The sequence below is a fragment of the Stenotrophomonas sp. YAU14D1_LEIMI4_1 genome (genome assembly GCF_003086815.1).
GTDB lineage: Bacteria > Pseudomonadota > Gammaproteobacteria > Xanthomonadales > Xanthomonadaceae > Stenotrophomonas.
This window is the reverse complement of sequence record NZ_CP025997.1, coordinates 2813130-2928472: the sequence shown is the minus strand read 5'-3', so window position 1 is coordinate 2928472 and position 115343 is coordinate 2813130. Positions and strand designations below refer to the sequence as shown.

Genomic DNA, 115343 nt, shown 5'->3' with positions numbered 1-115343 from the left:
TGCCGGCACGCACCTGCGCGCGTTCGGCTTCGGTTATCGACCCCATCCGGCAGCGCGGCGGGGCGATCATGGTCTGCTGCACCGGCATCGGCACGCCCTTGTCCTGCAGCAAGGACACCAGCGCCTCGCCGGTGCCGAGCTGGCCCAGCGCCCTGGCCACGTCCAGCTTCGGGTTCGGCACAAAGGTCTCGGCGGCGGTCTTCACTGCTTTCTGGTCGCGCGGGGTGAACGCGCGCAGCGCGTGCTGCACCCGGTTGCCCAGCTGGCCCAGGATGTTGGCCGGCACGTCGTCGGGGAACTGCGAGCAGAAGTACACGCCCACGCCCTTGGAACGTATCAGCCGCACCACCTGTTCGATGCGCTGCACCAGCGATGCCGGCGCGTCGTCGAACAGCAGGTGGGCCTCGTCGAAGATGAAGACCAGCTTGGGCTTTTCCACGTCGCCCACTTCGGGAAGCTGTTCGAACAGCTCGGACAGCAGCCACAGCAGGAAGGTGGAATACAGCTTGGGCTTGAGTACCAGCTGGTCGGCGGCCAGGATGCCGATCACGCCGCGCCCGTCGTGATTGACCCGCATGATGTCGGCCAGCTCCAGCGCTGGCTCGCCGAAGAAGCCTTCGCCGCCGTCCTGGGCCAGGCGCAGCAGCGCGCGCTGGATGGCCGCGATCGACTGCGCGCTGACCAGGCCGTACTCGGTGGAAATGTCCTTGCGCTCTTCGGCCACCAGGGCCAGCAGGGCGCGCAGGTCGTCCATGTCCAGCAGCAGCAGGCCGCGGTCGTCGGCCAGCTTGAACACGATGTCCAGCACACCGGACTGGGTGTCGTTCAATTCCAGGATGCGCGCCAGCAGGGTCGGGCCCATTTCGCTGACGGTGGTTCGTACCGGGTGTCCCAGCTTGCCGTACAGGTCCCAGAACACGGTGGGACTGCCTTCCGGGGCGTAGTTGGCCACGCCGATCTGCGCGGCGCGCTGCAGCAGGCTGTCGCTGCCCGTGCCGGGCACCGCCAGGCCGGACACATCGCCCTTCACATCGGCCAGGAACACCGGCACCCCGCGCCGCGAGAAGCCCTCGGCCAGGGTCATCAGGGTCACGGTCTTGCCGGTGCCGGTGGCGCCGGCCACCAGGCCGTGGCGGTTGCCCAGTTTCGGCAGCAGGGTAACGGCCACATCGTCGGTCATGCCTTTGCCGAGCAGAATCGGATCCATGGTCCAGCCCTTGTGGTGAATGCGGTCAATGTTAACCGGCGGCGGCAGCCGGTCGCCGGCCGGGTTGCCCGGACCTTGGCGGCACCGCTACTCTGCCTGCCTGTTTCGCACACAGTGCCACCAATGCCCGTTCCTGTCCTGATTTCCCGCACCTGGCCGCTGCTGGCCCTGGTTGGCCTGGTTTCCCTGACGCCCGACGCCCATGCACAGCGGGTGTCGGCGCGGGACAAGGTGAAAGTGGACGCGCTGCAGCAGCGCATGGCCGCGGCCGAAAAGCGCTATGGCGACGCCTTGCTGCTGGTGGCCAATGCCGATCCCAAGGGCAGCAACGAGGCCGATGCCGCGCTGGAGGACATGGAAGATGTCATCAGCGAATGCGTGAAGCAGAAGGGCTGCCAGATGGGCAGCATGCTGGCCACCTACAAGCGCCTGCTGAAGCGCGATGCCGACGCCGCCAGCGACGAAGACGCCACCGCCGATGCCGGCGACCGCCTGGAGGCCGACCCGGACCACGTCGGCCCGCTGGCTGCCGATGTGCCCGAGGCGGCGCGCGCGGCCGCCCTGCTGAACGACAAGCGCCATGCCTTCGACAACATGGTCGAGTACAACCCGGCCGTGCAGGCGGGCATCCGCCGCTGGCTGACCGACATGCGCCCGGCGCTGATGACCACCTACGAGAACTACCAGAACCTGCGCGCGGTGATGTGGCCGGAATGGGAAAAGCGTGGCCTGCCCGAGGCCCTGCTGTTCGGCATCATGGCCAAGGAATCCAATGGCCGCGTGCACGCCTCTTCGCGTGCCGGTGCGGCCGGGCTGATGCAGTTCATGCCGGCCACCGGCCGCCGCTTCGGCCTGGGCCCGGATGGCACCGGCTTCGATACCCGTTTCGATGCACGCAGCGCGGCCGAAGCCAGCGCCACCTACATCAACGAGCGCATGCGCGAACTGAACAACAGCGTTGAGCTGTCGCTGGCCGGTTACAACGGCGGCGAAGGCCGCGCCGCCCGCGTGGCCCGCGAAAACCCGGGGCAGAGCTTCTGGGTGGACCGCGTCTACAACCAGTTCCCGGGGGAAACCAAGGACTACGTGCCGATGGTGATCGCCGCGGCGTGGATCTACCTGCACCCGCAGCAGTACGGCGTGGAGTTCCCGAAGATCAACGCTCAGCCGGCCACGGTGCGCCTGGCCCGGTCGACCACCATCTATGAACTGACCATCTGCCTGGGCAGCCACGGCACCCGCGATGGCTACATGCGCGCGCTGCGCAACCTCAACCCGCGCTATGAAGCCGACGGCTGGATTCCGGCCGGCACCCTCATCAATGCGACCACGCGCATCGCCAGCCTGTACCAGCGCAACTGCGTCAGCGGCCCGCGGGCGGACCTGGCGCGTACGCTCATCACCGCCGATCTGAACGCGGCCATCGTGCGCCCCAGCGCGACCACCTACACCGGCAGCGTCGCGGTGGGTGGGCTCGTGCCGGTGGCCGATCCGAACGCGGCCAGCCCGGTGGCCACGACCCCGAGCGCGCCGGTGGCCGCACCGCGTCCGGCCCCCGCGCCGCGCGCCAAGCCGGCACGCAGCCACAAGGTCGGCAAGGGCGAGACCCTGGGTCGCATTGCAGCCAAGTTCCAGTGCGACGTGCCGGTGCTGGCGCGCGCCAATGGCCTGAAGGCCCCTTCCTACAGCCTGCGCCAGGGTCAGACCCTGAAGCTGCAGGGCTGCGACAAGTAACTGCCCGGAGACCCCACCGCATGGACCTGCAAGCCACCCGCGACCTGTTCGAGAACCTGCGCGAGAACACCGACTGGGATCTCAGCGTGCCCCTGCTGTGGGGCTACTACTTCGTGCATTCCACCCCCGAGCGCCTGCAGGCGCTGGCAGCCAGCCTGCAGGAGCAGGGCTACACGGTGGTGGACCAGTTCGAGCAGGAGCCGGAAGAGGGCGATGCGCCCTTCCACGTGCTGCACGTGGAGCGCGTCGAGATCCACGACGAAGCCTCGCTGGACCTGCGCAACCAGGAACTGGCCGCACTGGCCAGCCAGCTGGGCGTTGAAGACTACGACGGCGTGGACGTCGGCCCGGCCCCGACCCTGCAGTAGCGTCGAGCTTGCTCGACTGCTCGGGTTTTGTAGAGTCGAGCTTGCTCGACTGCATTGCGCGCGTCAGTCGAGCAAGCTCGACTCTACGACGGCATCCCCGGCATTCCGAGAATGCCCGGGATCCCGCCGCCCAACCCTCATCGCAGCGTTGCCAGCGCCTGGCCCAGCTGCACCGGGCTTTCCGCGCCCAGCTGCGGGGCGAATTCGGCCACGCCCGGCGGCAGCAGCACGATCACGGTCGAGCCGTAGTTGAAGCGCGCCATCTCGGCGAAACGCTCCAGCACGATGCCCTGGCCGCGGTAATCCTTGCGGGTGATGCGGTCGCCGTAGGCGGGAATCTCTTCACCACTCCAGACCGTTTCCACGCCCGACACCAGCAGCGCGCCGACCATCACGCTCACCATCGGGCCGAAGCTGGTGTCGAAATGGCAGACCAGGCGCTCGTTGCGGGCAAACAGGCGCGGCACGCCGTTCACCGCCGCCGGGCCCACGCTGAACAGTCGGCCCGGCACGTGCACGGTCTCGCGCAGGGTGCCGGTCCAGGGCATGTGCACGCGGTGGTAATCGCGCGGCGACAGGTACACCGTGGCGAACAGGCCGTCGTTGTACGGCTTGGCATCTTCCGTGCTGCCCAGCAGTTCGGCGGCGGTGAACGACTGGCCCTTGGCCTGGAAAATGCGGCCGGCCTCGATCTTCCCCAGCTGGCTGATGCGGCCGTCGGCGGGCATCAGCAGCCGGCGCAGGTCAGCGTCGGCCACGCGCGCGCCCGGCTTCAGCGCACGGGTGAAGAACTGGTTGAAGGTGGGGTAGCTGCGCGGGTCGGGGTTGGCCGCTTCGTCCAGGTTGACGTCGAACTTGCGGGTAACCGTGTCGATCAACCAGCGCGACACGCGCGGATCGTCCGAGTACGCCAGCGAGCGCGCCATCGAAGACAGCAGGCGGTGGGGCAGGGCATACGTCAGGGCGGTGGTCAGGCTCATGGGGCGGATTTCTCGGTCAGCTTCTGCAGGTCGCGGGCAATGGCCGGCGCGTTGAACGGGGGGCGCACCAGGCCGGCAAGGCGGCCCTGCGGGTCAAGCACGGCCAGGCTGGCCGAATGCTCGACGGTGTAATCCTCGGGGTTTTCGTCGAAATGCTTGCCCGGCACCTTCTGGAACACGAAGCCCAGCGAGGTGGCAAAGCGCTCCAGCGAGGGAATGTCGGCGCTGGCGGCCAGGGTGTCCTTGTGGAACCCGTGCACGTACTCACCCAGGCGGGTGGCGTTGTCGCGGTCCGGGTCGACCGACACGAACAGCACGCGCGGGCGCAGCGTGTCCGGCAGGTTCTCCCACTGGTTCTGCGCGCCGGCCAGCTCGGCCAGGGTGGTCGGGCACACGTCCGGGCAGAACGTGAAGCCCAGGAACACCAGCGTCCAGTGGCCCTTCAACTCGCCCGGGATCAGGCGGGTGCCGTCGGACTGGGCCAGGTTGAAGTCGGGCAGAGGGCGCGCCTGCGGGTACAGGGTGATCGCCTCGGTGGCCGGCTGGTTGGCCGCCGGCTTCGGCGCGAACACCTGCTGCGCGGCCAGCAGGCCCAGGCCCGCGGCCAGGGCGATCAGCAGGATGATGCCGACGTTGCGATTGAACATGGGGGCTCCCGCGCGAAGTGGGCCCCATCATACCGGCTGTGGCCGGATCGTTTCCGTCGCAACGGATGCCGGCGCAGGCCGCAAGCCCTATAATCGTGGGCCACTTTGCCCGCAGTACCGCCATGACCGCTGAAACGGCCGCCGAACTCGACACGATCATCGACCTGATCCGCTACGGCACCAGCCGTTTCAACGCCGCGGGCCTGACCTTCGGGCACAGCTACGACAACGCCCTGGACGAGGCCACCCAGCTGGTGCTGCACAGCCTGCACCTGCCGCACGACCTGGGCCCGGCCTACGGCCAGGCGCGCCTGCTGCAGGAAGAAAAGCTGCGCGTGCTGGAGCTGTTCCAGCGCCGCATCGACGAACGCATCCCCGCCGCCTACCTGACTGGCGAGGCCTGGTTTGCCGGGCTCAGCTTCAAGAGCGACAAGCGCGCGCTGGTGCCACGCTCGCCCATCGCCGAGCTGATCGAGTGCGGCTTCGAACCGTGGCTGGCCGGCCGCGATGTCAGCCGCGCGCTGGACCTGTGCACCGGCTCGGGCTGCATCGCCATTGCCATGGGCCACTACTACCCGAACTGGGAAGTGGACGGCGTGGACCTGAGCGATGACGCGCTGTCGCTGGCCGAAGAGAACAAGGAGCGCCTGCAGGCGCACAACGTCACGCTGCTGAAGTCGGACCTGTTCAACGGCCTGACCGGTCGCCACTACGACCTGATCGTCACCAACCCGCCCTACGTCACCAACGACGAGACCGATGCCCTGCCGCAGGAATACTCCTACGAGCCGGAAATGGGCCTGCGCGCCGGCGACGACGGCCTGGACCTGGTGCTGAAGATCCTGCGTGACGCCCCGCTGCACCTGAGCGAAGACGGCCTGCTGATCTGCGAAGTGGGCGAATCCGAACAGCATCTGATCAAGCTGCTGCCGGAAGTCGACTTCGCCTGGATCGAATTCAAGGTCGGCCAGATGGGCATCTTCGCGGTCGAATGCCGTGAACTGATCGCCCACAGCGCCCGCATCACCGAACTGGCGGCGCAGCGCCCGTGAGCTCCAATTCGTTCGGCAAGCTGTTCACCGTCACCACGTTCGGCGAATCGCACGGGCCGGCCATCGGCTGCGTGATCGATGGCTGTCCGCCGGGGCTGGCGCTGGATGCGGCCGAATTCGCCCACGACCTGCAGCGCCGTGCCACCGGCAAGAGCCGGCACACCTCGGCGCGGCGCGAGGCCGACGAGGTCGAGATCCTCTCGGGCGTGTACCAGGGCCTGACCACCGGCACCCCCATCGCGCTGCTGATCCGCAACACCGACCAGCGCAGCAAGGATTACGCCAGCATCGGCCAGCAGTTCCGTCCGGGCCATGCCGACTACAGCTACTGGCACAAGTACGGCATCCGCGATCCGCGTGGTGGTGGCCGCTCCTCTGCGCGTGAAACCACCATGCGCGTGGCCGCCGGCGTGGTCGCCAAGAAGTGGCTGGCCGAGCGCTTCGGGGTGACCGTGCGTGGCTACCTGTCGCAGCTGGGCGAGATCCGTCCGTCTGGTTTCGACTGGTCGGCGGTGGAAGACAACCCGTTCTTCTGGCCGCACGCCGAACAGGTGCCGCAGCTGGAGGCGTACATGGATGCGCTGCGCAAGTCCGGTGATTCGGTCGGTGCGCGCGTGGACGTGGTGGCCGACAACGTGCCGCCGGGCTGGGGTGAACCCATCTACGGCAAGCTCGATGGCGACCTGGCCGCCGCGCTGATGAGCATCAACGCGGTCAAGGGCGTGGAGATCGGCGACGGCTTCGCCAGCGCCGCGCAGAAGGGCACCGAACACCGCGATCTGCTGACCCCGCAGGGCTTTGCCAGCAATCATGCCGGCGGCATCCTCGGCGGCATTTCCACCGGCCAGCCGGTGGTCGCCTCCATCGTGCTGAAGCCCACCTCCAGCCTGCGCCTGCCGGGTCCGTCGCTGGATACCGAAGGCAATGTGGTGGACGTGGTCACCACCGGCCGTCACGACCCCTGCGTCGGCATCCGCGCCACCCCCATCGCCGAGGCCATGATGGCCCTGGTGCTGATGGACCAGGCACTGCGCCACCGCGCCCAGTGTGGCGACGTCGGTACCATCACCCCGCGCATTCCCGGGCAGATCGATGGCTGATACGCGGCCGACGGTATGGGTGAGCCAGCCGCTGATCGACGCGGCCATCGCGCCGCTGCGCGATCGCGTGCGGCTGCTCGCCACCGAAACCGTCACCGCCTGGTCGTCGCAGCAGATCGCCGAACAACTGGCCTCGGTCGACGGCGCCATCATCACCCTCAACGAGCGCATCGGCGCGGCCCAGCTGGCCGATGCCGCGCAGCTGCAGGTGATCGCCAACGTCGGCGTGGGCTACAACAACCTGGACGTGGACGCGCTCAGCGCGGCCGGCATCCTGGCCAGCAATACCCCCGATGTGCTGACCGAAACCACGGCCGACCTGGGCTTTGCCCTGCTGATGGCCACCGCGCGTCGCATCACCGAATCCGAGCGCTGGCTGCGCGAGGGCAAGTGGGGGCAGTGGTCGTTCCAGACCATGCTCGGCGCCGATATCCATGGCAGCACCCTGGGCATCCTCGGCATGGGCCGCATCGGCCAGGGCATTGCCCGCCGCGGCGCGCACGGCTTCGGCATGAAGGTGCTGTACCACAACCGTTCGCGGCTGCCGGCCGACACCGAGGCGGCACTGGGCGCGACCTACGTGGACCTGGACACGCTGCTGGCGCAGTCCGACCACCTGGTCACCGTGCTGCCGTACACCCCGGCCTCGCACCACATCATCGACGCCGCCGCGCTGGCGAAGATGAAGCCCTCGGCCACCCTGGTGAACATCGCCCGCGGCGGCATCGTCGATGAACTGGCCCTGGTCGATGCACTGGCCAACGGCCGCCTGGCCGCCGCTGGGCTGGATGTCTACGAGGGTGAACCGAAGGTGCGCCCGGAACTGCTGGCGCTGCGCAACGTGGTGCTGACCCCGCATATCGGCAGCGCCTCGCTGGGCACGCGCACGGCCATGGTGCAGCTGGCGGTGGACAACCTGCTGGCCGGCCTGGGCCTGTCGGGCAGCCCGACTGCGATGCCGAGCGCGATCAATGCCGACGCAGCCCTGGCCGCGCGTGCCGTGCTGGGTAAAAAAAGCGGGAAACGATAGGGAACCTCCACGCGCCCCGTCCGAGGAGGTTCCCCGAACCCAGCTGTCGTGCGTGAGTTTTCCCCTTCCCGTTTTTCGTGAGAGTTCCCCCATGAGCAATGCACAACGCAGCTTCCACGTCGCCATCGTCGGCGCCACCGGTGCGGTCGGCGAGACCATGCTGTCCATCCTGGCCGAGCGCGGCTTCCCCGTCGGCACCCTGAGCCTGCTCGCCTCCGAGCGCTCGGCCGGTGGCGAAGTCGACTACGAAGGCCAGAAGATCAAGATCCAGGACCTGGCCACCTTCGATCCCAGCGGCGTTGAAATTGCCCTGTTCTCGGCCGGCGGCAGCGTGTCCAAGGAATACGCACCGAAGTTCGCCGCGGCCGGTGCCGTGGTGATCGACAACTCCTCGGCCTTCCGTTACGACGACGACGTGCCGCTGGTGGTGTCCGAGGTCAACCCGGACCAGGTCGGCAACCGTCCGCGCGGCATCATCGCCAACCCGAACTGCTCGACCATGCAGATGCTGGTCGCGCTGGCGCCGCTGCACCGCAAGTACGGCATCGAGCGCATCAACGTGTCCACCTACCAGTCGGTGTCCGGCGGTGGCCGTTCGGCGATGGAAGAGCTGGGCAAGCAGACCGGCCAGCTGCTCAGCTTCCAGGACATCGATCCGCAGCGCTTCCCGGTGCAGATCGCCTTCAACCTGATCCCGCACATCGACGATTTCCAGGACAACGGCTTCACCAAGGAAGAAATGAAGCTCGTGTGGGAAACCCGCAAGATCCTCGGTGACGACAGCATCCTGGTGAACCCGACCGCCGTGCGCGTGCCGGTGTTCTACGGTCATTCCGAATCGGTGGCGATCGAAACCCGCGACAAGGTCACCGTGGCCGAAGCGCGTGCGCTGCTGGAACAGGCACCGGGCGTGGAAGTGGTGGACCGTCACGAAGCCGGCGGTTACCCGACCCCGGTCACCCATGCCTCGGGCACCGATGCGGTTTACGTCGGCCGCATCCGCGAAGACCTGTCGCACCCGCGCGGCCTGAACCTGTGGATCGTGTCGGACAACGTGCGCAAGGGCGCCGCCCTGAACGCCGTGCAGCTGGCCGAGCTGGTCGCCGCCGAACAGCGCTGATACCCGCTGTCCTGTAGAGCCGGGCCACGCCCGGCTGCTTCGGCCGTTCGTAGAGTCGAGCTTGCTCGACTGCTTCTGCCGTTCGTAGAGTCGAGCTTGCTCGACTGCTTCGAAGGCAGTCGAGCAAGCTCGACTCTACGGGGCATCGCCGCCACCCGATGGGCGCGTATCGTCCCACCCGGTGGGTGCGGACCTTGGTCCGCACGCTTTATAGTGTCGCCCATGAACAAACGGGCCAAGGGCGCACGCCGCCCGCTCACCTATCTTTCCGCAGCACTGCTGGCCCTGGCCAGCAGTTCGGCCATGGCCCTGGGTCTGGGCGACATCCGCGTGCTGTCGCGCCCCGGCCAGCCCTTGCTGGCCGAGATCCCCGTCGTTTCGGCCGATCCCTCCGAACTGGAAAACCTGCGGGTGGCGCTGGCTTCGCCGGTCACCTTCGAACGCGTGGGCCTGCAACGGCCGACCGGGCTGGTCAGCGAACTGCAGTTCGAACTGACCACCAATGCGCAGGGCAGGGCAGTGGTGCGGGTGACCTCGCAGACCCCGGTCGAGACCCCATCGCTGAGTTTCCTGATCGAAGCCGACTGGGGCCAAGGGCGCCTGGTGCGCGAATACTCGGCCCTGGTGGATGCGCCGGCCAGTGCCCTGACCGTGGCCGAACCGGAAATCGTGGCGCCGGCGGGCATGTTGCCGGACACCATCGTCCGCGATACCCCGGCACCCACACCGCCTGCCGCTGCACCCTCTGCGCCGTCGACGCCCGCCAAGGCGCCCACCCGTGCAACGGCCGCGGCGGCACCGCGCGCCGCGGCGCCGGCCGCCAATGGCAGTGTGACCGTGCAGCACGGCCAGACCCTTTCGCAGATTGCCGACGCGGTCGCGCGTGGCAACCAGGTCAGCCGTGACCGGGCGATGATCGCCCTGCTGCGCGCCAACCCCGAAGCCTTCATCCGTGGCAACGCCAACCTGCTCAAGCAGGGCGCGGTGCTGCGGGTGCCGGACCAGGCCGCGCTGGCTGCCGTCGATGCAGCCGAAGCGGCGGCCATGCTGCGCGAACACGCGGCGCAATGGCGGCAGGCACGCACCGTGCCGCAGCCGGCCGGCGCGCCGGCGGCGCTCGCCACCACGGCATCGGCTGCACCGGCCCCCGCCACCGGGGCGCGTCTTGAGATTGCTCCAGCGCTGGCGGCCGACGCTGCCCACGCGGGCACAACCACCGGCACCGCTGCCGGCAGCGAGGGTGACATGCTGGGCAATGAACAACTGCGACAGGCCAAGGAAGATATCGCCACCCGCGATGCCGAGATCGGCGAGTTGAAGCAGCGCGTGGCCGAACTGGAAAAGCTGAAGGATCAGCAGCAATCGCTGATCGCCCTGAAGGACAACGACCTGGCCGCTGCGCAGCAACGCCTGGAACAGCCGGCGGGCGCAACCAGTGCAGGCACCCCGTGGTACTGGCTGGGGCTGCCGTTGCTGCTGCTCATGGCAGGTGCGGCCTGGCTGATGCGCCGGCGCAGGCCTTCGCCCCTGCCGCCGCTGCGCGATGAAAGCGATGCGGCCGCCCTGGCCGCAGCGGTACCCGCCGGTGCAGCGCTGGACACCGTGGCCGAGCAGTCGGCGTGGGCGTCCCCGGCGTCCGGCGATGCTCGCCAGGAGCCGGCGATGCCGGAATGGGCCATCGCGGCCGAGACCCACCAGGACGCGCAGGACGCCGCCTCCGCGCGCGCCGACGCGTTCGACGCGACCACGCCGCTTGAGGACACCGAAAGCGAACTGCCGGCCGCCGTGGCCGCGCCGCCGCAATGGGATGCGCCGGAGCCGGAACCGGAACCGGAAGTGCAAGACGAGGCCGCGCCGGTCGATGCGGCCCCTGCGGAGACCCCGGCCGTGGACGTACCCGACTACGCCCTGCACGCCGAACAGCAGCCGCAGTTCCGCGGCGTGTTCGACCTGCCGGCCGAGCTGCACGAAGACCCTGTCGCCGCAGAGACCGACGCCGCTGACGCCGCCGAGGAAGCGCCGGTTGCCGCGCAGCCCGATGCACACGACTGGACACCGCGCCCCGGCCAGGAGCGGCTGGAACTGGCCATCGCCTATCTGGACCTGGGCGACGCGCAGACCGCACGTACCCTGTTGCAGGAAGTGGCCGAGCAGGGCGATGTGCACTGCCAGGCGCAGGCACGCGAACTGCTGGCACGCTTGGATTGATTCCCCATGACGGACACTGCCATGACCCGCGAACGCCGCATCGACTACGTTGAATTCGCCTCCAGCGATCCCGCCGCCAGCCGTGCGTTCTTCGAAACCGTGTTCGGCTGGTCGTTCGTCGATTACGGCAGTGATTACACCACGTTCGATGATGGCCGCCTGCAGGGTGGCTTCTTCCGCGCAACGCCGCAGCAGGCCAGCAGCGGCGCGCCGCTGCTGGTGCTCTACGCCGACCAGCTGCTGCCGGTACAGAGCGCGGTCCAGCAGGCCGGTGGCCGCATCGTGCGCGAGGTGTTCTCGTTCCCGGGTGGCAGCCGCTTCCAGTTCATCGAACCGGGTGGCAACGAACTGGCGGTCTGGTCCGAGCGCGATCCGGCCTGACCGCACCCCCCAAGGCAAGATCGAGGTAGCACATGCGTTACGCGCTTGGCGTCGAATATGACGGCAGCGATTTCAGGGGCTGGCAGAACCTGGGCGAAGGCGGTCCCAGCGTGCAGGCCAGCCTGGAACAGGCCCTGTCATCGGTTGCCGATGCGCCGCTGCAGGTGGTCTGTGCCGGGCGTACCGACGCCGGCGTACACGGCCAGTGCCAGGTCGTCCATTTCGATACCGATGTCGTGCGTGACCCGCGCGCGTGGATGCTGGGCACCACCACCCGTCTGCCGCGGTCCATTGCGGTGCGCTGGTGCGTACCGGTGGCCGACGATTTCCACGCCCGCTTTTCAGCGCGGGCACGGCGTTACCGCTACCGCCTGCTGAACCGCGAGGTGCGCCCTGCGCTGGACCGGCAGACCCTGAGCTGGGAGCGGCGCGCGCTGGATGCTGGCCTGATGCACCAGGCCGGCCAGGCCCTGCTGGGCGAGAACGACTTCAGCGCCTTCCGTTCGGTGCAGTGCCAGGCCCTGCATGCGCGGCGCGAGCTGCAGTCGCTGCAGGTCAGCCGCCAGGGCGAGGTGATCGAGGTGGCAGTGCAGGGCAATGCATTCCTTCATCACATGGTTCGCAATATCGTCGGTTCGCTGATCCTGGTCGGCAGCGGCGAAAAACCAGTGGAATGGATCGCCGAACTGCTGGCCGGACGCGACCGCACCGTGGCCGGGCCCACCGCTCCCCCGCAGGGACTGGTGTTCCTGGGGCCACTGTACCCCGACAACTGGCACCTGCCCGCCGAGGTCACTCTATGAGCCGCTCGTACTACCGCACCCGCATCAAGTTCTGTGGCATGACCCGCGCCGGCGACGTGCGCCTGGCCGGTGAACTGGGCGTCGATGCGGTGGGGTTCATCTTCGCCCGTGAAAGCAGCCGCCGCGTGGCCCCGGCCGAAGCCCGGGCGATGCGCCAGGCGATCGCGCCGATGGTCGATGTGGTGGCCTTGTTCCGCAACAACAGCAAGGAAGAGGTGCGCGAGGTGCTGCGCACCGTGCGACCGACCCTGCTGCAGTTCCACGGCGAGGAAGACGAAAGCTTCTGCCGCAGCTTCAACATGCCCTATCTGAAGGCCATTGCCATGGGCGGGCGCGAGGAGGTCAACGCACGCACGCTGCAACTGCGTTACCCCAGTGCGGCCGGCTTCCTGTTCGACAGCCATGCGCCCGGTGGCGGCGGCGGTACCGGCGTGGCCTTCGACTGGGCGCGCATCCCCACCGGCCTGCACCGTCCGTTCCTGCTGGCCGGCGGCCTGACCCCGGACAACGTGAAGGAAGCCGTGCTGGCCACCCTGCCGTGGGGGGTGGACGTATCCAGCGGCATCGAAGTCGAGCCGGGCATCAAGGACGGCTACAAGATGCGCACCTTCGTGGAAGAAGTCCGCAGCGCCGACTGCACCGTGCTGGATTGACCGCCACGGGGCGGGGGCGGCCGCAACGGCCGCTGCCCCGCGTCTTCACATTTGTCCCTGCACGTCCTCTTCACATAGGATAAAAGGGAACGCTGCGGCCATGAGGGCCGCGGCGGGGATCGACGGGGCCGCCACCGGCGGTGTCCGAACGGGCGTATCGCGCCCACAGCCCTGGAAGGCAAGCGATGCAGGAGTTCCTGACCGTAGTGTTCGGTTACCCGACCCTGCCGTACAGCGTGGTGCTGTCGGTGGCGCTGGTGTATTGGGGGCTTGCCGCCTTTGGCCTGGTCGATGACGGGTTTGGCGATCTCGGCGCCGATGGCGCGCTCGACGGTGGCACCGATCTGCATGGCTTGTCGGCCCTGCTGCAGCGCTTCGGCCTGGGCGGGGTGCCGGTCATGGTGGTGGTCACCCTGCTGGCCCTGTTCGGCTGGGTACTGACCTATTTCGTCCACCTCTATCTGCTGCTGCCGCTGCCGGACCTGCTGCGCTGGTCCATCGGCACCGGCGTCGCCCTGCTGGCACCGCTGCCGGCCGTGCCACTCACCGCCCTGCTGCTGCGCCCCATCCGCCGCTTCCTGCTGCGCCTGCGCCCGGTGCCGCAGGCCTCGCTGCTGGGCCGCATCGGCGTGGTGGCCTCGCCCAGGGTGGACGCACGCAACGGCCACGCCACCGTCGATGACGGCGGTGCCGGGCTGGTCCTGCAGGTGCGCAGCGACATCGAACTGCAGCGTGGCGAGCGCATCGTGCTGGTCGAGCACGTGGCCGAACAGCATTACTACCGGGTGGTCCGCGCCGATGCGGTCGCCCTCGATTTCCAGGACAACCTGCTTCCGGGCAACAAGGAGAATCACCCATGAGTTTCAGTGGCGCGGCCCCGTTCCTGATCATCCTGATCACCGTCGTGGTGGGCCTGCTCGGCCTGGCGGGTCTGTTCAAGGCGTTCTACCGCAAGGTTGACCAGGGTGTGGCCCTGATCGTCAACGACATGAGTTCTACGCCCAAGGTGCACTTCACCGGCGCGCTCATCATTCCGGTGCTGTACCGCGCCGAGCTGATGCGCATCAGCCTGATCACCCTGCAGATCGACCGCCGCGGCAAGGAAGGCCTGATCTGCCGCGACAACATGCGCGCCGACATCGCCGTGGCCTTCTACCTGCGGGTGAACGAGACCCAGGCCGACGTGCTGCGGGTGGCCAAGGCCATCGGCGCCGACCGTGCCTCGGACAAGCACGCGGTGGACGAACTGTTCAACGCCAAGTTCTCCGAAGCGCTGAAGACGGTCGGCAAGAAGTTCGACTTCACCGAACTGTTCGAAAAGCGCCAGGAATTCCGCGACGAGATCATCGCGGTGATCGGCAACGATCTGAACGGCTACGTGCTGGAAGACGTGGCCATCGATTACCTGGAGCAGACTCCGAAGGCGCTGCTGGACCAGTTCAACATCCTCGACGCGCAGGGCATCCGCAAGATCACCGAGCTGACTGCCGCGCAGAACGTGGTGACCAACGAGCTGGAGCAGAACGAGAAGCTGGCCATCACCAAGAAGAACGTGGAAGCGCGCGAAGCACTGCTGGCCCTGGAACGCCAGCAGGCCGAGGCCGAGGCGCGGCAGAAGCGCGAGATCGAAACCATCCGCGCCCGCGAGGAAGCCGAGACGGCCAAGGTGCAGGAAGAGCAGCGCCAGCTGTCCGAGAACGCGCGTATCGAAGCACAGCAGCTGATCGAGATCCGCGACCAGAACCGCCTGCGCGAAGTGGAAGTGGCCGAGCAGAACCGCCAGCGCGCAGTGGCCATCGAAGCCGAGCGCGTGGAGCGCGCCCGCCAGCTGGAGCAGGTCACCACCGACCGCGAAGTGCAGCTGCAGGGCGTGGAGCGTGACAAGGTGGTCGAGCAGGGCAAGATGGACGTGGCCAACATCACCCGCGAACGCATCTCCATCGACAAGACCGTGGCCCAGGAGGAAGAACGCATCAAGGAAGTGCGCGAAGTCTCCGAAGCCGACCGCCAGAAGCAGGTGCTGATCCTGGAAGCCGAAGCCAAGGCGCAGGAAGCGCTGGTGCGCGAAGTGAAGGAAGCGCAGGCGCGCGAAACCGCCTCCAAGCACCGCGCGGTGGAACTGACCACCCTGGCCCAGGCCGAGCACGAAGCAGCCGGCAAGCAGGCCGAGGCCAAGCGCCTGCTGGCCGATGCGTTCCGCGCCGAACAGGCCGCGCCGGGCCTGGCCGAAGCGCAGGTACGTGAAGCCTCGGCGCTGGCCATCGAGAAGGTCGGCATTGCCGAGGCCCGCGTGATCGAGGCCAAGGCCGATGCCACCCTGAAGCAGGGCAGCAACGAGGCGCGCGTGCTGGCCGAGACGCTGCAGGCACAGGCGCAGGGCGAAGAGAAGATGGGCCTGGCCCGTGCCACCGCCACCGAATCGCTGGGCAACGCCGAAGCCGGCGTGGTGCAGAAGAAGCTGCTGGCCGAGGCCGAAGGCCTGGTGCGCAAGTTCGAAGCCATCGCCTCGCTCAGCGACCAGGCACGTGGCCACGAAGAGTTCCGCATGATGCTGGACAACAGCTTGAAGCAGGCGCTGGCGTCGATCGAGGCAGGCAAGGAAGTCTCGCGCGAGAACGCCAACGTCATCGCCAGCGCCCTGCGCAACGCCGACATCGATCTGGTCGGCGGCGACGGCGGCATGTTCGAAAACCTGGTCAAGGCGGTTTCGCTCGGCAAGTCGATCGAAGGCTTCGCCGGCAAGAGCCCGATCGTGCAGGAGCTGATGCAGCGCTACCTGGGCGTGGCCGTGGCCGAACCGGCAGCGCGGCAGATCGCCGAGGACGCCGACGCGGTGCCGACCGTGTCGGCCACCGTGGTCGACAGCGCCCGTTGATGCACCGCGCGGTGGCCGTCATGGCCACCGCACGTCCACGACGGCCGCCGCAGCGGCCGTCCATCCGTGAGCGGGAAGCCTGCTGATGTCCGAAACGAATTCAACCGCCGACAGCGCCACCGCGGCGGCGGCCGACACCGTCGACCAGGCCGTGGCCCAGGGCGGTGCCTACGAAGTGCTGCGCCGTCGCCTGGTCGAACAGGGCCAGCGCCTGCAGGCCCTGGCCGATACCCTGAACCGGCAGCGCCTGGCCGAGTTCGGCGACAGCCGCCTGGAGGTGGTCGGTCGCTTCCGCATCCGCAGCGAGAACAACTGCGTCGGCCGCGACATCGTGCAGGTCGGCCCCGATCGCCTGCTGTTCGGCTACAACGTGTTCATCGGGCTGAAGACCCAGACCCGCATCGAAGATGTGTTCGGTCTGTACCGCCTGGTGCAGGGCCCCGATGGCTACGACGTGGCTGCGCTGGAGCTGAAGGGCAGCTTCCTCGACCAGCCCGGCTTCGTGCACGACTTCAACGAACTCTATGCCTACTACAAGCACGCGCGCCTGCTGCAGCTGATCGTGGTGGGCGACAAGCTGCTGGCCTCGTTCCAGATCGGCCAACGCAGCAGCGATGTGCGCGTTTTCCGCTGGGCGCTGTCGCGCGATGGCGAACTGACCTACCTCGATGCGCGCGGCGAGCGTGACATCGCCCTGCCGCCGCCGTTCGATTTCGAATGGACCAAGGCCACCCGCGACCTGGCGGTGAACGGCCGCCATTCGCACCTGAACATCCTCGACACCCTGTTCGTGGAAACCACCGGTGGCGACCTGACCATCAAGGTGGAAAACAACACCGAGACCGGGCAGGGCATCTACAGCGAGCCGGTGGAAGACAGCACCCAGTCGCTGGACGATGCGCAGTTCGAGTTCGCCCGGGTCGGCTCGCTGCTGCTGCTGAAGGTGCTGCCGTATCGCGAAACGGTCTGGCGTGGCCTGATCTACAACACGCTCACCGGCGCCATCGTGCGCAACGATGCCATCGTGCAGGCCTGCGTGCAGCTGCCCGAAGACCACGGCGTGATCTTCCCCGGCGGTTACTACCTGCAGGGCGGCGAGCACAAGGCCTTCGATGCCTCCATGGCCGGCATGCAGTTCAAGCGCAGCATCCGTTCGCCCAACGGCGAGGACGTGCTGTACATCTTCTATGAGCGCGAAGGCGGCCGCTCGGCGCTGTTCGTGTACAACACCATCCAGCGCGTGCTGCAGAACCCGGTGTTCGGCCACGGCTACGCGTTCATGCAGGATGGGCGCATGGTGCTGTTCAACGCCGAAGGCGCCGAACCCACCCGCATCCACCCGATGCAGGTCTGGCAGACGCCGTTCAGCAGTGACGAATTCGCTGCCAGCCGGCCGCCGGGCAACACCTTCATGGGCCGCATCGGCAACGCCGAACTGGTGCGCGGCATCTCCAACCTGTTCAACCTGGCCCGCGAGATCGACGGCCAGGATGTGTCGGTGCAGCGCTACCAGCGCCTGGTGGCCGATACCCGCCGCCTGTTCGACGCCCACCACTGGCTGGGTGACGAGGCCTGCGACGGCGCCGAGGCCCTGCTGCGGCAGATCAGCGCCACCGGCGAATCGGTGCTGGACGAATACGAGAAAGTGCAGTCGATCCGCCAGCAGTCGGCGCAGGCCATGGCCGAGGCGGAGGCCGCCTACAAGGCGCTGCTGGGCCGGCTGCAGCCGGAGAACTGGAACGAGGTGCAGGCCTTCGTCGAGGCGCTGAACGCGATCACCGCGCTGCGTGGCCGCCTGCTGACCCTGCGCGAACTGCGCTACATCGACACCGATCGCATCGAAGCGATGGGCGTCGAACTGGTGCAGGCCCACGAGCGGGTGGGTGCAGCCACCGGCAGCTTCCTGGCCGGCGATGCGGCCCTGGCGCCGCTGGCCGCACGCCTGCAGGGGCTGGATGAAGCGGCCCAGCAGGCCGCCAGTGCGCGCCAGCTGGACGAGCAGCTGCAGGGGCTGCGTGACATGGCCGCCGACCTGGACATGCTGTCGCAGCTGATGGCGGGCCTGAAGGTGGACGACGCCACCGCACGCACGCGCGTGGTGGAAGCCATTTCCACCCTGTATGGCCGCTTGAACCAGGCCCGCGCGCGTGCCGAACAGCGCAGGAAGACCCTGGGCAGTGCCGAATCGGTGGCACAGTTCGCCGCGCAGTTCGCACTGTTCTCGCAGTCGATCACCAGTGCGCTGGCCATGGCCAGCGATCCGGAAAAGGCCGATGACCAGCTGTCGCGCCTGCTGGTGCAGCTGGAAGAACTGGAAAGCCAGTTCGGCGAGCACGAGCAGTTCCTCGGCGACATCCTCAGCAAGCGCGAAGAGCTGGTGGAAGCCTTCGACACGCACAAGCAGGCGCTGCTGGATGACCGCCAGCGCAAGGCGCGCTCGGTGCTCGATGCGGCCAACCGCATCCTCGACGGCCTGGCCAAGCGCACCGAGCGCTTCGCCAGTGCCGACGAGCTGAATGCCTTCTTCGCAGGCGACCCGCTGATCCTCAAGCTGCGCGAACTGGCCGAGCGCCTGCGTGCGCTGCGCGACAACGTGAAGGCCGACGATATCGAGGCGCGCCTGAAGGGCGTACGCGACCAGGCCGTGCGCCAGTTGCGTGACCGCAGCGATCTGTACGAAGCCGGCGGCAACGTGGTGCGGCTGGGGCCGCGCCATCGCTTCAGCGTGAACACCCAGGCATTGGACCTGACCCTGCTGCCGCGCGGCGACACCCTGGCCATCCATCTCACCGGCACCGACTTCCTGGAAACCCTGCACGACCCGGAACTGGACGCGCTGAAGCCGTTCTGGCCGGTCACCCTAGATTCGGAATCCGACGCGATCTACCGCGGCGAATATCTGGCCGGTTGCGTGCTGCGTGCCGCCGAAGAAGGGCGCGGCGGCCTGGATCTGCCGCAGCTGATGCACGATGCCGCCGAACCGGATGCGCTGGACCAGCGTGTGCGCGCGTTCGCAGCGCCGCGCTACCGCGAAGGCTACGAACGCGGCATCCACGACCACGACGCCGCGCTGATCCTGCGTGCGCTGCTGCCGCTGCAGCAGGCCGCCGGGCCGCTGCGGCATGCGCCGCGCGTGCGCGCGCTGGCCTTGTTGTTCTGGGCCGCGCAGCAGCGCGAGGATGCCGTGGCGCAGTGGCCCAGCCGCCAGGCCGGCGCCGACACCATTGCCCGTCTGTTCGGTTCGGACGAAGGGCGGCTGGCGCTGCGCGCGGAAATGGCGCAGGCCCTGCATGATCACGCACAGGCACACGGCCTTCCGTTCGACGCCGACATGGCCGCCGATGCCGCGGCCTACCTGGCCGATGAGCTGCACAATGGCGAGCCGGTGTTCAGCATCAGCCGCCACGCCCAGGCCCTGCTGGACGCGCTATCCCAACAGTTGGAGCAGGCCGGCCAGCGCGATGCGTTCGAGCGCGCGCTGCAGCGCAGCCAGGACCCGCTGGCCACGCGCTGGGCATCGGCCGGGCAGTGGCTGCGTGCCTTGGCCGGGCTGCCGGCGCAGGCCGCCCATGCCGGCTACGTCGACGAAGCCGCTGCGCTGCTGCTGGTACAGCGGCAACTGCGCACGCGTGCCAGCGAAGCCATCCTGCGCGCCGAAGTGAAGGGGTTGCTGGGCGAGCACCCGCGCATCCACGGCGGCACCCTGGTGCTGACCCTGGACGATTTCCAGTCGCGCCTGCAGCACCACCTGCAGCGCTTCGTGCCGTCCTTCCACGCCTACCAGAGCGTGCGCCAGGGCATCATCACCCGCGAACGCGACACCCTGCGCCTGTCTGAGTTCAAGCCGCGGCCGCTGTCCTCGTTCGTGCGCAACAAGCTCATCAACGACGTCTACCTGGGCGTGATCGGCGACAACCTGGCCAAGCAGATGGGCACGGTGGGCGAGAACAAGCGCAGCGACCTGATGGGCCTGCTGATGATGATTTCGCCCCCCGGCTACGGCAAGACCACGTTGATGGAATACGTGGCGCACCGCCTGGGCCTGGTCTTCATGAAGATCAACGGGCCGGCGCTGGGCCATGAAGTGCGTTCGCTGGACCCGCAGCAGGCGCCCGACGCGACCTCGCGGCAGGAGCTGGAAAAGCTGAACCTGGCGCTGGAAATGGGCAACAACACCATGCTGTATGTCGATGACATCCAGCACACCCATCCCGAGTTCCTGCAGAAGTTCATTTCACTGTGCGATGGCACGCGCCGCATCGAAGGCGTGTGGCGTGGCAGGACGCGCACCTATGACATGCGCGGCAAGAAGTTCTGCGTGGTGATGGCCGGCAACCCGTACACCGAGTCCGGCGAAGTGTTCAAGATTCCGGACATGCTGGCCAACCGCGCCGACATCTACAACCTGGGCGATGTGCTGGGTGGCATGGAAGCGGCGTTTACCCTCAGCTACATCGAGAACAGCCTCACCTCCAACCCGGTGCTGGCGCCGCTGGCCACGCGCGACATGGCCGATCTGTACCTGCTGGTTGATCGGGCGATGGGCAAGGACGTGTCCACCAACGGTCTCAGCCATGCCTACAGCGGGGCCGAGGTGAACGAGATCACCGCCACCCTGCAGCGCATGCTGCGGGTGCGCGACGTGGTCTACCGGGTCAACCAGCAGTACATCGCCAGTGCCGCGCAGGATGATCGCTACCGCACCGAGCCGCCGTTCCGGCTGCAGGGCAGCTACCGAAACATGAACAAGCTGGCCGAGAAGATTTCGCCGGTGATGAACGAGGACGAGCTGCAGCAGTTGGTTTCCGACCATTACCTGGGCGAGGCGCAGCTGCTGACCACCGGCGCCGAAGAGAACCTGTTGAAGCTGGCCGAACTGCGTGGCGTGCTGGATGACGCGCAGGCGCAGCGCTGGGCGCAGATCAAGCGCGATTTCCTGCGCAACAAGGCCATGGGCGCCGACGAAGGGGATGTGGGTGGGCGGGTGGTGGCGCAGTTGGCCGACATCGCCAGCGCGCTGCAGCTGCCGCCGCCAGCGCCCGCGCAGGCCCCGGCACCGCCCGCCGATCCGGCACCGTGGGCGGCGCTGCTGGAGGCGCTGCACCGCCTTGCCGAGGCGCGCCCCGCGCCTGCGCCAACCACCGCGCCAACGGCCGCGCCGGCCGTGGTGCAGGCCGCACCGCTGGCCGAAGACCTGCGGGCCGGTCTGGCACCGCTGCTGCAGGTGCTGGTGTCCTCGCAGGAACAGCAGGTGCAGCTGTCGCAGACCCTAGCGGCCTTTGCTGGCTGGGCGCGGCAGCAGGTGCAGGCCGAACCGGTGGCCGACCTGCGCCGGCGTCCGCGCGTACGCCGCGCGTCCACGCCGGAAGAACGCGCGCTGGACGAAGCCCTGATGCGCCACTTCTATGGTGAATCGCTGCCACCGGAAAGCGGTGCCGACGAAACGCCGCGGCCACCGCCGCTGCCGTGAGCCAGCCCCTGCCCACGCCGCAGTTGCCGGCCAGCGCCGATGCCACGGCGCTGGCCGACTATGGCGCGCCGCTGCTGCGTGCGTTGCAGGCCGGCGAGCCGACACCTGTTGTCGGTGATGCACACGGCCTTGTGCAGGCGCTGGCGCGCATTGCTCTGGCGGTACAGGGCGCCGATCCGGCGCGGCTGCGACGCCAGGAAAGCTGGTGGGGCAGGTTGCTGGGCCGCGACGTCACCCGCCAGGCGCAGGCGCAGGTATTGCAGTCGCAATTGGGGGTGCTGGTGCTGCAGGCACGCGAGCAGGCGCAGCGCCTGCAGGAGCACCTGCAGCAGCGCCAGGCCGCCATCGCCCACGCCCAGACCGCTGCACAGGCACTGCAGCACTGGGCCGATGCCGCGCAGCCATTGCTGGCGACGCTGCCCGCACACGCGCAGGCCGGGTTGGCCGCGCGCGTGGACCACCTGCAGCGCCTGTCGGCCCTGCGCACGCTGGACGCAGGGCAATGGCAACTGTTGAACGAACAGGACCAGGCGCTGCTGCAGCGATTTGCCCACATCCACGACATCCTGCTGCCGGCCTGGCGGCAGGCCGCATTGGCCGGCCAGGCGCAGGCCCGTGCCGTGCAGGCCGCACAGGCCGCCGACCTGCAGGCACAGATCGACCACGAAGTGGCCGCCGCTCAGGCTAGACTGCGCTGAGCCGGCCGCCGCTGCCGCTTACCCATCTGCAAGGAGACTGCCCGATGACCCAGGACAGCCACATCAACGGCGGCCTCGTGCCGAGCGCCGCCACCCCCGCCACGATCGATGAAAGCACGCTGCAGGCCCTGGGCCTGGTGGCGGACGACCTGCCGCGCATCGCGCAGATCCGCCAGGAACTGGACGACCTGCGCCCCGGCAACCTGCAGGTGTTCGGTCGTGAAGCCGCCACCCGCACCGCGGCGTTCTCCAGCCAGCTGCTGGACCAGGTGCGCAACCGCGATCTGGACGCCAGTGGCGAGAAACTGGGCGAAGTCGTGCGCATCGCGCGCAGCTTGAAGCTGGACGGCTTTGCCCAGCGATCGAAGGTGCCGATCATCGGCGGCCTGATCGACCGCCTGCGTGCGTCCAAGGGCGAGCTGGTGCAGAAGTTCAGCGACACCAACGCGCAGATTGAACAACTGCTGGGCGATGTCGGCGCGAAGCAGACGCTGATGGGCAAGCGCGTGGGCGAGTTCGACCGCATGCATGACATCGTGCGCGAAGAACGCCATGCACTAGGCCTGTACGCCGCCGCCGGCAAGCAGCGGCTGGCCGAACTGCAGGCCGAACAGCTGGCCGGGCAGGGCACTGACGACCCGCAGCAGCGCATCCGTCAGAGCGAGATCGACAACGCGATCCGCCTGATCGAAAAGCGCGTGTCCGACCTGCTGCTGATGCAGCATGCCGCCGACCAGTCGCTGCCGATGATCCGCTTGATCCAGGCCAACGCGCTGCAGCTGATCGAGAAGTTCAACACGGTGCGCGAGATCACCATTCCTTCGTGGAAGCGCCAGTTCGCGATCCAGCTCTCGCTGAGCGAACAGAAGAACGCCGCGGAACTGGCCACCTCGATCGACGATGCCACCAACGAGCTGATGCGCCGCAATGCCGATCTGCTGCGCCAGGCCTCGGTGGATACGGCGCGCAGCAACCAGCGTGGGGTGATCGACGTGGCCACCCTGCGCCACGTGCACGACCAGTTGATCGCCACCGTGGAAGAAGTGCGCAGCATCCATCGAGAAGGCATGCAGCAGCGCCAGCAGGCCGAAGTGGAACTGTCGCGCCTGCGCGAAGACCTGCAGCAGCGCCTGGCGGCGCCAACCGCGCCCTGAGTGCACCGTAGCGTCGAGCTTGCTCGACTGCGGCCGCCCTCTACCGTCGAACTCGCTCGACTGCCGTCGCCGTAGAGTCGAGCTTGCTCGACTGCCCTGGCTGTGCCTTCGCTCCAGTCGAGCAAGCTCGACTCTACGATCTGGAGCAGTCGAGCAAGCTCGACTCTACGATCTGGAGCAGTCGAGCAAGCTCGACGCTACAGTTGCTGCATAGCCCACTCGGCCAGCGCTTCCACGCGTGGGTCAACTGGACCGTCCGGCCAGGCCAGCACCCAGAACCCGCCGGTCGCTGAGAACCCCCACGGGGCAATCAGTCGCCCGGCGGCCAGGTCTTCGGCCACCAGCGGTTCCGGCGCGATCGCCGGGCCCAGCCCAGCCACCGCTGCTTCCAGCAGGTAGTACAGATGTTCGAAGCCGGTGCCGAACTGCAACTGGTCCGCATCCAGCCCATGTGACTGCGCCCAGCCCGGCCACGCCTGCGGGCGCGAATGGGTGTGCAGCACGCGTTCGAGCAGCAGGGCCGACGGCGCGGCGTGGCGCAGGCGCTGCGCGGCCGGGTGTGAAGGCGCCACCACCACGCCCACCCGTTCCGGTGCCAGTTCGCGTACCTGCCAGCCGCGCGGCCAGGGCCCTTCGGCCAGCAGCAGCACCGCGTCCAGTGCCGCCTGCGCCTCGGTGAAGGCTCCATCCAGTGCCGACCATTGCAGGTTCACCCCGGGCAGCGCCGCCTGCAGCGCGGGCAGCCGCGGAATCATCCAGCGCGCCAGCACGCTGCCGCTGCAGCCGAGTACCAGGGCAGGGGAGGCGGCGGGCCGGCGCAGTTCGCGCACGCAGCGTTCGATGCCGGCAAATGCCTCGCCGCACGCCGCCTGCAGACGCTGACCGGCGTCGGTCAAGCGCAGGCCGCGCCCGGAGCGCTGGAACAGCGCCAGACCCAGGTGGTCTTCCAGCAGTTTCAACTGCCGGCTCACCGCACCATGGGTCACATGCAGGGCCTGCGCAGCGCGACCCACCCCGCCCAGGCGGGCGGTGGCTTCGAAGGCGCGCAGGGCGTTGAGCGGCGGCAGCAGAGAGGTGCTCACGTGAGATTTCCTGACAGTACACGCCAGATAATATCGATATTCCGGTCAGGATCCGTGCGCTAGAGTATCCACCTGTCTCGAACCAGCGGTCGCTTCCATGTCTGCCTCCCCCATTGCCGACTACCACGCCTTCCCGGATGCTCAGGGCCACTTCGGCCGCTACGGCGGCAGTTTCGTTGCCGAAACCCTGGTCGGCCCGCTGCAGGAACTGGCCCAGGCCTACGACCAGGCCCGCCAGGACCCGGAATTCCAGCGTGCCTACGACCGCGATCTGGCCCATTACGTGGGCCGGCCCAGCCCGATCTACCACGCCCAGCGCCTGAGCGACCACGTCGGCGGTGCGCAGATCCTGCTCAAGCGCGAAGACCTGAACCACACCGGCGCGCACAAGATCAACAACACCATCGGCCAGGCGCTGCTGGCGGCTCGCATGGGCAAGAAGCGCATCATCGCCGAGACCGGTGCCGGCCAGCACGGCGTGGCCAGTGCCACCGTCGCCGCGCGCCTGGGCCTTGAATGCGTGGTCTACATGGGGGCCACCGACATCGAGCGGCAGAAGATCAACGTCTACCGCATGAAGCTGCTGGGCGCCACCGTGGTGCCGGTCACCTCCGGCTCGGCCACGCTGAAGGATGCACTCAACGAAGCCATGCGCGACTGGGTGACCAACGTGCAGGACACCTTCTACATCATCGGCACCGTGGCCGGCCCCGATCCGTACCCGCGCATGGTGCGTGACTTCAACGCCATCGTCGGCCGCGAGGCGCGCGAGCAGATGCTGGCCGAGTACGGCCGCCTGCCGGACGCGATCACCGCCTGCGTGGGCGGCGGCAGCAATGCCATCGGCCTGTTCCATGCCTTCCTCAACGATCGCCAGGTCGAGATCGTCGGTGCCGAAGCGGCCGGCGACGGCATCCATACCGGCCGTCACGCGGCGTCCATCGCTGCTGGCCGCCCGGGCGTGCTGCACGGCAACCGCACCTATGTGCTGTGCGACGACGATGGCCAGATCATCGAAACCCATTCGGTGTCGGCCGGCCTGGATTACCCCGGCGTCGGTCCGGAGCACGCGTTCCTGGCCGACAGTGGCCGCGCGCGCTACCTGGGCATCACCGATGAGGAAGCGCTGCAGGCGTTCCACCTGCTGGCGCACACCGAAGGCATCCTGCCGGCACTGGAATCCAGCCATGCCCTGGCGCAGGCGATCAAGCTGGCGCGCGAGCGCCCGCGCGACCAGATCGTGCTGTGCAATCTGTCCGGTCGTGGCGACAAGGATGTGCACACCATCGCCGCGCGCGAGGGTCTGGTGCTGTGAACGGCGTGCTGCGCCATGGCGGCGTGCTGGCGCTGGCCGTCGGCCTGGGCGGCTGCGCGCCACCCGAGCCGCCGGTGCTGGCGCCGGAAGCGGCCACCCCGGCGGCGATCGCCGCCTCGCAGCACCCGGCCAGCAACGATGACGACCTGGCGCATCGCCCCATCGATGACGCCCCCGCGCCTGCGCCCATTGCCGCGCCGGCCGCAGACGAAGCACCTGCGGTGGTGTCGGTCGCGTTGGACCATGCCGGTGATGTGCTGGTCGGCCAGCGATTCAGCGAACTGCAGGGGGAGAGCGAATGGCACTCCGCCGGCCTGCACGAAGCCACCCAGGGGCGCTGCGAGTACTACGAGCGCGGTCTGTTGCCCGAAGGGGTGTCGATGCTGGTGCAGGACGACGATGTGGTGCGCTTCGATCTGGCGCCCATCGATGATTCCGGCCAGGTCGTGCTGCAGCCCGGGCCGTTCGGGCTGCACCTGGACATGCCCCGTGCGCAGGCCCTGAAGCGGCTGCCCGCCGGCACCAGTGCCCAACCGTACGGGGCCGATGCGGAAGCCGGTGAAAGCCTGCTCTGGCAGGACCCGGGGTCGGACCTGGCGATCCGCGTGGAGATCGTCGGTGGCGTGGTATCGAGGATGTACTGGGGCGCCAGTGGCGCCGTTGAATTGATTGAAGGATGTAGCTGAAATGTCCGTTGAACGTATCGATGCCTGCTTTGCCCGCCTGCGTGCCGCCGGCCGCAAGGCACTCATTCCCTTCATTACCGCCGGCGACCCGTCGCTGGAAGCCACCGTGCCGGTCATGCATGCGCTGGTCGAGGCCGGTGCCGATGTGATCGAGCTGGGCGTGCCGTTCTCCGACCCGATGGCCGACGGCCCGACCATCCAGCGCAGCTCCGAACGCGCGCTGGCGCGCGGCGCAGGCAGCCGTTACGTGCTGCAGGCGGTGGCCGAGTTCCGCCAGCGTGACACGCAGACGCCGGTGGTGCTGATGGGCTACCTGAACCCGGTTGAGATCCACGGTTACGCGGCGTTCGCGCAGGCGGCCGTGCTGGCCGGCGTGGATGGCGTGCTGCTGGTCGACCTGCCGCCGGAAGAGGCCGGCGAGGCGAAGCTGGCCTTCGATGTGGCCGGCCTGGCGCTGGTGCTGCTGGCCTCGCCCACCACCAGCGATGCGCGTGCGCAGACCCTGCTGTCGCTGGCACGCGGCTATCTGTATTACGTCAGCTTCGCCGGCGTTACCGGTGCCTCCGAGCGCCTGGACAGCCAGGCCGCAAGCGCGCGCCTGCAGGCCCTGCGCGCCGGGGCGACGGTGCCGGTGGTGGCCGGCTTCGGCATCAAGGATGCCGCCAGTGCAGCGGCCATGGCCGTGCAGGCCGACGGCGTGGTGGTCGGCAGTGCGCTGGTGGCGGCGTTGGCCGATGCCGCCTCGCCGGAACAGGCGGCGCAGCAGGCGCACGCATTCCTGGCGCCCCTGCGCCAGGCCCTGGACGCCTGACGGCCGCGCCCGGGCGTGGCCCGGCGCTGCGCGCGCAGCGTTGTCGCGCTAAACGTACGTCACAGCATGGTTTTTTCCGAACCCCCGGCAATCACGCGGGGGTGCACGGGCAGGGGGAGCGGCGCTAGACTGTCGGCCTTTGCGGCCTTCGGGCCGCCCTGAACGGAAGTGTCCTCCCGCATGAGTTGGCTCAGCAAGTTGATGCCGTCCGGCATCCGCACCGACAACACCCCCAGCAAGAAGCGCAGCGTCCCCGAGGGCCTGTGGGAAAAGTGCAGCAGCTGCGGCAGCGCGCTGTACCGCCCCGAGCTGGAAGAAAACCTGGAGGTCTGCCCGAAGTGCGGCCACCACATGGCGATCCGCGCCCGCGCGCGCCTGGCCGCGCTGTTTGACGCGGACAGCACCACCGAGATCGCGGCGCGCCTGGGGCCGACCGACCTGCTGAAGTTCAAGGACCAGAAGAAGTACAGCGAGCGCATCAAGATCGCGCAGAAGAACACCGGCGAGTACGACGCGCTGATCGCCATGCGCGGCCTGCTCAAGGGCCGTCCGCTGGTGGCGTCCTCGTTCGATTTCGCCTTCATGGGCGGTTCGATGGGCTCGGTGGTGGGTGAGCGCTTCGCGCTGGCCGCCGAAACCGCGCTGGAAATCGGCGCCCCCTACGTGTGCTTCTCCGCCAGTGGCGGCGCGCGCATGCAGGAAGGCCTGTTCTCGCTGATGCAGATGGCCAAGACCTCGGCCGCGCTGGGCAAGCTGCGCGAGGCCGGCCTGCCGTACATCTCGGTGCTGACCCACCCGACCACCGGTGGCGTGTCGGCCTCGTTTGCGATGCTGGGCGACATCAACATCGCCGAACCGCAGGCCCTGATCGGCTTCGCCGGCCCGCGCGTGATCGAACAGACCGTGCGCGAAAAGCTGCCCGAAGGCTTCCAGCGCTCGGAGTTCCTGCTCGAGCACGGTGCCATCGACCAGATCTGCGACCGCCGCGAAATGCGTGACCGCCTGGCCGATCTGCTGGCCATGCTCGGCCGTCAGCCGCGGCCGGAGGTGGCTTGATGGGAGGCCGCAAGTACTTCGGTACCGACGGCATCCGCGGGCGCGTCGGCCAGAGCCCGATTTCGGCCGATTTCGTGCTGCGCCTGGGCAATGCCCTGGGCCGTGTGCTGGTGGCCCAGCGCGGCGCGCATGGGCGTCGCCCGATCGTGGTGATCGGCAAGGACACCCGCATTTCCGGCTACATGTTCGAAGCCGCGCTGGAAGCGGGCCTGGTCGCCGCCGGTGCCGACGTGCAGCTGCTGGGCCCGATGCCCACGCCGGCCGTGGCCTTCCTCACCCGTACCTTGGGCGTGGATGCCGGCATCGTCATCAGTGCCTCGCACAACCCGCATTACGACAACGGCATCAAGTTCTTCTCCGCCCAGGGCGAGAAGCTGGATGACGCCACCGAACTGGCGCTGGAAGCGGCGCTGGACGTGCCGTTCACCACGGCCGAATCAGAGCAGCTGGGCAAGGCCTCGCGTGCCCGTGAAGCGGTGGGCCGCTACATCGAGTTCTGCAAGGCCAGCGTGCCGCGTTCGTTCGATCTGCGTGGCGTGCGCCTGGTGCTGGACTGCGCACACGGCGCCACCTACCAGATCGCGCCGCTGCTGTTCCGCGAGCTGGGTGCCGATGTCATCGGCATCGGTGGCGAACCCAACGGCGTGAACATCAACGACGGCGTGGGCTCGACCCACATCGACAACCTTGCCGCCAAGGTACGCGAGACAGGCGCTGACCTGGGCATCGCCTTCGACGGCGACGGCGATCGTGTGCTGATGGCCGACGACCAAGGTACCCCGGTCGACGGTGACGACCTGCTCTACATCCTGGCGCGCGCGTGGCAGGCCGAAGGCCGCCTGCGTGGTCCGGTGGTCGGCACCCTGATGAGCAACTACGGCCTGGAAAAGGCGCTGGCCGAGCTGCAGATTCCGTTCCAGCGCAGCAACGTGGGCGACCGCTACGTGCACCAGGCGCTGATCGAGGGCAACGGCGTGCTCGGCGGCGAAGCCTCCGGCCACCTGCTGTGCCTGGACCGCGCCACCACCGGCGATGGCATCGTCAGTGCGCTGCAGGTGCTGGTGGCGCTCAAGCGCAGCGGGCAGACCCTGCGCCAGGCGCTGCAGCCGTTGTCGAAGGTGCCGCAGAAGACCGTCAACGTGCGACTGGGCGATGTATCGGCCAAGGCCACCGTACAGGCCGACAGCGTGCAGTCGGCACTGGTGGAAGCACAGCAGGCCGTCAGTGGCCGTGGCCGTGCGTTCCTGCGTCCCTCCGGCACCGAGCCGGTAGTGCGCGTTACCGTGGAAGCCGACGACGCCACCCTGATGCAGGACACCCTGGACCGGCTGTCGGGCGCGGTGAAATCCGCCGCAACGGCCTGACCTTCGGCTCAGCCTGCATAATGCAGAACGCCCCGGCAAGCCGGGGCGTTTTCGTTTCCGCCGCGCACAAATGCAGGCAATGCCTAGGGCCCAGGCACCATTTTCTTCTGGCGTGCCTTGAAGCCGTTGAAGATCGGCGCCAGCAGCGGGTGGTAGCTCTGCGCGATGCGCTTGCGCAGCCAGCTGGCCGGGCGGTTGCGGATCGCGAAGCGATAGATGCGTTCCGGATCGCCACCGACCACGTTGCGGCCGAACGGATGGGTGGTGTGCAGGTAGCGGAACCCATGTGCGCGCGCGACCTCGATGTGGTCCTGGTCAAAATCACCATACGGCCAGCACAGGGTGTCGGACACTTCGCCCAGCTGCGCCTGCAGCACCTGCCGCGCCCGTGCCAGGTCCTGGTCGATGCCATCGCGTCGCTGCGCGCGGTCCAGGTCCTGCCGCTGCAGCCAGCGGGTATGGGTGTGGGTATGGCAGTGCACCTCGAAGGTGCCTGCCTCGATGGCGGCGCGTGCTTCGCTCCAGCGCATCATCACATCGTCGCAGCGGTTGTCCTGGAAGATCGCCGTCTCGCAGCCGCGGTGGTCCGGCGTCGGCGGCAGCTCGGCTCCGGCCACGCCGGCATGTGCGCGCACCGGGCCTTCGCCCATCCAGCCGGTCACCACGAACACCACCGCGTGCATGCCGTACTTCTGCAGGATCGGGTGCGCATACACCCAGTTGTCCAGGTAACCGTCGTCGAAGGTGATCACGATCGATTTGCGGGGCACCGGCTTGCCGGCCAGGAAGCCGGCGTACTGGTCCAGCGTGAGCGAGGTCCAGCCTTCGCGCGCCAGCCAGGCGATCTGGCTTTCGAAGTTTTCCGGCGACACGGTGATCATGCCCGGCGACGGGCTTACGTGATGGTGCATCAGCACCGGTACGGTTCGTGCGTCAGCCATGTCCCAGCTCCTTCAGCCACTGGTGATAATAGTATTCGGTGGTTTCGCCGTGGCCGGCCGGGGTGAACCGGTGCGCGCTGCGCATCCAGTCCCAGCCGGCACGGCCCATCAGGCGGCGGCGTTCGGGGTCATCCACCAGCAGGCGCAGCGCGGCTGTCAATGCGGCGCGGTCGCCCAGCCGCGTCAGCAGCGCGTTGCTGCCATCGACCACCATTTCTGGAACACCGCCCACGCGCGTGGCCACGATCGGCACGCCCACGAACGCCGCTTCCAGGAACACCGTGCCGGCCGCTTCCTTGTGCGAGGCCAGGGCGAAGATGTCGAAGCCGGCCATCAGCCGGCAGGCGCCGTCGCGGTAGCCCAGCAGGTGGACCTGCTGCTGCAGCCCCAGTGCATCGCGCAGGGCCTGCAGGCGGGCCATCACCGGTTCGCCATCGCCCACCACCACCAGGTGCAGGTTGCGGTTGGCCTGGCACAGCGGTGCGATGGCTTGCAGCAGGTCGGCATGGCCCTTGGGTTCGCGCAGCACGGCCACGCAGCCCACCACGATATCGTCGGCGCTGAAACCCAGTTCAGCGCGCACCTCGGCGCGCACGTCCTGCAGGCACTGCCACGGGTCGGGCTTGCGGATGTCGCTCCACTGCGGCGGCACCGCAATCGGCGGCACGATGCCGATGCTGGCCGCGGGAACGCCGCGCTCGGCCAGCAGCTGCTTGACGAAACTGCTGACGGTCAGCACCCGGTGCGGGAGCCCGGTGTAGGTCAGCAATGAATTGACCGGGCTCATCAGGTGGCGCGAGCGCACCACCAGCGGCGTGCCGCCCAGGCGCGCGCCGGCGGCGGCGATCAGGGCGTCGCGACGGCTGGTGGTGTTGACCACGTCGTAGCGTTCACGGCGCACCAGGCGTGCCACCGACCAGATGCCGCGCAGCAGGCGCGCCAGGCCGCCCATGCGCAGGGTATGCACGGTGAACCCCGCATCGCGGGCCAGGCCGGCCAGGCGCGCACCGGGCTGGCACAGCAGTGCCACCTCGTGGCCGCGCGCACGCATGGCCTGCATGTGGCGGAAAATGTAGATCTCCTGGCCGCCCATTCCGGTGGCGGCCTCGGTGTGCAGGATGCGCAGCGGGCGAGTCATGGTTGAAGCCGTCCTGTGGTTCAACGATTGCGGAAGCGGGTCAGCGCTTCCCAGGCCGCGCGCAGGCTGGCCGGGTCCGGCGCCTGCTGCGGCAAGGGGTGGTAGCGGCGGTCCAGCGTGGTGGCGTTGCCGAACTTGTCGAACACGTGGATCGCATCGCCGTGGCGCACCGCGCGCTGCGACCAGCTTTCCACCACCAGCGAACGGGTGCCCTGCGGTTCGGCCAGCAGGTCCTGGCCGGTGCTGTAGTCGGCCAGTGCGTTCTCGCAGCCCAGGCCGTGGCGCATCAGCGTCGGTACCCAGTCTTCGTGCGAGCTGGTGCGGGCGTCCTGCGCGGCCGCCTGCCCAGGCCAGTGCAGCACGAACGGCACCTGCAGCTGGTAGTCGGAGAAGTTGCCGTTGTGGCCCCAGTAGTTCAGGCCCAGGTCGTTGAACTCTTCGGCGTGGTCACCGGTGACCAGCACGATGGTGTCCTCGTCCAGCCCCTGCGCGCGCAGCGTTTCCAGCAGCCGCCCGACCAGGCTGTCGGCGTAGTGCACGGCGGTGTGGTAGCGGTTCAATTCCGGAGTCGGGTCGTGATCCGGGCCGAACTTCAGGAAGTCGATGTCCTCGGCCATGGGCTGGGCGACCGCCGGGTAGTCGGCGGGCATGTGGTAGGGCGCATGGGTGGAATCGAGGAAGACGAAGCCGAACCACGGGCGCTTGCCCGCCTGGCTGGCCACGATGTCCTGCTGCAGCGATTCGACGATGGCGCGGTCACGCCCGGCCGAATCGCGATCGCGCGGGCCCTGGTGCAGCTGGCTGCGCACATCGGAAAACACGGTGCGGTCGAACTCGGGGCTGTACAGCGGCGCACTGCCGTACAGGTGCAGGTCGTAACCCTGCTGCTGCAGCACCTTGAACAGCTGCGACCCGCGCTGCTCGGCCAGCATGGTGGGCCAGTAGCCGCCGGGCAGCCCGTACATCAGGCCGAACAGCCCGTAGCGGGTGGCATTGCCGGTGCTGAAGTGCTGTAGGTACACGCGCGAAGACTGCGCCAGCGCAGCCGTATTGGGCATGAACTGCGGCGTCAGTGCGTCCTTGCGCAGTGATTCCAGCACCACCATCAGCACGTTCGGGCGCTGGTGGCTCTGGCAGCGCAGCGGCTGCAGCGGGTAGTTCAGCTGCGCATGGCGCGGGTCGGGCAGCCCGGCCTGCGGCTGGCTGACCACGCCCAGCCGGCGCATGAAGCTCTTGGCGGTGATCGGCTGGGCCCAGGGCAGGTAGTTCCATTGGCTGATGACCGCACGTTCGCCCAGCGCGTCGTAGTAGGCCGTGGCCACCTGTCCGCCGGCCATCAGCACGGCCACCACTGCCCAGGCCTGCAGCACCCGGCGCCGCAGTCGCGCCGCCGGCAGCAGCTTCCAGCAGGCCCAGGCCAGCAGGGCCTGCGCGCCGAACAGGGCGCTGATCATCGCGATCGCCTGCAGCCAGGTCTTCCAGGACAGGCTCACCTGGTCGTGCAGGGCCCCGCCGAACACCATGTTGGCGACCATGGCATTGATGTGGAAGCGGTACAGGGCGAAGACCTTGGCATCCACCAGCAACAGGCACAGCCACAGGCCCTGCATCACGATGGCCGAAACCGTCAGAATGCGCGCGCGCCGTGGCCACAGCCCCAGCGCCAACGGCAGCAGGCCTGCCACCGCACCCAGCGCCAGCAGGTGGCCGGGCAGTGCCACCGACAGGTAGGTCAGGCCCAGCGCACCGCCGGGGTTGTCGCGCACGGGAATGTTGCCCAGCGCGATCAGCGCCGCCAGCACGGCGTTGCCGGCAATGAACAAGGACCACCACGCCAGCCGCTGCCAGCGGCGATCGGCGCCCTGGACGGGCGGGGAGGGGGCGTTGAAGGGAGCGGCATCCATGGCGACGACGGGGTTCAGCAGGGGCAGGGGGGGGCGCGTGTGACGAGAGCGTCAAGGCGCGCGGGGCGGCGCATTGTATCGGTTTGTTTCAATGTATCGGTGTGGGAATTGGGCCGATCTGTCACAATGTTCAGGTGGCCCACAGACAGCTGTCGGGCCGAACAGACCCACGACAAGCCAGGAACCGCTGTGAGCCAGATCCCCACCCTCGACATCACCCGTTTCGACAGCGACCGCGAGGCCTTCGTGGCCGAGCTGGGCGCGGCCTACCGCCAATGGGGATTCGCGGGCATCCGCAACCACGGCATCCCGCAGGCCGACATCGACGCGGCCTACGATGTCTTCAAGGCCTTCTTCGCCCTGCCGGACGAGGTCAAGCGCAAGTACCACGTGGCTGGCAGCGGCGGCGCCCGCGGCTACACCCCGTTCGGCGTGGAAACCGCCAAGGGTTCCAAGCACTTCGACCTGAAGGAGTTCTGGCACATCGGTCGCGAGATCGCCGATGACTCCAAGTACCGTGACGTGATGGCGCCGAACCTGTGGCCGACCGAGGTCGAGGGCTTCCGCGAGCGCGGCTACGGCCTGTACCAGGCGCTGGACAACCTGGGTTCGCGCGTGTTGTCGGCGCTGGCCCTGCACATTGGCCTGCCGGAGGACTTCTTCGCCGACAAGACCAATTTCGGCAATTCGATCCTGCGCCCTATCCATTACCCGCCGATCACCACCGACGACATTCCGAACGTGCGTGCCGGTGCCCATGGCGACATCAACTTCATCACCCTGCTGGTCGGTGCCAGTGCCGCGGGTCTGGAAGTGCAGTCGCATGATGGCCAGTGGGTGCCGTTCACCTCGGACGCCGACACCATCGTGGTCAACATCGGCGACATGCTGCAGCGCCTGACCAACCACGTGTACCCGTCCACCATCCACCGCGTGGTGAACCCCCCGGGCGAGCTGGCCCGCCAGCCGCGCTACTCGGTGCCGTTCTTCCTGCACCCGAACCCGGACTTCCTGATCGACGTGCTGCCCTCGTGCATCACCCCGGAAAACCCCAGCCGCTACCCGGAGCCGATCACCGCCCACGGCTTCCTGGAAGAGCGCCTGCGCGAGATCAAGCTGAAGTAATGAGAAGGCCGCCGAAAGGCGGCCTTTTTCTTTGCAGGGTTGCACCCTGCACCCGCAGAGGCCAGAGCCAGAGCCAGAGCAGCTCTGGGGTGTTCCGTGGGGAGGCGGGGAGGTGTCGGATGGCGGGGACGCCGTTAACCCATCCATGGGGGCTTGGCCGCGGCATCCATGCCGCGGACACCCCGCCATCCGACACCTCCCCGCCTTCGACGGTTTCCCGGTGACGGTGGGTCAATCCCGTTTCCGGTAGATCCACGCCATGCGTGGATGAAATCTGTGAGGGGCGAACGGGGAGGGGTCAGATCCCTTTTCCTGCGGAAAAGGGATCTGACCCCGGAACCCACCCGGAATGCCGCTTCTGCTCTTGCTCCTGCTCTTCTTTTTTCTTTCCGTGGCGGGCGGAACCGCTGGAATGTGTCAGGGGCCGGGCGGGTGGGTTGCGCAGGGGCGCAGGCGCCATGGATGGCGCCTACGAGCTTACAAGGACGTACTTGCAGCGTCCCCTGCGCGGCCCACCCGCCCGGCCAACCCAATAAAACCCACCGGGCCGTTCGCGACCAACCCAACCGCCCCGCCACGAGGGGCTGCGCCGTTGGCTGAAAATCCATGTAACCGCTTACACGGAAACGGATTTTTGCCATAGCGGGTATCATGGGCGGCTGAGTTCATACAGGAGCCACCGCCATGCGCCGCAAGATCGTCGCCGGAAACTGGAAGCTGCACGGCAGCCGTCAATTCGCCACCGAGCTGCTCGGCCAGGTGGCCGCCGGGCTGCCCAAGGCCGGGGTGGAGGTGGTCATTCTGCCGCCGCTGCCGTACCTGGGCGAGCTGGTCGAGGACTTCGGCGAGACCGGCCTGGTGTTTGGTGCCCAGGACGTCAGCAGCAATGAAAAGGGCGCCTACACCGGCGAGGTCTGTGCGGCCATGCTGCACGAGGTCGGCGCCCGCTACGGCCTGGTCGGCCACTCCGAGCGCCGCCAGTACCACCAGGAGAGCAGCGAGCTGGTCGCCCGCAAGTTCGCTGCGGCCCTGCACGCCGGCCTGGTGCCGGTGCTGTGCGTGGGTGAAACCCTGGAACAGCGCGAGGCCGGGCAGACCGAAGCGGTCATCGCCAGCCAGCTGGCACCGGTGCTGGCGCTTGTCGGCGCCGAGGGGTTTGCCAACGCCGTGGTGGCCTACGAGCCGGTCTGGGCCATCGGTACCGGCAGGACCGCCAGCAAGGAGCAGGCCCAGCAGGTGCACGCCTTCATTCGTGGCGAAGTCGCGCGCATGGATGCTAGAATCGCCGATTCACTGCCCATTCTTTACGGCGGTAGCGTGAAACCCGACAATGCCGGGGAACTGTTCGCGCAGCCGGATGTCGATGGTGGGCTGGTCGGCGGCGCCTCGCTGGTGGCCGCGGATTTCCTGGCCATCGCGCAGGCGGCGGCACACATTTAGTCAAGACAGCCGGCTCAGCGTCGGCCTAACAGTCCGAGGGCGGATTTCCAATGCTGATGTTGATCCTCAATGTCGTCTACGTGCTGGTGGCCGTAGCCATGATCGCGCTGATCCTGATGCAGCGTGGCTCGGGCGCGGCAGCGGGCTCGGGCTTTGGTGCTGGCGCCTCGGGGACTGTGTTCGGCGCGCGCGGCGCGTCCAACTTCCTGTCCAAGTCCACCAAGTGGCTGGCCGTGGTGTTCTTCGGCATCAGCCTGTTCATGGCTTGGTACGCCGGCCATGGCACCCGTCCGGCGGCCGACCAGGACCTGGGCCTGATGTCCGCCCCGGCGGCCAGCGCCCCGGCCGTTCCGGCGGGTGAACTGCCGGCTGCGCCGAAGGCTGCGGAGGTCCCGGCGGCGCCGGTTCCGGCCGCCACTGTGCCGGCTCAGGCGGAAACTTCCACTTCTGGTGAAGAAAAGCCGTCCGAAGGCTCCCAGAAAGACTGAAGCCGGTTACAATACGCGGCGCATCGGGTTGTCTGACTGATGTGATCGTTTGCCCAGGTGGCGGAATTGGTAGACGCACTACCTTGAGGTGGTAGCGACTTAGGTCGTAGGGGTTCGAGTCCCCTCTTGGGCACCATTTGTAAGTAAAGCGGGTTCTCCTGGCGCGCAATGCGCCAGCCGTTTCCCGTCCACTCCCCCATGCCAAAGCGCCTGCAGGCGCGGCGGCAGAGGCAAGAGAGAATCGCTGTGCTGGCCGAATATTTGCCGTCTCTGCTGTTTCTGATCGTCGCCACCGGTATCGGCATCACGCTGATGCTGATTGGTCGATTCCTCGGCCCCCGCCGCCCCGATCTGGAAAAGCTGTCGCCGTACGAATGCGGCTTCGAGGCCTTCGAAGACGCGCGCATGAAGTTCGACGTGCGCTACTACCTGATCGCGATCCAGTTCATCGTCTTCGACCTGGAAATCATCTTCATCGTGCCGTGGACCCAGGTCTTCATGGAGCTGGGCGCCCGTTCGCTCGTCACCATGGGCCTGTTCGTCGGCATGCTGTTCCTCGGTTTCATTTACGTCTGGAAGAAGGGAGCGCTGGAATGGGAGTGATTCAGACTCTCGATGGCCTCATGAACAACCCGGTCCCGGAAGGGCGGGTGGATGACATCCTGCGGCCGGAAGGCGACAACCCCCTGCTGGAAAAGGGCTTTGTCACCACCAGTGTCGATGCCCTGCTGAACTGGGCGCGCACCGGCTCCATGTGGCCTATGACCTTCGGTCTGGCCTGCTGTGCGGTGGAAATGATGCACGCCGGTGCGGCGCGTCTGGACCTTGACCGCTACGGCGTGGTGTTCCGTCCGTCGCCGCGTCAGTCCGACGTGATGATCGTGGCCGGCACCCTGGTCAACAAGATGGCCCCGGCGCTGCGCAAGGTCTACGACCAGATGCCGGACCCGAAGTGGGTCATCTCGATGGGCAGCTGCGCCAATGGCGGCGGCTACTACCATTACTCCTATTCTGTCGTGCGCGGCTGTGATCGCGTGGTGCCGGTGGACGTCTATGTCCCGGGCTGCCCGCCGACCGCCGAGGCGCTGGTGTACGGGATCCTGCAGCTGCAGAAGAAGATCTGGCGTACACAGACCATCGCCCGCTGACCCTTTTCACCTGACAAGAGCGCGCCAAGCCCCCATGGCAGAGCAAGCATCCTTCATCGACCGACTCTCCGCACGTTTCGCTGGTGCGAAGGTCATCGTGGTCGAACCCCGCGGCGAAGTGACGCTGGAGGTGCCTGCGGCTCAGTGGCACGCCACTGCCCTGGCGCTGCGTGACGAGTTTGGTTTCGAGCAGGCCGTGGACCTGTGCGGCGTCGATTATCTGGGCTATGGCTCGGACGAATGGGACACCGCCGACGTTTCCTCGCAGGGCTTCAGCCGTGGCGTGGAAGGCAAGGCGCAGGGCCGCTTCGCCTGGGGCGAGTTCCCCAGCGAAGAGAACGGTGCCGATGGCGCCCGCCCGCAGCACATGCCGACCCAGCGTTTCGCCGTGGTCGCCCAGCTGCGCTCGTACCAGCACAACCTGATGTTGCACCTGCGCTGCTTCGCCCCTGACGAAGCAATGCCGGTGGTGTCCTCGCTGACCGGCATCTGGCCGGGCCTGAACTGGTTCGAGCGCGAAGCGTTCGACCTGTACGGTGTGATCTTCGAAGGTCACCCGGACCTGCGCCGGATCCTGACCGACTACGGTTTCGTCGGCCATCCGTTCCGCAAGGACTTCCCGCTGATCGGCAACGTCGAAGTCCGCTACGACGAAGAAAAGAAGCGCGTGATCTACGAACCGGTCACCTCGGTGGAGCCGCGCGTCGGCGTGCCGCGCGTGATCCGCGACGACGCCCGTCTGCAGACCGCAGAAGGTGAGCGCGCGCAGGAGGCAGTGAAGTGAGCCACGTACACCAGGCTGGCGAAGCCTTCGCCAGCAACCCCGCCGAAAGCCGGCAGGAAATCCGCAACTACACCATGAACTTCGGCCCGCAGCATCCGGCCGCCCACGGTGTGCTGCGCCTGATCCTGGAAATGGACGGCGAAACCATCATGCGTGCCGACCCCCACGTGGGCCTGCTGCACCGTGGTACCGAAAAGCTGGCCGAGTCCAAGCCGTTCAACCAGTCGATCGGCTACATGGATCGCCTGGATTACGTGTCGATGATGTGCAACGAGCACGCCTACGTGCGCGCGATCGAAACCCTGATGGGTATCGAAGCGCCCGAGCGTGCGCAGTACATCCGCACCATGTACGACGAAATCACCCGCATCCTGAACCACCTGATGTGGCTGGGCTCCAACGCGCTCGATCTGGGCGCCATGGCGGTCATGCTGTACGCCTTCCGCGAACGCGAAGAGCTGATGGATTGCTACGAAGCCGTCTCCGGCGCGCGCATGCACGCGGCGTACTACCGTCCGGGCGGTGTCTACCGCGACCTGCCGGACCACATGCCGAAGTACAAGGAATCGCGCTGGCACAAGGGCAAGGCGCTGAAGCAGCTCAATGCTTCGCGTGAAGGCTCGCTGCTGGACTTCCTGGAGAACTTCACCGTCGAGTTCCCCAAGCGTATCGATGAATACGAAACCCTGCTGACCGACAACCGCATCTGGAAGCAGCGTACGGTCGGCATTGGCGTGGTCAGCCCGGAACTGGCCCACCAGTGGGGCATGACCGGCGTGATGCTGCGCGGCTCGGGCGTTGCCTGGGACCTGCGCAAGAAGCGTCCGTACGCCAAGTACGATGCCGTCGATTTCGACATCCCGCTGGGCAAGGAAGGCGACTGCTACGACCGTTACCTGGTCCGCGTTGCCGAAATGCGCGAATCCAACCGCATCATCAAGCAGTGCGTGGCGTGGCTGAAGGCCAACCCGGGCCCGGTGATGGTGAAGAACTTCAAGGTCGCTCCGCCCAGGCGCGAGGACATGAAGGACGACATGGAAGCGCTGATCCACCACTTCAAGCTGTTCAGCGAAGGCTATTGCGTGCCGGCCGGTGAAACCTATTCGGCGGTGGAGGCCCCGAAGGGTGAGTTCGGCTGCTACCTGGTCTCCGATGGCGCCAACAAGCCCTTCCGCGTGCACCTGCGTGCCCCCGGCTTCGCCCACCTGTCCTCGATCGATTCGATCGTGCGTGGCCACATGCTGGCCGACGTGGTGGCCATGATCGGTACCTACGATCTGGTGTTCGGCGAGGTTGACCGGTAATGCCGTCCGCCACGCCAACGCCCGCTGCAGGCAGCCGGCGCAAGCCGGCGCCGCAGTCTCTGGAATTTCACGTTATGCATTTCGCTGAGGTCGGCCGATGAAGGCGACAGGTAATTTCGAGGCGGCGCGCGACGTCGACCCGATGGTAGTGCTGAGCGACAAGACCCGCGCTCACATCGATCACTGGCTGTCCAAGTTCCCGCCGGACCGCAAGCGCTCTGCCGTGCTGCAGGGCCTGCATGCGGCCCAGGAGCAGAACGAGGGCTGGCTGACCGACGAGCTGATCGCCGGCGTGGCCAAGTACCTGGACCTGCCGCCGGTGTGGGCCTACGAAGTGGCCAGCTTCTACTCGATGTTCGAGACCGAGAAGGTGGGCCGCAACAACGTGGCCATCTGCACCAACATCAGCTGCTGGCTCAATGGCGCCGAAGACATCGTGCGCCATTGCGAGAAGAAGCTGGGCATCAAGCACGGCCAGTCCACCCCGGACGGCCGCGTCTACCTCAAGCGCGAGGAAGAGTGCCTGGCGGGCTGCGGTGGCGCACCGATGATGGTCATCAACGGTCACTACCATGAGCGTCTGACCCTGGAAAAGGTCGACGAGCTGCTGGACGGGCTGGAGTAAGGGCATGGCACATCACCACGAATCCAAGGGTCCGGTCGGCCCCGCGCCGCTGCCGCACCAGGTGGTCTACACCACCCTGCATTACGACACCCCGTGGTCGTACGAAAGCTACCTGAAGACCGGTGGCTACGCCGCCCTGCGCAAGATCCTCGAAGAGAAGATCCCGCCGGAGCAGGTCATCGAGATGGTCAAGGCCTCCGGCCTGCGTGGCCGCGGTGGCGCTGGCTTCCCGACCGGCCTGAAGTGGTCCTTCATGCCCAAGGGCAACATGCAGAAGTACATCCTCTGCAATTCGGACGAATCCGAGCCGGGCACCTGCAAGGACCGCGACATCCTGCGCTACAACCCGCATTCGGTGGTGGAAGGCATGGCGATCGCCTGCTACGCCACCGGCTCGACCGTGGGCTACAACTACCTGCGCGGTGAGTTCCACCACGAGCCGTTCGAGCACTTCGAACAGGCCCTGGCCGACGCCTATGCAAATGGCTGGCTGGGCAAGAACGTGATGGGCTCGGGCGTGGACATCGACATCTACGGTGCCCTGGGCGCCGGCGCCTACATCTGCGGCGAAGAAACCGCGCTGATGGAATCGCTGGAAGGCAAGAAGGGCCAGCCGCGCTACAAGCCGCCGTTCCCGGCGAACTTCGGCCTGTACGGCAAGCCGTCCACCATCAACAACACCGAAACCTACGGTTCGGTGCCGGCGATCATCCGCAACGGCCCGGAGTGGTTCAAGGGCCTGAGCCTGACCGGCAACGGCGGCCCGAAGTGCTTCTCGGTGTCCGGTTGCGTGCAGAACGGCGGCAACTTCGAAGTGCCGCTGGGCACCACCTTCGACGACCTGCTGGAAATGGCCGGTGGCCTGCGTCCGGGCCGCACCCTGAAGGGCGCGATTCCGGGCGGCGTGTCCATGCCGGTGCTGACCGCGGCCGAGCTGAAGGGCCTGCCGATGGACTACGACACCATCCGTGCGCTGGGCTCCGGCCTGGGTTCGGGCGCCGTCGTGGTGCTGGATGACAGCGTGTGCTGCGTCAAGTTCGCCTGCCGCATCAGCCAGTTCTTCCACAAGGAATCCTGTGGCCAGTGCACCCCGTGCCGCGAAGGTACCGGCTGGATGCATCGCGTGCTGGAGCGCATCGTCGCCGGCAAGGCCACGATGGAAGACCTGCACCAGCTGAAGGCAGTGGCCGGCCAGATCGAAGGCCACACCATCTGTGCGTTCGGCGAAGCGGCTGCATGGCCCATCCAGGGCTTCCTGCGCCAGTTCTGGGACGAGTTCGAGTACTACATCGTCAACGGTCATTCGATGGTTGACGGCAAGAAGGTGGAGGCAGCCGCTGCATGAGCGCGCAACCCGTAAATCCGAGCGTCCCACCCGATCACGTCACCATCGAGATCGATGGCAAGTCGCTGGTCGTGCCCAAGGGCTCGATGATCATCCAGGCCGCCGACAAGGCCGGCATCTCCATTCCGCGCTTCTGCTACCACGAGAAGCTGCCGATCGCCGCCAACTGCCGCATGTGCCTGGTGGACGTGGAGAAGTCGCCGAAGCCGGCGCCGGCCTGCGCCACCCCGGTGATGGACGGCATGAAGGTCGCTACCCGCAGTGAGAAGGCGCTCAAGTTCCAGCGTTCGGTGATGGAGTTCCTGCTCATCAACCACCCGCTGGACTGCCCGATCTGCGACCAAGGCGGCGAGTGCGAGCTGCAGGACGTTTCGCTGGGCTATGGCCGTTCGGTCAGCCGCTTCAACGAGCGCAAGCGCGTGGTGCCCGACGAGGACATGGGTCCGCTGGTCGCCACCGAAATGACCCGCTGCATCCAGTGCACCCGCTGCGTGCGCTTCACCGCCGACGTGGCAGGCACCTATGAACTGGGTGGCATGTACCGCGGCGAGAACCTGCAGATCGGTACCTACGACGGCAAGCCGCTGACCACCGAGCTGTCCGGCAACGTGGTTGACGTCTGCCCGGTCGGCGCGCTGACCAACAAGGTGTTCCAGTTCCGCGCCCGCCCGTGGGAACTGACCGCGCGCGAATCGCTGGGCTACCACGACGCGATGGGTTCGAACCTGTTCCTGCACGTGCGTCGCGGCGAAGTGCTGCGCACCGTGCCGCGCGACAACGAAGCGGTGAACGAGTGCTGGCTGTCCGACCGCGACCGCTATTCGCACCAGGGCCTGTACAGCGAAGATCGTGCGGTCAAGCCGCTGCGCAAGGTCAATGGTGAGTGGAAGGAAGTGAGCTGGGCTGAAGGCCTGGCCGCGGCTGCCGAGATCCTCAAGGCGCACCAGGGTGACCACCTGGGCGTGCTGGTGCATCCGTCCACCTCCAACGAGGAAGGCGCGCTGCTGGCCCGCCTGGCCAAGGGCCTGGGCTCGAACAACATCGACCACCGCATCAACAACCGCGACTTCTCCGACGCCGCCATCGCCGAAGTCTTCGGCCTGCCGCTGGCTGAAATCGAAGGCGCCGACCGCATCGTCGTTCTGGGCAGCAACATCCGCCACGAACTGCCGCTGCTGCACGCCCGCCTGCGCAAGGCGCAGACCACCAAGGGCGCGAAGATCCACGTCATCAACCCGGTTGATTTCGACTTCGCCTTCGGCATCGCCGGCAAGCAGATCGTGGCACCGTCGAAGTTCGTCGAAGCGCTGGCCAGCGAAGAACTGCGTTCGGCAGTGCAGGGCGGTACCAACACCGTGCTGATCGTCGGTGGCATCGCCGAAAACCACCCGCAGGCCGCCGCGATCCGCGCCGCTGCGCGTGATTTCGCTGCCGCCACCGGTGCCAAGCTGTGCCGCATCCCGCAGGGCGCCAATGCCTTGGGCCTGACCCGCGCCGGCGTGCTGCCGGCCGGCAAGGACGTGGCCGCCATGCTGGCGCAGCCGCGCCAGGCCTACGTGGTGTACGGCCTGGAACCGGGCTTGGACTTCGCCGACGCCCCGGCCGCGCGCAAGGCGCTGGTCGGTGCCAAGGTGGTGGCTTTCAGCCAGTTCGCCTGTGTTTCCACCCGCGACGTTGCCGACGTCATCCTGCCGATCGGTGCGCTGCCGGAAATCGACGCCACCCTGACCAACCTCGATGGTCGCGAGCAGTCGGCCCGTGCCGGCGGCAAGCTGCCGGGCGAGGCCCGTGAAGGCTGGCGCGTGCTGCGTGCGCTGGGCGGTGACATGGCCCTGGCCGGTTTCGACTTCACCGACCTGGCCGGCCTGCGCGCCAGCCTGGCCCCGGTGTCGGTCGCCGTGGCCGCTTCGGCCCAGCCGGCCGTTGGCGGCGAAGGCCTGGAAGTGGCTTCGACCGCTGCGATCTACCGCACCGATGCGGTGGTCCGCCGCGCGCCGGCGCTGCAGTCGCACCCGCTGAACAACGCCCCGCGCATCGTGCTGAACGCTGACGATGCCGCGCGCCTGCAGCTGCAGGAAGGGCAGATGGCCAAGGTCGGCACCGATGCCGGCAAGGCCACCCTGCCGGTGGTGGTCGACGCCCGCGTCGCTGCGGGTTCGGTCTGGATTGAATCGGGCCACGGCGCGACCGCGCCGCTGGGTGCCGCTCGCGTATCGGTGGTGGCTGCATGAACGAATTGCTGTTGAACGCGGTCGACCCGCTGCACCAGTGGCTGCTTGCCCTGGGTGACATCGGCGCGCTGATCTGGATCATCCTGAAGATCCTGGTGATCGCCGTGCCGGTGATCGTCTCGGTGGCCTTCTACGTGGTCTGGGAACGCAAGCTGATCGGCTGGATGCACGTCCGCCACGGCCCGATGTACGTGGGCATGGGCATCTTCCAGGCCTTCGCCGACGTCTTCAAGCTGCTGTTCAAGGAAGTGCTGCAGCCGAGCAGCGCCAACAAGGCGATCTTCCTGCTGGCGCCGCTGATCACCCTGGCCCCGGCCTTCGCGGCGTGGTCGGTGGTGCCCTTCGATTCGCAGATCGTGCTGTCCAACGCCAATGCTGGCCTGCTGTACCTGCTGGCGATGACCTCGCTGGGCATCTACGGCATCATCCTGGCCGGTTGGGCATCCAACTCGAAGTACGCGTTCCTGGGTGCCATGCGCGCCTCGGCGCAGATGATCAGCTACGAAATCGCCATGGGCTTCGCCCTGGTCGGCGTGATGATCGCGGCGGGCAGCCTGAACCTGAGCAACATCGTGATGGCGCAGGCCGGCAGCTCCGGCTTCTTCGACTGGTTCCTGCTGCCGCTGTTCCCGCTGTTCGTCATCTACTGGGTGTCGGGCGTGGCTGAAACCAACCGCGCGCCGTTCGACGTGGTGGAAGGCGAATCGGAAATCGTGGCCGGCCACATGGTCGAATACTCCGGCGGCGCCTTCGCGCTGTTCTTCCTGGCCGAATACGCGAACATGATCCTGATCAGCTTCCTGATCTCGATCTTCTTCCTCGGCGGCTGGCTGAGCCCGATCCAGGGCTGGGTCGACCTGGGCAACATCTCGCCGCTGGTCGACTGGATCTGGAAGGGCGGTGCACCGTGGCTGTTCGTCAAGGTGTTCTTCTTCGCCAGTGCCTACATCTGGTTCCGTGCCAGCTTCCCGCGCTTCCGCTATGACCAGATCATGCGCCTGGGCTGGAAGGTCTTCATTCCGCTGGCCATTCTGTGGATCGCGGTTACCGCCGTCATGGTGTTCTTCGGCGTGATTCAAAAGGGCGTCTAAGTGATGAACAGGATTACCCATTACTTCAAGAGCCTGCTGCTGCTCGAACTGCTGGCCGGTCTTTGGCTGACGCTGAAGTACAGCTTCAAGCCGAAGTACACGATGATGTACCCGATGGAGAAGTTCCCGCAGTCGCCGCGCTTCCGTGGCCTGCACGCGCTGCGCCGTTACCCCAACGGCGAAGAGCGCTGCATCGCCTGCAAGCTGTGTGAGGCGGTCTGCCCGGCGCTGGCCATCACCATCGACTCGGCCAAGCGCGAAGACGGCACCCGCCGTACCACCCGCTACGACATCGATCTGTTCAAGTGCATCTTCTGCGGCTTCTGCGAAGAAAGCTGCCCGGTGGACTCGATCGTCGAAACCCACATCCTCGAGTACCACTTCGAGAAGCGTGGCGAAAACATCGTTACCAAGCCGCAGCTGCTGGCCCTGGGCGACCGTCTCGAAACCGAGATCGCCGAGCGTCGTGCCGCCGATGCCGCTTACCGCTGAGGTCGAGAGATGGATTGGGTAAATATCGCTTTCTGGGTGTTCGCCATCGCGGCAACGGTTTCGGCCGGTGCGGTGATCAGCGTGCGCAACCCGGTTCACGCCGTGCTCTGCCTGGTGTTGACCTTCTTCTCCATTGCCTGCGTGTGGCTGCTGGTGGGCGCCGAATTCCTCGGCGTGGCGCTGGTGCTGGTCTACGTGGGTGCGGTGATGGTGCTGTTCCTGTTCGTGGTGATGATGCTGGACATCGACCCCACCAAGATGCGCGAAGGCTGGGTGCGCTACCTGCCGGTGGGCCTGGTGGTTGCCGTGGCCATGCTGGTGCAGATGCTCATCCTGATCGGCGTGAAGGGCAGGGCGGTCAACGCCTTCCCGGCCGACAACGCTGCCGCGCTGGCGGCTGACAGCTCCAACATCACCTGGCTGGCACGCACGCTGTTCACCGAATACCTGCTGCCGTTCGAGTTCGCCGCCGTCATCCTGACCGTGGCCGTGGTGGCCGCCGTCATGCTGACCCTGCGCCGCCGTACCGGCGTGAAGAGCCAGAACCCGGGCGACCAGACCATGGTCAAGGCAGGCAACCGTCTGCGCATGGTCAAGATGGGCGCAGAACAGCCGGTCGTGCACAGCAACAGCAAGCCGGCCGCCGGCGAGGAGACCCAGCCGTGATTACCCTTGGCCACATGCTTGCGCTGGGCGCGGTGCTGTTCGCCATCAGCCTGGCCGGCATCTTCCTGAACCGGAAGAACGTCATCGTGCTGCTGATGTCGATCGAACTGATGCTGCTGTCGGTGAACGTGAACTTCGTTGCGTTCTCCCGCCAGCTGGGTGATCCGTCCGGCCAGCTGTTCGTGTTCTTCATCCTGACCGTCGCCGCTGCCGAGGCCGCCATCGGCCTGGCGATCCTGGTGACCCTGTTCCGTACCCGCCGCACGATCAATGTCGGCGAAGTCGATTCGTTGAAGGGCTGATCCACAGATGGAAATCACTCTCTCCAAGAGTCTGTTGATCGCAGTGGTGCTTGCACCGCTGTTCGGCAGCATCATCGCCGGCCTGTTCGGTCGCCAGGTCAAGCGCTTCGGCGCGCAGACCGTCACCATCCTCGGCGTGGCCATCAGCTGCGCCCTGTCGATGTACACGCTGTACCAGCTGCTGTGGGGCGGCGCGCAGCCGTTCAACCAGAACCTGTACACCTTCTTCGAAGTCGGCCAGTACTCGGCCCACGTCGGTTTCATGGTCGACAAGCTCACCGCCATGATGATGGTGGTGGTCACCTTCGTGTCGCTGCTGGTGCACATCTACACCATCGGCTACATGGAAGAAGACCCGGGCTACCAGCGCTTCTTCAGCTACATCTCGCTGTTCACCTTCTCGATGCTCACCCTGGTGATGAGCAACAACTTCCTGCAGCTGTTCTTCGGCTGGGAAGCGGTGGGCCTGGTGTCGTACCTGCTGATCGGTTTCTGGTTCAAACGCCCGACCGCGATCTTCGCCAACATGAAGGCGTTCCTGGTCAACCGCGTCGGTGACTTCGGCTTCCTGCTGGGTATCGCCGGCGTGCTGTGGGTGTTCGGCACCCTGGACTATTCTCAGGTGTTCTCGCAGGCCGGCGTGCTGGCCAGCCCTGAAGCCAAGATGCAGATCTGGGACGGCACCCTGTTCGGCATGCAGCTGCTGAGCGCGCCGGTGGTCTGGTCGATCGCCACTGTCATCTGCATCAGCCTGTTCATCGGTGCCATGGGCAAGTCGGCCCAGGTTCCGCTGCACGTGTGGCTGCCCGATTCGATGGAAGGCCCGACCCCGATCTCGGCACTGATCCACGCCGCGACCATGGTCACCGCGGGTATCTTCATGGTCACCCGCATGTCGCCGCTGTTCGAGCTGTCGCAGACCGCGCTGAACTTCATCCTGTTCATCGGTGCCACCACGGCCTTCTTCACCGGCCTGATCGGTATCGTGCAGAACGACATCAAGCGCGTGGTCGCGTACTCGACCCTGTCGCAGCTGGGCTACATGACCGTGGCACTGGGCGTGTCGGCCTACTCGGCCGCAGTGTTCCACCTGATGACCCACGCCTTCTTCAAGGCGCTGCTGTTCCTGGGTGCCGGTTCGGTCATCATCGCCATGCACCACGAGCAGGACATGCGCAAGATGGGCGGCCTGCGCAAGTACATGCCGATCACCTTCATCACCATGTGGATCGGTACGCTGGCCCTGGTCGGTACGCCGTTCTTCTCCGGCTTCTACTCGAAGGACACCATCATCGAGGCGGCCGAGATCCACGCCCACATGCAGCACACCTGGGTGGCCACCTACGGCTACTGGGCAGTGCTGGGTGGCGTGCTGGTCACCAGCTTCTACAGCTTCCGCCTGCTGTTCCTGACCTTCCACGGTCCGGAGCGCTTCCGTGACGCGCACCACGACGACCATGGCCACGGCCATGACGATCACCACGCGGCCGATGCCCATCATGCCGATGCGCACCACGGCGATGCCCATGACGACCACGGCCATGGCCACGGTCCGCATGAGCCGCACGAAACCCCGTGGGTGGTGACCCTGCCGCTGATCCTGCTGGCCATTCCGTCCATCGCCATCGGTTTCTTCAGCATCGGTCCGATGCTGCATGGTACCGACTGGGCCGGCCACCACGCGCACGCGGCCATCAAGGGCCAGGTCAACACGTTCTTCACCGGCATCGTCGATTTCTACGATCCGGCCAAGAACACCGTGGCCTTCCTGGGTGAAGAGTTCCATGGCCCGGTGGCGTTCGCGCTGCACGGCATGATGCTGCCGCCGTTCTGGCTGACCCTGGCGGGCTTCCTGCTGGCCGCGCTGTTCTACCTGTGGAAGCCGGACCTGTCGGGCAAGGCACGCAAGACCTTCGCCCCGCTGGTGTCGGTGCTGGAAAACAAGTACGGCTTCGACAAGCTGTGGATCGATGGCTTTGCCGGCGGCAGCGTCAAGCTCGGCAAGGTGTCGCGCTGGATCGACAGCAACATCGTCGATGGCGTGGTCAATCTCTCGGCACGTGTTGTGGACGTTGCAGCCGGCGTGCTGCGTCGTACCCAATCCGGTTTCCTCTATCACTACGCCTTCGCGATGATCATCGGCCTGATTGCCCTGCTGGGCGTGCTGATGCATTACCTGCGTTGATGACCTGTACGGAATAAGAAGACGTGTCGAACTGGCCCCTACTCAGTGTCCTCATCTGGCTGCCGATCATCGGCGGTGCCCTGATTCTTGCGATCCGTGATGCGCAGACCGCCCGCTGGGCGTCGCTGGGCGTCGCGCTGCTGACCTTCGCGGCAAGCCTGCCGCTGCTGGCCGGCTACGATCCGGGCATCGATGCCCTGCAGTTCGTCGAGACCCACGCGTGGATCCCGGCGTACAACATCGGCTACAACCTGGGCGTGGACGGCATTGCCGTGGCGCTGATCCTGCTGACCACGCTGGTCAGCGTGCTCGCCCTGATCGGTGCCTGGAGCGCGATCAACAAGCGCGTGAACCAGTACGTGGCGGCCTTCCTGATCCTGGAAGGCGTCACCGTCGGCATCTTCGCTGCCACCGACGCGATGCTGTTCTACGTGTTCTTCGAAGCGATGCTGATCCCGATGTTCCTGATCATCGGTGTCTGGGGCGGCCCGCGCCGCATCTACGCAGCGCTGAAGTTCTTCCTGTACACCTTCCTCGGCTCGGTGCTGATGCTGGTGGCGCTTATCTACCTGTACATGAAGGGCGGCAGCTTCCAGCTGGCCGACCTGTACGCGCTGCAGCTGTCGGCCACCGAGCAGACGTGGATCTTCTTCGCCTTCCTGATCGCCTTCGCGGTGAAGGTGCCGATGTTCCCGGTGCACACCTGGCTGCCGGACGCGCACGTGGAAGCGCCGACCGCCGGTTCGGTCATCCTGGCCGCCATCGCCCTGAAGATCGGTGGCTACGGCTTCCTGCGCTTCAACCTGCCGATCGTGCCGGATGCTTCCAACGAATGGGCTTGGCTGGTCATCGCACTGTCCCTGATCGCGGTGATCTACGTCGGCCTGGTCGCCCTGGTGCAGGACGACATGAAGAAGCTGATCGCCTATTCGTCGATCGCGCACATGGGCTTTGTCACCCTGGGCACCTTCATCGCCCTGTGGCTGGTGCGTGAGGCCGGCAATGCCGACGCCGCCCGCCTGGGCCTGCAGGGTGCGATGGTGCAGATGATCTCGCACGGTTTCGTGTCCGGTGCGATGTTCTCCTGCGTGGGCGTGCTGTATGACCGCATGCACAGCCGCCGCATCGCCGATTACGGCGGCGTGGTGAATGTCATGCCCTGGTTCGCCACCTTCGCCATGCTGTTCTTCATGGCCAATGCCGGCCTGCCGGGCACCAGCGGTTTCGTTGGTGAATTCATGGTCATCCTGTCGGCCTTCCAGCGGAACCCGTGGATTGCCCTGGGCGCGGCCACCACCCTGATCATCGGTGCGGCTTACACCCTGTGGCTGTACAAGCGCATCTTCTTCGGTGAAGTGGCCAATAGCCACGTGGCCGAACTGAAGGACATCAACGGCCGCGAATGGCTGGTGCTGGGCGTGTTCGCCGTCGGCGTGCTGGCTCTGGGCATCTACCCCAAGCCGCTGACCGACCTGATGGAGCCCTCGATCGCCAAGCTGGCCATGCAGATCGCATCCAGCAAGCTGCTGTAATTCCAGGATTTGATGATGACCACCTCGCCGCTGCTGCCATTGACCGCCGCCGACCTGCCACCGCTCGCCCCCGAGCTGGTGCTGATCGGCAGCGCCTTCGCCCTGATGATCCTCGACCTGTTCGTCAGCAACCGGAACAAGATCGTCACCCATCTGTTCTCGCTCGCGGCGCTGGCCGTGGTGCTGTTCATGCTGGCTACCGGCGTGGGCGGGCAGGGCGAGGTCTTCCACGGCATGTTCGTGCGCGACACGGCCGCCGACGTCATGAAGACCGGCATCGTGCTGCTCAGCGGCCTGACCCTGGTCTACGGCTGGCGCTACCTGCGTGACCGCAACCTGTTCCAGGGCGAGATCCCGGTGCTGATCCTGTTCGGCACCGCCGGCATGATGATCCTGGTCTCGGCCGGCAGCCTGCTGATGGTGTACCTGGGCCTGGAACTGCTGGCGCTGTGCTCCTACGCGCTGGTGGCCAGCAACCGCGACAACGGCCTGGCCTCGGAAGCGGCGATGAAGTACATCGTCCTTGGTTCGCTGGCCTCGGGCCTGCTGCTGTACGGCATGTCGCTGATCTATGGCGCCACCGGCAGCCTGCACCTGGATGTCATCCGTGACGCCATCCCGCACTCGGAAGAGCGCGTGCTGCTGATCACCGGTGCGGTGTTCATGATCGCCGGCGTCGCCTTCAAGCTCGGTGCCGCGCCGTTCCACATGTGGCTGCCCGACGTGTACCAGGGTGCCTCGGCACCGATCGCGCTGTTCATCAGCTCGGCACCGAAGCTGGCCGCGTTCGGCATGGCCTACCGCCTGCTGGAAATGGGCGTGGGCCCGCTGTCCACCGAGCTGCAGCTGCTGATCGGCGGCCTGGCCGCGGTGTCGCTGGTGCTGGGCAACCTGATGGCCATCGCGCAGAGCAACCTTAAGCGCATGCTGGCGTTCTCCACGGTCTCGCACATCGGCTTCCTGCTGATGGGTATCGCCGGTGGCGGCGCGCAGGGCTATGCCGCCGCGCTGTTCTACGCACTGGCCTACGCCATCATGTCCACCGCCGCTTTCGGCGCGATCATCGCGCTGTCGCGTGCGGGCTTTGAAGCCGAGAACATCGAAGACTTCAAGGGCCTTAATGCCCGCAACCCGTGGATGGCCGGCCTGGTGCTGTGCATCATGGCGTCGCTGGCCGGCATCCCGCCGTTCCTGGGCTTCTGGACCAAGCTGGCCGTGCTGGGCGCTGCCGTCAACGGCGGCCTGCTGTGGCTGGCCATCCTGGGCGTGCTGTGCGCCGTGGTGGGCTGCTTCTACTACCTGCGTGTCATCAAGGTCATGTACTTCGATGAGCCGGTGGGCGAGGCCATGCCGCGCAGCAACGACCGCGTGCTGGGCGTGGTGCTGGGCGTGAACGCGCTGGCACTGCTGGCCCTGGGCCTGTCCTGGAACCCGATCATGCTGTGGTGCCAGAAGGCTTTTGCGCATCTTGCATAAAAGTTGACACAAAGCTGCGCGATTCGTGTAATATGCGCAGCCTGAGTTGTCACTGCAGCGGTTCAGCCAGAACATCGTTGCGGTAGCCCTCCTCGAAAGAGCAGGGCAGCAGTTCAAACACTTCCGGTGCGGGGTGGAGCAGTCTGGCAGCTCGTCGGGCTCATAACCCGAAGGTCGCAGGTTCAAATCCTGCCCCCGCTACCAACGTCATATCGGCGCCAACCGGTTTGATGAATGAGGGAAGGCTTGCATGTTTTGAAGCCATCGCTCATAATTCCGCTTCTGATGCGGGGTGGAGCAGTCTGGCAGCTCGTCGGGCTCATAACCCGAAGGTCGCAGGTTCAAATCCTGCCCCCGCTACCAAGTAAAGAGATCGCCTTCGAAGTCCTGCTTCGAGGGCGTTTTTCTTTGGGGGCCACGTACTTGTAGAGTCGAGCCATGCTCGACTGCCGGTGCGGAAAAGGGATCTAACCCCTGGCCCGTGCCTTGCACCAGCGCGGTGCAACCGCTATCATCAGCGGCCTAGCACTACCCCTGAAGGCGGTCTCCAATCGGGAGTCCGGACCCGGAAGGAGGGCCGCAGCTCGCTTACACACGGCGCTGCAACCGGAATCCAGTCACCGGAGTCTTTCCGGAAAAGGGGCCCTGCGGGCCCTTTGTCGTTTCCGGGGCGTCATGTTTCCCCGCCGGCCGTGGCCGGCACCCAACCAAGAGATCAAGGCAGGCTGTGAGCGACAAGGCAACCGACATCGCGAATCTGCTCGCCCCGACCGTTGTGTCGCTGGGCCTGGAGCTGCTGGGCGTTGAATATCTGCCGGCCCCCGGCGGTGCAACCCTGCGTCTTTACATCGACGTGCCGCTGGCTGAGCAGCCCGAGCGCATCATCAACGTGGACGACTGCGAGCGCGTCAGCCGCGAAGTGTCCGCACAGATGGACGTGGAAGACCCGATCAGCGGCAACTACACGCTGGAAGTGTCTTCGCCGGGCGTCGACCGCCCGCTGTTCAACCTGGAACAGTTCGGCCGCCACCTGGGCGAAATGGCCAAGGTCGTGCTGAAGCTGCCGCAGGACAACCGTCGTCGCCTGCAGGGCCGCATCGAGGCGACCGACGAGGCCGCAGACACCATCACCTTCATCGTCGACAAGGCGGAAGTGGTGGTCTCGGCCGACAACATCGACAAGGCCCGGATCATGCCGGACTGGGTTGCCCTGGGCCTGGCCCCGAGCAAGCCGACCGGCCCGGCGCCGAAGCGTCCGAAGACGGACAAGAATTCTTCTTCCAACGAGCCGGCGGCAAAGAAGCCGCGCGCGGAGTGAGCCAATGAGCAAGGAACTGTTGCTGGTAGTGGACGCGGTCGCCAACGAAAAGGGCGTGCCGCGTGAAGTGATCTTCGATGCCATCGAGGCCGCCCTGGCCTCGGCAGCGAAGAAGCGCTATCCCGACGAGGAAGTGCTGACCCGCGTGGTCATCGACCACAAGGATGGCAGCTACGAAACCTACCGCCGCTGGGAAGTGGTGGCCGATGACGTGGTCATGGAATCGCCGGACCGGCAGATCCGCCTGATGGACGCCGTCGACGAAGCCGAAGGCGTGGACGTCGGCGACTACATCGAAGAGCAGATCGAAAACCCCGATTTCGGCCGCATCGCCGCCCAGGCTGCCAAGCAGGTCATCGTGCAGCGTGTGCGCGAAGCCGAGCGCCAGCAGGTGGTCGATGCGTGGAAGGACCGCGTGGGTGAGCTGATCACCGGTGTGGTCAAGCGCGCCGAGCGCGGCAACATCTACGTGGACCTGGGCGGCAACGCCGAAGGCTTCATTCCGAAGGACAAGGGCATTCCGCGCGACGTGCTGCGCGCCGGCGACCGCGTGCGTGGTTACCTGGCCGAAGTGCGTTCGGAACCCCGTGGCCCGCAGCTGTTCATCAGCCGCGCCGCACCGGAATTCATGATCGAGCTGTTCAAGCTGGAAGTGCCGGAAGTCGGCCAGGGGCTGGTGGAAATCAAGGCCTGCGCCCGCGATCCGGGCGACCGCGCCAAGATCGCCGTGCTGGCCCACGATACCCGTACCGATCCCATCGGTGCCTGCATCGGCATGCGCGGTTCGCGCGTGCAGGCCGTGTCCAACGAGCTCAATGGCGAGCGCGTGGACATCGTGCTGTGGAACGAAAGCCCGGCCAACTTCGTCATCAATGCCATGGCGCCGGCCGAAGTGCAGTCGATCATCGTCGATGAAGACAAGCACTCGATGGACCTGGCCGTGGCCGAAGACCGTCTGGCCCAGGCCATCGGCAAGGGTGGCCAGAACGTGCGCCTGGCCAGCCGCCTGACCGGTTGGCAGCTGAACGTGATGACCCAGGACCAGGTCACCGCCAAGTCGGAAGCCGAGCAGGCTTCGGCCCGCCAGCTGTTCATGGACAAGCTGGAAGTGGACGAGGAAATCGCCGGCATCCTGGTGACCGAAGGCTTCGGCACGGTCGAAGAAATTGCATATGTCCCGGTCGGCGAACTGCTGGCCGTGGAAGGTTTCGACGAAGACATCGTCGAAGAGCTGCGCGCTCGTGCCCGCGATGCGCTGCTCAATGAGGCCCTGGCAGTCGAAGAAGGCCTTGAAGACGGCCAGCCGGCGCAGGACCTGCTGTCCCTGAAGGGCATGGACGAAGCCACCGCGTATGCGCTGGCCGGCCACGGCGTGCGTACCAGCGAGGAGCTTTCCGACCTGGCCGCCGACGAGGTCATGGACTTCGGCATTGAAGGGCTGGACCAGGAGCGCGCCGCGGCGCTGATCCTGGCCGCGCGTGCCGAGGAGATCGCCCGACTGGAACGCGGCGAATGAGCCGGCAATGAACAGGGCCCTGAGCCGATCAGGGCGTAGAATCCGCGCCACCTCCATCTGCGGGGGGGCGCCCACAAGATCATAGGATCCGAATGTCGCAGCAAACCACCATCCGCAAGCTTGCCGAACTGGTCAACACACCGGTCGAGAAACTGCTGGAACAGCTGGCCGGTGCCGGCATGAAGTTCAGCGGTCCCGACCAGGTCGTGACCAGCACCGAGAAGGTGAAGCTCCTGGGCTTCCTTCGTCGTTCGCACGGCAAGCCCGAGCAGGCCCCGGAAGAGACCGATCAGTCTGCAAAGAAGATCACCCTCAACCGCCGGAAACAGCAGGAAGTGACGGTCAATTCTGGTCGCAGCAAGACGACCGTGAATGTCGAGGTGCGCCAGAAGCGTACCTACGTCAAGGATGGTGCTCGCCCGATGACGCCGGACGAAGAGCGCGCCGACATCCTGCGCAAGCTGGAAGAGTCGCGCGCCCGCAACCTTGCCGAACAGCAGGCCCTGGCCGAGAAGGATCGTCTGCGCGACGAAGCCATCGTCCGTGCCCGTGAGGAAGAGATTGCGGCCAAGGAACGCGCAGAGGCCGAAAAGAAGGCTGCCGAAGAAGCCGCGGCTGCCGCCAAGGCTGCCGAGGCGGCTGCCGCCACCAAGCCCAAGCGCGCACCGATCGATGAAACCGCGCCGCGTCCGCCGCGCACGCCGGCCGCCGCTCCGGCTACGCCGCGCAGTGCGCCGCCGCCGCCGCGCAGCGACGACCGCAACAACCGCAGCGCGCCGCGCAACGAGCGTGGCCCGGGCGATCGCTTCGCCGGCCAGATGCATCTGTCGGCGGCCGACCGTGCGCGTCGTGGCAACAGCAACAACAGCAACAACCGGGGTCGTCCGGGTGGTCGCAACCAGAGTGGCGGCCGTCGTGACATGTCGCGTGGCGGCAACAACGCCGGTCCGCACGCGTTCGAGCGTCCGACCGCACCGGTCGTGCGTGAAGTGGCGATCGGCGAGACCATCACCGTGGCCGACCTGGCGCAGAAGCTCGCGCTGAAGGGCGGCGAGGTGGTGAAGGCGCTGTTCAAGATGGGCGTGATGGCCACCATCACCCAGTCCATCGACCACGACACCGCTGCGCTGGTGACCGAAGAACTCGGCCACAAGGCGATCCGTGCCAATGACAACGACGCCGAAGACGCACTGCTGGCCTCGACCGGTGAAAACCAGGGCGAAGCCGTCCAGCGTCCGCCGGTGGTCACCATCATGGGCCACGTCGACCACGGCAAGACCTCGCTGCTGGATTACATCCGTCGCACCAAGGTTGCCCACGGCGAAGCCGGCGGCATCACCCAGCACATCGGTGCGTACCACGTTGATACGCCCAAGGGCGTCATCAGCTTCCTGGATACCCCGGGCCACGCCGCGTTCACCTCGATGCGTGCCCGCGGTGCCAAGCTGACCGACATCGTGGTGCTGGTGGTGGCGGCCGATGACGGCGTCATGCCGCAGACCAAGGAAGCGATCCAGCACGCCCGCTCGGCCGGCGTGCCGCTGATCGTGGCGATCAACAAGATTGACAAGTCCGGCGCCGACCCGATGCGCGTCAAGAACGAGCTGCTGTCCGAGCAGGTCGTGGCCGAAGAGTTCGGCGGTGACATCCAGATGGTGGAGATCTCGGCCAAGACCGGCCTGGGCATCGATGACCTGCTGGACGCCGTGTCGGTGCAGGCCGAACTGCTGGAACTGAAGGCTGTCGACCAAGGCCGCGCCTCGGGCGTGGTGATCGAATCGTCGCTGGACAAGGGCCGTGGCCCGGTCGCTACCGTGCTGGTGCAGCAGGGCCGCCTGAAGAAGGGCGACTATCTGGTGTGCGGCATCCAGTACGGCCGCGTGCGTGCGCTGTTCGACGAAACCGGCAAGCAGCCGGAATTCGCTGGTCCGTCCATCCCGGTGCAGGTCCTGGGCCTGTCCGGCGTGCCGGAAGCCGGTGATGACTTCGTGGTGGTCGAGGACGAGCGCCTGGCCAAGGACGTTGCCCAGCAGCGTGAGACCAAGCGCCGTGAATCGCGCCTGGTGGCCACCGCTGGCAGCCGCATGGAAGACATCATGGCGACCCTGGGCAAGGGCGAGGGCCAGCAGGTCCTCAACCTGGTCATCAAGGCCGACGTGCAGGGTTCGGTGCAGGCGCTGAGCCAGGCACTGGTCGCGCTGTCCAACGAAGACATCCGCATCAACGTGATCCACTCCGGCGTGGGCGGCATCACCGAATCGGACGCCAACTCGGCGGCTGCTTCGAAGGCCACCGTCATCGGCTTCAACGTGCGTGCGGATGCTTCGGCCCGTCGCATCATCGAATCCAACGGCGTGGACCTGCGTTACTTCTCGATCATCTATGACGTGATCGACCAGGTGAAGCAGGTGGCCTCCGGTCTGCTGGGCGTGGAAATCCGCGAAGAGATCATCGGTATCGCCGAAGTCCGCGACGTGTTCCGCAGCTCCAAGCTGGGCGCCGTTGCCGGCTCGATGGTCATTGAGGGCGTGGTCAAGCGCAACAAGCCGATCCGCGTGCTGCGCGACAGCGTGGTCATCTTCGAAGGCGAGCTGGAATCGCTGCGCCGCTTCAAGGAAAACGTCGAGGAAGTCCGCAACGGTACCGAATGCGGTATCGCGGTGAAGGCCTACAACGACGTGAAGCCGGGTGACCAGATCGAGTGCTTCGAGCGTATCGAAGTGCCGCGCACCCTGTAATGCTGCAAGGGGCCGGTCCTCGCGGACCGGTCCGCCAACCCGGTGGCGCGCGACCTTGGTCGCGTCACCGCCCCTGGTAGGGCCCGACCTTGGTCGGGTCACATTCAAATCAAGAGCCTGACCGCGTGCCCAAAACCTTCCATCGAACCGACCGTGTCTCCGCCCAGCTGCGCCGTGAACTCGGCACCCTGGTGCACAACGCCGTGCGCGAGCACGGGTTGCCCTCGGTGAGCGTGTCCGACGTGGAAATCACCCGCGACATGGCCCATGCCAAGGTGTTCGTCACCGCGCTGATGCCGGAACGTTCGGCCGAAGCAGTCAAGGGCCTGCGCGAGCTGGGCTATCGCCTGCGCATGGACCTGGCCCGGGCGATGAAGCTGCGCCACGTGCCTGAGCTGCATTTCCACTACGACGACTCGGTCGATCGTGGTGAGCACATCGACAACATCCTGCGCGACCTGCCCGATACGCTGGCCGCAGAGAAGCGTCGCAAGAGCGACGAAGAATAACCGCGCGACGCCGGGCATGCCCGGCGTTGTTGCATTCCAGCTGCGCGATGTCTGATGCAGACCGCGCTGCGGCAGTCGAGCACGGCTCGACTCTACGAAATGCTGTCATGACCCGAATTCAGTTCCGCCGCCTGGATGGCATCCTGCTGCTCGACAAGTCGACCGGCATGAGCTCCAACGCCGCCCTGCAGGTGGCGCGCCGCCTGTTCCGTGCCGAGAAGGGTGGCCACACCGGCAGCCTGGACCCGCTGGCCACCGGCCTGCTGCCGCTGTGCTTTGGCGAAGCGACCAAGATCGCGGGCCTGCTGCTGGGCTCTGCCAAGGCCTATGACGCCGAGATCGTGCTCGGCCAGACCACCGACACCGATGACGCCGAAGGCCAGGTGCTGCTGCAGCGCCCGGTGCCGGCCATCAGCGCCGACGCCCTGCAGGCGGCGCTTGTCCCGTTGACTGGCAGCATCCGCCAGCGCGCACCGATCTATTCGGCGCTGAAGCAGGGCGGCGAGCCGTTGTATGTGAAGGCCCGCCGCGGCGAGGCCATCGAAGCCCCGGAGCGCGAGGTCCAGGTGCATGCCATCGAGGTGCTGGAGCAGCAGCCCGAGCGCCTGCGCCTGCGCGTGACCTGCGGCTCGGGCACCTACATCCGCAGCCTGGCCCGTGACCTGGGCGAGGCATTGGGCTGCGGCGCGCATATCAGTGCGCTGCGCCGGCTCTGGGTCGAACCGTTCCGTGATCCGGTGATGGTGACCTTGGACCAGCTGCGCGCCATGGTCGAGGCCGGCGACGAGGCCGGCATGGAGGCGCTGCTGCTGCCGCTGGCGGCCGGCCTGGCCGAGTACCCCCGGGTCGAACTGGATGCCGAACAGGCCCACCGCTTCTGTGTCGGGCAGCGCCAGCGCGATGCTGCCTGGCCCCCGGGCCTGGTGGCCGTATACGGGCCCGATGGCACCCCGCAGGGCCTGGGCCAGGTCGATGCCGGCGGCCTGCTGGCGCCGCAGCGCCGCTTCAACCTGTAACCGGGACGGGGCGCATTCAGCCCCGGTCCTTGTTCCGCCGGGCCCCGACCGTTACAATTTCGCGGCCGTTTTCCGGCAGCCTGCTCCGGCAGGTTTCATCCTCGTAGTCCACGGCGAGCCTGGCGGTGCGCGAAGCGCGTTCCTGCCGGCCACGCATCACAGAGAAAAAAGAAATGTCGATCGACACCCAGAAGGTCATTGAAGACAACAAGCGCAGCTCGGCTGACACCGGCTCCCCGGAAGTGCAGGTCGCCCTGCTGACCGCCCGCATCGAGCTGCTGACCGGCCACTTCAAGACCCACAAGAAGGACCACCACAGCCGCCGCGGCCTGCTGCAGATGGTCAACCGCCGTCGCAGCCTGCTCGACTACCTGAAGAAGAAGGACGTCGAGCGTTACAAGGCCCTGATTGAAAAGCTTGGCCTGCGTCGCTAAGCAACGAATCCCCCGCGGCGCAGCGATGCGCCGCGGTTTTGTTTTGTAGCACCGCAATCCCCGATTCAGGCCGGAACGATCCGGCCACCCGCAGGCGGCAAGGGTCGCCGACGGTCCAATTCGCAGACAGCATCCCCAAGGACACCCTCCGTGGCAAAAATCACCAAAACCTTCCAGTACGGCAAGCACACCGTCACGCTTGAGACCGGCGAAGTCGCCCGCCAGGCAAGCGGCGCCGTCATCGTCAAGATGGACGACACCGTACTGCTGGTCACCGCCGTCGCCGCCAAGAGCGCGCGCGAAGGCCAGGACTTCTTCCCGCTGACCGTCGATTATCAGGAAAAGTTCTACGCCGGCGGCCGTATCCCGGGTGGTTTCTTCAAGCGTGAAGGCCGTGCGACCGAGAAGGAAACCCTGATCTCGCGCCTGATCGACCGTCCGATCCGCCCGCTGTTCCCGGAAGACTACAAGAACGAAGTGCAGATCATCGCCACGGTCATGTCGCTGAACCCGGACGTGGACGGCGACATCCCGGCCCTGATCGGCGCCTCGGCTGCCCTGGCCCTGGCCGGCACCCCGTTCATGGGTCCGATCGGCGCTGCCAAGGTCGGCTACAAGAACGGCGAGTACATCCTGAACCCGACCGTCAGCGAACTGGCTGACTCGCAGCTGGAACTGGTCGTCGCCGGTACCTCCAACGCCGTGCTGATGGTTGAATCCGAAGCCGCGCTGCTGTCCGAAGAAGTGATGCTGGGCGCCGTGACCTTCGGTCACCGCGAAATGCAGAAGGTCATCAACGCGATCAACGAGCTGACCGTCGAAGCCGGCACCAAGCCGTCGACCTGGGAAGCCCCGGCCAAGAACGACGTGCTGATCGGCGCCCTGAAGGAAGCCATCGGCCCGCGCCTGGGCGAAGCCTTCCAGGTGCGCGACAAGCTGCAGCGCCGCGACGCCATCTCGGCGATCAAGAAGGACGTGGTCGAAAGCCTGGCTGGCCGCGTGGCCGCCGAAGGCTGGAACCCGGCCGAGCTGTCGAAGGAATTCGGCGAGCTGGAATACCGCACCATGCGTGACTCGGTGCTGGACACCAAGGTCCGCATCGACGGCCGTGCGCTGGACACCGTCCGCCCGATCGCCGTGAAGACCGGCGTGCTGCCGCGTACCCACGGTTCCTCGCTGTTCACCCGCGGCGAAACCCAGGCCATCGTGACCATCACCCTGGGCACCGCCCGTGACGGCCAGGTCATCGACGCCGTTGCCGGTGAGTACAAGGAAAACTTCCTGTTCCATTACAACTTCCCTCCGTTCTCGGTGGGTGAGTGCGGCCGCATGATGGGCCCGAAGCGCCGCGAAATCGGCCACGGTCGCCTGGCCAAGCGCGGCGTGCTGGCTGTCATGCCGTCGCTGGAAGCCTTCCCGTACACCATCCGCGTCGTCTCGGAAATCACCGAGTCGAACGGTTCCTCGTCGATGGCCTCGGTCTGCGGCTCGTCGCTGGCCCTGATGGACGCCGGCGTGCCGGTGAAGGCCCCGGTGGCCGGTATCGCCATGGGTCTGGTCAAGGAAGGCGATCGTTTCGTCGTCCTGTCCGACATCCTGGGTGACGAAGATCACCTGGGCGACATGGACTTCAAGGTGGCCGGTACCGCTGAGGGCATCTCCGCCCTGCAGATGGACATCAAGATCGAAGGCATCACCGAAGAGATCATGAAGCAGGCTCTGCAGCAGGCCAAGGCCGGCCGTCTGCACATCCTGGGCGAAATGGCCCATGGCCTGACCGCTCCGCGCGAAGAGCTGTCGGACTACGCGCCGCGTCTGCTGACCATCAAGATCCACCCGGACAAGATCCGCGAAGTGATCGGCAAGGGTGGTTCAACCATCCAGGCCATCACCAAGGAAACGGGCACCCAGATCGACATCCAGGACGACGGCACCATCGTCATCGCCTCGGTCAATGCCATCGCTGCCCAGGCCGCCAAGGCCCGCATCGAGCAGATCACCTCGGACGTCGAGCCGGGCCGCATCTACGAAGGCAAGGTCGCCAAGATCATGGACTTCGGTGCGTTCGTCACGATCCTGCCGGGCAAGGACGGTCTGGTCCACGTGTCGCAGATCTCCAGCGACCGCGTCGAGAAGGTCGGCGACGTGCTGAAGGAAGGCGACGTGGTCAAGGTCAAGGTGCTGGAAGTCGACAAGCAGGGCCGTATCCGCCTGTCGATGAAGGCCGTGGAAGAAGGCGAAGGCGCCAGCGCCGAGTAATCGACCTCCGGTCGATGACGGTAGGTGTCAACCTTGGTTGACACCCCACCGCTGGCATCGCAATCATGAAAAAGCGGGCTTCGGCCCGCTTTTTCTTTGCCTGCGCTTCGCCCCGGTCTTGCCGCTATGCTGCGCCCATGGACAGCCTGCGCCTGCTCGACCTGGAGATCGATCGCCCGTCGCAACGGGTCAGCCGCGACGGCGAGGTACTGCCCGTCAGCGGCCTGAGCTGGACTCTGTTGGACGTGCTGCTGGCCCATGGCACCGACGTCGTGGAATTCGACACCTTGGCCGCCCAGGTCTGGGCACCGGCCGTGGTGGGCGAAGACGCGATCAGCCAGCGGGTGAAGCTGCTCCGCCAGGCGCTCGGTGACGACGGCCGCAATCCCCGCTACATCCGCTCGGTCCGCGGGCGCGGCTACCAGCTGTGTGCACCGCCGCTGCCGGTCATTGCGCCCACGCCGCGCGCCCGCTGGCGCCGCTGGGCCGCGCTGGTCACCTCGATGGCCGCGCTGCTGGCGGTCGCTGTCAGACTGTTGCTCTGGTCACAGCCTGCGCCGCAAGGCGCCGCGCAGTCGCTGCTGCAGCGTGCCGATTATTACGCCGGCATCGGCCAGGCCAGCAACAACGAACGGGCGATCAGCCTGTACCGGCAGGCCCTGCAGGCCGATCCGGAATCCGCGCCGGCCCGGCGCGGCCTGTCACGCGCTCTGTCCGCGCAGGGCTGCCTGTTCAATGGCAGTCCTGCGCAGATAAGGGAGGCGCTGGCATTGGCAGAGCAGGAGCGCCAGCGGGCGCCGCAAGAGGCCGCCACGCATGCGCTCTGGGGCTACGCGCAGGATTGCCTGGGTGACATGCGCCAGGCCATGGCCGGCTACCGCCACGCCATCGAACTGGACCCTGGCGACGAACGCAGCCGAGCGTCGCTGGCCTACCTGCAGCAGGAGCGCGGCGAGCTGGCCACCGCGCTGCGCCAGAACCTGTCGTTGAAGGCGCCCGAACGCGTGCGCTTCCGTGATGTGCAGGTCGCGCGCGAACTGGAACTGCTCGGCTTCACCCAGGCAGCCGGGCAGCGTCACGCGCACAACTTCCAGCTGTACCCGGACAATGTCTTTTCGAACATCGCCTGGCCGCGCAGCCTGTACCTAGCCGGCGCACCGCAGCAGGCGCGGCAGGCGCTGGACGAAGCCCTGGCACGTGGCACGCCGCACCCGCAGCTGCGCCGCCTGCAGGGGGAACTGGCGCTGTTGGCCGGTGACCCGGCAGCAGCGGCCCAGGCCTTCGAACTGGGCCGGCAACTGCGGCCGCAGCAGTCGCTCGGCCAGACCCTGGCGGCCCTGCATGGCGCGCAACCAGCGCAGGCGGCATGGATCCGCCAGCGCCTGCAGCAGCTGGGTGACCAGGCAGGGGCAGGGGATGGCTGGCCCGATGCAGCCATCGAGCGGGCGCTGCTGCTGCAGGCCCTGGGCCAGACCGACCACGCCGTGGCGGCACTACAGCAGGCCGTCGACGACGGTTTCCGCGACGTGGCCTGGCTGCGTACCACGCCCCTGTTCGTGCCCCTGCGCCGCGCACCCGGGTGGCCGGCGCTGCTGGAGCGCCTGGATACCGACATTGCGCGCCAGCGGGCGCAGGTACTGGCCGCCGCCTGGCGGCCAGATGACCTGGCCAGCCTCAGTGCAGCGCCGGCAGCAGGAACTCGGTAAGGATGCGCCGCGATTGCGGGTGGGCGAAGCTGCGGTTGAACGCTTGGGTAGTGACGACCGCCACCGCGCGTTGCTCGGGCAGCACGAACACGTAGTTGCCGCCGTTGCCGGACATCGCCCACACCGTGCGCGGTGCACCCTGCGCGTCCAGTTTCAGGCCCCACCACTGGTAGCCGTAATCGCTGCCATCGGAGGTGGTCGCCTGCGCCTGCACCATCGCCTCGATGTAGTCCTGCGGAACCAGCTGCTGGCCCTGCCAACGGCCCCGGTCGAGCACCAGCTGCCCAAGCCGGGCCAGATCGCGGCTGCGGTAGCGGGTCCCGCCGCCGCCCATGCCGATGCCTTCCGGCGAACGGTTCCAGTGGCGCTCGGTGATGCCCAGTGGGCGCTCCAGCGCGGTGGCGGCGAAGTCGGCCAGCGGCTGCCCGGTGGCTTGTTCAAGCACCGCGCCCAGCACGAAGGAATTGGCGGTGCAGTAGGCGAACGCGCGGCCATGCGGGCTGTCCTGCGGGCGCTGCATCCACGGCGCGAAGCCTTTCACCGGCAGGCCCAGGGCAAAGTCCAGCCAGCGTTCGCCCACGTACATGCGCTCCTCGTTGCCGGCCGAGAACGGATTCTCGTCGTCGCATTCCCACAGGCTGCTCATGGTCAGCAGGTCCTGCACGGTGGTGGCGCGCAGGCGGGGGTCAATGCTGTGGCTGGCGGTGTAGGCCGGGAAGTAGTCGTACACGCGCGCCTGCACGCCCGGAAGCCGGTGCTGGCCGATGGCCGCGCCGACCAGCAGTGCGGTCACGCTCTTGCTGGCCGAACGCACGTCATGCAGGGTCTGCGCGTCGGCACCGTTGAAGTAGCCCTCGTAGACCACCTTGCCATCGACCTGCAGCAGCACGCTGCGCACCTGCTTGAGCTCATCGCGGGCGATGGCCTGTTCCAGCGCCTTCAGGCGCGCCGTATCCAAGGGGGCTGCGGTGCAGGGCAGGGTGGTGCACAGCAGCAGGATGAGAAGGGTGATCGTGCGCATCGGCAAGGCTCCGTTGAAGGGAGCCCTGATTCAGCCAGCGTGCCGTCTGAAGTGCTGGAAATCCGGCTGAAGAATTCTGAAAGCCCGGTGTGGCGGGCCTCTGCAGGTAGCGTCGAGCTTGCTCGACTGCCCTTGAGATTGCGCCAACCGCAGTCGAGCAAGCTCGATGCTACGGGTCCTCGCCCAGCCACCAGACCCGGCCGCGCGCATGTCCAGCGGACGACATGACCGGACATCCGCGCCGCAGCGCCAAGCGTTTGCTAACGTGGCTGCGCCATTGATCCGGGAGATCCCATGTTCCGCCAGTCCGTCGCCGTCCTTGCCGTGCTGATTGCCGGCGCATTGCCCACGGTTGCACGGGCCGCACCGGCACAGCCGCCCATTCTCGGTGCGTACTATCCCGAAGGCTCGGCGGAGCGCTACCCGGTGTCGCGCATTCCGGCCGAGCGGCTGACCCACCTCTTCTACGCGTTCTCCACCATCGAGGACGGGCGCTGCACGGTCGGCGCGGAAGCGCCGCAGAACTTCGCCGCGCTGGCCGAGCTGAAAAAAACCCATCCGCACCTGCGCACGCTGATCTCGATTGGCGGCTGGGGCGCAGGCGGTTTCTCCGACGCGGCGCTGACCGCGGCCAGCCGCAAGCGCTTGGTCGATTCGTGCATGGCGCTGTTCTTCGAACGCCATGCAGGCAGCTTCGATGGTGTGGACATCGACTGGGAATTTCCGGTCAGCGGCGGATCGAAGGAACTGGCCCATCGCCCGCAGGATCGCGCCAACCTGACCCTGCTGGCGCAGGCGTTCCGCGCGGCGCTGGATGCGCGCGGCCGCAAGGCAGGGCAGCCGATGCTGCTGACCGCGGCGCTGGCCGCCGGTCGCCTGCAGACCGATGGCCCCTACGACCCGGCGGCGAGCTATGACCTGCCTGCGCTGGCCGCAGTGTTCGATTTCATCAACCTGATGAGCTATGACATGGGCACCGGCTTCTCGGCGGTGTCCACCTTCAATGCGCCGTTGCATGAAGTGCCGGCTGACCCGCTGGCGCCGGAACTGCGGCGCTGGAACAACGTGGCCGGCGCGGTGCAGTACTACCGCGAACACGGCGTGCCGGCGCACAAGCTGGTGCTGGGCGTGCCGTTCTATGGTCGCGGCTTCAAGGTTACTGGCGATGCCGCCGACGGCCTGTACCAGACCTACAGCGCACCGGCCGATGCCGGCGACTGGCGGGTGATCAAGGCGCGTTATCTGGACCAGCCCGGGTGGGCGAAGCACTGGCAGCCGCAGGCACAGAGCCCCTGGTTGTACAACGCCGAACAGAAGGTGTTCATCAGCTACGAAGACCCGCGTTCGATCGGCCTGCGCGCGCAGTTCGCGCGTGCGCAGGGCCTGGCCGGCGTGTTCATGTGGGAGCTGACCGGCGACGACGAACAGGCCAGTCTGCTCAATGCCATGCTCGCCCCGTGGCAGAAGGCCCGCGTCGGCGATTGAGCCTGTGCTTGTGGTGATCCCGCTTTCGTAGAGTCGAGCTTGCTCGACTGCCTTTCGCGCAGAGCAACAACAGTCGAGCAAGCTCGACTCTACCGGGGCTTGCCCGTGGCAGAAGGCCCGCGCCTTCGGCGTAGAGTCGAGCTTGCTCGACTGCTCTTGGCGCGGAGCAACAGCAGTCGAGCAAGCTCGACTCTGCCGGGCGAGGCATAGCGCGCCGGGCCATGCCCGACGGTTTCATCAATTCGCCCAGACGCTGTTGGGGTCGCCGCTGCGGGCGCGGCGTTGGCTGGCCACTGCCAACCGCGCAAAGCCTGCGGCCATGGCCAGGGCCACCACGTCGATCCAGAACAGCGGCCAGTGCCCACGCCCCGCGGCCAGCCACAGCCAATCGCCGTTGAGCGCGCCATGCGCCACCGGTACCAGCGCCGTGCTGATCGCCGCTGCCCATAGCAGTTCACGCGCGGCCTGTGCCGGGCGACGCAGTGCCGCCCACAGTGCGCATGCCGCCCACGTGCCGAAGCAGGCCCAGCGGATACCGTGGTCCACGCTGGCCGGGGCCACCCGTTCCAGCACCAGCGCGGTGATGAAGGCGACCGAGATCGCCACGCACAGGCCGATGCACACGCCCACCGTCGCCCGTGCCATGTTCACCCCCGAAAGCGGCTGCTGGACCTGGCGCCGCTTGCGCCGCGATTCGATCCACAGCAGGTTGCCCGAATAGAACAGGAAGGCGCCGCCCAGCCCCAGCAGGAAGTAAAGCCAGACCACCACGCCGTTGCCGAATTCGCCGAAGTGCAGGGCATAGGCCGCGCTCAGCGTGGCGTGGTTGGCATCGCGACGCCCCGGCAACTGGGTGGCCAGGACCTCGCCGCTGGCCACGTCCAGCGCGACCGAACCCAATGGGCCCAGGGTGCCGCTGGATTCGCCGGTAATCTCGATGGTGGCCTGGCTGTCGCCGCCGTTGGCCAGCTTCAGGTACGCCGGTTCGAAATCGGTCACGCCCTGTGCGCGTGCGGCTTCCACGGCGCGCGCATGAAGCAGGCGCAGGCTGCCCGGCGCGGCCGGCACGCCGCTGGCCTCGCGCACCGGCGCCGTATCCATGGCCGCAGGCACGGCCTGCAGCGCCTTGCCGTCGTAGATCAGCGGATTGAGCAGGGCAATCTGGATGAACACCAGGCACAGCAGGGCGCCGGTCACCGCGAACATCAGATGGAACGGCAGGCTGAGCACGCCGATCACGTTGTGCGCGTCCTGCCACATCTGCTTCAGGTTGCGGCCGGGCCGTAGCGCGAACAGATCGCCCAGCAGCTTGGGCAGGTGGATGACCAGCCCGCTGAGCAGGGCCATACCGTACAGCAGGCTGACGATGCCCATCACGTACAGGCCGGCCACAGGCAGACCCAGGCTGTAATGCAGCTCGTTCACCAGCTCGGCCAGGCCGGTCTGCGGCGGCGTGGCGCTGCCGCCGGTGTGGCCCGGCCAGGCGTAGCGCCAGCTGCCATCGCCGGCCTGCCAGTAGGCCAGCGGCCGCGGGTGGTCGTCACCGGGGAAGGTCATGCCGACATGGCGGCGGGCCTCGGCGTGCTGGGCCAGCACGTCATCGAGCAGGTACTGCGCATCGTCCAGCCCGGCCGGCAGGGCCGAGGCGGCGCCCGGTGTCTGCCACAGCGGCAGATCGTGGTGGAACAGGGTGAGTGCGCCAGCGTAGAAGGCCACGAACAGGCCGAAGCCGGCCACCAGGCCGACCCAGGTATGCAGCGTGGTGAAGGTGCGCAGGGTCTGCGAACTGAATTTCATGCGGAAAGTCTCACTGCACCGCGCCGGTCAGGCGCAGCAGCCACAGGGCAAGGAAGCCGGCGGCGGCGCACGCCGACAGGACCAGCCAGGCGCGGGTGGGCGAGCGGAAGCTGAAGGCCCACAGCGCCGCCAGCATCCACAGGGGCACGAAGGCGATCAGGCCTGGAACCAGCGCACTGGTCCACGGCCCTGGCGGCAGCCAGGTCAACAGGCCGGTGGCCGCGGCGGCCAGGAAGAATCCGGCCAGCAGGCCGGCGAAGGCGCGCATCCACATCAGCGCGGCTCCACGCCGGGCCGGTGCCAGGCGGCCAGCGCCGGCAGCAGCAGGGCGGTCAGCATCCACGCGCACAGCATCACCACCAGCCCGGTGGCGAAGCCCAGTTCAGCCATCCACAGCCACAGCGCGGCGGCGGCCGCCACCAGGCCGATCTGCCGGCCCAGGCGCCCGGCGCGGCGCAGGCGCGGCCAGCGGCAGTGCGGCGAGGCGGCATAGAAGGCGACGGCAGAGAACATCGACGCCAGCAGGCCGAGGCTGCAGAAGCCCAGGCTGGACAGAGCCACGGTAATCATCGGCGGTTCCCGTGCTGGCGCAGGACCGACAGCTGCGGGACACAGGCGGGGCCGGCGGCGGCCGGTCGAGGCGGGTGGCGCATCACGGGGTCCTGGGCAAGCGGGGCGGGCGGGCATCGGCTGCGCCGACCGCACATGGTAATCATTGCTATTTCACCCCGCCAGCAGGTCCCATTCAGTCCTGCGCCCAGGCGCTTGGGCTTTGTCGTGCGCTGGTTTAAGATCAGTGCCTGACCCTCTGGAACAAGGTGGCCCGCGCCCATGCGCCGGCCGAGCGTGCGACATGAGCACTACCACCGCCCATCGCTGATCTGCCCCCGAAGGCCCTGTTCCAGGCGCCCTCGTGGCGCTTTTTTATTGCCCGGGCGTCCGCCCGGGACTGCATTCCAGCCCGCAGCGCGGGCCCCGCACGAAGCCCTATCGATGATCAACATCACCCTTCCCGACGGCAGCCGCCGCGAATTCGAAAACCCCGTCAGCGTCATGGACGTCGCCCAGTCGATCGGCGCCGGCCTGGCCAAGGCCACCATCGCCGGTTCGGTCGATGGCGTGCTGGTCGATGCCAGCGACGTGATCGCCAAGGACGCCAGCCTGCGCATCATCACTGCCAAGGACGAGGAGGGCGTGGAAATCATCCGCCACTCCTGTGCCCACCTGGTCGGCCACGCCGTCAAGCAGCTGTACCCGGACGTGAAGATGGTGATCGGCCCGGTCATTGCCGAGGGCTTCTACTACGACATCTATTCCGAGCGCCCGTTCACGCCGGACGACATGGCCGCCATCGAAAAGCGCATGGGTGAACTGATCGCCCAGGATTACGACGTCATCAAGAAGATGACCCCGCGCGCGGAAGTGATCGAGATCTTCAAGGCGCGTGGCGAGGACTACAAGCTGCGCCTGATCGAGGACATGTCCGACGACATCCAGGCCATGGGCATGTACTACCACCAGGAATACGTGGACATGTGCCGCGGCCCGCACGTGCCGAACACGCGCTTCCTGAAGGCCTTCAAGCTGACCCGCATTTCCGGCGCGTACTGGCGCGGCGATGCGCAGAACGAACAGCTGCAGCGCATCTACGGCACCGCCTGGGCCGACAAGAAGCAGCTCGAGGCCTACATCAAGCGTATCGAAGAAGCCGAAATGCGCGACCACCGCCGCATCGGCAAGCAGCAGGACCTGTTCCACCTGCAGGAAGAAGCGCCGGGCCTGGTGTTCTGGCACCCCAAGGGCTGGGCGCTGTGGCAGGTGGTCGAGCAGTACATGCGCAAGGTCTACCGCAGCAGCGGCTACGGCGAAGTGCGCTGCCCGCAGATCCTGGACGTGAGCCTGTGGAAGAAGTCCGGCCACTGGGACAACTACCAGGACAACATGTTCTTCACCGAATCGGAGAAGCGCACCTACGCGGTCAAGCCGATGAACTGCCCGGGCCACGTGCAGGTGTTCAACCAGGGCCTGCACAGCTACCGCGACCTGCCGATCCGCTACGGTGAATTCGGTTCCTGCCACCGCAACGAGCCGTCCGGCGCGCTGCACGGCATCCTGCGCGTGCGCGGTTTCACCCAGGACGACGGCCATGTGTTCTGCACCGAGAGCCAGATCGAATCGGAAGTGACCGCGTTCCACCAGCAGGCGCTGGCGGTGTACCAGCACTTCGGCTTCGACGAGATCCAGATCAAGATCGCGCTGCGCCCGGAATCGCGCCTGGGCGACGACGCCACCTGGGACAAGGCCGAAGGCGCGCTGCGCTCGGCGCTGTCCAGCTGTGGCGTGGAATGGCAGGAGCTGCCGGGCGAGGGTGCCTTCTACGGCCCGAAGATCGAGTACCACCTGAAGGACGCCATCGGCCGCACCTGGCAGCTGGGCACCATGCAGGTCGATTTCATGATGCCCGGCCGCCTGGGCGCCGAGTACGTGGACGAAAACAGCCAGAAGAAGCACCCGGTCATGCTGCACCGGGCCATCGTCGGTTCGATGGAGCGCTTCCTGGGCATCCTGATCGAGCACCATGCCGGCCAGTTCCCGGCCTGGCTGGCGCCGACCCAGGTGGTGGTGGCCAATATCACCGATGCCCAAGCTGAATACGTCACGGGCGTGACCCAAACCCTTGCGGAGCAAGGCTTCCGCGTCAGCTCGGATTTGCGTAACGAGAAGATCGGCTATAAAATCCGCGAGCATACGTTGCAGCGCGTGCCTTACCTGCTGGTCATCGGTGACCGCGAGAAGGAAAATGGGGCTGTGGCGGTGCGTACGCGTTCTGGCGAAGACCTGGGCAGCATGAGTCTGCAGGCCTTCATCGAACGGCTGCAGGCCGAGGGCGCGTAAGCAAAGGTCCGGTCCGGGGGCATAGGCACCCGGGCCGGTTCGATACCCTTGGGAGAACGTAATATCAGCACCCCTGACAACAAACAGAACCGCAGGAATCAGGAAATCCGTGTGCCGCGCGTCCGCGTAATCGGCAGTGACGGAGAAATGATCGGCGTGTTGTCGCGCGACGAAGCGCTGTCCATGGCCGAAGATGAAGGCCTGGACCTGGTCGAAATCCAGCCGCAGGCCGATCCGCCGGTCTGCAAGATCATGGACTTCGGCAAGTTCAAGTTCGAAGCGCAGAAGAAGGCCAGCGAGGCCAAGAAGAAGACCAAGCAGGTCGAGATCAAGGAAGTGAAGTTCCGTCCGGTCACGGACGAGGGCGACTACCAGATCAAGCTGCGCAAGATGCGTGGTTTCCTTGAAGACGGTGACAAGATCAAGGTCAACATCCGTTTCCGTGGCCGTGAAATGAGCCACCAGGAACTGGGTCGTGAAATGGCCAACCGCATCGAGGCCGATCTGGGCGAGGACATCGTCATTGAAAGCCGTCCGCGCCTGGAAGGGCGCCAGATGGTGATGATGATCGCGCCGAAGAAGAAGACCTGAGGCCTGGCGGGCCGCCCTTCGGGGCGCCTGGCTGAAAGGTTCAGGGTAATGGGGCGCCACGGGCGCCCCTTTGCTTTTGCGGCACTGTACGGAAACGGTTGAAAGGGCTGGTGGCGGGGCGGATTTGCCTGTATCATACCCGGCTCGACCCACCCAGGACGGGTCGTACGCCGATCATGGCAGGACGGAAAGAGTGGCAATGGCCACCGCCAGATCAGTCAGAAACCAGGGTCACCCCCATCAAGGACATTGCAATGCCCAAGATCAAGACCAACCGGGCAGCGGCCAAGCGTTTCCGCAAGACCGCCTCGGGCAAGTACAAGTGCGGCCACGCCAACCGTAGCCACATCCTCACGAAGAAAGCGACCAAGCGTAAGCGTAACCTGCGTCAGACGAACCACGTCCGTGCAGAAGACGCCGGCCGTCTGGATCGTATGCTCCCTTACCTCTGAGGAACTGAAAAATGGCACGAGTTAAGCGTGGCGTACAGGCGCGTCGCCGCCACAAGAAGATTCTGGATCTGGCCAAGGGCTATTACAACGCCCGTCGCAAGGTCTTCCGCGTTGCCAAGCAGGCCGTCATCAAGGCGCAGCAGTACGCCTACATCGGCCGTAAGCAGAAGAAGCGCAACTTCCGTTCGCTGTGGATCACCCGTATCAATGCGGCTGCCCGCATCAACGGCCTGAGCTACAGCCGCTTCATGAACGGCCTGCTGAAGGCCGGCATCACCCTGGACCGCAAGGTCCTGGCTGATATCGCCGTGCACGACGCAGCCGGTTTTGCTGCGCTGGCCGAAAAGGCCAAGGGCGCACTGGCGGCATAAGTCCTTCCCGATGCCGTTTCCGTTCACGGTGAACGGTGTCAGGTAGAGGCAATGCATGGGGAAGGGCGCAAGTCCTTCCCCATTCTTTTTTGGGTTCCGGCAATGCCGCAGGCGCGCGTTGCGGGGACCGGCGGTGGCGACAGGGGTCGGCCCTTCGCGCATCGCGATGGCAGACCGACTGGAGTTCCGGCCCCCCATGAGCGACATCCAATCCCTCACCACCCAGGCGCTGGCCGACGTGGCCGCCGCACAGAGCCCCGACGTGCTGGAACAGCTGCGCGTGGCCCTGCTCGGCAAGAGCGGCAGCATCACCGCGCAGCTGAAGCAGCTGGGCACCCTGCCGGCCGACGAGCGCAAGGCCGCCGGTGAGGCCATCAACCAGGCCCGTGACGCGCTGTCCAGCGCGCTGGGCGAGCGCAAGGCCGTGCTGGAAAACGCCGCACTGGATGCGCGCCTGGCCGCCGAAGCCATCGACATCACCCTGCCGGGCCGCAATGGCGAGCGCGCCGGCCTGCACCCGATCACCCGCACCCTGGAGCGCATCACCGGCATTTTCGGCCGGCTGGGCTACGAGCTTTCCGAAGGGCCGGAAATCGAGGACGACTGGCACAACTTCGAGGCACTGAACTTCCCGCCGCACCATCCGGCGCGCGCCATGCACGACACCTTCTACTTCGGTGATGGCCGCCTGCTGCGCACGCATACCTCCGGTGTGCAGGTGCGCTACATGGGCCAGCACCAGCCGCCGCTGCGCATGATCGCCGCCGGCAAGGTGTACCGCAGCGACAGCGACCAGACCCATTCGCCGATGTTCCACCAGGTGGAAGGCCTGCTGGTGGACGAGCATTCGAACTTCGCCGACCTGAAGGGCACGCTGGCCGAGTTCGTGCGCGCGTTCTTCGAGCGCGATTTCGAAATGCGCTTCCGCCCCAGCTACTTCCCGTTCGTGGAACCGGGCGCGGAAGTGGACATCGCCTGGCAGCAGCCCGACGGCAGCACCCGCTGGCTGGAAGTGCTGGGCTGCGGCATGGTGCACCCGAACGTGCTGCGCAACGTGGGCATCGATCCGGAACGCTACACCGGCTTCGCCTTCGGCCTGGGCGTGGAGCGCTTCGCCATGCTGCGCTATGGCGTGAACGACCTGCGCGCGTTCTTCGAAAACGACGTGCGATTCCTGAAACAGTTCGCGTAAGCGCCGACTCGTAGAGTCGAGCTTGCTCGACTGTTCCTGTATCGACTGCTCCTAAATTCGCAGGCCCAGGCGCATGCGCCGGGCCCACCAGGGTGACACCATGAAATTCTCCGAAAACTGGCTGCGCAGCCACGTCCCGACCTCTGCCTCGCGCGATGAACTGAGCGCGGTGCTGACCGCCATCGGTCTGGAAGTGGAAGAGGTGACCGCGCTCGGCAACGGTCTGCAGCACGTGGTCGTGGCACGCATCGTCGAGGCCGTGCGCCATCCCGAAGCCGATCGCCTGCAGGTGTGCAAGGTCGATGCGGGGCAGGGCGAACTGCTGCAGATCGTCTGCGGTGCGCCCAATGCGCGCCCGGGCCTGGTTGCGCCGCTGGCGATGGTCGGTGCGCAGATCGGTGACCTGAAGATCAAGCCGGCCAAGCTGCGTGGCGTGGAATCCAACGGCATGCTGTGCTCGGCCAAGGAACTGGGCCTGGACAACGATGCATCGGGCCTGCTGGAACTGCCCGATGACGCGCCGGTCGGCCAGACCCTGGTCGAGTACCTGGGCCTGCCCGACGCCAGCATCGAGATCAAGCTGACCCCCAACCGCGCCGACTGCTTCAGCGTGCGTGGCATCGCCTACGACGTGGCCGCCGCCACCCGCAGTGAAGTGCTGGCGTTCGCCGCCGAGGCGATTGCGCCGGTTGGCAGCCGCGAACTCGCCATCACCCTTGCTGCCGGCGCTGAAGCGCCGCGCTACCTGGGCCGCGTGATCGAAGGCGTGAATGCCGCCGCCAAGACCCCGCTGTGGATGGCCGAGCGCCTGCGTCGCAGTGGCGTGCGCCCGGTGTCGCTGCTGGTCGACATCACCCAGTACGTGATGCTGGAACTGGGCCAGCCGATGCACGCCTACGACCTGGGCACCCTGCAGGGCAGCATCGGCGTGCGCCGTTCGCGCGCCAATGAAACCATCAAGCTGCTCGACGGCCGCGATGCGGTGCTGGACGACAGCTTCCTTGTGGTGACCGATGCCGACCGCGCGGTCGGCCTGGCCGGCCTGATGGGCGGCTTCGACACCCGCGTGACCGACGACACCACCGCGGTGTTCCTGGAGGCCGCGCACTTCGCCCCGGCCGCCATCATGGGCCGTGGCCGCAAGCTGGGCCTGCACACCGATGCCGGCCACCGTTTCGAACGTGGCGTGGACCCGGCACTGCCGCGCACCGCCATCGAGTACGCCACCCGTCTGGTGCTGGATCTGGCCGGCGGTACCCCGGCGCCGGTTACCGAGGCGGTCAACCAGGCGGACCTGCCGCAGGCGGCAACGATTACCCTGCGCCGCGCCCGCATCACCCGCGTGCTGGGCATCACCATTGAAGACGCCGAAGTCGAGCGCATCCTGCGCGCGCTGGGCATGGGCGTGACCGCGGCCGGCGAAGGCTGGCAGGTGACCGCGCCGAGCCGCCGCTTCGACATCGCCATCGAAGAAGACCTGATCGAGGAACTGGCCCGTATCCACGGTTACGAGCAGATTCCGACCACCCTGCCGGGCGGTGCTGCACGCGTGGCGATGCCGACCGAGACCCAGCTGGACGTGCTGAGCGTGCGCCGCCAGCTGATCGCCCGCGACCTGCAGGAAACCCTGAATTTCGCCTTCGTCGACGATGCTCTGCTGACCCAGTGGCAGCTGCGCGAGAGCCTGGTGCCGCTGGCCAACCCGCTGTCGGCCGAGCTGGCGGTGATGCGCCCGGCGCTGCTGCCGGGCCTGGTCGCCACCCTGGGCCGCAATGCCGCCCGTCAGCTGGCGCGCGTGCGCCTGTTCGAGGTCGGCCGGGTGTTCGCCCAGCAGGACGGCGAAGGCCGGCCGGCACCGCTGGAAACCCCGCGCGTGGCCGCCGCGGTGTGCGGCGATGCGCAGGCCGTGCAGTGGGGCCTGCCGACCCGCAAGGTCGACTTCCATGATCTGAAGGGCGACCTGGAATCGCTGGCGGCCGCCAGCGGCGCCGTGCTCGAATTCCGTCCGTCGCAGCGCCCGTTCGGCCATCCGGCCCGTTCGGCCGAGATCCATCGCGACGGTGTGGCGATCGGCTGGATCGGCCAGATCCACCCGCGCCTGGCCAAGGCCATGGACATCGAAGTGGATGTCTATGCGTTCGAGCTGGACCTGGAGCCGCTCAGTGCCCGTGCACTGCCGCGTGCCGGCGAGCTGTCGCGGTTCCCGGCGGTGCGCCGCGACTTGGCGTTCCTGGTGCCTGAACAGGTGGCCTGGAGCGACCTGGCTGCCACCATCCGCCAGGCCGCCGGGCCGCTGCTGCGCGAGCTGAACCTGTTCGACCGTTACGTCGGGCAGGGGGTCGAGCCGGGGTTCAAGAGTCTCGCTATGGGCTTGATTTTGCAGGACAAGTCGCGCACTCTGACGGACCGCGACGTGGAAGCGGTGGTGGCCGAGGCGGTCACTGCCATCGAGCGTGAACACCACGCCCGGATCCGCGGCTGAGCGGGCAGCACTCGGGGGTAGCAGGCAATGGCATTGACCAAGGCGGAGATGGCGGAAAAGCTGTTCGACGAAGTCGGTCTGAACAAGCGGGAAGCCAAGGAATTCGTCGACGCGTTTTTCGATGTGCTGCGTGAAGCATTGGAACAGGGACGTCAGGTGAAGCTGTCGGGCTTCGGTAATTTCGATCTGCGGCGCAAGAGCCAGCGCCCGGGTCGCAACCCCAAGACCGGCGAGGAAATTCCCATTTCCGCCCGTACGGTGGTCACCTTCCGTCCGGGCCAGAAGCTCAAGGAGAGGGTGGAAGCTTATGCTGGATCCGGGCAGTAACCGCGAACTTCCGCCGATCCCGGCCAAGCGCTACTTCACCATTGGTGAAGTAAGCGAGCTGTGCGACGTCAAGCCGCACGTGCTGCGCTACTGGGAAACCGAATTTCCCAGCCTTGAGCCGGCCAAGCGCCGTGGAAACCGCCGCTACTACCAGCGCCACGACGTGCTGATGGTGCGGCAGATCCGCAGCCTGCTGTACGAACAGGGCTACACCATCGGCGGCGCGCGCCTGCGCCTGGACGGTCCGGATGCGCGCGAGGAATCGGCGCTGAGCAACCAGATCATCAAGCAGGTGCGGATGGAACTGGAAGAAGTGCTGCAACTGCTGCGACGCTGAACCTTTTTTCCAAGTAATCCGCTATACTTCACGGCCCGCCACACAGGCGGGGACATTGCAGCATCAGTCGGGGCGTAGCGCAGCCTGGTAGCGCATCTGCCTGGGGGGCAGAGGGTCGTCGGTTCGAATCCGGCCGTCCCGACCATTACTGCAATGAACCGAAAAGCCCGCGCATCACAGCGTGGGCTTTCTTGTTGCGCCGGTGTATGCTGCGCGCCACTCGTATCACCGCGGCTGCTGACCCCGGTCCTTACGAGAACACTGCATGTACCACCACCGAAACCGCGCCTGGCGTCGTGCCACGGCGCGCCTGCATGGCGGCGATCGCGCAACGCGCGTGGCGCTGATCAAGCCTGAAAAGAACTGGAAGCTGATGTACCTGCGCAGCGCAAAGCTGGCGCGTGCACGGCAACTGGGCTTCATCTATCCCATCCAGACCGTGCGCCAGCAGCTGGAGCAGCCATGATCAACCTGCTCTTCGTCTGCAGTCGCAACCAGTTGCGCAGCCCCACCGCCGAAGCCATCTGGCGACGGCGGCCGGGCTTCAACGCGCGCTCGGCCGGCACCAGCCCGCATGCGCGGCGGCCCATCAGCGTGCAGGATCTGCGCTGGGCCGATGTGATCTTCGTGATGGAAGCCAAGCACCAGCATCGCCTGCAGGCGCAGTTCGCGCGCCTGCTGCTGCACACGCCGCTGCACTGCCTGGACATTCCCGACGATTACGCCTGCATGGACCCGGCGTTGATGGCGCTGCTGGAAACGCGCGTGGGCGCGTGCCTGGCCCAGGGCGCAGGCACGCGCGCGTAACCGCCGGCCGTTCAGCGTGCAGACCCATACGCCCAGGTACTTCCCGTATCATCATCCGCACATCCGATCGCATCGGTATTCCTTCGCGTTCTTCGCCGCGCCAGCGGGCTGGAGCTTCCAGCCCCGGGTTGCGGCGTAGTGGCGTGCAGGCGATGTGCGGACCACGACGACCACAGGGGGTTGCGTTGATCAGCAGTATCGTCATTCATCGCTCGGCCGGCGAAGGCACGGCCGACGTGCAGGTCCTGGACACCACGTTCAAGGGCAAGCGCGTGTTCGTGTCCTGGGGCCTGCGCGGCGTCGAGTTGAGCCGCGAGGCAGAGCCGGCCGGCACCGTGGCCGCGCGCCGCGCTCTGCAGCACCTGTCACGGCAGGTGGAAGGCCCGCGCAGCGGCGAAGTGTTCATTGCCAGCCAGTCCGGCGTGGCCATCAGCGTGTATCGCTTGTTGACCGAAGCGCGCAGCGGCGATGCGCTGTTCTTCCTGTGCGATTCGCCCGCCGTGATGGACTGGCTGGAAACAGCGCTGGAAATCCAGGCGCCGTAGCGTCGAGCTGGCTCTACAAAGCGTCGGCCAGCGCGGCGTCCACCGCGGCACGGGCGTGCAGGGTGGTGGTATCGAACAGCGGTACCGGGCTGTCCTGTTCCCGTACCAGCAACATGATCTCGGTGCATCCCAGGATGATGGCTTCGGCGCCGCGCGCCACCAGGCGTGCGATCACCTCCACATAGCGCTGCCGCGAGGCTTCACTCACCACGCCGGCAATCAGCTCGCGGTAGATGATGTCGTGCACGTCGCGGCGGTCGTCGGCGTCCGGCACCAGCACCTGCAACCCGAAGCGCTCGCTCAGCCGCTTGCGGTAGAAGTCTTCTTCCATGGTGAAGGCGGTGCCGAGCAGGCCGACCGTGCGCAGGTCGGCGCGGCGGATGGCGTTGGCGGTCGGATCGGCGATATGCAGCAGCGGCAGCGGGCAGGCCGCTTCCAGTTGTGGGGCCAGCTTGTGCATGGTGTTGGTGCAGACCACCAGCAGGTCGGCGCCCCCTGCCTGCAGCCGGCGGGCGGCGTCGGTCATCTCCGCGCCCAGCGCGTCCCAGTCGCCGTCGTGCTGCAGCTGTTTGATGCGGGCAAAATCCACCGACCATAGCAGCAGCTGCGCCGAGTGCGCGCCGCCCAGCCGCTGGCGGACATCCTCGTTGATGAGGCGGTAGTACTGCGCCGAGCTTTCCCAGCTCATGCCGCCAATCAGGCCCAAGGTCTTCATGTGTGTCTCCGTGCTGGAAGCCGCATTGCAGCACAGACCGGCCCTCGCATGCCGGCTGCCTTCTGTAACCGTCGATCCGGCTCCGGGCTGTACGTACTGCCGCGCGGCGCCAACCCTTAAGCTGGTGGGCGTCCCGCGTCGAGAACAGCAATGGCCCTGCAAACCTGGTGGTGGTTCCTGGCCGCCGTATTCGTGCTGTGTGGCACACCCGGTCCGAACATGCTGCACATCCTCGGCCGTAGTGTCGGGCTGGGCTTCCGCCGCAGCGTGCCGGCCATGGCCGGTTGCCTGTTAGCCATGCTGCTGGTGCTGGCTGCGTCGGCAGCGGGTCTGAGTGCCGTACTGCGCTCATCGCCGCTGGTGTTCGACGGGCTGCGTTACCTGGGCGTGGCCTACCTGGCCTGGCTGGGTATCAAGGCCTGGCGTGACAGCCTGCAGGTGCGTGCCGCAAGCACCGGCGATGCGGCGCTGCCGGCGTTGGTGCACGGCCACGCAGCGGTGTTTCGAGGTGGCCTGCTGGTGGGCTTGAGCAATCCCAAGCTGCTGCTGTTCGCCGCGCCGTTCCTGCCACAGTTCATCGATCCGGCACGTGCGCAGGGCATGCAGTACGCGGTGCTGGTGGCCACCTTCGCTGGCTGCGAACTGTTCTGGTATGTGATGTACGCCGCCGGTGGCCATGGCCTGCGCCGCTGGCTGGCCAGGCCGTTCGCGCAGCGCTGGTTCGAACGCCTGATGGGCACGGTGTTCCTGGCGTTCGCCGTGGCCCTGCTGCGCTTCCGGCCGCGCTGAGCCGCGGCGATTTCACGCTGCAGGTGCGGCCTGTTCACGTACCTGGCATCGGCGTTTGCCTAGCCTGATCACACCAATGAATGCCCCGCAGGGGAAAGGTTTGACATGATCAAGTGGGCCATCATTTTCGCCATCATCGGCCTGATCGCCGGCGTGCTGGGCTTCGGCGGCATCGCCGGTGCGGCCGTGGGGATCGCCAAGTTCCTGTTCTGGGCAGGCATCATCATCGCTGTGATCCTGTTCGTGCTGGGCATGAAGGTTGCCAAGAAGGTCGCCTAGGCTGCCGCCGGCAGGGTCTCCGACGGCGAACGGCACAGCTTCAGTGCTTCCTGCGCCATGGCCAGGGCATTGCGGCGCTCTTCCTCGCCAAGCGGTTGTCCGTAAGCCGTGGCCCAGTAGCCATCGGCCACGCAACGTGCGGCGTACAGACGTGCGTCGCACGCCTCGGCGGGGAATTCGGCCAACAGGCGCCGCATCCACGCACGCCAGTGCGCCAACAGGGCTGGTTCAAGCAGATGGGCCAGGCTCAGGCCGATATCGTTGGCCTGTTCCTGCTGCAGCAGGTGGTCGAAGCAGGCGCGCACATAGGCGCGGCTGGAGCGGCCGTAGGCGATGTCATCCTGCTCGAGCAGGAAGCGTACGTGCACTTCGAAATCGTCGGTGAGTGCGGCCAGGGCAGCGTCGATCAAGGCCTGCTTGTTGGCGAAGTGGTGGAACAGCGCGCCCTTGCTGACACCTGCGGCATCGGCCACCTCCTGCACGGTCAGCGCAGCCAAGCCGTGCTGGGCGATCAGGCGGGCGGTGCACAGCAGCAGCGCTTGGCGCACGCTGTCCGGTGCGTTGCGGCGGATACGGGGAGAAGGGGCGGACATACGGAAGAAACCGACTGGACGGTATGCATGATACCGCGCGTCATCGCCGCACCGTCCGCCTCGTCAATCGAAGTAGACCGCCAGGCCGGTGCCGACCTGCAGGTCCGGGCTGTCGGCATCGAGGCCGGCGTCGAAGGAGGCGTCCAGCTGCACGCGCGGGCGCAGCATCCAAGTGATCCCCGCACCGGCCACGCGCTGGTCCGGCGCGCCGCGGCTGTGGGTCAGGCCGGCTTCGACAAACAGGCTCAGGCGGTCAGTGGCCGCCAGTGACAGGCTGGGCGACCAGGTGGTGCTGCGCTCGCCGTCGCCGCGCTGGTGGCTGCCATACAGCGCGGCGCTCCAGCGTTCGCCCAGCGCCTGTTCCACGCTGAGCGCGAGCGCGTACTGGTGCCCTTCGCTGAAATCGGCATCGCCACGGGCCACCACGGCACTGGCCAGCAGCGCCCACGCGGTGCGCTCGGTGCTGCCTGGCCCAGCCCATTTCAGGGCTAGCTGGGTATCGCCGCTGCCGTGCTGGCGTTGGGTCGGCAGGTCCGCGCTGCGCACGCTCTGGCGCTGCCACGGGGTGGTCGACACCTGCAGTTCCAGTTGCCCTGAAAGCCCGGTGCGCAACAGGACGTCGCCCGCCAGCGAGCGGGTGCGCACGCCATCGCGGTCACGGTCGCGTTGCCAGGTGGGTAGGCCGACTTCCAGTGCCAGCGCGCCGCGCGGCACCGTATCGGTGCCGAAGCCGAGGCCGGGACGATCAAAGGCCGGCAGTTCGTCGGCCAGGGCCGGCGTGGCCAGCAGCCACAGGCACGGAATCAGGAGGCGGCGCATGGGCGAGGCGATCCGGCAGGAAGTCACCTGCAGCATGCGCGGCGCGCCCGTGCGCAGCGCGTGAGGTCGCGGCGATCAGTCGCCGATGCGGGCGAAGCGCGGCTGCGGGCCGTCGGCGCCGGGCACCTGCTCGACGAACATCGGGTAGGGCCGCACCCACAGCTCGCCTTCGCCGTACAGCGCGCGGTACAGCACCAACGGTTCCAGGGTCTCGCTGCTGCGCACGATATCCACGACCTGGTACAGGCCGCCCTTGAAGTGGCGGTAGCGGCCCGGGGCCAAGGCGGGCAGGGGGGACAATTCGGTCATCGGGAATCTCGCGGGGGGGCTGCTGTCAGGGGCGGGCCGGGTGCGGCGGCGCGGCACACCAGGCACCGATGGCCTCGGCCGTATTGGCCAGACCCTGTGCCTGGGCCAGTTCCCAGGGCCGTTCGCAGCGCTGGCTGCGCGCGCACCACTGGTAGCCGGCCGAGCCGATGCAGCCGTGTTCGTCGCGATCGCCACCTACCTGCGCAGGCGCCGGCGGCGACGCGGCGCTTTCGGCCGGGGTGGTCGATGGCGGCGCACAGGCCACCAGCAGCGCGCACAGCGCTGGGATCAGCAAGGCGAGTCGCATGGTGATGGCCCTAGGCTTGAAAGCGTCATTTTCAGGCGCTTTCAAGCCAGTCGGCAAGCGCTTACGTCAACGAAGCGCGCAGCAGTTCTTCAATCAGCACGACGTAGCAGGCAACGAAATAGAACTTCAGCAGCGTGGAACGCTGGGTGGAAAGCAAGGTGCGCATGTGGAAGGGGCCCCCGTTGGTGACGATAGTGTGAAACGACTGCGACTTCGTGACAAGGGTCACGAATTTTCTTCACTAAACGTCCTCAGGGATGTGACGAGGCCGCCAGCCCGCGCTTTGCGTACGGATTTTTCGGACAAATCTGATAGGCGTCCCCGGAACCGCTGGCTACCGTATCCCCCATAGCACCGGTCGGGGTTCCCCGACCTGGATTTTCCAACTGCAGGAGCTCGAGATGGTCATCACCGTCCAATGCCACGCCCAGCGCTGGTCGCTCATCGATCCCCGCTCGCAGGAAGTGCAGGCCTTCGACAGCGGCGCAGTCGCCTTCGACACGGCCGCCGCCCACGCCAGCGAGCACCACCACCGGACCGGGCAGAGCAGCACGGTGCGGGTGGCCGCGCTGGGCAACGCCGTGGACGCCCTGCGCTTCGGGCACTGAGCGGGCCAGCGGGTGGTCAGGTCGCGTTCGGTTGTTTGAACGCATCAGGAACCGCTGCCGTTTCCCCCTCTGTGCGCGCCGGGCCGAATCCCCGATGCTTGGCTCCATCGTATTCAGGTGGAGAAAGATGGATGGGCAAGGAACTGCGTGGATGGACGCTGGGCGCTCTGCTGCCCCTGCTGGCGCTGGCCGGCACGGCGCAGGCCCAGCGCTACGGCTACGACGAGCGTTACGACGATCGCGGCAGCAGTGGCATCGTGCGCTGCGAGTCGGTGAAGGGGCGCAGCAACGAATGCCGTCTGGACGGGCGGGCGCGCTTGATCCGCCAGCTGTCCGGCTCGCCGTGCGTGGAAGGTGATACCTGGGGCCAGTCGCGGTCGGGCGTGTGGGTGACCCGCGGCTGCCGCGCCGAGTTCGTCGGTGAATCCCGGGGTGGATGGGGCGGTGGCCACGGCTGGGGCGGTGGTAACAGTGGCGGCCAGGTGATTGCCTGCCATTCCAACGATCATCGCCAGCAGTACTGCGATGCGCGGGTGCGCCGCGGCGTGCGGCTGGTGCGGCAGGAATCGCGCAGCGCCTGCATTGAAGGCCGCAGCTGGGGCTGGGACCGTCGCGGGGTCTGGGTGAGTGATGGCTGCCGGGCGCAGTTCCAGGTGAACTGACGCGCGCGTCGGATTGCGAGCGAATCAGAAAAATCTGATAGCGATCACAGTTTTTTCATCGTATTGTCGGCAACCGGGACGTCATGGACGCCCCGGCCCGCGTCGCTGCCCGGCCCAGGAAGGGCTCGCCTCCGTCGCGGTTTCATACGCTGTTCCAAGGAGTGAGCAACGCATGTTGATCCGACTGCAATGCGAGCAGCGCCAGTGGCGCGTGCTGCACCCGGACAGGCCCGAACCGATCGGGTTCCGCGATGGCGTACGCGCCTTTGATTTCGCCGAAACCCTGGCCCGCCTGCATTTCACCGACACCGGCCAGCGCGCCGCCGTGCGCGTGGAAGCCAGCGGCGCATTTGTCGAGGCGATCAGCTACGGCTGAGGCGGCCATCCACGCATGGCGTGGATCTACCGGGGCGTCGAGGTTGGGGTCAGAGCCCTTTCCTGCGGAAAGGGATCCGACCCCTTATCCACGCGTGGCGTGGATCTACTCAGCTGGCCGCGCTCAACGGTGCCGCGCCATTGGCCAACTGCGGCCAGCGCTTGAGCACCGCCGCACGGATGCCGGCCGCGTCGATCCCGGCCTCGGCCAGCAGGTCTTCGCGGCTGGCATGGTGCTGGAAGGCATCGGGCAGGCCCAAGTGCAGGATCGGGCGCAGCACGTCTTCTGCATTCAGCAACTCGCCCACGGCCGAGCCAGCGCCGCCGGCCACTACGTTGTCTTCGATGGTCACCAGGCCCTCGTGCTGGGCGGCCATGGCCAGCACCAGCTCGCGGTCCAGCGGCTTGATGAAGCGCATGTTGACCACGCTCAGGCCCAGTTCGCGGCCCACCTGCTCGGCGGCCGGAACCGTGCTGCCGAAGGCGAGCAGGGCGATGCGGCTGCCCTGCACGCGCAGCTCGCCCTTGCCGATCGGCAAGGTGGAAAGATCGTTGCCGGCGGCAACGCCGGTGCCGCTGCCGCGCGGGTAACGCACCGCGGCCGGGCCCGGGTGCTGCAGGCCGGTGCTGAGCATCTGCCGGCACTCGGCCTCGTCAGACGGGGCCATCACCACCATGTTCGGCACGCAGCGCAGGAAGCTCAGGTCCAGGTTGCCGGCATGGGTGGCACCGTCCGGGCCGACCACGCCGGCGCGGTCGATGGCGAACAGCACGTCCAGGTCCTGGATGGCCACGTCGTGCACCAGTTGGTCGTAGGCGCGCTGCAGGAACGTGGAATAGATCGCCACGACCGGCTTGCCGCCCTGGGTGGCCATGCCAGCGGCCAGGGTGACCGCGTGCTGCTCGGCGATGGCCACGTCGAAGTAGCGCTGCGGGTATTCCTTGCTGAAGCGCACCAGGCCCGAGCCCTCGCGCATGGCCGGGGTGATGCCGTACAGGCGCGGTTCGGCGGCGGCGGCATCGCACAGCCAGTCGCTGAACACATCGGTGTAGGTGAGCTTCTTGGCGCCGGCCTTGGCCACCAGGCCCTTGTCCGGATCAAACGGCCCCACGGCGTGATAGCCGATCTGGTCGCCTTCGGCGGGCTCGTAGCCCTTGCCCTTGGTGGTCATCACGTGCAGCAGCTTCGGCCCCTTGGAGGCGCGCAGCGTCTTCAGCGTGGACAGCAGGGCCGGCATGTCGTGGCCGTCGATCGGGCCGGTGTAGTGGAAGCCCATTTCCTCGAACATCGTGGAGGGCACGAACATGCCCTTCCAGTGTTCTTCCCAGCGCTTGACGAAGCGCGCGGGATTGTTCTTCTTGTCGCCCAGGATCTTCTTGCCGCCTTCGCGCAGTGCGTTCAGCGTGCGGCTGCCGGTGGCGCGGCCGAGCATCTTGGTCAGCCCGCCGACAGCCTCGGAAATCGACATGTTGTTGTCGTTGAGGATCACCAGCAGGTTCGGTTCGGGGTCCATGCCACCGGCGTGCATCAGCGCTTCGAAGGCCATGCCGGCGGTCATGGCGCCATCGCCGATCACCGCCACCACCTGGCGTTCATCGCCGGCGGCCTGGCGCGCGATGGCCATGCCCAGCGCCGCGGAAATGGAGGTGGACGAATGGCCGACCCCGAAAGTGTCGTACTCGCTCTCCTCGCGCTTGGGGAACGGCGCGACGCCGTCCTTCTGCTTGACGGTGTGGATCTCGTCGCGGCGGCCGGTGAGGATCTTGTGCGGGTAGGTCTGGTGGCCCACGTCCCAGACCAGCTGGTCGTGCGGGGTCTTGTACAGGTAATGCAGCGCCACGGTGAGTTCGATCACGCCCAGGCCGGCGGCGAAGTGGCCCCCGCTCTTGCCCACCGATTCGATCAGGTAGGCGCGCAGTTCATCGGCGACCGCGCGCATCTCGGATTCGTCGAACGTGCGCAGGTCATCCGGGGTGCGGATGCGCGCGAGGCGGGGATAGCGGGCAGAGTCGATCATCGTGTTCGCACTTGTTCTGAACGGCCATTTTCGCCCTCAATCGGGGGTGGGGCAAGCAAACGCCGCTATCCGTGACAGGACAGTGACGGTTGCCGGTGGCGGTGTTCAGGTGCTGAGCTTGGAACGCTTGGGCAACTGTGCCTTCAGGAAGGCCATCTGGTCGGCCAGGATGTTGCGGTTGGACAGGATCAGGTGCTCGATCCAGCTGGGCCGGTACGGTACTGCCAGCAAGGGCATGCCAGCCTGCTGCGGGGTGCGGTCGCTCTTGCGCGAATTGCAGTGGAAGCAGGCGGTGACTACATTTTCCCAGCAGTCCAGGCCGCCCTTGGACAGCGGAATGACGTGGTCGCGGGTGAGCGTGGGGCGGTTGAACTGCTGGCCGCAGTACAGGCACAGGTGTGCATCGCGGGCGAACAGGGCCGGGTTGGTCAGGTTCGGGGTGGGGTCGATGGCGCGCGAACGGGCGTGGCCACGTGCGGCGATGATCGGGTGCAGGTCCATGCCGCTCTGCGTGCCGCTGAGCCGGTTGGTGCCACCGTGGATATGCAGGCAGGGGTCGCCCAGGGTCCAGGCCACGGCGTCGCGGGCGTAGAGACAGGCTGCGTCCTGCCAGGTGATCCAGTCCAGTACACGGCCGTGGGCGTCCAGGGACAGCAGCCTGACCGTTCCGGGGCGGTGCAGGGTGCCTGCGTTGGGCGATGCTTCGGCGCCCGGAGCAGAAAACGAGGCTCCGGTTTCGATCAGACCCAAGCGTGTAGTGTCTGTCTCCATCGGGAAAACAGCTTATACCTGAATGTTGACAATTTGTGTATCGCCCGTTGGGCGTTACACAAATTGTCAACATCCAGGTCCGCGCATTCCTCCTATCCCCCGCGCCATTGGCGCGCCCCCCTTAACAAAGGGGGGGCTTTTCTCCAGACAGAGGGTCGGGGGCTGCCGGGTCGGGGTCGGATCCCTTTCCCGCAGGAAAGGGCTCTGACCCCAGATCCAATCGCCGCGGGGCGCGGTCGGGGTCAGAGCCCATTCCCGTAGGGAATGGGATCCGACCCCGGGGCTCCGGCTCAGGCGCCGAAGCGTTCGTCGTCCATGGCCATCAGCGGGGCGGCGCCGGCTTGGATGGCGGCGGCGTGGCTGAGGGTGCGCGGCAGCACGCGGGCGAAGTAGAAGCGCGCGGTTTCGCGCTTGCCCTGGGCGAAGGCGGCGCCGTGTGCGCTGGCATCGGCGGCGGCCACGCTGCGTGCCCACCAGTAGGCCAGCACCACGTAGCCGGAATAGAACAGGTAGTCGTAGCTGGCCGCGCCCAGTTCGTCCGGGTTGCCGGCCGCGCGCTGCAGTACGTCCATCGTCAGCTTGCCCCATTCGGCGGCCTTGGCGCGCAGCGGGCCGATGAACTCGGCCAGGGCCTCGTTGCCCTCGTGTTCCTTGGCGAAGGCTTCGATCTCGGCCAGCATCAGCTTCAGGCCGGCGCCCTGGCTGGAGGCGGTCTTGCGGCCGATCAGGTCCAGCGCCTGGATGCCGGTGGTGCCTTCGTACAGCGTGGTGATGCGGGCGTCGCGCGCCAGCTGCTCCATGCCGTGTTCGCGGATGTAGCCGTGGCCACCGAAGCACTGCAGCGCGTTGTAGGTGTTCTCGATGCCCCATTCGGTCTGGCAGGCCTTCGAGATGGGGGTGAGGAAGCTGACCAGCGTGTCGGCGCGCTCGCGCTCGGCCGCATCATCGGCGCTGTGTGCCACGTCGATCAGGGTGGCCGCATGCAGGGCCAGCAGGCGGCTGCCTTCCACCAGCGACTTGATGGTCAGCAGCATGCGCCGCACGTCGGGATGCACCAGGATCGGATCGGCGGCCTTGTCCGGGAACTTCGCCCCGCTCAGGGCGCGCGACTGCAGGCGCTCGCGGCTGTACTTCAGCGCGTTCTGGTAGGCGCGCTCGGACAGGCCGATGCCCTGCAGGCCAACGCCCAGGCGCGCAGTGTTCATCATGGTGAACATGGCCTGCAGGCCCTTGTGCGGCTGGCCGACCAGGTAGCCCTGCGCACCGTCGAAGTTCATCACGCAGGTGACCGAACCCTTGATGCCCATCTTGTGCTCGATCGAGCCGCAGCGCAGTGCGTTGCGCTCGCCGACATTGCCGTCGCGGTCGACCTTGAACTTGGGGGTGACGAACAGCGAGATGCCCTTGGCGCCGGCCGGTGCGTCGGGCAGCTTGGCCAGCACCAAGTGCACGATGTTTTCGGTCAGATCATGTTCGCCGGCGGTGATGAAGATCTTGGTGCCGGTGATCGCATAGCTGCCGTCGGCGTTCGGCTCGGCCTTGGTCTTCAGCAGGCCCAGGTCGGTGCCGCAGTGCGGTTCGGTCAGGCACATCGTGCCGGTCCAGCGCCCTTCGATCAGCGGCTTCAGGAAGGCGTCGTGCTGCCACGCTTCGCCATGCTGCTTCAGCGCTTCAATGGCGCCGTGGGAGAGCAGCGGGAAGTTGCCCCAGGCCAGGTTGGCGGCGTTGATCATTTCATTCAGCGGCACGCCCAGGGTGTGCGGCAGGCCCTGGCCGCCCAGTTCCGGCGAAGCGGTCAGGCCGGTCCAGCCGCCTTCCACGAACTGGTCGTAGGCCTGCTTGAAGCCGGGCGGGGTGGTCACTTCGCCGCTGGTCTGGTCGAGCACGCAGCCGATCTCATCGCCCACGCTGTTCAGCGGCGCCAGCACGCTGGCACTGAAACGGCCGGCTTCTTCCAGCACCGCATCGACCACGTCGGCGGTGGCGTCGGTGAAGCCCAGGCGGGCGAACAGCGGTTCCACCTTGAGCACGTCGTGCAGGGCGAAACGGAGGTCGGAAAGCGGTGCGGTATAGCTGCTCATCGGGTACGTCTCGATCAGGGAATGGGGAGCGGCGACGCGCGCCGCTGCAGGGAAGGACTCAGCGCAGCACGCCGGGCAGGCCGGGGGCCTGGTTCAGGGTGCTGCGGCCGGAAATATCGAAACTGCGCTGCTTCTTGTCTTCGGGCGTGGCCGCGACCGTGCCCTTCAGGCTGTAGGCCAGGGTGCGGTTGCCGGCCAGCGCGTCGGCCACCACCAGGCGCGCGGCGGCGCTGGGGGTGAATTCAAGGGTGACCACATCGGCCGACACCCCGCCGATGGAAATGGCCGGGCGGGCCTGCAGGATGCCCGCCTCGGTGTCGCCGACGGTCAGTGCCAGGGCCACGTCATCGAAGGTCATGGGCATGGAGCTGAAATTCTGCAGGCGCAGGGCCACGGTCCAGCCGCCGTCGGCGCGCACGGTCAACTGCTGCAGGCTGGCCGCCGGTTCCGAAACACGCTTGACGATGCCATCGCTGCAAGCAGCCAGGGCCAGGGTACACAGGATGATCAAGGCGATACGGAAGCGGTGGAGCATGGGCGCAGGTCCTCTGGGAGCAGTGCGTGGAGTAAGCATACTACGGCGTATGGTTGAATGGATCGCCGCTGGCGACCTTCACAAGGGTAGCGTGTGAAGATGGCGCGCTGCTGTCACCGCCACGCTCAGGGCGATGCGGTCTCAACCAGCGGCGCCATCATCCGCAGCGGCGCCAGGTCGTAGCCCATCTGCTCGGCCCGAGCCTTCAACTGTTCGAACAGGGCGCGGTCCATGCGCGGTTCGCGCGACAGGATCCACAGGTACTTGCGGTCCGGTTCGCCGACCACGGCCCACTGATACTCCGGGTCCAGGGCGATCACCCAGTAATCGGCCCAGACCAGCGGCACCCAGCTCAACCAGTCCGGAGCGAAACGCACTTCCAGCTGCCCGGGTTGGCCGGCCACCGGGCGTGCAACGCCGTCTGCCTGCAGATAATCGCCTTCGCCGGTGCGGCAGCGGTTGCGCACGCTGATCCGGCCGTCCTGGCGCAGACCGTAGGTGGCGGTGATGTCGGCCACGCACTTCTTCTGGAACGACACCGGCAGGTGGGCGATTTCGTGCCACTGGCCGGCATAGCGGTCGATATCCAGCGCATCGACCGCGCGCACCGGTTCGGCCGCAAGGGCAGCGGGCGTAGTAATAAGCAACAGGCAGGCAAGCAGGGCAGGGCGCAGGTGCATCGGCGGGCTCCGGGCGTGAGTTTCGAGCGTAGGCGAGTCGCTGAGGCGGGATGTGAATGGCACCCCCTGCACGCAATTGGTGGCTACTTTCCGAACGGGGCGTGGCTGGATTCCTCGCCGTCGTGGGTCAGGGTGCGGGTATGCAGCATGCCCTTGCCCATGTCCCACTTGAACAGGTCCACGCCACCGCCGCCCTCGCCGTTGGCGCGCAGGCGCACCACGCCGCGGGTCTGGTTGTCCGTCAACAGAATCTGCGACGCGCCCTCGGCATCGACCATCAGGCCAATACGGTCGCGGACAGGGGCCTCGCCCCGGCCTATCGGCGCGTCCAGGGCAAGACTCGCAGCGCCGTCGTCGAACGTTGCAATGCCGCCGCGTTCAGCTCCGGTGGCATCGAAGATGAGCAATCCAGCCGATCGGCTGCGCCTGCCGTCATCCATGTCGTCCTGGCTGATCTCCACGCGCACGGTTCCGCGATCGTCCAGCACCTGCAGTCTGCGTGTGGTCAATTCATCGATGTGCATAGGCGTATGGCCCTGCATGACCAGCCAGGCGATGGTGGCTGCCATGGGCACCAGCAGGAGAGCCAGGCTGGCGACCAGCCAATGCAGGCGTCGCAGCGCCCGATGCAGTTGGGGCAGGGTGGGGCTGTCGTCCATGTCGTCCTCGCTCCATGCGGTGAGTCAATGAACCTACTACAGATCGACGACAGCGAAGCGGGCAAAAAAAAAAGACCTGCATTTCTGCAGGTCTTCATACATGGTGGCCGAGGACGGAATCGAACCGCCGACACGGGGATTTTCAATCCCCTGCTCTACCAACTGAGCTACTCGGCCCTGTATCTGGAAAAAAAAGACCTGCATTTCTGCAGGCCTTCGAAAGTGGTGGCCGAGGACGGAATCGAACCGCCGACACGGGGATTTTCAATCCCCTGCTCTACCAACTGAGCTACTCGGCCACTTGTTTCGTTGCAGCGAGGTCGCTGCCGAGGACGCGCATGATACGGAGGTAGACCGAATTCGGCAAGCGTTTTGGCAAAAAACCTTCACATTGCCGTCTGCGCGCGCGCAAGTGCTTGATCCTGCGTGCGCGGCGGAATGCAGGCCGCCGGTGGGCGGGGATGGTGGCTTCGGCCTGCTGCAGGGGCGCAACTTCGGCAAGCGGGTGGTGAAGCTTGATTGAGCCTGCCAAGGCGATGCGGCCGGGCAGGGCGGTGCACTAGCGGTAGGACAACCCACTGCTGGCCATGAAGCCCTTCGGGTCGAACACCGCCCAGGCCTCGCCCCAGTCGAAACGGGCGCGGCCGGCGTTGAGCGGGCATCCCAGCGCCTTGGCCAAAGCGCGGCGCATGAACGCCACTTCGGCATCGATGGCGGCCTGGGTGGGCCAGCCGTCTTCCATCGGCGCGCCGGGCAGCTGCACGCCGATGGACAGCATCGACAGCGCCTGCCCGTGGAAGCACAGGGCGACTGCCGCCGGCACGCCCTGCAGCTGAAGGGCGTGCAGGTGCAGCCACTGGTAGCCGTTGCCGAGGTCGCGGCTGTGCTGCAGCAGCGCGGCAAAACCCGCGCATGCCTGTGCCAGCGTGAGCGTCGGCCCGATCCTCAGCGGCAGCTCACCCAGGCCGATGCTGCCGTCGGCGGCGTCGAAATCAAGCGCCCACGGTGCGCTGCCAGGCGCACTCACGGTGCGAAGCGCACCTGTCGTGGATCGCTGACGTTGATCTGCGTCTGGTAGTAGTACTTGCCGCTGGGCTGGCCGTTGGCATTGATGAAGTCGATGCGGACCCGGCGCGCGGTGCCGCCCACCAGCAGGCGGCGGTTCTGCAGGTAGTCCAGCTTCAGGCCCAGCGCTTCTTCCAGTGCGGGGCGCAGCGCGGCATCCATGCTGAGGGTGATGTTCAGCGGGTGCCGGTAGTCGCGTTCGCTGTTGAGGTAGATGCGGCCATCGTCGCTGCCGACGGCCTGCACGCTCATGGCGAAGGTGCCGGAAATGCCGCGCGCTGGATCGTCCTGCGCGGCACGCACAGCTTCGTAGTTGCCGATGTAGCCGGGCACCGGCGGCGGCGCGGCAGCCAGGCGATGGGCGCAGCCGGTCGTCAGCAGCAGCGGGACCAGCAGTGAGGCCAACAGGGCGGGGCGATTCATGGCGCTTCCTTGTGCGTCGGTGGATGTGCCGATTGTGGCCGCGCCTGGGTTGCAGCTACAAGCGCGCTGTCCAATCGGCCCGATGATCGGGCATGCTGGGCCGCGTACCACATCGACCAGGGAAGGACATGCCGAGGACCGCCGACGTTCATGCCATCGATTGGGGCGCGCTGCAGTGTGCCTATGGCGACGCCTCTGAAGCGGGCGCACTGCTGGCCGCGCTGATGGACCCGCAGCACCAGCAGGACTGGAACGACATCTGGTCGCATCTATGCCACCAGGGCACGGTCTACCCTGCCAGCCACGCCGCGCTGCCGGTGCTGCTGTCAATCGCGCGGCAGACCGGGCGCAGCGACGGTGATGATGCGCTGCTGCTGGCCGGTGCGATCGTCGCCGGCTCGGACGTGGGCGACCCGGGCCTGGCGCCGCACGGCGATGTCATCCAGGCGCTGCGCAGCAAGGTGCTCACGCGCCTGCAGGGCAGTGGCCGGGAGGCAGTGCCGCTGTCCGGGGATGGGCATGGCCCGCGTGGCTGGCTGCGCCAGGCGTGGCTGGGGCTGAGTGGTGAAAAAGCCTGGTCGCAGCACCTGGACCGGCTAGCCGAGGGCGAGCTCGTGGGTGAGTGCGTGGCCTGTTCGGCCGACCTGTACTGCACGCTGGATGTTGAAGCCCCGTACGTCTGCCATGAGGATCCGGTGTTCGGTGCGCCGTCGGCGACGTCGGCGCTGCTGCCTGGTGACCCGGTCGGCGTGGCCGAGGAGTGGCTGATGCAGCAGGTGCGCGGCGATGGCGATATCCGCGCCGGGCAGCTGCTGGAACTGGCCTTCGGTCATTCCGTATGCAGTGCGTGCGGGCATCCGTTCGCGGTGCGCGAGTGCGTGCAGGCCTGAGCCGTAGGCGCCTGCACGCGGCGGTTGGGCCGTTGTTGCAGAATTACATCGCGCGCTGCAGCGCCTGCAGCAGGGTGTCGTAGTCCCAGCTGTCATCGTGGCGCACGCCGTTGATGAAGAAACAGGGCGTGCCATTCACGCCGCTGCGCACGCCGCCCATGAAGTCGGCTTCGATGCGTGCATCGTCGGCGCCGGCCAATGCGGCACGCACGCGTTCCGGCGGCAACTGCAGCAGTTCGCCATAGCGCTGCAGGTCATGCGGTGCCAGCGCACCCTGGCGTTCGTACAGCAGGTCATGGGCGCTCCAGAAGTGTCCGGCGTCGGCTGCGGCTTCGGCCAGGCGCGCGGCATTCAGGGCATCCGGGTGCATTTCGCTGAGCGGGAAGTTGCGGAACACCAGCCGCAGCGAATCGCCCAAAGCCTGCTGCAGGGCCTTCACGATGGGGTAGGCCTGGCCGCAGTACGGGCACTGGTAGTCGCCATATTCGACCAGAGTGACCGCCGCATCGGCCGGGCCGCTGGCATGATCGCTGGCGCTGACGGGAACGTGCAGGCGGCTCATGGGGTCACCTCCGCTGCCGCCGTGCGCGGCAGGCGTGACAGCGCATCCAGAATGCCATCGGCACCAGGATTGATGCCCAGCGGCGACAGGTAGCTCCAGCGCACGATGCCCTGCGCATCGATCACGAACAGCGCACGTTCGCAGACCCCATCGTGCTCGCGATAGGCACCGAACTGCCGGGCGACGGCGCCCTTGGGTTCGAAGTCAGCCAGCAGCGGGAAGTGCAGATGGCGCTGTTCGGCGAACGCGGCGTGGCACCAGACACCATCCACCGAGATGCCGATCAACTGCGCGCCCTGTCGCTGGAACTCGGGCAGCAACTGGTTGTACAGGGCCATCTGGTCGCCGCATACCGGGCTCCAGTCAGCGGGGTAGAAGGCAAGAATGACCGGGCGGCCACGCAGCTCTGCCAGGGTGACGGTCTGGTCGGGCGTGGCGGGCAGGCGGAAGTCGGGGGCGGGCGTTCCCGGCGGCAGCGGGGCGTGCGCAGGTTCGGGGCGGGGCAGGGAGGACATGGCGGGCTCCTGGCGGGATGGGGATGGCGCGCGGTGGAATCTGCATCGGCAGCGCCATCGTCGGCCGGTAGCGCCGGGCTGCCCATTGCGCCTTGGTTTCCGCCGCTCATACCAGGGTATGCACGCGCCGCTCGCGGCAGCGCGACCACGGACTCACGGCCGCGCCGCTACCGTGGTCGTGCAAGCCCGGCACGGTGCCGGTGCGGAGCCCGCCATGACTACTCCCCGCACGCCTTCGCCCGCCGAAAAGGATGCCGGTACCCAGGAAAGCCGCCAGGACCAGCACCAGGACGACGTGGCCAAGCGCCGCCCTGGCCAGAACGATCAGAAGGTGCATGACGAGAACACACGGCGACCACAACGCAAGGATGGGAGCCAGGAGCCGGGTTGAGCCGGAAATCGGCGGGTCGAGGCTCAGTTGGCCAGGGTCATGCGGACGGCGGCGTCTGCGTGGCGCGGGCCACTTCGGCGAACCAGTCCGCGAGTTCGTGCATGTCGATCTGCTGGATCAGTGCAGGATTGATGGGATCGGCGGGTGCGGTCGGCAGGATGGCGGCCGCGACCTCGATCGCGCAGTACCCCGTACCGTCCCAGAGGCCTGCCAGATAGGAGGAGAGGGGAGCGCCCTCCCACAGCGGTGCTGCTGATGGCCATGATTGCTGATCTTGCATCGGGCGCCAGCGACCGTAAGGGCGCACCTCGCTCCGGCGTTGTGCAAGCCATCGGATTGCAGCCTCCTTGGCCACGCCCGCTGCGTCTTCCAGCTCCCGATGCCCGGACACGATCCTGATCTTCTCCCGGATGCCGTCGTAAGACAGTTCGCGTAGGCGCAGGACAACGAGCAACTGACTTCCCCGCAACCGCGCCTGTTCAAGACCAAGCCCATGGGCGACATCAGCGACGTAGCTGGGAATGTATTGACCCTTCCAGCCGGGAATGAGGGTTGAAAGCGGGATCAGATGTGGATCGGGTAGCGAGGCATGGTCCATGGGACCCCTTCCTGCATGTGGCGCTCCGCGCCGCGGGTACTCCCATCCTATCGGTTCCGGCAGTCCGTGCCCAAAGAAAAAGCCCGCAGATCACTGGGATCTACGGGCTTCTTTGAAAATGGTGGAGCCAAGGAGGATCGAACTCCTGACCTCGTCATTGCGAACGACGCGCTCTCCCAGCTGAGCTATGGCCCCACGGCGAAGCCAGTGTAGCGCCGCCGCCGGGGGCTTGCCAACCCGCGTGGGCGGCAGTCGTGGCAGGCTGGGTGCCTTGACTGCCGGAAGACGCCCCGTGACCGACTACCGTCCCATCGCGTGCGACCTGCATGATGTGCTGGAAATCGCCTGCCTGCACCGCGCCCTGCTGCAGGTGGAACTGATCGATGGCCGCACCTTCGTGGCCCGCGCGCGGACCACGCTTAGCACGCCTGGCAAAGAGGAATTCCTGCTGCTGGACGCCGATGACGGCGAGCAGCGCATCCGCCTGGACCATCTGCTGGCGGTGACCACGCTGGGCGCAGACGGTCTGCCCGGACCGCGTACCGTGCTGGCCGTGCCTGGCCCTGGTGAAACTGAACAAAGTTTATGAATCAAGGGCTTGGCGCTGTCAATAACCTGAAGCGGCTAGGCCGGGTGGCATAAAGAGGACCAGAACGGTGCCGTTAAGAGGGAGCGTTTCGCGCGCTCCCTTCCACGGACATTTCCCCTGATGATGGCCCCGGCTGCATCCCGATTTTCCGCCTCGCCGCCGAAGCGGACCCTGACCATCGCAACCCGCCTGGCGCTGCTGATGGTGGCGATCACCACCGTGGCCTTCGCTGCGCTGGCGATCCTGATCTACCGCGATACGGCCGACAGCTACCAGCAGCGCGTGGTTGCTGGCCTGGATAGCAGCACGGTGCTGATGCGCGATTCGGTGCAGCTGTATGACCGCAGCCTGGGCGAAAGCACCCAGCGCATCGCCGGTACCTTCCGCGCGATGCTGCCGCAGGGCGAGGCGCTGGCCGATGCCACCGCGCCCATCGACGTGGCCGGCCGCAGTGCGCCGACCCTGCGCCTGGGCACGCAGGCGATCGGCCCGGCATCGACCGAGGTTGATCGCTTCGCCGAGGCGACCGGCGGCGTTGCCACCGTGTTCGTGCGTGACGGCGAAGACTTCGTCCGCGTGGCGACTTCGTTGCGCAACGCGCAGGGCGAACGCGCGCTGGGCACCGTGCTGGACCACGCCAACCCGGCCTATGCGCGGGTGCGCGCGGGGCAGGGCTACACGGGGCCGGCGCACCTGTTCGGCACCGATTACATGACCCACTACATGCCGATCCCGGCGGCCGATGGCAGCGTGGCTGGCATCGCGTTCGTGGGGCAGGACTACTCGCAGGGCCTGGCCGCACTGAAGACGCGCCTGCGCGAGGCGACGCTGGGCCGCGAGGGCCGCTTCATCGTGGTCGACACGCGCCAGGGCAAGGACCACGGTCGCGTGCTGGCCGCCGCCGATGGCGAAGGTGGCCTGCTGCAGGAACGCGTGGCCGCGGCCGATATGCCGGCATTGCAGGCGCTGCTGGATGGCCGCAGCACGCAGGCGCGTCTGCATCTGCGCCCGGCCGATGGTGGCCCCGAGCAGGCCTGGTTCGCGGCGGCGCAGCGCTACGGCGCCTGGCAGTGGCTGGTGATCGGCCTGGAACCGGAATCGGTGCTGGCAGAGGTGCTGAACGGCCTGATGCTGCGCATCGCGCTGATTTCCGTGCTGGCGCTGACCACCGTGGTCGTGTTGATCGTGCTGGTGGTGCGGCGCCTGCTGGGTCGTCCGCTGGCGGCAGCGGCGCAGGTCGCCCGCGATGTGGCCAGCGGGTGCCTGGACCGCGAAATCGACAGCGGCCGCGATGATGAGGTCGGCCGTCTGCTGGGGTCGTTGCAGCAGATGCGCGCCAAGCTGCGCGAGATCCTGCAGGCGCAGGCCAGCATGAGCGAACGCCATGCGGCGGGCGCGGTCAGCCACCGGATCGACGAGCTGGCCTTCGAGGGGGAGTTCCGCGCCATGGTGGCCGGCACCAACGCGCTGGTGGCGGCGCACCTGCAGACCCAGCAGCGCATGGTGGCCCTGGTCCAGCGCTACGCTGAAGGCGATCTGCAACAGACCATGGACGTGCTGCCCGGCGAACAGGTGGCCATCACGCAGGCGCTGAACGGCGTGCGCGGCAAGCTGCAGGGCATCAACGGCGAGATCAAGCGCCTGGTTGCGGCGGCGGCGGCCGGTGATTTCAGCGTGCGCGGCGATGCGCAGGCCTTCGCCAATGACTTCCAGCAGATGGTGCAGGGCCTGAACAGCGTGATGGCGACTGCCGATGACAACCTGCTGGCGCTGTCGGGCCTGCTGCGCAACCTGGCCGAAGGTGACCTGCGGCACCGCATGGACGGGCAGTCGCAGGGGGTGTTCGCGCGCATGCGCGAGGACGCCAATGCGACGGTGGGGTCGCTGGCCGGCATCGTCGGCCGCATCCAGCAGGCCGCCGCTGCGGTCAGCACGGCCGCTGCGGAAATCGCTGCCGGCAACGATGATCTGTCCCGCCGTACCGAACAGCAGGCTGCCAACCTGGAAGAGTCTGCCGCCTCGATCGAGGAAATGACCTCGGCCGTGCGGCAGAACGCCGACCACGCACGCCGCGCAGACCGCCTGGCGACCGAGGCGGCGCAGGTGGCCGGGCGCGGGGGCGCGGCCATGGCCGAGATGGAAGCGACGATGGGCCAGATCGATGCCGCCTCGCGGCGCATCGCCGAGATCATCACGGTGATCGATGGCATCGCCTTCCAGACGAATATCCTGGCGCTGAATGCCGCCGTCGAAGCGGCACGCGCCGGTGAGGACGGCCGCGGCTTCGCGGTGGTCGCCAGCGAGGTGCGCGCGCTGGCACAGCGCTCGACGCTGGCGGCGGCGGAGATCAAGGCACTGATTGAAGAATCGGTGGCCCGCGTGGCCGAAGGCAACGTGCTGGCCGGCGATGCCGGGCGCACCATCCAGGACGTGGTTGCCTCGGTGACCGAACTGGGCGGGCTGGTGGGCGAGATCGCCCATGCCTGCCAGGAACAGGCGGCGGGCATCGAACTGGTCAACCAGAGCATCGTGCAGATGGATGGCGTGACCCAGCAGAACGCCGCGCTGGTGGAAGAGGCGTCCGCTTCGGCCCGTTCCATGAGCGAACAGGCCCACGCATTGCAGGACGCGGCCGGCCGTTTCGTGCTGCAGCGGCGCCCGACACTGGCCACGGCGTAAGGGAAGGCGGGGCCGGAAGGCGGTGGCGCAGGCTGCCGTCTTCCATCGTGCACTTTGCCGCAGCGGGCGGGACGCGGACTGCGACGGGATGCGCAACGAAATCGTAACAATTCGGGCGATAATGGGCGCTTGCGCAGTGGTTCCCCCTCTACCGCCCGGCTTGCGCAGGCCGCCCGGACGTCTCCCAAGAGCTTTCGATGCCTTCCCATATCGCTTCCCGTCGTTCGACGGGCATGTCGTCTTCCTCGCTTTCCTTCCGCCGCGACCCGCTGGCCCTGGCCTGTGCCGGCCTGGCCCTGGCCGCCAGCTTCGGCGCCGCCGCGCAGGACAGCGCACCGACCCCGACCGGCCTGGACACGATCACCGTGACCGCCGAACACCGTGAGCAGAACCTGCAGGAAGTGCCGGTGTCGGTGGGCGTGGTGCAGGGCGAGCGCATGCGCGATTTCACCGCCGGCGGCGATGACACCCTGCTGGCGCTGTCCGGCCGCGTGCCCAGTCTGTATGCGGAAACCACCACCGGTCGCATCTTCCCGCGCTTCTATATCCGTGGCCTGGGCAACATCGATTTCTACCTGGGTGCCTCGCAGCCGGTGTCGATCATCCAGGACGACGTGGTGCTGGAACACGTGGTGCTGAAGTCCAACCCGGTCTACGACGTGGACCAGGTGGAAGTGCTGCGCGGCCCGCAGGGCTCGCTGTTCGGTCGCAACACCACCGCCGGCATCGTCAAGTTCGACACCCTGAAGCCGACCGATGAGTACACCGGCCGGGTCAGCGCCAGCTACGCCACCTACAACAGCGTGTCGGTCGATGGCGGCTTCGGTGGCCCGATCAACGACATCGCCTCGTTCCGCGTGTCGGCGCTCTACCAGCACCGCGATGACTACGTGGACAACACCTACCGTGGCCCCAGCGCCGACGGCACGGTCAGCCCGAAGAAGAACGCCATGGGCGGCTTCGATGACCGCAACGTGCGTGCGCAGCTGCTGCTCAAGCCCAGCGACCAGTTCTCGATCCTGGCTTCGGCCCACGCCCGCGATTATGACGGCACCTCGACCCTGTTCCTGCGCGGTGCGCTGACCAAGGGCTCGAACCAGACCGACGTGCCGCGCGACAAGGTGGCCTATGACGAAGCCGACAACAACCCGCAGGCCTACAAGACCTACGGCGGTTCGGTGAAGGCGATCTACGATTTCGGTGCGGTCGATTTCACCTCCATCACCGCTTACGAAACCACCTCCGGCTACAGCCGTGGCGACACCGACGGCGGCGCCGCGGCGGACTTCCCGTTCAATGGCGTGGCCAATGGCTACGGTCAGTCGATGGGTCAGATCCGTGACCTGGACCAGTGGACCCAGGAATTCCGCCTGGCCAGCCACGATGACAGCGCCCTGCAGTGGCAGGCCGGTGCGTTCTACTTCAACGGCAGCGACACCACCGATTTCTACCAGCGCGGCTGGTTCCTGCAGGGCGCGGCGCGCAACCCGAACAACTGGGTGCGCCTGCGCAACAAGAACACCTCGTGGGCCGGTTTTGGCCAGCTCAGCTACGCCTTCACCGACAAGCTCAGCGTGACCGCCGGCCTGCGCCAGACCCGCGACGAGAAGCACACGCGCCTGCTGAAGACGGCCGACACCGCCGCCGGCGTGGTGACCTACAAGGGCCGTACGGATGTGAAGATGTCCGACACCACCCCGAGCTGGGACGTCAGCGCGATGTACCAGTTCAACCCGAACGTAAGCGTCTACGCCAAGGTTGCACGTGGCTTCCGCGGCCCGACCATCCAGGGCCGTTCGGCCGTGTTCAACGCTGATTTCACCACCGCCGACTCGGAGACCATCCTGTCCTGGGAAGCCGGCGTGAAGAGCAGCCTGTGGGACAACCGCCTGCGCCTGAATGCCACCGCGTTCACCTACACGGTCAACGACATCCAGCTCAACGGCAACGATTCGGACGGCAACGGCGTGTTGTTCAACGCCGACAAGGCCAAGGCCTACGGCTTCGAAGCGGACATGGAACTGCGCCCGATCCCGAACCTGACCCTGAGTGCCGGTGTCAGCCTGCTGCACAGCGAGATCCAGGACAAGCGCGTGTATGCGCAGGTCTGCGGCCTGAACGGCCAGGTGGTGTGCACGGTGAACGACCCGACCATCAAGGTCGGCGCCAACACCTTCGCCCAGATCGATGGCAACCCGCTGCCGAACGCGCCGAAGTACAACATCAACTTCGCCGCGCGTTACGACATGCCGGTCAGCGACGCGGGCACGATGTTCGTGTCCACCGACTGGAACAAGCAGGGCTACACCAGCTTCGTGCTGTATGACAGCCAGGAGTTCAACTCCAAGGGTGATTTCGAAGGTGGCCTGAAGCTGGGTTACTCCGGCAACTACGGTGCCTACGAAGTGGCGCTGTTCGCGCGCAACATCACCAACGAAAAGAACCTGAAGGGTGTGATCGAAAACTACATGGCCGCGGTCTACAACGAACCGCGCACCGTGGGTGTTTCGTTGAACATGAACTGGTAAGGCCTGCTTGATCGGTTAACGAAAACGGCGCTCTTCGGAGCGCCGTTTTTCGTTGGGAAGGCCTGGCAAGCCGCCGCTGCATGCTAGGCTGCCGCGCTGTGTTGAACGGACCTCGACCATTATCCAGACGCTGTACCAGCAGTACGCCGATGCTCGCGCCGCCAAGACCCTGATTGAACAATGCCGGGCGCAGGTGGTGCGCTGGCGTTGGGCCAGCGGCGACATGGCGCACGACGCGCCGTTCATGGCCGAAAAGTATGGCGTGCGCCGCAGTCGCTGGCTGGACGATGCCAAGGCGGACCCGGATGCGCATGTGCACCATGGTTCGACGCGCAGGAGCGCATCGTGCTTGCCGTGGCTGACAACGGGGCCAGGACCACGGTGTGGCTGCACGGCACCGAGCAGCGGCACAGCCTGAGCTTCTACCGCAGTGGACGCATTGCCTCGGCCCGCGCCTGGCACGAACCCGGCGGGCGCCTGCAGCACAGTGAGCTGACCGTTGGCCATCGCGGTCACGACAGTACGTATCACTGGGACGGCGAAGTGCTGCTGCGCGTGGTGGTGCGCAACTGGGGGGACGAGCGCCCGAGCTGGTGGTGCCAGGATGTCTACAGCTACGATGAGGCCGGCGCCCTGGACCGTATCGAACTGCAGTATCTGCATGAAGACGGCACACCCACCGGCAGCCAGCGCCTGCAGTACCAGCACCCGCGCCGCGGCGAAACCCTGGCCGCCGCCGCTGCAGATGTGGAGCGTCGGCTGATGCAGGCCATCGCCACGCAGCTGCCGCTGATTCCACGCGACGAGCCGCTGTATTGCCTGCTGCTGTGCTTCACCGATGGCGATTTCAGTTCGGCCTGGCCACCGTTCATCACCTGGGGGCGCCAGTCCTACCGGCAGGCGGTGCTTGAACGCGGTGAGGACGTTGCCTACTACCTGTGGGCAACGGACGAGATGCGTGCCGGCCAGCGCGACGACGATGAGTGCTGGTTCGACGATCCAGCCCTGCTGGACGCGTGCAAGCGCCATGGCCGGTTGATGGAGATGCGTGGCAGTACCACCTCGGCGATGCGCCTGCTCACGCGGGTGGCGGCGTGGCTGGATGCGCCGGAACAGCGCGCCCACCTGCACACCACCGAAGACTTCGTGGTGGCGGTGGCCGACAACACCGGCGCGGTGGACCCGCTGCCGGCGATGCGCAAGGCGATCGGTGCGCAGCGCTGGGCGCGCCTGAAGGCGGCCGGCTACGTGTGATAGGGGAGTGCCGCGCCGGTCGGGCGCGGCGGCCTGTCATGCCGGCAGCAGGGCCTGCAGGCGTGCTTCCAGTTCCTGTTGGCGCCAGCCGGCCAGTGCAGCCGGCCACTGGCGACGTTCCAGATAACTTTCCAGGTGCTTGCGCGAGGCCAGCACGCCATCGGCCAGACCCAGCTCGCGGCTGCGTTCGGCCACCGCATCCTGCAGCTTCTTGATGGTCTTCTTGTCGGCGTCGGTGGCCTGCACGGCCAGCGGTGCTTCGGCCTCATCGGGCAGCGGCGTTTCCAGCGCCTGCCACACGGCGGCGGTGAGCTTGCGCGGGGCTTTCGGGAACTGCTCGAACAGCTTGCCCAGCGCGGCCAGGTCGGCCGGCGGGGTGCGTGCCAGGGTGGCGGCCAGTTCGTTGTCCAGGATCCAGCTGCGCGGGCGGTCGCTGCTGCGGGCCTGGCCGTCGCGCCAGCGCAGCAGGCGCAGCAGGCGGTGCTGCGCGGCCGCGTCGAGGAACTGTGCCGCGCGCATGCCCAGGTGCGGCCAACGGTCTTCATCGTTGGCAACATTGGCCAGCAGGCGTTCGGCATCGTCCTGCAGCCACTGGCGGCGGCCCAGCGCCTGCAGCTTGGCTTCGATCGCATCGTGCAGGGCAAACAGATGCTCGACGTCGTCGGCGGCGTACTGCAACTGCGATTCAGACAGCGGACGGCGCATCCAGTCCGAGCGCGTTTCGCCCTTGGCCAGCGTTACCCCGGTAATTTCCTGCACCAGTTTCTGGTAGCCCATGCCACCGCCGATACCGGCCAGCGCCGCGCCGATCTGGGTGTCGAACAAGGGCCGGGGCAGCACGCCGCAGGTCCACTTGAAGGCCACCAGGTCTTCGCTGGCGCTGTGCATGACCTTGATGATCGATTCATCGGTCAGCCACGGTGCCAGCGCTTCGGGCATGCCGGGAATCAGCGGATCGATCAACAGGATGTCGTTGCCCACGGCCATCTGCACCAGGGCCAGCTGCGGCCAGAAGGTGCGTTCGCGGATGAATTCGGTGTCCAGGCCGATACGGGCCGGGCGCTGCTGGCGGTAGGCGTCCAGCTCGGCGGGGGTGGTGATCCAGATTGCCACGGGTGGGGGCCTGCTACTCGGGTTTGCTCAGGCAGGGGAGAATAGCCTAACGTCGGTGCGCACCCGTACCGAAGGAGCCTCCGTTTGCGTTTTGCCCTGCCGATTGCGCTGTGTGCCGCCCTGGGCCTGGCCCTGGCCGCGTGTACGCCGTCGCCACCTGCAAGCCCGTCGGCCGGCGAACCGGAACGTCCGCGGCCCAAGGTGGACGACACGGCTGCTGCGGCGGCGAAGGGCACGGTGACCATTGCCGGCGAGGATGCCAGCGAGGACGTGCAACGCTGGACCCCCGCACGGGTGGATCGGCAGGGGCGGACGCTGGCGCAGCTGCGCCGTGCCGCCGAACAGGCGTTCAGCGACGGGCGGCTGTACGAGGACGGCGAGGCGGCCATTCCGCTGTGGTTGGAGGTGCAGGAAGAAGCCCCAGACGACCGCGCGGCCCGTGCGGGCCTGCAGCGCGCCCGGCAGCGCCTGCAGCAGCAGGCCGACGCCCTGCTGGCGCGGCCGCTGCAGCAGCGCGAAGCACTGGCCGAGGCAGGGCGGCAGGCGCTGGTACTGCTGACCCTGGCACCCAACGACCCGAAGGTGCGCGCGCTGCAGAGCCGGGTGGAGACCGCCCAGCGCGTGGTGGAATACAACCGCTCGGGCGAGGACGATCTGCGCGCCGGTCGGGTGGGCGAGGACGGTGACGGGGCCATTCCGGCGTTCCGCGAGGCGCTGGCGCTGGATGCCAACAACCGCCGTGCCCGGCAGGGCCTGGCCGCCGCCGAAAGCGCGCTGATCCGGCGTGCCGAAGACGCCGCGCGCAGCCGTGATTTTGCTTCCGCCGGGGCCTGGCTGGCCGAAGCCAGCAAGGTGCGGGATTCGTCGCCGACCATCGCCGGTGCGTTCGAGCGCATCGAGCAGATCCGCGCCGCGACCCTGATGCAGTTGCGTGACGGCGGGCTGCGCGACCTGGAAACGCCGCAGGGCCTGAAGCCGGCCCGCGAAAAGCTGGCCGAGGCCTTGCGCATCGCCTTGCCGGGCGATGCCGTGGTGGCGCAGTTGCGCGAACGCATCGACCTGGCCACCCACTACGGCAGTTTCCGCCCCGGGCAGGTATTCAGCGACCCCCTGCGGGATGGCGGGCGCGGGCCGCAGATGATCGTGGTGCCGCATGGCGGCTTCCAGATGGGCGCCGGTGACACCGAACCGGGTGCCAGCGATGCCGAGCGACCGTCACACTACGTGCGGTTTGAACGTGGTTTTGCCATGGCGATCACCGAGGTGACCGTGGCCGATTTCGAGCGTTTCGTGAAGGCCACCAGCGCGCGCCCGCGTGCGACCCGTCGCGGCCACTCGGTGGTGTATGACGAGCGCAGCGGCAACTTCATCCGCCGCAGCGGCGTGGACTGGCGCTCGGACTACGATGGCAGTCGTGCGATGGGCAATTCGCCGGTGATGCACGTGAGCGTGCGCGATGCGGAAAACTACGCCACGTGGCTGTCCGAGCAGACCGGCCGTGCCTACCGCCTGCCCAGCGAAGCCGAGTTCGAGTACGCCCTGCGGGCCGGCGGCAGTGGCCGCTACCCGTGGGGGGATGCTGGGCTGCCGCCTGCAGGCAGTGGCAACTACACCGGCAGCCAGGATGTTTCCCCGTCAGGCCGGCACTGGCACAACGCCTTCGTGGGCTATGGCGATGGCTGGTGGGGGCCGGCGCTGGTGGGCAGCTTCCAGGCCAATGCCTTCGGCCTGCACGACATGGGCGGCAACCTGAGTGAGTGGGTGGCCGATTGCTGGCATTCCAGCTACCGCCGCGCCCCGGCCGATGGCGTGGCCTGGTACAACCCGGGCTGCCGTTCGCGGGTGATCCGTGGTGGCAACTGGGCCAACGCGCCCGAGCAGACCCGTGCGGCGTGGCGCCAATCCCAGGATTCGGACACCACCAATGCCCGCATCGGCTTCCGCCTGGTGCGCGGCATCTGATGCGCCTGTTTCACCCCGCGCAGGCAGCGCCGCACTAAGATTGCAGCGTGCCCGCCGGCCGGCGGGGTCCGCCGGAAGACCTGCCGATGCGCAACGATCCCTTTTCCCGCTCGCCGCAACAGGGTTCGCCACGGCGCGGCCTGTTCGGCAACATCCGCTGGTGGGTACTGCTGCTGGCCGCCGGCTATGCAGCGTACTACTGGTTTTCCAACCGAACGGTGGACCCGTACACCGGCGAGAAGGTGCTGATCGACAGCAGCCTGGATGCCAGCGAAGAACGTGCGTTGGGATTGCAGGCCTACCAGCAGATCCTGGCGCAGGAACGGCCACTGGACCCCAACGCGCAGATCTCACGCGATGTGCGCGCCATCGCCCAGCGCCTGATCGCCAAGGTGGATGTGGTGGAAACCGCGCTGGCGCAGGAACATGGGCTGCAGCCGGGGCACTTCTCGCGCGATTTCGAGTGGGAAGTGAACGTGATTCCCAGTGACCAGGCCAACGCCTTCTGTCTGCCCGGCGGCAAGATGGCCGTGTACACCGGGCTGGTGCCGGTGGCGCGTACCACAGATGCCATGGCGGTGGTGATGGGGCACGAGATCGCCCATGCGCTGCTGCGCCATGGTGCACAGCGCATGGCCCAGCAGAAGCTGACCCAGATCGGGCAGATGGCCGGTGCGGCCAGCGGCATGGATGCGCAGCAGCAACAGATGATGATGTCGGCGATGGGTTACGGCTATCTGTTGCCGTACGCGCGCAGCCACGAGACGCAGGCCGATGAAGTGGGTCTGATGCTGGCGGCGGCGGCGTGCTTCGACCCGCGCGAGGCGATTCCGCTGTGGCAACGCATGGGGCAGGCCAGTGGTGGCCAGTCGCCGCCGGAGTTTTCGTCGACCCATCCCAATCCCGGCACCCGCATCCAGAACCTGCAGGCGCTGATGCCGAAGGCCCTGGAGTACCGGCAGAAGTTCTGCGAGCAGGCGCGGTAGAGGGGGCGGCAGGGCTCGCAGCCCTGCACCTGCTTGGATCAACGGCAACGGCAACGGCAACGTCAAAGGCGGGTTTCCCGGGGATGGCGGGGCGGTGTCGGATTGCGGGGACGCCGCAAGTACGTCCGTGTAGGCTTGGCAGCCGCATCCATGCGGCTGACACCCCGCACTCCGACACCGCCCCACCTCTGACAGATCGCCGCGGTCTGTCGGAATGGCATTCTGCTCTGGTAGGTGTCGACCTTGGTCGACACGGTAGATCCACGCCATGCGTGGATGAAATTGTCAGACATCGAAAAGAATGCGGGGTCAGAGCCCGTTGCTACGCAACGGGATCCGACCCCGTGCTGTTCCGACAGTTCGCGGGAATCTGTCAGATGTGGGGCGGTGTGGGTGGGCAGGACCGCAGGCGCCATGGATGGCGCCTACGAGCCCCCATGGACGGGTTTACGGCGTGTCCTGCCCACCCACACCGCCCCGCCATCCCGCGCAATGCACGCTGTTGCTGTTGCTGTTGCCGTTGCTTCAGTCGAGCATGGCTCGACTACAGGGGTGCAGGGCGCAGCCCTGCCGAACAACCCCTCACTTGACCTGTACGTCGATCACGCCGTCACCCACGCGGGCCTGCAGGGCATCGCCCGGCTGCACCTGGTCGATGTGCCGCACCAGCGCGCCGTCGTCGGCACGGGTCAGGATGCTGTAGCCGCGCGCCACGGTGGCCAGCGGACTGACCGCCTCCAGTGATCGCGCCAGCCCGCGCAGGCGCAGGGCGTCGCGTTCCAGCAGCCGCTGCAACGCGGCCTGCGGACGCCCGCGCAACACGAGCAGGCGCCGCTGCATCTCGTCCAGCTGGCGCTGCGGGTGGTGCGCGCGCAGCACGGCCGCGGCATGGCGCAGGCGCGCCGCACGACGCTCCTGCTGTTGATTGAACGCGGCATGCAGGCGTCGGCCCAGATCCACCTGGCGGCGGCGCAGCAGGTCCAGTCGCGCCTGCGGGCTCTGCGCGTTCAGACGCAGCAACGCACGGTCGGCGCGCTGCATCGCCTGCTGCATCGTATGCCGCTGCAGCTGCACCATGCGCGCCGCGCTGCGGCGCAGGCGCAGGGCCAGTTCGCGCTGGTCCGGTACCAGCAGTTCGGCGGCCACCGACGGTGTGGGCGCGCGCAGGTCGGCAGCGAAATCGCTGAGGCTGAAGTCGGTCTCGTGGCCGACGGCCGAGACCACTGGCGTGCCGCTGGCAGCGATCGCGCGGGCCAGCGCCTCGTCGTTGAAGGCCCACAGGTCTTCCAGTGAACCACCACCACGGGTGAGCAGGATCACGTCGTAGCGGCCGCTGGCATCGGCGGCCTGCAGCAACCGGGTGATCTGCGCGGCGGCGCTGCTGCCCTGTACCAGGGTCGGCAGCAGGTCCACTTCCAGCAGCGGGAAGCGCCGCGCCAGCACACTCAGCACGTCGCGCACGGCGGCACCGGTGGGCGATGTGATCACCGCCAGGCGTTGCACGTGCGCAGGCATGGGCCGCTTGCGCGCGGGGTCGAACAGCCCCTCGGCCTGCAGCCGTGCCTTCAGTTCCTCGAACGCGCGGCGCAGGGCGCCTTCGCCGGCCTCTTCCATATGGTCGAGCACCATCTGGTACTCACCGCGCGCGTCGTACAGCGTCACCTTGCCGCGCACCAGCACGCGCATGCCCTCGCGTGGCACGAACTTCAGGTACTGCGCCTTCATCCGGAACATGGCGGCACGCAGCTGCGCGCGTGCATCCTTCAGGGTGAAGTACAGGTGCCCGGAGGCGGGGCGGGCCACGCTGCCCAGTTCTGCTTCCACCCAGATGGCCGGGAAACTGCCTTCCAGCAGGTCGCGGGCCAGCGTGTTGAGCTGGCTGGGGGTGAGGATGTCGTTGTTGCGAGATTGCATGGATGCGGCGCGTGGCGGGTGGAACGGGGGCTCAGGATCGCACGTCAGGCTGCGCCGTGCTGGGCCAGGGCCCACTGCACGTGCTCGCGCACCACGGGCGAGGGATCGTTGGCGCGGGTATGCAGTGCGGCCAGTGCCTCGGCCGATGCCGGCGCATTGCCCAGCGCCACGGCAATATTACGCAGCCAGCGTTCATGGCCGCTGCGGCGGATCGGGCTGCCCTCGGTGCGGCGCAGGAACTCCGCTTCGTCCCAGGCGAAAAGCTGGTCCAGGCGCGCGGTATCCAGGTTGTTGCGCGCGCGGAAATCGGCCTCGTCGGTGCGCTTGGCGAACTTGTTCCAGGGGCAGACCAGCTGGCAGTCATCGCAGCCATAGATGCGGTTGCCGATCAGCGGCCGCATGTCTTCGGGAATCGCGCCGTCGTGCTCGATGGTCAGGTAGGAAATGCAGCGGCGTGCATCCAGTCGATGCGGCGCGGTGATGGCCTGGGTGGGGCACACATCGATACAGCGCGTGCAGGTGCCGCAGTGCGCGGTGGCCGCTGCATCGATCGGCAGCGGAATGTCGATGTAGATTTCGCCGATGAAGAACCACGAGCCGCCATGGCGATCGATCAGACAGGTGTGCTTGCCGATCCAGCCCAGCCCGGCGTTGCGTGCCAGCGCACGTTCCAGCACCGGTGCGGAATCGACGAAGACGCGGTAGCCCAGCGGGGCGACTTCGTCGTTGATCTGTGTGGCCAGCTTCTGCAGCCGGTTGCGCATCAGCTTGTGGTAATCGCGGCCCAGCGCGTAGCGCGCCACATAGGCGCGGCCGGGATCGGCCAGGGTCGCCCAGGCTTCGGTGTCGTCCTTGTGGCTGTAATCCATGCCCACCGAAATCACCCGCACGGTGCCGGGCAACAGTTCAGCGGGGCGGGCGCGCAGCGTGCCGTGGCGGGCCATCCAGTCCATGGTGCCGTACAGGCCCTGGCCCAGCCAATCGGCCAGGTGCGCTTCATCCTCGCCCAACTCGATGCCGGCGATGCCGCAGCGCTGGAAGCCGTGCGCGCGCGCCAGATCGCGGATGCGCTGCACGGCCAGGGCCGGATCGAGGGGGGCAGGGGCAGGGGACATGCGCACCAGTATAAAATCTCCGCATGGCCAACCTTGCCGATCTGTTCGATTCCGCTGCCGCGCGTGCGCTCGATGCGCAGGCGTCGGCGCTCGCCGGCGATGGCGGCTGGGAGCTGATGGCCCAGGCCGGGCTGGCCGCGTGGCAGCGTCTGTTGCGGTACTGGCCGCAGGCGCTGCACGTGGGCGTGGTGGTGGGCAGTGGCAACAATGGCGGCGATGGCCTGGTGCTGGCCCGCCACGCGCAGCTGGCCGGGCGCCGGGTGAGCGTGCTGACCCAGCCGGGCAGACCGCCGGGCACCCCGCTGGCACGCCGCGCCGCGTCGGATTTCAAGTCCGTCGGGGGCGCGCTGACCGAGTTCGACGGAACGCTGCCCGACGCCGATGTCTGGGTGGATGCCCTGTTCGGCCTGGGCTTCGACCGTGCGCCGGAAGGCGTGGCCAAGGCGCTGATCGGCGCGTTGAACGCGCAGGGCTCACCGGTGCTGGCGCTGGATGTGCCCAGCGGCGTCGACGCCGACCGCGGCAGCGTGCCCGGTGTCGCGGTGCATGCCACGCTGACGCTGCAGTTCATCGTGGCACATCGCGGCCTGTATACCGGCAACGCACTGGAGCATGTGGGCGAACACGCCCTGGCGGCGCTGCAACTGCCCAAAGCGGCGTGGCAGGGCGTGGAAGCGGCCGCTGAATGCTGGACGGCTGATCGCCTGGCGGCGCTGCTGCCGCCGCGGCGGGCCAACACGCACAAGGGGGAATCGGGCCACGTCCTGTGCGTGGGCGGTAACCATGGCAGTGGCGGCGCCATCGCCCTGGCGGCCGAAGCCGCCCTGCGCGCGGGTGCGGGCTTGTTGAGCATCGGCACCCGTCGCGATCACGTCGGCCCGTTGCTGGCCCGTCTGCCCGAAGCCATGGCCCATGCGCTGGAAGACGGTGACGCGCTGCCGGCGCTGCTGGGCCGGGCCGGCGTGGTGGCGATCGGTCCGGGCCTGGGCCAGGACGACTGGGCGCGCGCGCTGTTTACGCGGGTAACGGCCTGCGGCAAGCCGCTGGTGATCGACGCTGACGCCCTGAACCTGCTGGCCCAGGACCCGCACAGCATTGCCGATGCCATCCTGACCCCGCACCCCGGCGAGGCAGCCCGCCTGCTGGAAACCACTACTGCCGCCATCCAGGCCGACCGTGCCGGCAGTGCGCAGGCACTGGCGCAGCGCTATCACGCGGTGGTGGTGCTGAAGGGCGCCGGCAGCATTGTTGCTGCGCCGGGGCAGGCGCCGCGCCTGATCGCCGCGGGCAACCCCGGCATGGCCGTGGGTGGCATGGGCGACCTGCTGACCGGCATCATTGCCAGCCTGCGCGCGCAGGGGCTGTCCGCCTTCGACGCGGCGGCCGCTGGCGCGCTCCTGCACGCCCTGGCCGGCGATGCCGCTGTGGCCGATGGTGCGCGCGGCCTGCTTCCTACTGATCTGCTGGCGCCCCTGCGGCGGCTGGCCAACCCGGAACACCCCCGATGACTGAATTCTTCCTTGCAGATCCCGAGGCCACCGAACTGCTGGGCCAGTGGCTGGCCGCGACCCGTCCGCCGCAGGCGGTGGTTGAACTGCGTGGCGACCTGGGCGCTGGCAAATCCACTACCGCCCGTGCGCTGCTGCGTGCGCTGGGCGTGCAAGGGGCCATCCGCAGCCCGACCTACACCCTGGTCGAGCGCTATCCGCTGGCCAGCGGTGGCGAGGCCTGGCACCTGGACCTGTATCGCATCGGCCAGGCCGGCGAGCTGGATTTCCTGGGATTGGACGAGGGAAGTGCGGTGCTGTGGCTGGTGGAATGGCCCGAACGTGGCGCCGGTGCGCTGCCGCCTACCGACCTGGTGGTGGCGCTGGACATCGAAGGCCATGGCCGGCGCGTCCGTCTCACTGGCGTCAGCGACGCAGGCCGGGAATGGCTGGATCGGCTCCCCGATGGGGGCGACTTGCAGGCCATTTCTGTCGCCTGACGAGAACAAACATCGGCAGGTTACGGATTATTAAGGAAAAAGGTGTTGCATTCCATTCAGCGCGGTGATTGAATCCTGAGCCATGCGCCTGGGGAACCGTCTCATCGCCATCTGTGCCGCCGTCGGACTGGGTCTGACGAGCGCGGCTGCGTGGGCGGGCGAGGTTCGCCAGGTGGTGCTGAACACCGGTTCGACCGGCACCCGCGCCGAGATCGCGCTGGTTGGCAGTGGCGGCTACAAGACCCTGTCGCTGTCCTCGCCGAACCGGCTGGTGGTCGATTTCCCCGATTCCAGCGCGGTGCGCAACCTGAAGATGCCGGCCGCACAGGGCGTGGTTACGGCTGTGCGTACCGGTCAGCCGGTGCCCGGCACGTTCCGCGTGGTCTTCGACCTGGCCGAATCGGTGGCGCCGTTCCGCCCGCAGATGCAGCGTGAAGGCAATGAATCCAAGCTGGTGATCGAGTGGCCCGGTGACGGCGCGGCACCGGTTGCCAGTGCGCCGGCCGCGCAGCCCCCCGTTGCCAGCCCGGCGCCCGCGCCCACGCCGGCGGCGCAGAGCGCGCAGACTCGCGGTGATGCCGCCCGCGCTACCGCGCTGCTGACCGCGCAGGTGCAGCAGCAGGCCAGCGCCAGCGCGGCGGCTCCGGTGGCACCGGCGCCCGCACCCACGACCACTCCGGCACAGGTAGCTGCAGCGGGCACCGTGGCCGCCAGTACACCGCCTGCCGGTTCCCCGGCCGCCATTCTGGCCGGGCAGCCGACCCGCGCCGTGGTCAGTACGCCGGCCGCACCGGCGCCGACGCCCGCAGCCCCCACCGAGGCGCCGCGCCCGGCCATGCCCAGCGATGCCTCGCGTATCCGCATGCAGCCCGGTATGCGCCATCTGGTGGTGGCGATCGATCCGGGGCACGGTGGCCAGGATCCGGGCGCGATCGGCCCGACCGGCAAGCGCGAGAAGGACGTGACCTTGGCGGTTGCGCGTGAACTGGCGCGCCAGGTCAACGCAACGCCGGGCCTGAAGGCCTTCCTGACCCGCGACAGCGACGTCTTCATCCCGCTGCCGATGCGTGCGCAGAAGGCGCGTGCGAACAAGGCCGACATTTTCATCTCGATCCACGCCGACGCCGCGGAAAACCGCTCGGCCACCGGTTCGTCGGTGTACGTGCTGTCCACCAAGGGCGCGTCCTCGCAGCGTGCGCGTTGGCTGGCAGACAAGGAAAACGCGGCCGACCTGGTCGGCGGCGTGCGCCTGCAGCAGACCGAAGGCACCCTGGCCAACGTGCTGCTGGACCTGGCCCAGAGTGGTTACATGAAGGCATCCGAAGACGCGGCCGGGCACGTGCTGGGCGGGTTGAAGCGGATCGGCAACAACCACAAGCCGAACATCGAGCGGGCCAACTTCGCGGTGCTGCGCACCTCGGACATGCCGGCCATGCTGGTGGAAACGGCCTTCATCTCCAACCCGGACGAAGAGCGCCGCCTGATCGACCCGGCGTACCAGCGCAAGGTTGCCGGCGCCGTGCTGGATGGCGTGCACACCTTCTTCAGCCGCCAGCCGCCGCCGGGCACGCTGTACGCCGCCCGTGCCCAGGCCGAGATCGACGCCGCGGCCACCATGGCCGGCGGCAGCAAGTAACCCGCCGAAGGCGGGTTTCTGCTTTCTGTAGAGTCGAGCCGCGCTCGACTGGACCTTACCGGCAACCCGTTAGTCGAGCATGGCTCGACTCTACCCATGGCGGCTCCGCTATCATCGCTGCATGAAGTCTGATGCTCATCCGCGCCCGATCCGGCCGTTGCCGGAAATCCTGATCAACCAGATCGCCGCCGGCGAAGTGGTCGAACGCCCTGCGTCGGTCGTGAAGGAGCTGGTCGAGAACGCCATCGATGCCGGCGCCAGCCGCGTCGACATCGATCTGGAAGAGGGCGGCGTGCGCCTGATCCGCATCCGCGACAACGGCAGCGGCATCGCGCCGGAACAGTTGCCGCTGGCGGTATCGCGGCACGCGACCAGCAAGATCGCTGATCTGGACGATCTGGAATCGGTGGCCACGCTGGGCTTCCGCGGCGAAGCGCTGCCGTCGATCGCCTCGGTCAGCCGCTTCACCCTGGCCTCGCGCCGCGCGCATGACGAACACGGTTCGGCGCTGCAGATCGAAGGCGGCAAGATCGGTGAAGTGACCCCGCGCGCGCATGCGCCGGGCACCACGGTGGAAGTGCGCGAGCTGTTCTACAACGTGCCGGCACGGCGCAAGTTCCTGCGCGCCGAGCGCACCGAACTGGGCCATATCGAAGAGTGGCTGCGTTCGCTGGCGCTGGCACGGCCCGATGTCGAGCTGCGCGTGTCGCACAACGGCAAGGCATCACGGCGCTACAAGCCGGGTGATCTGTACTCCGATACGCGGTTGGCGGAAACGCTGGGCGAGGATTTCGCCACCCAGGCGGTGCGCGTGGACCACAGCGGTGCCGGCCTGCGCCTGCACGGCTGGATCGCCCAGCCGCATTATTCGCGGGCCAGTGCCGACCAGCAGTATCTGTACGTGAACGGCCGTTCGGTGCGCGACCGCAGCGTGGCGCACGCGGTGAAGATGGCCTACGGCGATGTGCTGTATCACGGCCGCCAGCCGGCGTATGTGCTGTTCCTGGAGCTGGACCCGACCCGGGTGGACGTGAACGTGCATCCGGCCAAGCACGAAGTGCGCTTTCGTGATTCGCGGCTGGTGCACGATTTCGTCTACCGCACACTGAAGGACGCGCTGGCCGATACCCGCGCCGGTGTGTCCGCGCAGGAGATCGGTGCCGGTGCGGCCCACCCCGTGGACGCCGCGGGTGCGCCGGTGCAGTCCAGTGCCGGGGCGTCGGGCTTTGGCCTGGTGCGCGGGCCCGCGCTCGGTTCGGGCGGCGGCGGTGGTGGTTTCTCCGGCTGGCGCCCGCAGCAGCCGCTGGGCCTGCAGGTGGCCGATGCGCCGGCCGCCTACGCCGCGCTGTACGCCAGCACCGGTGCCGGTGAGCGCAGCGGCGCGCTGCCGCCCATGCCGAGCGAGAACGGCCTGCCGGTAACCAGCGCCGATGCCGGCGTGCCGCCGCTGGGCTACGCCATCGCCCAGTTGCATGGCATCTACATTCTGGCCGAGAACGCCGAAGGCCTGATCGTGGTGGACATGCATGCCGCCCACGAGCGCATCGGCTACGAACGGCTGAAGAACGCGCACGATGGCATCGGCCTGCAGTCGCAGCCGTTGCTGGTGCCGATCACCCTGGCCGTCGGCGAGCGCGAGGCCGATACCGCCGAAACCGAAGCGGAAACGCTGGCCGCGCTGGGGTTTGAAGTGACCCGTGCCGGCCCGGGCGCGCTGCATGTGCGCAGCATTCCGGCGCTGCTGGCCAATGCCGAGCCGGAGGGCCTGCTGCGCGACGTGCTGACCGATCTGCGCGAGCACGGCCAGAGCCGGCGCATTGCCAGTGCGCGTGACGAACTGCTGTCGACCATGGCCTGCCACGGCGCGGTGCGCGCCAACCGTCGCCTGACCGTGCCGGAAATGAACGCGCTGCTGCGCGACATGGAGATCACCGAGCGGTCCGGCCAGTGCAACCACGGTCGGCCGACCTGGGCGCGTTTTTCGCTGGCGGAGATCGACCGCTGGTTCCTGCGCGGCCGCTGAGCCGCGTCACGTTGAGGGGAGCATCGATGCGTTACTGGGGAGCGGGCGGCCTGCTGGTCGCCCTGGCGCTGGCAGCCTGCAGTCCGGCCCCTGCGCCGGTGCCGGCACAGACCGAAGATCCGGCCTTCGCCGCGCAACAGCAGCAGTGGCGTGTGCAGCGCTACCAGGATCTGGTGCGGCCCGATGGCTGGACCGCGCTGGTGGGCCTGCACTGGCTGCAGAACAAATCGCACTTCATCGGTAGCGGTGCCACCAGTGGCATCCGCCTGGCGGTGGGCCCGGCCAAGCTGGGCCTGCTGCGTCGTGAAGGCAGTCAATGGTGGTTCACCCCCGAAGCCGGCACCGACGTGACCCACGAGGGACAGCCGGTGCGGGGGCGGATCCGCATGGGCACCGACAAGGACGCGCAGCCCACGCTGCTGGCCTTCGATGGCGGCAAGGGCCAGTTGAGCCTGATCCGCCGTGGCCCGCGTGACGCGCTGCGGGTGAAGCACGCCGATGCGGCGGCCCGGCGCGATTTTGCCGGCCTGCAGTACTGGCCGGGCGGTACCCAGTGGCAGGTGCCGGCGCGGTTCATCGCCCACCCTGCGGGCAAGACCCTGCCCATCGTCGACATCACCGGCCTGACCACCGACATGCCCAATGCAGGGGCGGTGGAGTTCGAGCGTGATGGACGGCAATGGCGCCTGGAAGCCATCGGTGAACCTGGCCAGCCCCTGTTCCTGATCTTCGCCGACCGCACCAGTGGCCATGGCAGCTATCCGGCCGGTCGCTACCTGGACACCGCCGCGCCGGCCGCGGACGGCAGCCTGACCCTGGACTTCAACCACGCCTACAACCCGCCCTGTGCCTTCACCGCCTTCGCGACCTGTCCGCTGTCGCCGCCGGAAAACCGGATGGACCTGCGCGTGGATGCGGGCGAGAAGGCCTACCACCTGCCCCCGGGAGAGGGCTGACCATGTCGATCAGAACCCTGTTGCGAAGTGCTGCACTGTTGCTGGCCTGTGCCGTTGCGCCCCTGGCGGCCGCGCGCGGTGCGCCTGCCGAGAGCGGCGCCAGCAAGCCGCCGGTACCGCTGCTGTGGAAGGTGACCGGCGCCGGTGA

General features: G+C 67.2%; 106 protein-coding genes and 7 tRNA genes (2 of these 113 cut by a window edge). 80 read left to right on the top strand and 33 right to left on the bottom strand.

The window, feature by feature from the left end:
- Positions 1-1207: the 5' portion of a helicase HerA-like domain-containing protein gene (locus C1932_RS13730; RefSeq protein WP_108762544.1), read on the bottom strand. It extends 299 nt beyond the left edge of the window; only the first 1207 of its 1506 coding nucleotides appear in the window; it begins with the start codon at positions 1205-1207; the stop codon falls past the left edge of the window.
- A gap of 123 nt (positions 1208-1330) precedes the next feature.
- On the opposite strand from C1932_RS13730, the gene C1932_RS13725 reads away from it, so the two are divergent.
- Complete coding sequence (locus tag C1932_RS13725) at positions 1331-2941, top strand: transglycosylase SLT domain-containing protein (RefSeq protein ID WP_108762543.1); 1611 nt, start codon at positions 1331-1333, stop codon at positions 2939-2941.
- Between the two features lie 20 nt (positions 2942-2961).
- On the top strand, positions 2962-3309 hold the full coding sequence (locus tag C1932_RS13720; protein ID WP_108762542.1) for a ribonuclease E inhibitor RraB: 348 nt from the start codon (positions 2962-2964) through the stop codon (positions 3307-3309).
- A 137-nt stretch (positions 3310-3446) separates the two neighbouring features.
- Here C1932_RS13720 and asd read toward each other — a convergent pair whose 3' ends face one another.
- Positions 3447-4289 carry an archaetidylserine decarboxylase gene (asd, locus tag C1932_RS13715; protein ID WP_108762541.1) on the bottom strand — a complete coding sequence of 281 codons (843 nt, stop codon included), beginning with the start codon at positions 4287-4289 and terminating at the stop codon, positions 3447-3449.
- On the bottom strand, positions 4286-4936 hold the full coding sequence (locus tag C1932_RS13710; RefSeq protein ID WP_108750247.1) for an SCO family protein: 651 nt from the start codon (positions 4934-4936) through the stop codon (positions 4286-4288). Before C1932_RS13710 ends, asd begins: the two co-directional genes overlap by 4 nt.
- A gap of 122 nt (positions 4937-5058) precedes the next feature.
- On the opposite strand from C1932_RS13710, the gene prmB reads away from it, so the two are divergent.
- The 13 genes from prmB (at position 5059) to C1932_RS13645 (ending at position 23480) form a co-directional block, all read left to right on the top strand.
- Positions 5059-5988, top strand: a complete 930-nt coding sequence (gene prmB, locus C1932_RS13705) for a 50S ribosomal protein L3 N(5)-glutamine methyltransferase (RefSeq protein ID WP_108763450.1) — start codon at positions 5059-5061, stop codon at positions 5986-5988.
- The gene (gene aroC, locus C1932_RS13700) at positions 5985-7088 is read left to right on the top strand and encodes a chorismate synthase (RefSeq protein WP_108762540.1); all 1104 of its coding nucleotides are present in this window, start codon (positions 5985-5987) and stop codon (positions 7086-7088) included. The genes prmB and aroC overlap by 4 nt, the downstream gene beginning before the upstream one ends.
- Positions 7081-8118 carry a D-glycerate dehydrogenase gene (locus C1932_RS13695; RefSeq protein ID WP_108762539.1) on the top strand — a complete coding sequence of 346 codons (1038 nt, stop codon included), beginning with the start codon at positions 7081-7083 and terminating at the stop codon, positions 8116-8118. The genes aroC and C1932_RS13695 overlap by 8 nt, the downstream gene beginning before the upstream one ends.
- A gap of 91 nt (positions 8119-8209) precedes the next feature.
- Entirely contained in the window at positions 8210-9238 is a 1029-nt protein-coding gene (locus tag C1932_RS13690; RefSeq protein ID WP_108762538.1) for an aspartate-semialdehyde dehydrogenase, read from the top strand.
- 222 nt (positions 9239-9460) lie between these two features.
- The gene (locus C1932_RS13685; RefSeq protein WP_108762537.1) at positions 9461-11446 is read left to right on the top strand and encodes a FimV/HubP family polar landmark protein; all 1986 of its coding nucleotides are present in this window, start codon (positions 9461-9463) and stop codon (positions 11444-11446) included.
- 21 nt (positions 11447-11467) lie between these two features.
- Positions 11468-11827 (top strand): VOC family protein, encoded by a 360-nt coding sequence (locus C1932_RS13680; RefSeq protein ID WP_108763449.1) that lies wholly within the window; start codon positions 11468-11470, stop codon positions 11825-11827.
- 32 nt (positions 11828-11859) lie between these two features.
- Positions 11860-12630 carry a tRNA pseudouridine(38-40) synthase TruA gene (truA, locus tag C1932_RS13675; RefSeq protein WP_108750242.1) on the top strand — a complete coding sequence of 257 codons (771 nt, stop codon included), beginning with the start codon at positions 11860-11862 and terminating at the stop codon, positions 12628-12630.
- The gene (locus tag C1932_RS13670) at positions 12627-13283 is read left to right on the top strand and encodes a phosphoribosylanthranilate isomerase (protein ID WP_108750241.1); all 657 of its coding nucleotides are present in this window, start codon (positions 12627-12629) and stop codon (positions 13281-13283) included. The genes truA and C1932_RS13670 overlap by 4 nt, the downstream gene beginning before the upstream one ends.
- 185 nt (positions 13284-13468) lie before the next feature.
- Complete coding sequence (locus C1932_RS13665; protein WP_108762536.1) at positions 13469-14143, top strand: OB-fold-containig protein; 675 nt, start codon at positions 13469-13471, stop codon at positions 14141-14143.
- Positions 14140-16158 carry a hypothetical protein gene (locus tag C1932_RS13660; RefSeq protein ID WP_108753707.1) on the top strand — a complete coding sequence of 673 codons (2019 nt, stop codon included), beginning with the start codon at positions 14140-14142 and terminating at the stop codon, positions 16156-16158. The genes C1932_RS13665 and C1932_RS13660 overlap by 4 nt, the downstream gene beginning before the upstream one ends.
- An 85-nt stretch (positions 16159-16243) precedes the next feature.
- Positions 16244-21628: a DNA repair ATPase gene (locus tag C1932_RS13655; RefSeq protein WP_108762535.1), complete on the top strand. Its 5385-nt coding sequence runs from the start codon at positions 16244-16246 to the stop codon at positions 21626-21628.
- A complete protein-coding gene (locus C1932_RS13650) occupies positions 21625-22326 on the top strand; it encodes a hypothetical protein (protein ID WP_108762534.1) in 702 nt (233 codons plus the stop codon). Before C1932_RS13655 ends, C1932_RS13650 begins: the two co-directional genes overlap by 4 nt.
- A 44-nt stretch (positions 22327-22370) precedes the next feature.
- Positions 22371-23480 carry a toxic anion resistance protein gene (locus C1932_RS13645; protein ID WP_108762533.1) on the top strand — a complete coding sequence of 370 codons (1110 nt, stop codon included), beginning with the start codon at positions 22371-22373 and terminating at the stop codon, positions 23478-23480.
- Between the two features lie 197 nt (positions 23481-23677).
- Here C1932_RS13645 and C1932_RS13640 read toward each other — a convergent pair whose 3' ends face one another.
- The gene (locus C1932_RS13640) at positions 23678-24562 is read right to left on the bottom strand and encodes a LysR family transcriptional regulator (protein WP_108762532.1); all 885 of its coding nucleotides are present in this window, start codon (positions 24560-24562) and stop codon (positions 23678-23680) included.
- Between the two features lie 97 nt (positions 24563-24659).
- On the opposite strand from C1932_RS13640, the gene trpB reads away from it, so the two are divergent.
- The 5 genes from trpB to glmM all read left to right on the top strand — a co-directional run bounded on the left by trpB (position 24660) and on the right by glmM (position 29794).
- Entirely contained in the window at positions 24660-25877 is a 1218-nt protein-coding gene (gene trpB / locus C1932_RS13635) for a tryptophan synthase subunit beta (RefSeq protein WP_108750233.1), read from the top strand.
- Positions 25874-26563, top strand: coding sequence for a hypothetical protein (locus C1932_RS13630; RefSeq protein ID WP_108762531.1), 690 nt, complete (start codon positions 25874-25876; stop codon positions 26561-26563). The genes trpB and C1932_RS13630 overlap by 4 nt, the downstream gene beginning before the upstream one ends.
- A gap of 1 nt (position 26564) precedes the next feature.
- Complete coding sequence (trpA, locus tag C1932_RS13625; RefSeq protein ID WP_108762530.1) at positions 26565-27374, top strand: tryptophan synthase subunit alpha; 810 nt, start codon at positions 26565-26567, stop codon at positions 27372-27374.
- A 180-nt stretch (positions 27375-27554) separates the two neighbouring features.
- Positions 27555-28430, top strand: a complete 876-nt coding sequence (gene accD / locus C1932_RS13620; RefSeq protein WP_108750230.1) for an acetyl-CoA carboxylase, carboxyltransferase subunit beta — start codon at positions 27555-27557, stop codon at positions 28428-28430.
- Positions 28430-29794, top strand: a complete 1365-nt coding sequence (gene glmM / locus C1932_RS13615; RefSeq protein WP_108762529.1) for a phosphoglucosamine mutase — start codon at positions 28430-28432, stop codon at positions 29792-29794. The genes accD and glmM overlap by 1 nt, the downstream gene beginning before the upstream one ends.
- Positions 29795-29877: 83 nt before the next feature.
- Here glmM and C1932_RS13610 read toward each other — a convergent pair whose 3' ends face one another.
- The 3 genes from C1932_RS13610 to C1932_RS13600 are packed head-to-tail and all read right to left on the bottom strand — an operon-like array spanning position 29878 to position 33777.
- The gene (locus tag C1932_RS13610) at positions 29878-30735 is read right to left on the bottom strand and encodes a polysaccharide deacetylase family protein (RefSeq protein ID WP_108762528.1); all 858 of its coding nucleotides are present in this window, start codon (positions 30733-30735) and stop codon (positions 29878-29880) included.
- Positions 30728-31873, bottom strand: coding sequence for a glycosyltransferase family 4 protein (locus tag C1932_RS13605; RefSeq protein WP_108762527.1), 1146 nt, complete (start codon positions 31871-31873; stop codon positions 30728-30730). Before C1932_RS13605 ends, C1932_RS13610 begins: the two co-directional genes overlap by 8 nt.
- Before the next feature lie 20 nt (positions 31874-31893).
- Positions 31894-33777, bottom strand: a complete 1884-nt coding sequence (locus C1932_RS13600) for a sulfatase-like hydrolase/transferase (protein WP_108762526.1) — start codon at positions 33775-33777, stop codon at positions 31894-31896.
- A gap of 189 nt (positions 33778-33966) precedes the next feature.
- Here C1932_RS13600 and C1932_RS13595 point away from each other — a divergent pair, with 189 nt between their 5' ends.
- From C1932_RS13595 to C1932_RS13460, 28 genes are all read left to right on the top strand, one after another.
- A complete protein-coding gene (locus C1932_RS13595) occupies positions 33967-34902 on the top strand; it encodes a 2-oxoglutarate and iron-dependent oxygenase domain-containing protein (RefSeq protein ID WP_108750226.1) in 936 nt (311 codons plus the stop codon).
- 684 nt (positions 34903-35586) lie between these two features.
- Positions 35587-36342, top strand: a complete 756-nt coding sequence (gene tpiA, locus C1932_RS13590; RefSeq protein WP_108753695.1) for a triose-phosphate isomerase — start codon at positions 35587-35589, stop codon at positions 36340-36342.
- Positions 36343-36392: 50 nt separating this feature from the next.
- Entirely contained in the window at positions 36393-36830 is a 438-nt protein-coding gene (gene secG, locus C1932_RS13585; protein ID WP_108750224.1) for a preprotein translocase subunit SecG, read from the top strand.
- 51 nt (positions 36831-36881) lie between these two features.
- Positions 36882-36966: transfer RNA gene (locus C1932_RS13580), tRNA-Leu, on the top strand.
- A gap of 110 nt (positions 36967-37076) precedes the next feature.
- Positions 37077-37433, top strand: a complete 357-nt coding sequence (locus C1932_RS13575) for an NADH-quinone oxidoreductase subunit A (RefSeq protein ID WP_079222613.1) — start codon at positions 37077-37079, stop codon at positions 37431-37433.
- Positions 37424-37978, top strand: coding sequence for an NADH-quinone oxidoreductase subunit B (locus C1932_RS13570; RefSeq protein WP_079222612.1), 555 nt, complete (start codon positions 37424-37426; stop codon positions 37976-37978). Before C1932_RS13575 ends, C1932_RS13570 begins: the two co-directional genes overlap by 10 nt.
- 34 nt (positions 37979-38012) lie before the next feature.
- Complete coding sequence (locus C1932_RS13565; protein WP_108762525.1) at positions 38013-38762, top strand: NADH-quinone oxidoreductase subunit C; 750 nt, start codon at positions 38013-38015, stop codon at positions 38760-38762.
- Positions 38759-40066 carry an NADH-quinone oxidoreductase subunit D gene (locus C1932_RS13560; protein ID WP_108762524.1) on the top strand — a complete coding sequence of 436 codons (1308 nt, stop codon included), beginning with the start codon at positions 38759-38761 and terminating at the stop codon, positions 40064-40066. The genes C1932_RS13565 and C1932_RS13560 overlap by 4 nt, the downstream gene beginning before the upstream one ends.
- Before the next feature lie 97 nt (positions 40067-40163).
- Positions 40164-40691: an NADH-quinone oxidoreductase subunit NuoE gene (nuoE, locus tag C1932_RS13555; RefSeq protein ID WP_108750221.1), complete on the top strand. Its 528-nt coding sequence runs from the start codon at positions 40164-40166 to the stop codon at positions 40689-40691.
- 4 nt (positions 40692-40695) lie between these two features.
- Entirely contained in the window at positions 40696-42036 is a 1341-nt protein-coding gene (nuoF, locus tag C1932_RS13550) for an NADH-quinone oxidoreductase subunit NuoF (RefSeq protein WP_108750220.1), read from the top strand.
- Entirely contained in the window at positions 42033-44267 is a 2235-nt protein-coding gene (gene nuoG / locus C1932_RS13545; protein WP_108762523.1) for an NADH-quinone oxidoreductase subunit NuoG, read from the top strand. The genes nuoF and nuoG overlap by 4 nt, the downstream gene beginning before the upstream one ends.
- Positions 44264-45358 carry an NADH-quinone oxidoreductase subunit NuoH gene (gene nuoH / locus C1932_RS13540; RefSeq protein ID WP_108753691.1) on the top strand — a complete coding sequence of 365 codons (1095 nt, stop codon included), beginning with the start codon at positions 44264-44266 and terminating at the stop codon, positions 45356-45358. The genes nuoG and nuoH overlap by 4 nt, the downstream gene beginning before the upstream one ends.
- A gap of 3 nt (positions 45359-45361) precedes the next feature.
- Positions 45362-45850: an NADH-quinone oxidoreductase subunit NuoI gene (gene nuoI, locus C1932_RS13535; RefSeq protein ID WP_108750217.1), complete on the top strand. Its 489-nt coding sequence runs from the start codon at positions 45362-45364 to the stop codon at positions 45848-45850.
- 9 nt (positions 45851-45859) lie between these two features.
- Complete coding sequence (locus tag C1932_RS13530) at positions 45860-46516, top strand: NADH-quinone oxidoreductase subunit J (protein WP_108753690.1); 657 nt, start codon at positions 45860-45862, stop codon at positions 46514-46516.
- Positions 46513-46818 carry an NADH-quinone oxidoreductase subunit NuoK gene (nuoK, locus tag C1932_RS13525; RefSeq protein WP_006381125.1) on the top strand — a complete coding sequence of 102 codons (306 nt, stop codon included), beginning with the start codon at positions 46513-46515 and terminating at the stop codon, positions 46816-46818. The genes C1932_RS13530 and nuoK overlap by 4 nt, the downstream gene beginning before the upstream one ends.
- Before the next feature lie 7 nt (positions 46819-46825).
- Positions 46826-49003 (top strand): NADH-quinone oxidoreductase subunit L, encoded by a 2178-nt coding sequence (gene nuoL, locus C1932_RS13520; RefSeq protein WP_108756777.1) that lies wholly within the window; start codon positions 46826-46828, stop codon positions 49001-49003.
- 23 nt (positions 49004-49026) lie between these two features.
- Positions 49027-50535, top strand: coding sequence for an NADH-quinone oxidoreductase subunit M (locus tag C1932_RS13515; protein ID WP_108750214.1), 1509 nt, complete (start codon positions 49027-49029; stop codon positions 50533-50535).
- A gap of 15 nt (positions 50536-50550) precedes the next feature.
- On the top strand, positions 50551-52011 hold the full coding sequence (gene nuoN, locus C1932_RS13510; protein WP_108763448.1) for an NADH-quinone oxidoreductase subunit NuoN: 1461 nt from the start codon (positions 50551-50553) through the stop codon (positions 52009-52011).
- Positions 52012-52138: 127 nt separating this feature from the next.
- Positions 52139-52215 (top strand) — tRNA-Met (locus tag C1932_RS13505).
- Positions 52216-52297: 82 nt separating this feature from the next.
- Positions 52298-52374, top strand: a tRNA-Met gene (locus C1932_RS13500).
- 364 nt (positions 52375-52738) lie between these two features.
- Positions 52739-53329, top strand: a complete 591-nt coding sequence (rimP, locus tag C1932_RS13495) for a ribosome maturation factor RimP (RefSeq protein ID WP_108750212.1) — start codon at positions 52739-52741, stop codon at positions 53327-53329.
- A gap of 4 nt (positions 53330-53333) precedes the next feature.
- On the top strand, positions 53334-54845 hold the full coding sequence (gene nusA / locus C1932_RS13490) for a transcription termination factor NusA (RefSeq protein ID WP_108750211.1): 1512 nt from the start codon (positions 53334-53336) through the stop codon (positions 54843-54845).
- Between the two features lie 92 nt (positions 54846-54937).
- Positions 54938-57583, top strand: coding sequence for a translation initiation factor IF-2 (gene infB, locus C1932_RS13485; RefSeq protein ID WP_108762522.1), 2646 nt, complete (start codon positions 54938-54940; stop codon positions 57581-57583).
- A gap of 125 nt (positions 57584-57708) precedes the next feature.
- Positions 57709-58092 carry a 30S ribosome-binding factor RbfA gene (gene rbfA, locus C1932_RS13480; protein ID WP_108750209.1) on the top strand — a complete coding sequence of 128 codons (384 nt, stop codon included), beginning with the start codon at positions 57709-57711 and terminating at the stop codon, positions 58090-58092.
- 107 nt (positions 58093-58199) lie between these two features.
- Complete coding sequence (truB, locus tag C1932_RS13475; RefSeq protein WP_108762521.1) at positions 58200-59108, top strand: tRNA pseudouridine(55) synthase TruB; 909 nt, start codon at positions 58200-58202, stop codon at positions 59106-59108.
- A gap of 173 nt (positions 59109-59281) precedes the next feature.
- Complete coding sequence (rpsO, locus tag C1932_RS13470) at positions 59282-59542, top strand: 30S ribosomal protein S15 (protein ID WP_005410445.1); 261 nt, start codon at positions 59282-59284, stop codon at positions 59540-59542.
- Positions 59543-59692: 150 nt separating this feature from the next.
- Entirely contained in the window at positions 59693-61801 is a 2109-nt protein-coding gene (pnp, locus tag C1932_RS13465) for a polyribonucleotide nucleotidyltransferase (protein ID WP_108750207.1), read from the top strand.
- A 137-nt stretch (positions 61802-61938) separates the two neighbouring features.
- Positions 61939-63507, top strand: coding sequence for a winged helix-turn-helix transcriptional regulator (locus tag C1932_RS13460; RefSeq protein ID WP_108762520.1), 1569 nt, complete (start codon positions 61939-61941; stop codon positions 63505-63507).
- Here the strand turns inward: C1932_RS13460 and C1932_RS13455 are convergent.
- The gene (locus C1932_RS13455) at positions 63476-64528 is read right to left on the bottom strand and encodes a serine hydrolase (protein ID WP_108762519.1); all 1053 of its coding nucleotides are present in this window, start codon (positions 64526-64528) and stop codon (positions 63476-63478) included. The genes C1932_RS13460 and C1932_RS13455 overlap by 32 nt on opposite strands.
- Before the next feature lie 294 nt (positions 64529-64822).
- Between C1932_RS13455 and C1932_RS13450 the strand changes: the two genes are divergently transcribed.
- Positions 64823-66013, top strand: coding sequence for a glycoside hydrolase family 18 protein (locus C1932_RS13450; protein WP_108762518.1), 1191 nt, complete (start codon positions 64823-64825; stop codon positions 66011-66013).
- 237 nt (positions 66014-66250) lie between these two features.
- Here the strand turns inward: C1932_RS13450 and C1932_RS13445 are convergent, their stop codons facing one another.
- Genes C1932_RS13445 through C1932_RS13435 form a run of 3 tightly spaced genes read right to left on the bottom strand, consistent with a single transcriptional unit; the run spans position 66251 to position 68380 of the window.
- Positions 66251-67810 carry a PepSY-associated TM helix domain-containing protein gene (locus tag C1932_RS13445; protein WP_108762517.1) on the bottom strand — a complete coding sequence of 520 codons (1560 nt, stop codon included), beginning with the start codon at positions 67808-67810 and terminating at the stop codon, positions 66251-66253.
- A gap of 10 nt (positions 67811-67820) precedes the next feature.
- Positions 67821-68084: a hypothetical protein gene (locus C1932_RS13440; protein ID WP_108762516.1), complete on the bottom strand. Its 264-nt coding sequence runs from the start codon at positions 68082-68084 to the stop codon at positions 67821-67823.
- Positions 68084-68380 carry a hypothetical protein gene (locus C1932_RS13435; RefSeq protein WP_108750199.1) on the bottom strand — a complete coding sequence of 99 codons (297 nt, stop codon included), beginning with the start codon at positions 68378-68380 and terminating at the stop codon, positions 68084-68086. The genes C1932_RS13440 and C1932_RS13435 overlap by 1 nt, the downstream gene beginning before the upstream one ends.
- 423 nt (positions 68381-68803) lie before the next feature.
- Here C1932_RS13435 and thrS point away from each other — a divergent pair, with 423 nt between their 5' ends.
- The 12 genes from thrS (at position 68804) to C1932_RS13375 (ending at position 77809) form a co-directional block, all read left to right on the top strand.
- Positions 68804-70705: a threonine--tRNA ligase gene (gene thrS, locus C1932_RS13430; RefSeq protein WP_108762515.1), complete on the top strand. Its 1902-nt coding sequence runs from the start codon at positions 68804-68806 to the stop codon at positions 70703-70705.
- Between the two features lie 48 nt (positions 70706-70753).
- Positions 70754-71296: a translation initiation factor IF-3 gene (gene infC / locus C1932_RS13425; RefSeq protein ID WP_108750197.1), complete on the top strand. Its 543-nt coding sequence runs from the start codon at positions 70754-70756 to the stop codon at positions 71294-71296.
- A 254-nt stretch (positions 71297-71550) separates the two neighbouring features.
- Positions 71551-71748 carry a 50S ribosomal protein L35 gene (rpmI, locus tag C1932_RS13420; RefSeq protein WP_002811096.1) on the top strand — a complete coding sequence of 66 codons (198 nt, stop codon included), beginning with the start codon at positions 71551-71553 and terminating at the stop codon, positions 71746-71748.
- A gap of 11 nt (positions 71749-71759) precedes the next feature.
- A complete protein-coding gene (rplT, locus tag C1932_RS13415) occupies positions 71760-72119 on the top strand; it encodes a 50S ribosomal protein L20 (protein WP_005410435.1) in 360 nt (119 codons plus the stop codon).
- A gap of 196 nt (positions 72120-72315) precedes the next feature.
- Positions 72316-73311 carry a phenylalanine--tRNA ligase subunit alpha gene (pheS, locus tag C1932_RS13410; RefSeq protein WP_108762514.1) on the top strand — a complete coding sequence of 332 codons (996 nt, stop codon included), beginning with the start codon at positions 72316-72318 and terminating at the stop codon, positions 73309-73311.
- A gap of 100 nt (positions 73312-73411) precedes the next feature.
- Positions 73412-75793 (top strand): phenylalanine--tRNA ligase subunit beta, encoded by a 2382-nt coding sequence (gene pheT, locus C1932_RS13405; protein ID WP_108763447.1) that lies wholly within the window; start codon positions 73412-73414, stop codon positions 75791-75793.
- A gap of 27 nt (positions 75794-75820) precedes the next feature.
- Complete coding sequence (locus C1932_RS13400; RefSeq protein ID WP_108750195.1) at positions 75821-76120, top strand: integration host factor subunit alpha; 300 nt, start codon at positions 75821-75823, stop codon at positions 76118-76120.
- Positions 76101-76457 (top strand): MerR family transcriptional regulator, encoded by a 357-nt coding sequence (locus tag C1932_RS13395; protein ID WP_005410431.1) that lies wholly within the window; start codon positions 76101-76103, stop codon positions 76455-76457. Before C1932_RS13400 ends, C1932_RS13395 begins: the two co-directional genes overlap by 20 nt.
- A 68-nt stretch (positions 76458-76525) precedes the next feature.
- A tRNA-Pro gene (locus tag C1932_RS13390) sits at positions 76526-76602 on the top strand.
- A gap of 120 nt (positions 76603-76722) precedes the next feature.
- Positions 76723-76923 (top strand): hypothetical protein, encoded by a 201-nt coding sequence (locus tag C1932_RS13385; RefSeq protein WP_108762513.1) that lies wholly within the window; start codon positions 76723-76725, stop codon positions 76921-76923.
- Positions 76920-77264: a phosphotyrosine protein phosphatase gene (locus C1932_RS13380; protein WP_108762512.1), complete on the top strand. Its 345-nt coding sequence runs from the start codon at positions 76920-76922 to the stop codon at positions 77262-77264. Before C1932_RS13385 ends, C1932_RS13380 begins: the two co-directional genes overlap by 4 nt.
- A gap of 185 nt (positions 77265-77449) precedes the next feature.
- The gene (locus C1932_RS13375; RefSeq protein ID WP_234412140.1) at positions 77450-77809 is read left to right on the top strand and encodes a hypothetical protein; all 360 of its coding nucleotides are present in this window, start codon (positions 77450-77452) and stop codon (positions 77807-77809) included.
- 13 nt (positions 77810-77822) lie between these two features.
- Here the strand turns inward: C1932_RS13375 and C1932_RS13370 are convergent, their stop codons facing one another.
- Positions 77823-78524, bottom strand: a complete 702-nt coding sequence (locus C1932_RS13370) for an aspartate/glutamate racemase family protein (protein ID WP_108762510.1) — start codon at positions 78522-78524, stop codon at positions 77823-77825.
- A gap of 150 nt (positions 78525-78674) precedes the next feature.
- On the opposite strand from C1932_RS13370, the gene C1932_RS13365 reads away from it, so the two are divergent.
- The gene (locus C1932_RS13365; protein ID WP_108762509.1) at positions 78675-79313 is read left to right on the top strand and encodes a LysE family translocator; all 639 of its coding nucleotides are present in this window, start codon (positions 78675-78677) and stop codon (positions 79311-79313) included.
- 105 nt (positions 79314-79418) lie between these two features.
- Complete coding sequence (locus C1932_RS13360) at positions 79419-79592, top strand: DUF1328 domain-containing protein (protein ID WP_108750190.1); 174 nt, start codon at positions 79419-79421, stop codon at positions 79590-79592.
- Here the strand turns inward: C1932_RS13360 and C1932_RS13355 are convergent.
- From C1932_RS13355 to C1932_RS13340, 4 genes are all read right to left on the bottom strand, one after another.
- A complete protein-coding gene (locus C1932_RS13355) occupies positions 79589-80185 on the bottom strand; it encodes a TetR/AcrR family transcriptional regulator (RefSeq protein WP_108762508.1) in 597 nt (198 codons plus the stop codon). The genes C1932_RS13360 and C1932_RS13355 overlap by 4 nt on opposite strands.
- Before the next feature lie 63 nt (positions 80186-80248).
- Complete coding sequence (locus C1932_RS13350) at positions 80249-81004, bottom strand: transporter (protein WP_108762507.1); 756 nt, start codon at positions 81002-81004, stop codon at positions 80249-80251.
- A 75-nt stretch (positions 81005-81079) separates the two neighbouring features.
- The gene (locus C1932_RS13345) at positions 81080-81313 is read right to left on the bottom strand and encodes a DUF1653 domain-containing protein (protein WP_108762506.1); all 234 of its coding nucleotides are present in this window, start codon (positions 81311-81313) and stop codon (positions 81080-81082) included.
- A 25-nt stretch (positions 81314-81338) separates the two neighbouring features.
- Positions 81339-81620, bottom strand: a complete 282-nt coding sequence (locus C1932_RS13340; protein ID WP_108762505.1) for a hypothetical protein — start codon at positions 81618-81620, stop codon at positions 81339-81341.
- Positions 81621-82021: 401 nt separating this feature from the next.
- On the opposite strand from C1932_RS13340, the gene C1932_RS13335 reads away from it, so the two are divergent.
- From C1932_RS13335 to C1932_RS13325, 3 genes are all read left to right on the top strand, one after another.
- Positions 82022-82228, top strand: a complete 207-nt coding sequence (locus C1932_RS13335) for a hypothetical protein (RefSeq protein WP_108762504.1) — start codon at positions 82022-82024, stop codon at positions 82226-82228.
- A 131-nt stretch (positions 82229-82359) separates the two neighbouring features.
- Complete coding sequence (locus tag C1932_RS13330) at positions 82360-82890, top strand: DUF3011 domain-containing protein (RefSeq protein WP_108762503.1); 531 nt, start codon at positions 82360-82362, stop codon at positions 82888-82890.
- Positions 82891-83062: 172 nt separating this feature from the next.
- Positions 83063-83266, top strand: a complete 204-nt coding sequence (locus C1932_RS13325; RefSeq protein WP_108750183.1) for a hypothetical protein — start codon at positions 83063-83065, stop codon at positions 83264-83266.
- 109 nt (positions 83267-83375) lie between these two features.
- On the opposite strand, the gene dxs is transcribed toward C1932_RS13325, so the two are convergent.
- From dxs to C1932_RS13275, 10 genes are all read right to left on the bottom strand, one after another.
- Positions 83376-85283 (bottom strand): 1-deoxy-D-xylulose-5-phosphate synthase, encoded by a 1908-nt coding sequence (gene dxs, locus C1932_RS13320; RefSeq protein WP_108762502.1) that lies wholly within the window; start codon positions 85281-85283, stop codon positions 83376-83378.
- Between the two features lie 105 nt (positions 85284-85388).
- Entirely contained in the window at positions 85389-86054 is a 666-nt protein-coding gene (locus tag C1932_RS13315; protein ID WP_108750181.1) for an HNH endonuclease, read from the bottom strand.
- A gap of 290 nt (positions 86055-86344) precedes the next feature.
- Complete coding sequence (locus C1932_RS13310) at positions 86345-88135, bottom strand: acyl-CoA dehydrogenase C-terminal domain-containing protein (RefSeq protein WP_108762501.1); 1791 nt, start codon at positions 88133-88135, stop codon at positions 86345-86347.
- 58 nt (positions 88136-88193) lie between these two features.
- The gene (locus C1932_RS13305) at positions 88194-88670 is read right to left on the bottom strand and encodes an LEA type 2 family protein (RefSeq protein ID WP_108762500.1); all 477 of its coding nucleotides are present in this window, start codon (positions 88668-88670) and stop codon (positions 88194-88196) included.
- Between the two features lie 125 nt (positions 88671-88795).
- Positions 88796-89350 carry a lipocalin family protein gene (locus C1932_RS13300; RefSeq protein WP_108762499.1) on the bottom strand — a complete coding sequence of 185 codons (555 nt, stop codon included), beginning with the start codon at positions 89348-89350 and terminating at the stop codon, positions 88796-88798.
- An 83-nt stretch (positions 89351-89433) separates the two neighbouring features.
- Positions 89434-90009, bottom strand: a complete 576-nt coding sequence (locus C1932_RS13295) for a hypothetical protein (RefSeq protein WP_108750177.1) — start codon at positions 90007-90009, stop codon at positions 89434-89436.
- Between the two features lie 101 nt (positions 90010-90110).
- Positions 90111-90186: transfer RNA gene (locus C1932_RS13290), tRNA-Phe, on the bottom strand.
- Positions 90187-90232: 46 nt separating this feature from the next.
- Positions 90233-90308 (bottom strand) — tRNA-Phe (locus C1932_RS13285).
- A gap of 260 nt (positions 90309-90568) precedes the next feature.
- A complete protein-coding gene (locus tag C1932_RS13280; protein ID WP_108762498.1) occupies positions 90569-91036 on the bottom strand; it encodes a hypothetical protein in 468 nt (155 codons plus the stop codon).
- On the bottom strand, positions 91033-91497 hold the full coding sequence (locus C1932_RS13275) for a hypothetical protein (RefSeq protein WP_108762497.1): 465 nt from the start codon (positions 91495-91497) through the stop codon (positions 91033-91035). Before C1932_RS13275 ends, C1932_RS13280 begins: the two co-directional genes overlap by 4 nt.
- Positions 91498-91625: 128 nt before the next feature.
- On the opposite strand from C1932_RS13275, the gene C1932_RS13270 reads away from it, so the two are divergent.
- Positions 91626-92387 (top strand): hypothetical protein, encoded by a 762-nt coding sequence (locus C1932_RS13270; protein ID WP_108762496.1) that lies wholly within the window; start codon positions 91626-91628, stop codon positions 92385-92387.
- Positions 92388-92430: 43 nt separating this feature from the next.
- Here the strand turns inward: C1932_RS13270 and C1932_RS13265 are convergent, their stop codons facing one another.
- Positions 92431-92949: a thioredoxin domain-containing protein gene (locus C1932_RS13265; protein ID WP_108762495.1), complete on the bottom strand. Its 519-nt coding sequence runs from the start codon at positions 92947-92949 to the stop codon at positions 92431-92433.
- A complete protein-coding gene (locus tag C1932_RS13260; protein ID WP_108751595.1) occupies positions 92946-93464 on the bottom strand; it encodes a peroxiredoxin in 519 nt (172 codons plus the stop codon). Before C1932_RS13260 ends, C1932_RS13265 begins: the two co-directional genes overlap by 4 nt.
- A gap of 214 nt (positions 93465-93678) precedes the next feature.
- Between C1932_RS13260 and C1932_RS19940 the strand changes: the two genes are divergently transcribed.
- A complete protein-coding gene (locus C1932_RS19940) occupies positions 93679-93855 on the top strand; it encodes a hypothetical protein (RefSeq protein WP_199911372.1) in 177 nt (58 codons plus the stop codon).
- 37 nt (positions 93856-93892) lie between these two features.
- Here C1932_RS19940 and C1932_RS13255 read toward each other — a convergent pair whose 3' ends face one another.
- Positions 93893-94453 (bottom strand): hypothetical protein, encoded by a 561-nt coding sequence (locus C1932_RS13255; protein WP_108762494.1) that lies wholly within the window; start codon positions 94451-94453, stop codon positions 93893-93895.
- A 119-nt stretch (positions 94454-94572) separates the two neighbouring features.
- A tRNA-Ala gene (locus C1932_RS13250) sits at positions 94573-94648 on the bottom strand.
- A gap of 97 nt (positions 94649-94745) precedes the next feature.
- On the opposite strand from C1932_RS13250, the gene C1932_RS13245 reads away from it, so the two are divergent.
- The 4 genes from C1932_RS13245 (at position 94746) to C1932_RS13230 (ending at position 101503) form a co-directional block, all read left to right on the top strand.
- Complete coding sequence (locus tag C1932_RS13245) at positions 94746-95042, top strand: Rho-binding antiterminator (protein WP_108762493.1); 297 nt, start codon at positions 94746-94748, stop codon at positions 95040-95042.
- Positions 95043-95162: 120 nt separating this feature from the next.
- Positions 95163-97721: a Cache 3/Cache 2 fusion domain-containing protein gene (locus C1932_RS13240; protein ID WP_108762492.1), complete on the top strand. Its 2559-nt coding sequence runs from the start codon at positions 95163-95165 to the stop codon at positions 97719-97721.
- A gap of 233 nt (positions 97722-97954) precedes the next feature.
- Positions 97955-100249 carry a TonB-dependent receptor gene (locus C1932_RS13235; RefSeq protein WP_325051534.1) on the top strand — a complete coding sequence of 765 codons (2295 nt, stop codon included), beginning with the start codon at positions 97955-97957 and terminating at the stop codon, positions 100247-100249.
- A 345-nt stretch (positions 100250-100594) separates the two neighbouring features.
- Positions 100595-101503, top strand: a complete 909-nt coding sequence (locus tag C1932_RS13230) for a hypothetical protein (protein ID WP_159094548.1) — start codon at positions 100595-100597, stop codon at positions 101501-101503.
- Positions 101504-101539: 36 nt separating this feature from the next.
- Here C1932_RS13230 and rnd read toward each other — a convergent pair whose 3' ends face one another.
- A complete protein-coding gene (gene rnd, locus C1932_RS13225) occupies positions 101540-102616 on the bottom strand; it encodes a ribonuclease D (RefSeq protein ID WP_108762489.1) in 1077 nt (358 codons plus the stop codon).
- 84 nt (positions 102617-102700) lie between these two features.
- Here rnd and C1932_RS13220 point away from each other — a divergent pair, with 84 nt between their 5' ends.
- On the top strand, positions 102701-104578 hold the full coding sequence (locus C1932_RS13220) for a formylglycine-generating enzyme family protein (protein WP_108762488.1): 1878 nt from the start codon (positions 102701-102703) through the stop codon (positions 104576-104578).
- Between the two features lie 86 nt (positions 104579-104664).
- Positions 104665-105564, top strand: a complete 900-nt coding sequence (locus C1932_RS13215; protein ID WP_108753653.1) for a M48 family metallopeptidase — start codon at positions 104665-104667, stop codon at positions 105562-105564.
- Between the two features lie 582 nt (positions 105565-106146).
- Here the strand turns inward: C1932_RS13215 and xseA are convergent.
- The gene (xseA, locus tag C1932_RS13210; RefSeq protein WP_108762487.1) at positions 106147-107478 is read right to left on the bottom strand and encodes an exodeoxyribonuclease VII large subunit; all 1332 of its coding nucleotides are present in this window, start codon (positions 107476-107478) and stop codon (positions 106147-106149) included.
- 44 nt (positions 107479-107522) lie between these two features.
- On the bottom strand, positions 107523-108593 hold the full coding sequence (queG, locus tag C1932_RS13205; protein ID WP_108762486.1) for a tRNA epoxyqueuosine(34) reductase QueG: 1071 nt from the start codon (positions 108591-108593) through the stop codon (positions 107523-107525).
- A 23-nt stretch (positions 108594-108616) separates the two neighbouring features.
- On the opposite strand from queG, the gene C1932_RS13200 reads away from it, so the two are divergent.
- The 6 genes from C1932_RS13200 to C1932_RS13175 form a co-directional block, all read left to right on the top strand.
- Positions 108617-110101, top strand: a complete 1485-nt coding sequence (locus C1932_RS13200; protein ID WP_108762485.1) for an NAD(P)H-hydrate dehydratase — start codon at positions 108617-108619, stop codon at positions 110099-110101.
- Positions 110098-110580, top strand: coding sequence for a tRNA (adenosine(37)-N6)-threonylcarbamoyltransferase complex ATPase subunit type 1 TsaE (gene tsaE / locus C1932_RS13195; RefSeq protein ID WP_108762484.1), 483 nt, complete (start codon positions 110098-110100; stop codon positions 110578-110580). Before C1932_RS13200 ends, tsaE begins: the two co-directional genes overlap by 4 nt.
- Before the next feature lie 82 nt (positions 110581-110662).
- A complete protein-coding gene (locus C1932_RS13190; RefSeq protein WP_108762483.1) occupies positions 110663-112216 on the top strand; it encodes an N-acetylmuramoyl-L-alanine amidase in 1554 nt (517 codons plus the stop codon).
- A 121-nt stretch (positions 112217-112337) separates the two neighbouring features.
- Positions 112338-114239, top strand: coding sequence for a DNA mismatch repair endonuclease MutL (mutL, locus tag C1932_RS13185; protein WP_108762482.1), 1902 nt, complete (start codon positions 112338-112340; stop codon positions 114237-114239).
- A gap of 26 nt (positions 114240-114265) precedes the next feature.
- Entirely contained in the window at positions 114266-115195 is a 930-nt protein-coding gene (locus tag C1932_RS13180; protein ID WP_108762481.1) for a DUF1684 domain-containing protein, read from the top strand.
- Positions 115196-115197: 2 nt separating this feature from the next.
- Positions 115198-115343 carry the beginning of a TraB/GumN family protein gene (locus C1932_RS13175; protein ID WP_108762480.1) on the top strand. The gene runs 793 nt beyond the window's last position, so only the first 146 of its 939 coding nucleotides appear in the window; its start codon is at positions 115198-115200; its stop codon lies beyond the right edge, outside the window.

Coding starts and splice junctions, on each gene's coding strand:
- C1932_RS13725 (WP_108762543.1), top strand. CDS start 1,331: ATGCCCGTTCCTGTCCTGATTTCCCGCACCTGGCCGCTGCTGGCCCTG.
- C1932_RS13720 (WP_108762542.1), top strand. CDS start 2,962: ATGGACCTGCAAGCCACCCGCGACCTGTTCGAGAACCTGCGCGAGAAC.
- asd (WP_108762541.1), bottom strand. CDS start 4,289: ATGAGCCTGACCACCGCCCTGACGTATGCCCTGCCCCACCGCCTGCTG.
- C1932_RS13710 (WP_108750247.1), bottom strand. CDS start 4,936: ATGTTCAATCGCAACGTCGGCATCATCCTGCTGATCGCCCTGGCCGCG.
- prmB (WP_108763450.1), top strand. CDS start 5,059: ATGACCGCTGAAACGGCCGCCGAACTCGACACGATCATCGACCTGATC.
- C1932_RS13695 (WP_108762539.1), top strand. CDS start 7,081: ATGGCTGATACGCGGCCGACGGTATGGGTGAGCCAGCCGCTGATCGAC.
- C1932_RS13690 (WP_108762538.1), top strand. CDS start 8,210: ATGAGCAATGCACAACGCAGCTTCCACGTCGCCATCGTCGGCGCCACC.
- C1932_RS13685 (WP_108762537.1), top strand. CDS start 9,461: ATGAACAAACGGGCCAAGGGCGCACGCCGCCCGCTCACCTATCTTTCC.
- C1932_RS13680 (WP_108763449.1), top strand. CDS start 11,468: ATGACCCGCGAACGCCGCATCGACTACGTTGAATTCGCCTCCAGCGAT.
- truA (WP_108750242.1), top strand. CDS start 11,860: ATGCGTTACGCGCTTGGCGTCGAATATGACGGCAGCGATTTCAGGGGC.
- C1932_RS13670 (WP_108750241.1), top strand. CDS start 12,627: ATGAGCCGCTCGTACTACCGCACCCGCATCAAGTTCTGTGGCATGACC.
- C1932_RS13665 (WP_108762536.1), top strand. CDS start 13,469: ATGCAGGAGTTCCTGACCGTAGTGTTCGGTTACCCGACCCTGCCGTAC.
- C1932_RS13660 (WP_108753707.1), top strand. CDS start 14,140: ATGAGTTTCAGTGGCGCGGCCCCGTTCCTGATCATCCTGATCACCGTC.
- C1932_RS13655 (WP_108762535.1), top strand. CDS start 16,244: ATGTCCGAAACGAATTCAACCGCCGACAGCGCCACCGCGGCGGCGGCC.
- C1932_RS13645 (WP_108762533.1), top strand. CDS start 22,371: ATGACCCAGGACAGCCACATCAACGGCGGCCTCGTGCCGAGCGCCGCC.
- trpB (WP_108750233.1), top strand. CDS start 24,660: ATGTCTGCCTCCCCCATTGCCGACTACCACGCCTTCCCGGATGCTCAG.
- trpA (WP_108762530.1), top strand. CDS start 26,565: ATGTCCGTTGAACGTATCGATGCCTGCTTTGCCCGCCTGCGTGCCGCC.
- accD (WP_108750230.1), top strand. CDS start 27,555: ATGAGTTGGCTCAGCAAGTTGATGCCGTCCGGCATCCGCACCGACAAC.
- glmM (WP_108762529.1), top strand. CDS start 28,430: ATGGGAGGCCGCAAGTACTTCGGTACCGACGGCATCCGCGGGCGCGTC.
- C1932_RS13610 (WP_108762528.1), bottom strand. CDS start 30,735: ATGGCTGACGCACGAACCGTACCGGTGCTGATGCACCATCACGTAAGC.
- C1932_RS13605 (WP_108762527.1), bottom strand. CDS start 31,873: ATGACTCGCCCGCTGCGCATCCTGCACACCGAGGCCGCCACCGGAATG.
- C1932_RS13600 (WP_108762526.1), bottom strand. CDS start 33,777: ATGGATGCCGCTCCCTTCAACGCCCCCTCCCCGCCCGTCCAGGGCGCC.
- tpiA (WP_108753695.1), top strand. CDS start 35,587: ATGCGCCGCAAGATCGTCGCCGGAAACTGGAAGCTGCACGGCAGCCGT.
- secG (WP_108750224.1), top strand. CDS start 36,393: ATGCTGATGTTGATCCTCAATGTCGTCTACGTGCTGGTGGCCGTAGCC.
- C1932_RS13570 (WP_079222612.1), top strand. CDS start 37,424: ATGGGAGTGATTCAGACTCTCGATGGCCTCATGAACAACCCGGTCCCG.
- C1932_RS13565 (WP_108762525.1), top strand. CDS start 38,013: ATGGCAGAGCAAGCATCCTTCATCGACCGACTCTCCGCACGTTTCGCT.
- nuoE (WP_108750221.1), top strand. CDS start 40,164: ATGAAGGCGACAGGTAATTTCGAGGCGGCGCGCGACGTCGACCCGATG.
- nuoF (WP_108750220.1), top strand. CDS start 40,696: ATGGCACATCACCACGAATCCAAGGGTCCGGTCGGCCCCGCGCCGCTG.
- nuoG (WP_108762523.1), top strand. CDS start 42,033: ATGAGCGCGCAACCCGTAAATCCGAGCGTCCCACCCGATCACGTCACC.
- nuoH (WP_108753691.1), top strand. CDS start 44,264: ATGAACGAATTGCTGTTGAACGCGGTCGACCCGCTGCACCAGTGGCTG.
- nuoI (WP_108750217.1), top strand. CDS start 45,362: ATGAACAGGATTACCCATTACTTCAAGAGCCTGCTGCTGCTCGAACTG.
- C1932_RS13530 (WP_108753690.1), top strand. CDS start 45,860: ATGGATTGGGTAAATATCGCTTTCTGGGTGTTCGCCATCGCGGCAACG.
- nuoL (WP_108756777.1), top strand. CDS start 46,826: ATGGAAATCACTCTCTCCAAGAGTCTGTTGATCGCAGTGGTGCTTGCA.
- nuoN (WP_108763448.1), top strand. CDS start 50,551: ATGACCACCTCGCCGCTGCTGCCATTGACCGCCGCCGACCTGCCACCG.
- nusA (WP_108750211.1), top strand. CDS start 53,334: ATGAGCAAGGAACTGTTGCTGGTAGTGGACGCGGTCGCCAACGAAAAG.
- infB (WP_108762522.1), top strand. CDS start 54,938: ATGTCGCAGCAAACCACCATCCGCAAGCTTGCCGAACTGGTCAACACA.
- truB (WP_108762521.1), top strand. CDS start 58,200: ATGACCCGAATTCAGTTCCGCCGCCTGGATGGCATCCTGCTGCTCGAC.
- rpsO (WP_005410445.1), top strand. CDS start 59,282: ATGTCGATCGACACCCAGAAGGTCATTGAAGACAACAAGCGCAGCTCG.
- C1932_RS13460 (WP_108762520.1), top strand. CDS start 61,939: ATGGACAGCCTGCGCCTGCTCGACCTGGAGATCGATCGCCCGTCGCAA.
- C1932_RS13455 (WP_108762519.1), bottom strand. CDS start 64,528: ATGCGCACGATCACCCTTCTCATCCTGCTGCTGTGCACCACCCTGCCC.
- C1932_RS13450 (WP_108762518.1), top strand. CDS start 64,823: ATGTTCCGCCAGTCCGTCGCCGTCCTTGCCGTGCTGATTGCCGGCGCA.
- C1932_RS13445 (WP_108762517.1), bottom strand. CDS start 67,810: ATGAAATTCAGTTCGCAGACCCTGCGCACCTTCACCACGCTGCATACC.
- C1932_RS13440 (WP_108762516.1), bottom strand. CDS start 68,084: ATGTGGATGCGCGCCTTCGCCGGCCTGCTGGCCGGATTCTTCCTGGCC.
- C1932_RS13435 (WP_108750199.1), bottom strand. CDS start 68,380: ATGATTACCGTGGCTCTGTCCAGCCTGGGCTTCTGCAGCCTCGGCCTG.
- thrS (WP_108762515.1), top strand. CDS start 68,804: ATGATCAACATCACCCTTCCCGACGGCAGCCGCCGCGAATTCGAAAAC.
- rpmI (WP_002811096.1), top strand. CDS start 71,551: ATGCCCAAGATCAAGACCAACCGGGCAGCGGCCAAGCGTTTCCGCAAG.
- rplT (WP_005410435.1), top strand. CDS start 71,760: ATGGCACGAGTTAAGCGTGGCGTACAGGCGCGTCGCCGCCACAAGAAG.
- pheS (WP_108762514.1), top strand. CDS start 72,316: ATGAGCGACATCCAATCCCTCACCACCCAGGCGCTGGCCGACGTGGCC.
- pheT (WP_108763447.1), top strand. CDS start 73,412: ATGAAATTCTCCGAAAACTGGCTGCGCAGCCACGTCCCGACCTCTGCC.
- C1932_RS13400 (WP_108750195.1), top strand. CDS start 75,821: ATGGCATTGACCAAGGCGGAGATGGCGGAAAAGCTGTTCGACGAAGTC.
- C1932_RS13395 (WP_005410431.1), top strand. CDS start 76,101: ATGCTGGATCCGGGCAGTAACCGCGAACTTCCGCCGATCCCGGCCAAG.
- C1932_RS13385 (WP_108762513.1), top strand. CDS start 76,723: ATGTACCACCACCGAAACCGCGCCTGGCGTCGTGCCACGGCGCGCCTG.
- C1932_RS13380 (WP_108762512.1), top strand. CDS start 76,920: ATGATCAACCTGCTCTTCGTCTGCAGTCGCAACCAGTTGCGCAGCCCC.
- C1932_RS13370 (WP_108762510.1), bottom strand. CDS start 78,524: ATGAAGACCTTGGGCCTGATTGGCGGCATGAGCTGGGAAAGCTCGGCG.
- C1932_RS13365 (WP_108762509.1), top strand. CDS start 78,675: ATGGCCCTGCAAACCTGGTGGTGGTTCCTGGCCGCCGTATTCGTGCTG.
- C1932_RS13360 (WP_108750190.1), top strand. CDS start 79,419: ATGATCAAGTGGGCCATCATTTTCGCCATCATCGGCCTGATCGCCGGC.
- C1932_RS13355 (WP_108762508.1), bottom strand. CDS start 80,185: ATGTCCGCCCCTTCTCCCCGTATCCGCCGCAACGCACCGGACAGCGTG.
- C1932_RS13350 (WP_108762507.1), bottom strand. CDS start 81,004: ATGCGCCGCCTCCTGATTCCGTGCCTGTGGCTGCTGGCCACGCCGGCC.
- C1932_RS13345 (WP_108762506.1), bottom strand. CDS start 81,313: ATGACCGAATTGTCCCCCCTGCCCGCCTTGGCCCCGGGCCGCTACCGC.
- C1932_RS13340 (WP_108762505.1), bottom strand. CDS start 81,620: ATGCGACTCGCCTTGCTGATCCCAGCGCTGTGCGCGCTGCTGGTGGCC.
- C1932_RS13335 (WP_108762504.1), top strand. CDS start 82,022: ATGGTCATCACCGTCCAATGCCACGCCCAGCGCTGGTCGCTCATCGAT.
- C1932_RS13330 (WP_108762503.1), top strand. CDS start 82,360: ATGGGCAAGGAACTGCGTGGATGGACGCTGGGCGCTCTGCTGCCCCTG.
- C1932_RS13325 (WP_108750183.1), top strand. CDS start 83,063: ATGTTGATCCGACTGCAATGCGAGCAGCGCCAGTGGCGCGTGCTGCAC.
- dxs (WP_108762502.1), bottom strand. CDS start 85,283: ATGATCGACTCTGCCCGCTATCCCCGCCTCGCGCGCATCCGCACCCCG.
- C1932_RS13315 (WP_108750181.1), bottom strand. CDS start 86,054: ATGGAGACAGACACTACACGCTTGGGTCTGATCGAAACCGGAGCCTCG.
- C1932_RS13310 (WP_108762501.1), bottom strand. CDS start 88,135: ATGAGCAGCTATACCGCACCGCTTTCCGACCTCCGTTTCGCCCTGCAC.
- C1932_RS13305 (WP_108762500.1), bottom strand. CDS start 88,670: ATGCTCCACCGCTTCCGTATCGCCTTGATCATCCTGTGTACCCTGGCC.
- C1932_RS13300 (WP_108762499.1), bottom strand. CDS start 89,350: ATGCACCTGCGCCCTGCCCTGCTTGCCTGCCTGTTGCTTATTACTACG.
- C1932_RS13295 (WP_108750177.1), bottom strand. CDS start 90,009: ATGGACGACAGCCCCACCCTGCCCCAACTGCATCGGGCGCTGCGACGC.
- C1932_RS13275 (WP_108762497.1), bottom strand. CDS start 91,497: ATGAATCGCCCCGCCCTGTTGGCCTCACTGCTGGTCCCGCTGCTGCTG.
- C1932_RS13270 (WP_108762496.1), top strand. CDS start 91,626: ATGCCGAGGACCGCCGACGTTCATGCCATCGATTGGGGCGCGCTGCAG.
- C1932_RS13265 (WP_108762495.1), bottom strand. CDS start 92,949: ATGAGCCGCCTGCACGTTCCCGTCAGCGCCAGCGATCATGCCAGCGGC.
- C1932_RS13260 (WP_108751595.1), bottom strand. CDS start 93,464: ATGTCCTCCCTGCCCCGCCCCGAACCTGCGCACGCCCCGCTGCCGCCG.
- C1932_RS19940 (WP_199911372.1), top strand. CDS start 93,679: ATGACTACTCCCCGCACGCCTTCGCCCGCCGAAAAGGATGCCGGTACC.
- C1932_RS13255 (WP_108762494.1), bottom strand. CDS start 94,453: ATGGACCATGCCTCGCTACCCGATCCACATCTGATCCCGCTTTCAACC.
- C1932_RS13240 (WP_108762492.1), top strand. CDS start 95,163: ATGATGGCCCCGGCTGCATCCCGATTTTCCGCCTCGCCGCCGAAGCGG.
- C1932_RS13235 (WP_325051534.1), top strand. CDS start 97,955: ATGTCGTCTTCCTCGCTTTCCTTCCGCCGCGACCCGCTGGCCCTGGCC.
- C1932_RS13215 (WP_108753653.1), top strand. CDS start 104,665: ATGCGCAACGATCCCTTTTCCCGCTCGCCGCAACAGGGTTCGCCACGG.
- xseA (WP_108762487.1), bottom strand. CDS start 107,478: ATGCAATCTCGCAACAACGACATCCTCACCCCCAGCCAGCTCAACACG.
- queG (WP_108762486.1), bottom strand. CDS start 108,593: ATGTCCCCTGCCCCTGCCCCCCTCGATCCGGCCCTGGCCGTGCAGCGC.
- C1932_RS13200 (WP_108762485.1), top strand. CDS start 108,617: ATGGCCAACCTTGCCGATCTGTTCGATTCCGCTGCCGCGCGTGCGCTC.
- tsaE (WP_108762484.1), top strand. CDS start 110,098: ATGACTGAATTCTTCCTTGCAGATCCCGAGGCCACCGAACTGCTGGGC.
- C1932_RS13190 (WP_108762483.1), top strand. CDS start 110,663: ATGCGCCTGGGGAACCGTCTCATCGCCATCTGTGCCGCCGTCGGACTG.
- mutL (WP_108762482.1), top strand. CDS start 112,338: ATGAAGTCTGATGCTCATCCGCGCCCGATCCGGCCGTTGCCGGAAATC.
- C1932_RS13180 (WP_108762481.1), top strand. CDS start 114,266: ATGCGTTACTGGGGAGCGGGCGGCCTGCTGGTCGCCCTGGCGCTGGCA.